This is a genomic window from Clostridium yunnanense, from assembly GCF_016595795.1.
In the GTDB taxonomy this organism is placed as follows: domain Bacteria; phylum Bacillota; class Clostridia; order Clostridiales; family Clostridiaceae; genus Clostridium_AR; species Clostridium_AR yunnanense.
In genome coordinates, this window is record NZ_JAENHN010000010.1 from 57,672 (window position 1) to 173,014 (window position 115,343).

83 protein-coding genes, 1 pseudogene and 2 other annotated features (2 of these 86 cut by a window edge) are annotated in these 115,343 nt (G+C 32.6%); of the genes and pseudogenes, 70 read left to right on the plus strand and 14 right to left on the minus strand.

Going from position 1 to position 115,343, the window contains the following annotated elements; genetic code table 11:
- On the plus strand, positions 1 to 613 hold the final stretch of the coding sequence (locus JHL18_RS03585) for a family 1 glycosylhydrolase (protein WP_200266263.1). The gene continues 881 nt to the left of window position 1, outside the view; only the last 613 of its 1,494 coding nucleotides appear in the window; its start codon lies off the left edge, out of view; it ends in the stop codon at positions 611 to 613.
- A 126-nt stretch (positions 614 to 739) separates the two neighbouring features.
- Here the strand turns inward: JHL18_RS03585 and JHL18_RS03590 are convergent, their stop codons facing one another.
- Positions 740 to 1,678 (minus strand): FAD:protein FMN transferase, encoded by a 939-nt coding sequence (locus JHL18_RS03590; protein WP_200266264.1) that lies wholly within the window; start codon positions 1,676 to 1,678, stop codon positions 740 to 742.
- Positions 1,665 to 2,618 (minus strand): LysR family transcriptional regulator, encoded by a 954-nt coding sequence (locus tag JHL18_RS03595; protein ID WP_200266265.1) that lies wholly within the window; start codon positions 2,616 to 2,618, stop codon positions 1,665 to 1,667. Before JHL18_RS03595 ends, JHL18_RS03590 begins: the two co-directional genes overlap by 14 nt.
- A 173-nt stretch (positions 2,619 to 2,791) precedes the next feature.
- Between JHL18_RS03595 and JHL18_RS03600 the strand changes: the two genes are divergently transcribed.
- From JHL18_RS03600 to JHL18_RS03680, 17 genes are all read left to right on the plus strand, one after another.
- Positions 2,792 to 3,391 (plus strand): NADPH-dependent FMN reductase, encoded by a 600-nt coding sequence (locus tag JHL18_RS03600; RefSeq protein WP_200266266.1) that lies wholly within the window; start codon positions 2,792 to 2,794, stop codon positions 3,389 to 3,391.
- 14 nt (positions 3,392 to 3,405) lie between these two features.
- A complete protein-coding gene (locus JHL18_RS03605; protein ID WP_200266267.1) occupies positions 3,406 to 5,829 on the plus strand; it encodes a flavocytochrome c in 2,424 nt (807 codons plus the stop codon).
- A 695-nt stretch (positions 5,830 to 6,524) separates the two neighbouring features.
- A complete protein-coding gene (locus JHL18_RS03610; protein ID WP_200266268.1) occupies positions 6,525 to 8,606 on the plus strand; it encodes a BglG family transcription antiterminator in 2,082 nt (693 codons plus the stop codon).
- 15 nt (positions 8,607 to 8,621) lie between these two features.
- On the plus strand, positions 8,622 to 8,909 hold the full coding sequence (locus JHL18_RS03615) for a PTS sugar transporter subunit IIB (protein WP_200266269.1): 288 nt from the start codon (positions 8,622 to 8,624) through the stop codon (positions 8,907 to 8,909).
- Positions 8,910 to 8,937: 28 nt separating this feature from the next.
- A complete protein-coding gene (locus JHL18_RS03620; protein ID WP_200266270.1) occupies positions 8,938 to 10,209 on the plus strand; it encodes a PTS ascorbate transporter subunit IIC in 1,272 nt (423 codons plus the stop codon).
- Positions 10,210 to 10,341: 132 nt separating this feature from the next.
- The gene (locus JHL18_RS03625; protein ID WP_200266271.1) at positions 10,342 to 10,944 is read left to right on the plus strand and encodes an SIS domain-containing protein; all 603 of its coding nucleotides are present in this window, start codon (positions 10,342 to 10,344) and stop codon (positions 10,942 to 10,944) included.
- A gap of 4 nt (positions 10,945 to 10,948) precedes the next feature.
- Positions 10,949 to 11,848, plus strand: a complete 900-nt coding sequence (gene dapA, locus JHL18_RS03630) for a 4-hydroxy-tetrahydrodipicolinate synthase (RefSeq protein WP_200266272.1) — start codon at positions 10,949 to 10,951, stop codon at positions 11,846 to 11,848.
- Between the two features lie 47 nt (positions 11,849 to 11,895).
- On the plus strand, positions 11,896 to 12,537 hold the full coding sequence (locus tag JHL18_RS03635) for a beta/alpha barrel domain-containing protein (protein ID WP_200266273.1): 642 nt from the start codon (positions 11,896 to 11,898) through the stop codon (positions 12,535 to 12,537).
- 118 nt (positions 12,538 to 12,655) lie between these two features.
- Complete coding sequence (locus JHL18_RS03640; RefSeq protein ID WP_200266274.1) at positions 12,656 to 13,477, plus strand: transketolase; 822 nt, start codon at positions 12,656 to 12,658, stop codon at positions 13,475 to 13,477.
- Entirely contained in the window at positions 13,477 to 14,397 is a 921-nt protein-coding gene (locus JHL18_RS03645; RefSeq protein ID WP_200266275.1) for a transketolase family protein, read from the plus strand. Before JHL18_RS03640 ends, JHL18_RS03645 begins: the two co-directional genes overlap by 1 nt.
- Positions 14,398 to 14,418: 21 nt before the next feature.
- Positions 14,419 to 15,939 carry a phosphohexomutase domain-containing protein gene (locus tag JHL18_RS03650; protein ID WP_200266276.1) on the plus strand — a complete coding sequence of 507 codons (1,521 nt, stop codon included), beginning with the start codon at positions 14,419 to 14,421 and terminating at the stop codon, positions 15,937 to 15,939.
- Positions 15,940 to 16,218: 279 nt separating this feature from the next.
- Positions 16,219 to 16,422: a DUF4177 domain-containing protein gene (locus JHL18_RS03655; RefSeq protein WP_200266277.1), complete on the plus strand. Its 204-nt coding sequence runs from the start codon at positions 16,219 to 16,221 to the stop codon at positions 16,420 to 16,422.
- Between the two features lie 211 nt (positions 16,423 to 16,633).
- Positions 16,634 to 17,311, plus strand: a complete 678-nt coding sequence (locus JHL18_RS03660; protein ID WP_200266278.1) for a response regulator transcription factor — start codon at positions 16,634 to 16,636, stop codon at positions 17,309 to 17,311.
- Positions 17,308 to 18,363 (plus strand): sensor histidine kinase, encoded by a 1,056-nt coding sequence (locus JHL18_RS03665; RefSeq protein WP_200266279.1) that lies wholly within the window; start codon positions 17,308 to 17,310, stop codon positions 18,361 to 18,363. The genes JHL18_RS03660 and JHL18_RS03665 overlap by 4 nt, the downstream gene beginning before the upstream one ends.
- 799 nt (positions 18,364 to 19,162) lie before the next feature.
- The gene (locus JHL18_RS03670; protein WP_200266280.1) at positions 19,163 to 19,300 is read left to right on the plus strand and encodes a hypothetical protein; all 138 of its coding nucleotides are present in this window, start codon (positions 19,163 to 19,165) and stop codon (positions 19,298 to 19,300) included.
- 1 nt (position 19,301) lies between these two features.
- Positions 19,302 to 19,496, plus strand: coding sequence for a hypothetical protein (locus JHL18_RS03675; RefSeq protein ID WP_200266281.1), 195 nt, complete (start codon positions 19,302 to 19,304; stop codon positions 19,494 to 19,496).
- A 482-nt stretch (positions 19,497 to 19,978) separates the two neighbouring features.
- Complete coding sequence (locus JHL18_RS03680; RefSeq protein WP_200266282.1) at positions 19,979 to 21,358, plus strand: MATE family efflux transporter; 1,380 nt, start codon at positions 19,979 to 19,981, stop codon at positions 21,356 to 21,358.
- 130 nt (positions 21,359 to 21,488) lie between these two features.
- Here JHL18_RS03680 and JHL18_RS03685 read toward each other — a convergent pair whose 3' ends face one another.
- Entirely contained in the window at positions 21,489 to 21,998 is a 510-nt protein-coding gene (locus tag JHL18_RS03685; RefSeq protein WP_200266283.1) for a methyl-accepting chemotaxis protein, read from the minus strand.
- 622 nt (positions 21,999 to 22,620) lie between these two features.
- On the opposite strand from JHL18_RS03685, the gene JHL18_RS03690 reads away from it, so the two are divergent.
- Positions 22,621 to 24,696: a 3-keto-alpha-glucoside-1,2-lyase-like domain-containing protein gene (locus JHL18_RS03690; RefSeq protein ID WP_200266284.1), complete on the plus strand. Its 2,076-nt coding sequence runs from the start codon at positions 22,621 to 22,623 to the stop codon at positions 24,694 to 24,696.
- Positions 24,697 to 24,894: 198 nt separating this feature from the next.
- Here JHL18_RS03690 and JHL18_RS03695 read toward each other — a convergent pair whose 3' ends face one another.
- Positions 24,895 to 25,107: a hypothetical protein gene (locus tag JHL18_RS03695; protein ID WP_200266285.1), complete on the minus strand. Its 213-nt coding sequence runs from the start codon at positions 25,105 to 25,107 to the stop codon at positions 24,895 to 24,897.
- 249 nt (positions 25,108 to 25,356) lie between these two features.
- Between JHL18_RS03695 and JHL18_RS03700 the strand changes: the two genes are divergently transcribed.
- Positions 25,357 to 26,133, plus strand: a complete 777-nt coding sequence (locus tag JHL18_RS03700; protein WP_200266951.1) for a class I SAM-dependent methyltransferase — start codon at positions 25,357 to 25,359, stop codon at positions 26,131 to 26,133.
- Between the two features lie 27 nt (positions 26,134 to 26,160).
- Positions 26,161 to 26,940 (plus strand): Tim44 domain-containing protein, encoded by a 780-nt coding sequence (locus JHL18_RS03705; RefSeq protein ID WP_200266286.1) that lies wholly within the window; start codon positions 26,161 to 26,163, stop codon positions 26,938 to 26,940.
- Between the two features lie 179 nt (positions 26,941 to 27,119).
- On the opposite strand, the gene JHL18_RS03710 is transcribed toward JHL18_RS03705, so the two are convergent.
- Positions 27,120 to 27,365 (minus strand): DUF3243 domain-containing protein, encoded by a 246-nt coding sequence (locus tag JHL18_RS03710; protein ID WP_200266287.1) that lies wholly within the window; start codon positions 27,363 to 27,365, stop codon positions 27,120 to 27,122.
- Between the two features lie 243 nt (positions 27,366 to 27,608).
- Entirely contained in the window at positions 27,609 to 29,198 is a 1,590-nt protein-coding gene (gene asnB / locus JHL18_RS03715) for an asparagine synthase B (protein WP_200266288.1), read from the minus strand.
- 98 nt (positions 29,199 to 29,296) lie between these two features.
- Positions 29,297 to 29,559 (minus strand) — a binding site (T-box leader).
- Between the two features lie 481 nt (positions 29,560 to 30,040).
- Here asnB and JHL18_RS03720 point away from each other — a divergent pair.
- On the plus strand, positions 30,041 to 31,381 hold the full coding sequence (locus JHL18_RS03720; RefSeq protein WP_200266289.1) for an amino acid permease: 1,341 nt from the start codon (positions 30,041 to 30,043) through the stop codon (positions 31,379 to 31,381).
- A gap of 56 nt (positions 31,382 to 31,437) precedes the next feature.
- Here the strand turns inward: JHL18_RS03720 and JHL18_RS03725 are convergent, their stop codons facing one another.
- Together JHL18_RS03725 and JHL18_RS03730 are read right to left on the minus strand one after the other, a co-directional pair.
- The gene (locus JHL18_RS03725) at positions 31,438 to 31,911 is read right to left on the minus strand and encodes a hypothetical protein (RefSeq protein WP_200266290.1); all 474 of its coding nucleotides are present in this window, start codon (positions 31,909 to 31,911) and stop codon (positions 31,438 to 31,440) included.
- Positions 31,911 to 33,767, minus strand: coding sequence for a sensor histidine kinase (locus JHL18_RS03730; RefSeq protein ID WP_200266291.1), 1,857 nt, complete (start codon positions 33,765 to 33,767; stop codon positions 31,911 to 31,913). The genes JHL18_RS03725 and JHL18_RS03730 overlap by 1 nt, the downstream gene beginning before the upstream one ends.
- A 393-nt stretch (positions 33,768 to 34,160) precedes the next feature.
- Here JHL18_RS03730 and JHL18_RS03735 point away from each other — a divergent pair, with 393 nt between their 5' ends.
- The 19 genes from JHL18_RS03735 to JHL18_RS03825 all read left to right on the plus strand — a co-directional run bounded on the left by JHL18_RS03735 (position 34,161) and on the right by JHL18_RS03825 (position 53,131).
- Positions 34,161 to 34,703, plus strand: coding sequence for a DUF5317 family protein (locus JHL18_RS03735; protein WP_200266292.1), 543 nt, complete (start codon positions 34,161 to 34,163; stop codon positions 34,701 to 34,703).
- A gap of 48 nt (positions 34,704 to 34,751) precedes the next feature.
- The gene (locus JHL18_RS03740; RefSeq protein WP_200266293.1) at positions 34,752 to 35,237 is read left to right on the plus strand and encodes a hypothetical protein; all 486 of its coding nucleotides are present in this window, start codon (positions 34,752 to 34,754) and stop codon (positions 35,235 to 35,237) included.
- Positions 35,221 to 35,850: an accessory gene regulator ArgB-like protein gene (locus JHL18_RS03745; protein WP_200266294.1), complete on the plus strand. Its 630-nt coding sequence runs from the start codon at positions 35,221 to 35,223 to the stop codon at positions 35,848 to 35,850. The genes JHL18_RS03740 and JHL18_RS03745 overlap by 17 nt, the downstream gene beginning before the upstream one ends.
- Positions 35,851 to 35,881: 31 nt before the next feature.
- Positions 35,882 to 36,007 (plus strand): cyclic lactone autoinducer peptide, encoded by a 126-nt coding sequence (locus JHL18_RS03750; protein ID WP_200266295.1) that lies wholly within the window; start codon positions 35,882 to 35,884, stop codon positions 36,005 to 36,007.
- A 57-nt stretch (positions 36,008 to 36,064) separates the two neighbouring features.
- The gene (locus JHL18_RS03755) at positions 36,065 to 37,759 is read left to right on the plus strand and encodes an HD-GYP domain-containing protein (RefSeq protein ID WP_200266296.1); all 1,695 of its coding nucleotides are present in this window, start codon (positions 36,065 to 36,067) and stop codon (positions 37,757 to 37,759) included.
- A gap of 207 nt (positions 37,760 to 37,966) precedes the next feature.
- Positions 37,967 to 40,015, plus strand: a complete 2,049-nt coding sequence (locus JHL18_RS03760; protein WP_200266297.1) for a methyl-accepting chemotaxis protein — start codon at positions 37,967 to 37,969, stop codon at positions 40,013 to 40,015.
- A gap of 242 nt (positions 40,016 to 40,257) precedes the next feature.
- Positions 40,258 to 41,223 carry a tRNA dihydrouridine synthase gene (locus JHL18_RS03765; RefSeq protein ID WP_200266298.1) on the plus strand — a complete coding sequence of 322 codons (966 nt, stop codon included), beginning with the start codon at positions 40,258 to 40,260 and terminating at the stop codon, positions 41,221 to 41,223.
- Between the two features lie 32 nt (positions 41,224 to 41,255).
- Positions 41,256 to 42,176 (plus strand): exonuclease domain-containing protein, encoded by a 921-nt coding sequence (locus JHL18_RS03770; RefSeq protein ID WP_200266299.1) that lies wholly within the window; start codon positions 41,256 to 41,258, stop codon positions 42,174 to 42,176.
- A gap of 343 nt (positions 42,177 to 42,519) precedes the next feature.
- Positions 42,520 to 43,566, plus strand: a complete 1,047-nt coding sequence (locus JHL18_RS03775; RefSeq protein ID WP_200266300.1) for an FAD:protein FMN transferase — start codon at positions 42,520 to 42,522, stop codon at positions 43,564 to 43,566.
- 63 nt (positions 43,567 to 43,629) lie between these two features.
- A complete protein-coding gene (locus JHL18_RS03780; RefSeq protein ID WP_338025440.1) occupies positions 43,630 to 44,571 on the plus strand; it encodes a 1,4-dihydroxy-2-naphthoate polyprenyltransferase in 942 nt (313 codons plus the stop codon).
- Positions 44,572 to 44,819: 248 nt separating this feature from the next.
- Positions 44,820 to 46,712 carry an FAD-dependent oxidoreductase gene (locus JHL18_RS26430; protein WP_200266301.1) on the plus strand — a complete coding sequence of 631 codons (1,893 nt, stop codon included), beginning with the start codon at positions 44,820 to 44,822 and terminating at the stop codon, positions 46,710 to 46,712.
- 23 nt (positions 46,713 to 46,735) lie between these two features.
- Positions 46,736 to 47,116 (plus strand): NusG domain II-containing protein, encoded by a 381-nt coding sequence (locus JHL18_RS03790; protein ID WP_207752954.1) that lies wholly within the window; start codon positions 46,736 to 46,738, stop codon positions 47,114 to 47,116.
- Between the two features lie 9 nt (positions 47,117 to 47,125).
- Positions 47,126 to 47,656 carry a Gx transporter family protein gene (locus tag JHL18_RS03795; RefSeq protein ID WP_200266302.1) on the plus strand — a complete coding sequence of 177 codons (531 nt, stop codon included), beginning with the start codon at positions 47,126 to 47,128 and terminating at the stop codon, positions 47,654 to 47,656.
- Between the two features lie 4 nt (positions 47,657 to 47,660).
- Positions 47,661 to 48,626, plus strand: a complete 966-nt coding sequence (locus JHL18_RS03800) for a polyprenyl synthetase family protein (protein ID WP_200266303.1) — start codon at positions 47,661 to 47,663, stop codon at positions 48,624 to 48,626.
- Positions 48,627 to 48,779: 153 nt separating this feature from the next.
- Positions 48,780 to 49,337: a hypothetical protein gene (locus tag JHL18_RS03805; protein WP_200266304.1), complete on the plus strand. Its 558-nt coding sequence runs from the start codon at positions 48,780 to 48,782 to the stop codon at positions 49,335 to 49,337.
- Positions 49,338 to 49,627: 290 nt separating this feature from the next.
- Positions 49,628 to 50,239 (plus strand): cysteine hydrolase family protein, encoded by a 612-nt coding sequence (locus JHL18_RS03810; RefSeq protein ID WP_200266305.1) that lies wholly within the window; start codon positions 49,628 to 49,630, stop codon positions 50,237 to 50,239.
- 180 nt (positions 50,240 to 50,419) lie between these two features.
- Positions 50,420 to 51,133: an FAD-dependent oxidoreductase gene (locus JHL18_RS03815; protein WP_200266306.1), complete on the plus strand. Its 714-nt coding sequence runs from the start codon at positions 50,420 to 50,422 to the stop codon at positions 51,131 to 51,133.
- 208 nt (positions 51,134 to 51,341) lie between these two features.
- On the plus strand, positions 51,342 to 52,487 hold the full coding sequence (locus tag JHL18_RS03820) for a pyridoxal-phosphate-dependent aminotransferase family protein (RefSeq protein ID WP_200266307.1): 1,146 nt from the start codon (positions 51,342 to 51,344) through the stop codon (positions 52,485 to 52,487).
- A 110-nt stretch (positions 52,488 to 52,597) separates the two neighbouring features.
- Positions 52,598 to 53,131, plus strand: coding sequence for an ECF transporter S component (locus JHL18_RS03825; protein WP_200266308.1), 534 nt, complete (start codon positions 52,598 to 52,600; stop codon positions 53,129 to 53,131).
- A 143-nt stretch (positions 53,132 to 53,274) separates the two neighbouring features.
- Here the strand turns inward: JHL18_RS03825 and JHL18_RS03830 are convergent, their stop codons facing one another.
- A complete protein-coding gene (locus JHL18_RS03830) occupies positions 53,275 to 53,979 on the minus strand; it encodes a DUF421 domain-containing protein (RefSeq protein ID WP_200266309.1) in 705 nt (234 codons plus the stop codon).
- Between the two features lie 297 nt (positions 53,980 to 54,276).
- Positions 54,277 to 55,083 (minus strand): DUF975 family protein, encoded by an 807-nt coding sequence (locus JHL18_RS03835; protein ID WP_200266311.1) that lies wholly within the window; start codon positions 55,081 to 55,083, stop codon positions 54,277 to 54,279.
- Between the two features lie 451 nt (positions 55,084 to 55,534).
- Here JHL18_RS03835 and JHL18_RS03840 point away from each other — a divergent pair, with 451 nt between their 5' ends.
- From JHL18_RS03840 to glf, 11 genes and pseudogenes are all read left to right on the plus strand, one after another.
- Positions 55,535 to 56,707, plus strand: coding sequence for an NAD(P)-dependent malic enzyme (locus JHL18_RS03840; protein ID WP_200266313.1), 1,173 nt, complete (start codon positions 55,535 to 55,537; stop codon positions 56,705 to 56,707).
- A gap of 69 nt (positions 56,708 to 56,776) precedes the next feature.
- Entirely contained in the window at positions 56,777 to 57,751 is a 975-nt protein-coding gene (locus JHL18_RS03845) for a 2-keto-3-deoxygluconate permease (RefSeq protein WP_207752955.1), read from the plus strand.
- Positions 57,752 to 58,717: 966 nt separating this feature from the next.
- Positions 58,718 to 60,190 (plus strand): annotated as a pseudogene (locus JHL18_RS25810) (ATP-binding protein); the annotation flags it as partial.
- Between the two features lie 9 nt (positions 60,191 to 60,199).
- Positions 60,200 to 60,841 (plus strand): response regulator, encoded by a 642-nt coding sequence (locus tag JHL18_RS25815; RefSeq protein ID WP_243277796.1) that lies wholly within the window; start codon positions 60,200 to 60,202, stop codon positions 60,839 to 60,841.
- Between the two features lie 175 nt (positions 60,842 to 61,016).
- Positions 61,017 to 61,913, plus strand: coding sequence for a LysR family transcriptional regulator (locus JHL18_RS03855; protein WP_200266317.1), 897 nt, complete (start codon positions 61,017 to 61,019; stop codon positions 61,911 to 61,913).
- Positions 61,914 to 62,241: 328 nt separating this feature from the next.
- A complete protein-coding gene (locus JHL18_RS03860; protein ID WP_200266319.1) occupies positions 62,242 to 65,133 on the plus strand; it encodes a glycoside hydrolase family 3 protein in 2,892 nt (963 codons plus the stop codon).
- A gap of 188 nt (positions 65,134 to 65,321) precedes the next feature.
- Entirely contained in the window at positions 65,322 to 67,769 is a 2,448-nt protein-coding gene (locus JHL18_RS03865) for a glycoside hydrolase family 3 C-terminal domain-containing protein (protein WP_200266321.1), read from the plus strand.
- Position 67,770: 1 nt separating this feature from the next.
- Complete coding sequence (locus JHL18_RS03870; protein ID WP_338025441.1) at positions 67,771 to 68,415, plus strand: hypothetical protein; 645 nt, start codon at positions 67,771 to 67,773, stop codon at positions 68,413 to 68,415.
- Positions 68,416 to 68,977: 562 nt separating this feature from the next.
- Complete coding sequence (locus JHL18_RS03875) at positions 68,978 to 71,395, plus strand: beta-glucosidase family protein (protein WP_200266323.1); 2,418 nt, start codon at positions 68,978 to 68,980, stop codon at positions 71,393 to 71,395.
- Between the two features lie 111 nt (positions 71,396 to 71,506).
- Positions 71,507 to 72,523 (plus strand): glycosyltransferase family 2 protein, encoded by a 1,017-nt coding sequence (locus tag JHL18_RS03880; protein ID WP_200266325.1) that lies wholly within the window; start codon positions 71,507 to 71,509, stop codon positions 72,521 to 72,523.
- A gap of 421 nt (positions 72,524 to 72,944) precedes the next feature.
- Positions 72,945 to 74,054: a UDP-galactopyranose mutase gene (glf, locus tag JHL18_RS03885; protein WP_200266327.1), complete on the plus strand. Its 1,110-nt coding sequence runs from the start codon at positions 72,945 to 72,947 to the stop codon at positions 74,052 to 74,054.
- A 71-nt stretch (positions 74,055 to 74,125) separates the two neighbouring features.
- On the opposite strand, the gene JHL18_RS03890 is transcribed toward glf, so the two are convergent.
- Positions 74,126 to 75,001, minus strand: a complete 876-nt coding sequence (locus tag JHL18_RS03890; protein ID WP_200266329.1) for a MurR/RpiR family transcriptional regulator — start codon at positions 74,999 to 75,001, stop codon at positions 74,126 to 74,128.
- 379 nt (positions 75,002 to 75,380) lie between these two features.
- On the opposite strand from JHL18_RS03890, the gene JHL18_RS03895 reads away from it, so the two are divergent.
- The 4 genes from JHL18_RS03895 to JHL18_RS03910 all read left to right on the plus strand — a co-directional run bounded on the left by JHL18_RS03895 (position 75,381) and on the right by JHL18_RS03910 (position 84,004).
- Positions 75,381 to 76,856 carry a family 1 glycosylhydrolase gene (locus tag JHL18_RS03895; protein ID WP_200266330.1) on the plus strand — a complete coding sequence of 492 codons (1,476 nt, stop codon included), beginning with the start codon at positions 75,381 to 75,383 and terminating at the stop codon, positions 76,854 to 76,856.
- Between the two features lie 121 nt (positions 76,857 to 76,977).
- Positions 76,978 to 77,814 carry a Cof-type HAD-IIB family hydrolase gene (locus JHL18_RS03900; protein WP_200266331.1) on the plus strand — a complete coding sequence of 279 codons (837 nt, stop codon included), beginning with the start codon at positions 76,978 to 76,980 and terminating at the stop codon, positions 77,812 to 77,814.
- Positions 77,815 to 78,237: 423 nt separating this feature from the next.
- Complete coding sequence (locus tag JHL18_RS03905) at positions 78,238 to 82,839, plus strand: PA14 domain-containing protein (protein WP_200266332.1); 4,602 nt, start codon at positions 78,238 to 78,240, stop codon at positions 82,837 to 82,839.
- A gap of 301 nt (positions 82,840 to 83,140) precedes the next feature.
- A complete protein-coding gene (locus JHL18_RS03910; RefSeq protein ID WP_200266333.1) occupies positions 83,141 to 84,004 on the plus strand; it encodes a YitT family protein in 864 nt (287 codons plus the stop codon).
- Positions 84,005 to 84,141: 137 nt separating this feature from the next.
- On the opposite strand, the gene greA is transcribed toward JHL18_RS03910, so the two are convergent.
- Together greA and JHL18_RS03920 are read right to left on the minus strand one after the other, a co-directional pair.
- Positions 84,142 to 84,615, minus strand: coding sequence for a transcription elongation factor GreA (gene greA / locus JHL18_RS03915; RefSeq protein WP_200266334.1), 474 nt, complete (start codon positions 84,613 to 84,615; stop codon positions 84,142 to 84,144).
- 86 nt (positions 84,616 to 84,701) lie between these two features.
- Entirely contained in the window at positions 84,702 to 85,919 is a 1,218-nt protein-coding gene (locus JHL18_RS03920; protein ID WP_200266336.1) for a hypothetical protein, read from the minus strand.
- Between the two features lie 237 nt (positions 85,920 to 86,156).
- On the opposite strand from JHL18_RS03920, the gene JHL18_RS03925 reads away from it, so the two are divergent.
- The 10 genes from JHL18_RS03925 to JHL18_RS03970 all read left to right on the plus strand — a co-directional run bounded on the left by JHL18_RS03925 (position 86,157) and on the right by JHL18_RS03970 (position 104,961).
- Positions 86,157 to 87,101, plus strand: a complete 945-nt coding sequence (locus JHL18_RS03925) for an ABC transporter ATP-binding protein (protein ID WP_200266338.1) — start codon at positions 86,157 to 86,159, stop codon at positions 87,099 to 87,101.
- Positions 87,102 to 87,116: 15 nt separating this feature from the next.
- The gene (locus tag JHL18_RS03930; protein ID WP_200266340.1) at positions 87,117 to 87,860 is read left to right on the plus strand and encodes an ABC transporter permease; all 744 of its coding nucleotides are present in this window, start codon (positions 87,117 to 87,119) and stop codon (positions 87,858 to 87,860) included.
- A 12-nt stretch (positions 87,861 to 87,872) separates the two neighbouring features.
- Positions 87,873 to 88,826, plus strand: a complete 954-nt coding sequence (locus JHL18_RS03935) for an ABC transporter permease (protein WP_200266342.1) — start codon at positions 87,873 to 87,875, stop codon at positions 88,824 to 88,826.
- 221 nt (positions 88,827 to 89,047) lie between these two features.
- A complete protein-coding gene (locus JHL18_RS26435; RefSeq protein WP_200266344.1) occupies positions 89,048 to 91,609 on the plus strand; it encodes a LuxR C-terminal-related transcriptional regulator in 2,562 nt (853 codons plus the stop codon).
- 197 nt (positions 91,610 to 91,806) lie between these two features.
- Entirely contained in the window at positions 91,807 to 92,859 is a 1,053-nt protein-coding gene (locus tag JHL18_RS03945; RefSeq protein ID WP_200266346.1) for an inorganic phosphate transporter, read from the plus strand.
- A 481-nt stretch (positions 92,860 to 93,340) separates the two neighbouring features.
- On the plus strand, positions 93,341 to 95,812 hold the full coding sequence (locus JHL18_RS03950; RefSeq protein ID WP_200266348.1) for a GH39 family glycosyl hydrolase: 2,472 nt from the start codon (positions 93,341 to 93,343) through the stop codon (positions 95,810 to 95,812).
- Between the two features lie 311 nt (positions 95,813 to 96,123).
- A complete protein-coding gene (srtB, locus tag JHL18_RS03955; protein WP_200266350.1) occupies positions 96,124 to 96,930 on the plus strand; it encodes a class B sortase in 807 nt (268 codons plus the stop codon).
- Between the two features lie 89 nt (positions 96,931 to 97,019).
- Positions 97,020 to 99,794: a prolyl oligopeptidase family serine peptidase gene (locus JHL18_RS03960; protein ID WP_200266352.1), complete on the plus strand. Its 2,775-nt coding sequence runs from the start codon at positions 97,020 to 97,022 to the stop codon at positions 99,792 to 99,794.
- Between the two features lie 253 nt (positions 99,795 to 100,047).
- On the plus strand, positions 100,048 to 103,401 hold the full coding sequence (locus tag JHL18_RS03965; RefSeq protein WP_200266354.1) for a hypothetical protein: 3,354 nt from the start codon (positions 100,048 to 100,050) through the stop codon (positions 103,399 to 103,401).
- A 399-nt stretch (positions 103,402 to 103,800) separates the two neighbouring features.
- Positions 103,801 to 104,961 (plus strand): iron-containing alcohol dehydrogenase, encoded by a 1,161-nt coding sequence (locus JHL18_RS03970; RefSeq protein ID WP_200266356.1) that lies wholly within the window; start codon positions 103,801 to 103,803, stop codon positions 104,959 to 104,961.
- 218 nt (positions 104,962 to 105,179) lie between these two features.
- Here JHL18_RS03970 and JHL18_RS03975 read toward each other — a convergent pair whose 3' ends face one another.
- Positions 105,180 to 109,331: an Ig-like domain-containing protein gene (locus JHL18_RS03975; protein ID WP_200266358.1), complete on the minus strand. Its 4,152-nt coding sequence runs from the start codon at positions 109,329 to 109,331 to the stop codon at positions 105,180 to 105,182.
- Positions 109,332 to 109,723: 392 nt separating this feature from the next.
- Between JHL18_RS03975 and JHL18_RS03980 the strand changes: the two genes are divergently transcribed.
- The 4 genes from JHL18_RS03980 to gltX all read left to right on the plus strand — a co-directional run.
- Positions 109,724 to 111,589, plus strand: coding sequence for an APC family permease (locus JHL18_RS03980; RefSeq protein WP_200266360.1), 1,866 nt, complete (start codon positions 109,724 to 109,726; stop codon positions 111,587 to 111,589).
- Between the two features lie 275 nt (positions 111,590 to 111,864).
- A complete protein-coding gene (locus JHL18_RS03985; RefSeq protein ID WP_128215213.1) occupies positions 111,865 to 112,062 on the plus strand; it encodes a cold-shock protein in 198 nt (65 codons plus the stop codon).
- A gap of 249 nt (positions 112,063 to 112,311) precedes the next feature.
- Entirely contained in the window at positions 112,312 to 113,622 is a 1,311-nt protein-coding gene (locus tag JHL18_RS03990; RefSeq protein WP_200266362.1) for a DEAD/DEAH box helicase, read from the plus strand.
- A 213-nt stretch (positions 113,623 to 113,835) separates the two neighbouring features.
- Positions 113,836 to 114,057, plus strand: a binding site (T-box leader).
- A gap of 151 nt (positions 114,058 to 114,208) precedes the next feature.
- Positions 114,209 to 115,343: the 5' portion of a glutamate--tRNA ligase gene (gltX, locus tag JHL18_RS03995; RefSeq protein WP_200266364.1), read on the plus strand. It continues 527 nt past the right edge of the window; the window shows 1,135 of its 1,662 coding nt (coding positions 1-1,135); it begins with the start codon at positions 114,209 to 114,211; its stop codon lies off the right edge, out of view.

A 115,343-nucleotide genomic window follows, 5' to 3' on the forward strand; every position in this document is an offset into this window, starting at 1 on the left:
ATATTATCCATCTTACGCAGACCGCTTTTTTGAAGAGATGGGAGTAACCATAAAAAAAGAACCTGGGGATGACGTAATAATAAAGAATTACCCCTCAGACTTTTTATCATTTAGTTATTACCGTAGCAGTGTATATCATACTGAAATCGTTCAGAATACAGACACTGGCGGGCAAATGGGGGATGCAAATCCTTTCCTTAAAAAAACGGAGTGGGGATGGGCTATTGACCCTGTTGGGTTAAGATACACTTTATCTGAACTTTATGATAGGTATCAGAAACCTCTATTTATTGTTGAAAACGGGATGGGGACTATTGATAAGCCTGATGAAGATGGATATGTGGTGGATGATTATCGTATACAATACTTCAAAGATCATATTGCAGAAATGAAAAAGGCAGTTACTTTAGACGGTGTTGACTTAATGGGTTATACACCATGGGGGTGCATTGATTTAGTTTCTGCAGGAACTGGCGAGATGAAAAAAAGATATGGTTTTGTATATGTAGAAATGGACGATGAAGGAAATGGAACCTTAAAAAGAAATAAGAAAAAATCATTTTATTGGTACAAGAAAGTAATAGCAACTAATGGAGAAGATCTTAGTTTCTAGAATTGATAGAATTGTGGAAAAACCTCACTTGGAGTAGTTACGGAGAACCGTATCATAAGTAAATGAGGTTTTTTAGCCTTAGGCATTGATATAATTTGCCTAAGGCTATTTTTGTATTAATGAATACTACATTGTTAATGGATATATTTTTCCTTTAAGATTATCTGTATAGGCCATTTTTCCATCCACAGTTATTACAACAGCACCCATCCCCTTAATGCTATTAACTCTACGAATAATTGAAGTAGCATCTAATCCAAATAATTTTGTAGTATATATATCGCAGTCTAGGGATTTATCAGCAATAATAGTTAAAGAAGCTATATTGCTTTCTATTGGATAGCCTGTTTTGCTGTCAAATATATGGTGGTATTTACTACCATCCTTTTCGAACATTCTCTCATATATTCCTGAGGTTACAACGGATTGATCTTTTATTTTCACAAGTGCCACCACATTTCCTCTTGGTAGAAATGGATTTTGTATTCCTACATTCCAGTCACCGCCGATCGATGGAGACTCTCCAAAAACGAGGACATTGCCACCCATATCTACCATAGCTGAAACAGCTCCATTTTCTTTAAATAATTCCATAACCTTATCAGCAAAATAGCCCTTGGCTATAGCTCCAAGGTCTATCTCAATACCTTTTTTCAAGAAATACACGGTGTTTTTTTCATCATCTAGTTGTATATTTTCAGGCTTTAAAAGTTCCAGTACATGTGCTATAGCTTCTTTCTCTGGTACATGTGCCCCCTCAAAACCTATTTTCCATAATTTTATTAATGGACCTATTGCTATATTTAAATATGTATTTTCACATAGACTATGTTCTTTACCTATCTTTATCAGCTCATACAGTTCTTCATCTACTTTTTGTGGAGCAAATGAAGCTTCTTTTTTTAGCATCGCAAGCTGTGAGTTATCACTGTTGGCGCTAAAGACTTCTTCATAATGAATCAGCATATCCTCAGCCTTTTCTGCAAGCTTTTCAGCAGCATCTGCTTTTATATATAGAGAGATTTTTGTTCCCATAAGATATATTATCTTCTTATACTCGTTCATTTTGATCTCCTATATTGAAATTATTTTGGCCATGAGTTAGAAATGCTTCTATAAGGTCTTTATCAACGGCAGTTAGTTTTTTTTCACTGTTATATGCTATAAAATAATCTAAACTCAGCTCATCAGCTGGAATTTGATATATATTGTATTCAGATGGACATTCCTTTACATTGATGCTTTCTGGTATAAAGGTCAGTCCTAAATTACTGGTTGCAAGGTTACGTACAGTATAGATTTCGGTGCTTTCCATTATGATTTTGGGTTCCACCTTATAAAGGCTTAATAACTGGTCTATCTGCTTTCTTATAGCAGAACCCTTGGAAGTTAGTATCAGCTTTTGACACAATATCTTGTTTATGTCGATAGTTCCCTCTGGAATAATGGCCACGTCTTTCTGATATAGATCACAACTGCGAGGAATAACAGCACGGTATCGGTGTCTGCCCCAAGTAATGGAGTTTAGGTTGGGAGAAATATTTGTTGAATTTTGTCCAAGCCAAAAATCTAATTCACCATTCTGAGTTAGTTTTTCATTTTTTTCTGGTAAAGCCTCTGAAAGCTCTATTTTACAGTTTGGATGCATATCTAAAAATTTTGGTAAAAAGAGAGGTAAAAGATAGGTTCCGAGACTAGGAAGTACTCCTATCTTGATAACCTTGCTATCTATATCTGTCACAGCTGATATTTCTCTAAGGAGTTTCGCATAATTATTTTCTATTGAAGTTAAATACTGATAATATATCTTTCCCTGCTCGGTTAATCGATAGGGCAGATTGCTACGATTGATAAGCTCACATTCTAACTGACTTTCTACCCTTTTAATAACCTGTGTCAAGTAAGGTTGAGAAATATAAAGTGATTTGGCAGCCTTGCCATAATTACTGTACTTTAAAATGGCATCAATATAATACAAAATATCTTGAGAATAGTATTTTGACATTTAATTCATCCTTTTGTGAAACAATTAACTTGTTTTTTATTGTGTTTGATTATAACAAATATGTTATCAAACTTCAATAAATAACTATTAGATATAATATATTCAACATGTTAAAATTATATCAAATAATTATTGAAATTATGAAGTCTTCAAAATAGAGAGAGGAGATTACTATGAAATATTTAGCAATTGTAGGTACTAACTCAGACGTGTCAACTAATCGTATACTGCTTCAATTTATGCAAAAGCATTTTTCCAGTGAGGCAGAGATAGAACTATATGAAATTAAGGCTTTACCTGCCTTTAATGAACCAGAGGATTCTGATATTCCTGAAAAGGTAGCAGAATTATCTGATAAAATTCTTAAAGCAGATGGAGTAATAATAGCAACTCCAGAGTACGATCATGCAATACCTGCAGTTTTAAAGAGTGCTCTTGAATGGATTAGTTACACTAGTCAAGCACTTACTGACAAACCAGTTTTAATTGTGGGAGCTTCCCATGGTACGCTTGGTTCTTCTCGTGCACAGGCACATCTTAGACAGATACTTGATTCGCCTGAGCTTGCAGCCAGAATCATGCCAAGCAGTGAATTCCTTTTAGGAAAATCACAAGGTGCATTTGATAGCGAAGGAAATCTTATTTATTTAGACAAGCTATCAGAGCTAGATGAAATTTTCAGAGAGTTTCTTCTATTTACAGATATTACATCAAAACTTTTAGCAGAAAAAGCTTTAAATAAAAAAGTTAAAAAATTCACTTGGCAAGAGTAGGAGGATTAATATCAATGAAATTTATAGCGATTGTTGGAACTAGTGCAAAAAGATCATATAATCGTAAACTACTTCAGTTTATGAAAAAATACTTTGAGTCAAAGGCAGAAATAGAGATACTTGAGATTACAGATGTTCCTATGTTTAATCAATCTGATAATCAGTCCTCAAGTGAAGTGATACAGATGTTCAATGATAAGATTATAGCAAGTGATGGTGTTATTATAGCTACCCCTGAGTATAATCACTCAATAGCATCTAGTCTTAAAAGCTTAATTGAATGGCTAAGCTTTGATCTTCATCCACTTGCTGGCAAACCAGTAATGATCCTTGGTGCTTCTCTTGATACTCAAGGTTCTTCTCGTGCGCAGCTACATCTTCGTCAAATCCTAGATGCACCAGGTGTTGATGCAAATGTAATGCCAGGATATGAGTTTTTACTTGGAAGTGCAAATAAAGCATTTGATGAACAAGGTAATCTAAACAATGAAAGAACCATAGATTTCCTAGAAATATGCTTCCTACGCTTTATGCGCTTTGCAAAGATTTCAAATAAGCTAAACGAAGAAGAAGAGTTTACCTTCAAACCAGGAGTATATGAGGTAAGTGCAATAGGGCACAGCGGAAGTCTTCCAATGAAGGTATCTTTTAGTGAGGATAGAATAGAAAGTATAGATATAAATACAGAGGGCGAGACAGAAGGGCTTGCAGATGTAGTTTTTGTAAGAATACCAGATAAAATAATCGAAGGACAGACATTAAATGTTGATGCTCTTTCAGGTGCTTCAGAAACTAGTAATGCTGTAATAGATGGTGTAGCAAAAGCAGTTAAGCTTGCAGGAGTTAATCCTGACATACTTAAGAGACGCCCAAAGCCTGCTAGTAGCTTAATCAAAGAAGATGAAGAGTATACTTGTGATGTAGTAGTTGTAGGTGGAGGTGGCGCTGGACTAAGTGCAGCTGCAACAGCGCTGCAAAGTGGTGCAAGTGCTATTGTTCTTGAAAAATATCCAGCAGTAGGTGGAAATACCATACGTTCTGGTGGTCCTGTCAATGCTGCAGATCCAGAGTGGCAGATACAGTTTGAAGAAAATCCAGGAGAAAGGCATACTATTGAAGCACTATTAGATACAGATGAGAGCTTAATTCATCCAGAATATATAGAGGATTTCCGTGCACTTAGAAAAGAGTTTTCAGCTTACCAAGAAAAGTTTGGTACACAAAAGGGACATCTATTTGACTCTCCACTACTTCACAGAATGCAAACATATTTTGGTGGTAAAAGAACTGATCTTAATGGCAACACCATATACGGACAATATGACCTAGTAAAGATACTTACAGACAGAGCTTTAGAAAGTGTTAAATGGCTAGAGGAAATAGGGGTTGAGTATGATAAGAACATAGTATTTGCTCCTGTTGGTGCACTTTGGCGCCGTGGTCATAAGCCTACCAAAAGCCATGGCTCATCCTTTATACTTTCACTAACAAAATATGTACAAGATAACTCAGGAAAAATCATTACTGATAGCCCTGTAAAAGAATTTATTATAGAAGATGGTGAAATAAAGGGAGTTATAGCAACTGGTGTTAATGGCCAAAAGATAACTATTCATGCAAAAGCAGTAGTGCTTGCAAGCGGTGGTTTTGGTGCAAACACAAAGATGCTAAAAGAATACAACACTTACTGGAGTGAAATTGCTGATGATATAAAAACTACTAACTCCTACGCTATGACTGGTGATGGGATATTACTTGGTAAATCCGTAGGCGCAGCACTTACAGGAATGGGCTTTACCCAAATGATGCCTGTAGCTGATCCTGAAACTGGTGAATTATTTAGTGGACTTCAAGTACCTCCTGAAAACTTTGTAATAGTTAATAAAGAAGGAAAAAGATTTATTAATGAATTCTCTGGAAGAGATGTTTTAACAAAAGCTGCTATTGAACAGGGTGGTTTATTCTACCTTATAGCTGATGATGAAATAAAGAAAACTGCAGCTAATACAAGTCAAGAAAAGATAGATCGTCAGGTAGAAGCTGGCACTTTATTTAGAGCAGATACCCTAGAAGAGCTAGCAGTAAAAGTTGGTATGGATCCTGCAACTCTTGTAGACACTATTAATAAATATAATTCATATGTTGATGCAGGCTTTGATCCAGAATTCCATAAGGATACCTTTAGCTTAAAAGTTTTAAAAGCACCGTTTTATGCTACTCCTAGAAAGCCAGCAATTCATCATACAATGGGTGGACTTAAGATAGACACTAAAGCCCATGTATTAGACGAAAATGATAAACCAATTAAAAATCTTTATGCTGCTGGAGAAGTTGCTGGAGGTATCCATGCAGGTAATCGTCTTGGCGGTAATGCATTAACTGATATATTTACCTTCGGAAGAATTGCTGGTAATACTGCAGTTGAAGAAATGAAATAACTGTTTATGTAAAATATAAAGCTTGTAGAGGTTTTGTTTGATGTTATGGTGATATTTAGAAAACTTACACCAAGAAATCTTTTAAAGATACCTATTTTATCATACTAAACTTTTATATACAGTTTTATTAAATCTTTGAGATGTATATGTAGATAGTTACTATCAGAAGCATGGTAGTAGCACTAACACTTACTTTCACTAGAAGACCCACGGAAATCTAAAAATGGATTTTCGTGGGTTTTAATTTGTTCAAACTCTGATTGTGTTGTAATATATCTATACTTACCTTTCCGATTTTTATAAGCATCTCAGGATATCCGTTCTTACTTTAAATACTATAAAATTATAAATCAAAACAATTTTGGAGATATTAGCTTGAAGAGATAAGTTTAAATAACTAAGAGGCAAACAGGCAAAGTATTGTCTCTTAGAGATAAATAAAGAGATGAATAAAGATATGAAAAAGGAACTTATACTGTCCGATAGCGATTGGATAGATGCCATAGACCCTAGCAATTTAAACTGTTTTGCCACTTCTATTTAATTTTTGTTCAATCAGCGGACAAAAGTTGAACCTAAATTGAATTGAAAACGATATACAATTAAAATAGAATGATGTTGAGGAGGCGATGAAAAATAATAATCCAAAGACGAGATTATAGTTAATCTTAATAAGAAAGCGAGGATTAATATAAATGGATAAAGAAATCGTATCAATTCTTCAGATTTTACTAAATAGTACACTGATAACTACAAAAGTTTTGCAAGAAGAAACAAATTCTACAAAAAGACAAGTTACATACAGACTAAATAAAATTAATGACATGTTTAAAGTTAAAAAGGTTCCACTAATAACTTTAATGGCCAATAAGGATATAATTGTTCAAAAGGAAACAAAGGATGTAATTAAAGAAATCCTAATAAAGAACAATTCTAAAAATACTTACTACTTTAGTAAAACAGAGCGACTTTTATATATGTATTTGATGCTTTTTATAAACCTGGAAGATATATCGATTAATCATTTTATAGATTCTCTAAAGATAAGTAGATCTACTGTAAATCTTGATTTTAAAGACTTTATACCGGATCTAGAGAAAAAGGGGATTGAAGTTAAAAACAATCGTACAAACGGCTATTATTTAGTCGGATCTGAAATGGAGATTAGAAGGATACTTATTAAAAGTATCATAGAGACACTATCTAATGAGGATGGATCAAGAGTATTTGACATTTTTATTAAAGAGTACAAATTAGATAGTTATGAAGAAGCTAAAGATATCATATCAAAGCTTGTAAAAAAACATAAAATTACTTTTGTTGAGAATAGATTGGTTGAATTTATCTATATATTCATTTTTCTAAAAGCCAGAATGCTATCAAATAAAATGATTACTTCAGAAAATATAGATATTCCTAATATTTCAGCTTTAACATCTATGAAAGAATATGGATTTGCTGAAGAATTATTAGAAGTATATGATAGCAAAGATAAGATAAAACCTCACGATATAATGTACATCAGTGCTTGGATTTTAGGTATATCCGTAGGAAACTTTGAAGAAGGCACAAGAGACAGAGAAGTAATCACAGAAATTGTGAACAAAATGATGATAAAGTTTGAGTATTTAAGTGGAGTACATTATGTAAGTCATGAAAAAATATTCAAGCAACTATATTCTCATTTTAGGCCAGCTTATTACAGACTTTTATTTAAACTACCTATATACAATCCACTTTGTAAAAGGGTAAAAGAAGAATATGGACTATTATATAGAATCGTAAGCAATGTAATGAAAGAATTCTGCGGCCTATTTGGAGAGGAAATCCAGGAAGAGGAATTAGCATATCTAACAATGCATTTTGCAGCTATTTTTTCCAGCGGAAAGAAATTCAATATTCTTAGAAAAAGAACAGCATTAATAGTTTGTTCAAATGGGGTCGGTAGCTCGGCTATATTATATGCAGAGCTCACAAATTTATTTCCGGAACTAAACTTTTTACCACCATTAGAATCCTCTAAGCTAAAAGATTTTGTTGAACCTGTAGATATTGTGTTTACTACTAATTATAAGGCAGAGGGGTTAGAAATAGATGTACCAGTAATTAAAGTTAGTCCTGTTATGACCCAAAAAGAAAAATACAAGCTTACACGTGAAGTGTATATTCAATTGGGTGATATTTTTTTAAGACAACCGAAAATAGATGAAGTTATGGATATAGTAAAAAAATATGCGAAAGTAACTTCTGAAAGTTTGCTTTCAAATGAATTATTATCCTATTTTGCACAAATAGAGAATTTTACGTCTAAGGGAGATGAAGGACTTATGTTAAGTGACATTACTAATGAAAGACTAATAAAACTAAAGATTTCAGCTAAAGATTGTGAGGATGCCATAAGGCAGTCAGCATCTGTTCTAGTTGAGAATGGTAAAGCTACAGGAGAATATGTAGATGCCATGGTTAAAACTGCAAAAGAATCTGGGGCCTATATTGTAATTACAAAACATGTGGCTTTGCCACACGCAAGACCAGAAGCAGGAACAAAAGAAATCGCAATAGGAATTGCTACTTTAGAAAATCCTGTTGAGTTTGGAAATGAAGACAATGATCCTGTAAAATATGTATTTTGCTTAAGTGCTGTAGATAATAATAGTCACTTGCGTGCAATGTCTGAGCTTGTTGAATTATTTGAAATGGATGAGTTTTTTAAGATTTTAGACAATGCTAAAGATCCTAAGGAAATTATAGATTTTATAAAATCACATGAATTATAAAAGGAGGAATTATTTATGTATAAATTATTAATCGCATGTAGAGCAGGTGTTGGCTCAAGTTTAATGTTAAAAATCAAGACCCAACAAGTAATCAAGGAAAATAATTTTCCGATAGAAGTTGAGCACGGTTCATTAGACTCGCTAAATGGATTTACTGGAGATGCTGTAGAAACATTAGTTGATGTTGCTGAAGAATTAAGAAAGAAAAACTTAAAATTTGATATTATTGGTATCCATAATATTATTGATCGTAATGAAATCAAAAAAGCATTAGAACAATTTCTTGCATCAAAAGAAAAATAAAATTTAATAAAATAAGGGAGAGATATATATGGATTTTATCATAAGTTTATTGAGTACCCCGGCTGTATTACTTGGTGTGGTTGCTTGTATAGGGTTGATTCTTCAAAAGAAATCACCTACTGATGTATTTACTGGAGCTTCAAAGACACTTATAGGCTTTTTAGTATTTGGTATTGGTGCTTCTGCTATGACTGGATCACTACAAAACTTTAATAAACTATTTCAATATGGTTTTGGAATCACAGGAGTTATAGCATCACCTGAAGCTGCTACAGCACTTGCTCAAAAGACCTTCGGTTTCGCAGTTTCATGTACATTGATTTTAGGATTTATATTAAACTTAGTTTTTGCACGTATCACTAGATTTAAGAACATATTTTTTACAACAGGGCATAGTTTATTCTTTTCTTGTGTATTAGTACTAATTATGAAAGCTCACGGATTCAGTGACATGATCACAATAGTTACTGCTGGAACAATTTTAGGCTTTATGTCTGCAGCATTACCTCAATTCTGTCAACCATTTATGCGTCAGTTGACTGGTGGAGATGAACAGGCTATTGGTCACTTCAATATGATTGGATATGGTTTATCTGGTTATGTTGGTCGTATATTCTCAAAATATAAAGAGGAAACTACAGAATCAATCGAGTTCCCAAAATGGTTATCAGTTTTTAAAGACTTCTTAATGGGTCTATCAATAATTATGTTGATTTTATTCTATGTTGCAACCTTAAAAGCTGGTCAGACATTTACTCAAACACTTTCTGGGACACAGCACTGGTTGGTTTATCCTATAGTACAAGCGTTTACCTTCGTTGCTGGTATGTCAGTATTAATGTCAGGTGTTCGTATGTTCTTAGCTGAAATAACAGCTGCATTCGTTATTATAGCAGAAAAGTATATTCCAGGATCACGTCCAGCGTTAGACGTACCAACTGTATTCCCTTATGCACCAAATGCAGTTATTTTAGGATTTATCTGTTCATATACTGCAGGTCTATTAGCAATCGTGGTTATGGTAGCTTTTCCTAACATATTTCCTGTAGTAATTATACCAGCTGCCCATATCTGTTTCTTCTCAGGTGGTACAGCAGCGGTATTTGGTAATTCATCAGGTGGATGGAGAGGAGCAGTTCTTGGATCATTTATTGCAGGACTACTACTTGCATTCCTTCCAACCTTACTATATCCGGTTTATGGAACACTTGGTATACAAGGTGCTACATTCCCTAACATAGATTATAACGTAGTTGGTAATGTGTTGCATAGAATTTTACAATTTATAAAACCTATCTAAGTTAATTAATACGGGGCTGTTGCATTGAGAAATCTAAACACAATATGTTTTTTTAGAATTTAACAATCTAATATAAACATTGTAGTTTTTACTCTTTATGTTACAGCTCCATAATTTTAAGGAGGACAAATCATGGTTGGAAATACAATACCTGAATTTTTAGATATATTGACTAATGAAATATCAACATTTATAGCTTCAATTGATGAAGCTGCTATTAATAAGGCTCGTGATCTTATACTTGAAGCAGAAAAAAATTATGGACGTGTACATGTTACTGGTATAGGTAAACCAGGTCATGTGTCAGGATATATTTCTTCATTACTTTCATCAACTGGAACACCAGCATATATATTGCATGGAACAGAAGCTGTACATGGGTCAAGTGGCCAAGTAGTTCCTGGTGATGTAGTTATAGCCATATCAAATAGTGGTGAAACCCAAGAACTAAAAGCAACTGTTGAGACCTTGAAAGCTAATAAAGCTAAAATTATTGGAGTTAGCGGCAATCCTAATTCATGGCTAAAAGATGCTTCCGATACTTTCATTTTCGCAGGAATTAAAGAAGAAGGCGACTCTCTTAATAAGGCACCTCGTGCTTCAATTATTGCAGAAACAATAGCCTTACAGTCATTAAGCATTGCATTGCAGTATGCTAAAGGTCTTGATGCTCAGCAATATGTAAAATGGCATCCGGGTGGAAGTCTAGGAAAATCTATTAGGGAAGGGAAATAATCTTATGGAATATAAAGGTATTATATGTGCGATGATCACACCTCTTGATGAAAATCAAGATATTAATCCTCAAGCAACCCGTGAATTGATTGACTACCTAATCGGTAAAGGGGTTTACGGATTATTTATTTTAGGAACAAATGGCGAATGTCATGTTCTAACAGATGATGAAAAAGTGGAATTTGCAAAGATTGTTATCGAACATACAAATAATAGAGTTCCTGTTTTTGTAGGAACAGGTGGTAATTCTACTCGTGAAGTTATAAATTTATCAAAAAGAATGGAAGAGGTTGGTGCAAGTGCACTATCGGTTATAACACCATATTTTGTGGCTCCAACACAACCGGAATTAATTGCACACTATAAAGCAGTTGCTTCTTCAGTTAACTTACCAATTTTGATGTATAACATGCCAGGTAAAACAGGTATTAACATAGAACCTGAATCAGTACGTGAATTAGCTAAAGTTAAGAACATTGTTGGTATTAAGGATAGTGGCGGAAAGCTGGAAAACATGAAGGCTTATCTTGAAGTAACTAAAGGAGAAGATTTCGGAGTATTCTCAGGTTCCGATTCACTTATTCTTGATATTCTTAAGGCTGGTGGACAAGGTGCAGTTGCAGCAACTGCAAATTTTCTAGCGGAAATAGATGTAGCTATATATAACAATTTCATTAAAGGGGATTTGGAAGCAGCTCAAAAAGCACAAGGCAGCATTGAAGAACTTCGCCGTATTCTTAAGTTCGGAACCATTCCATCTGTTATCAAACAGACTGTTACGTTAAATGGAATAAATGTTGGACCAGCACGTCTTCCAGCAACACAACCTACTGGTGAAAAACTTGAAGAAATCAAGCGTGTAGTTGAAGCTTATAAAGCTACGTTTAATAGTGGTTTGTACTAAAGATAAACTTTAATTGAAATTTAATAAGGAATATCGAGGTGAATGATATGAAAAAAATGAATATAACAAAGAGAATGGTGGATGTTGGAGCTCTCGCAATAGTAAGAGTAAAAACACTTAAGCGTGCATGCGAAATAGCTGAAGGGTGCATTAAAGGTGGTATACCGGTTATGGAGATGAGTTACACCTTGAATAATGCAGGAAGAATCATCGAAGGACTTAGCGAAAAGTACGGAGAAGAACTTTGTGTTGGAGCAGGTACAGTTTTAGATAGTGAAACTGCTCGTCACGCTATTTTACATGGAGCACAGTTTATTATTGCACCAAATTATGATGAAGATGTAGCAAAAGTATGTAATAGATATCAGATACCTTATGCGCCAGGATGTACCTCATTAACTGAAGCTGTAAATGCATTGAGTTTAGGGGCTGCCTTTGTTAAAGCTTTCCCAGTCTCAGACTTCTACGGACCAAAGCTAGTGAAGGTATTCAAGACACCAATTCCTGATATGCCAATTCTAGCTAGTGGTGGAATTACTCTTGATAATCTACATGTATGGTTGGAAAACAAAGTAGATGTTTGTGGCTTCGGAGGTTTATTAACCAACGGAAGCTCGGAGGATATAGCGAAAAACGCAAGAAAGATTCGTGAAATCATAGATGAGTTTAAAGATTCTACTGAAAAATAATTAAAGTTAAGGGGTTGTCACATTAAGAAATTATACCGCAATAGTTTTTTAGAGTTTTAACATATTGTGATTTTAATTCTTTCAGTGACAGCTCCTTAAAATATAGGAGGAATAGAAGTTGAATACAGAAAAACTAAAAGATATAGCAAAAGCTATAAGAATAGATATTGTTGAAATGCTAACAGAAGCAAAATCAGGACATCCAGGCGGATCACTATCAATAGCAGATATACTAACAGTATTATATTTTGAAGAGATGAACATAAAGGTGGAAGAACCTAAGTGGGAGGATAGAGATAGATTTGTATTATCAAAAGGACATGCAGCACCAGGGCTTTATGCAGCCTTAGCTGAAAGAGGATACTTTAAAAAAGAAGAACTTAAATCTCTTAGAAAACTTGGATCAATATTACAGGGGCATCCAGACATGAAGAAGACTCCAGGAGTAGACATGTCTACAGGGTCTCTTGGTCAAGGTTTATCAGCAGCAAATGGAATGGCTCTCGCAGGAAAGTTAGATAAAAAAGACTATAGGGTATATACAATAATAGGCGATGGAGAACTACAAGAAGGTCAAGTATGGGAAGCTGCTATGAGTACAGCTCATTATAATCTAGATAATCTAGTAGCAGTTGTAGATTTTAATGGACTACAAATAGATGGATCAAATGAAGAAGTTATGAATGTAAGTCCAGTAGATAAGAAGTTTGAAGCCTTTGGATGGAATGTGTTAGTTATAGATGGGCACAACTTAGAAGAAATAAAAACAGCTCTAGTTAAAGCTAAAGAAGTTAAAGAAAAACCAACAGCAATAATAGCTAAGACAGTAAAGGGAAAAGGAGTTTCCTTCATGGAGAATCAAGCCTCCTGGCATGGAACAGCACCAAATGAAGAGCAAAAGGTGCAAGCTTTAAGTGAGTTAAAAGGAGGAGAAAAATAATGAATATAGCAACAAGAGAAGCTTATGGAGAAGCATTAAAGGAATTAGCACCAAATGAAAAAATAGTTGTATTGGATGCAGACCTTGCTAAAGCAACTAAAAGTATAGAATTTAAGAAAGTAGCACCAGAGAGATTCTTAGATATGGGAATAGCAGAAGCTGACATGATAGGAACGGCAGCGGGACTCGCTACTTGCGGAAAAATCCCCTTTGCAACAACTTTTGCTATGTTTGCAGCAGGAAGAGCCTTTGAGCAGATAAGAAACTCAGTGGCATATCCAAAATTGAATGTGAAGATAGCGGTAACTCACGCTGGTATAACAGTGGGGGAAGATGGAGGAAGCCATCAAGCTATAGAGGATATATCTTTAATGAGAAGTATACCAAATATGGTGGTACTAAATCCTTCAGATGCAGTAGAAGCAAAAAAAGCAGTATATGCAGCGGTAGAATACTACGGACCAGTATATATAAGATTTGGAAGAGCAGCAACACCAGTAATTCATAATGAAAACTATGAATTTAAAATAGGAAAAGGTGAGATATTAAGAGAAGGAAAAGACGTACTAATAATAGCTACAGGAATAATGGTAGCAAAAGCACTAGAAGCAGCAGAGACTTTAAGCAAGGAAAACATAGAAGCAACTGTTGTAAATATAGCTAGTATAAAGCCGCTTGATACAGAGCTTATAGTAAGTTTAGCTAAAAAGATAGGTAAGGTAGTTACAGCAGAAGAACATAGCATAATTGGTGGATTAGGTTCAGCAGTAGCAGAAGTATTATCAGAAGAATATCCAGCTAAACTTAAGAGAATAGGAATTAAAGATGTATTTGGACAGTCAGGAACACCAGATTTACTACTAGAACACTATGGACTTACACCAGAAGCTATTGTTAAGGCAGCTAAAGAACTAAAATAATCTTAAAAAGGAGGCATAGCAATGGCTACAAGTTTTTCCTGCATTAAGGAAGATTTAAGTATATCATTAAAAAAGCTAGTAAACGGCACTGATATTAGAGGGATAGCTATAGAAACTAAAGAGCATAAAGCAAACTTAACTCCTGAGATTGTAGCTTTAATAGGTAGCGGCTTCTTTAAGTGGTTAAGAAGTATTGGTGATAACAAAAACAACTTAAAAGTAGCTATAGGAATGGACTCAAGATTATCTGGCAGTATCTTAAAGGCTGCTCTAATTGATGCTTTAATTAAAGAAGGCGTAATAGTATTTGATTGTGGGATGACCACAACACCATCAATGTTTATGACAACGATATTAGAAGATTATAAGTGTGATGGAGCAATCATGATCACAGCAAGTCACCTTCCATATTATTACAATGGTCTTAAGTTTTTTACTTCAATCGGTGGATGTGAGAAAGAGGACATTAATAGGATAATAGATTTTTCTATGAATGATGAAAGCTCATCAAAAAATTTAAGTGGTGAGGTCAAAAGGTTTAGTTTAGTTGATGACTACTCAAAAGTACTTGTTGATAAAGTAAGAGAAGCTGTAGGGTCAGAAAAACCATTAGAAGGAGCTAAAATTATAGTTGATGCAGGAAATGGAGCAGGAGGCTTTTTTGCAACCAAGGTATTAAAGAATCTTGGAGCTGATATAGAAGGAAGTCAGTTCTTAAATCCTGACGGTAACTTTCCAAATCATATACCTAATCCAGAAAATAAAGAAGCTATGGAGTCTATAAGAAATGCGGTGTTAAAGTGTAAAGCAGATCTTGGGATAATTTTTGATACAGATGTGGATAGAGCTGCTATAGTATCAAAATCTGGGGAAGAAATAAATAAAAATGCTCTTATAGCCTTAATATCCTCAATAATAATTAATGAAAAAAATGGGGCAACCATAGTTACTGATTCCATAACCTCAACAGGGTTAAGTGAGTTTATAACTAATCTAGGTGGAATTCATCGTAGATTTAAACGTGGATATAAAAATGTTATAAATGAAGCTAAAAGGTTAAATGCTGAAGGAATTGAATGTCCTTTAGCGATCGAAACATCAGGTCATGCAGCTTTAAAGGAAAATTACTTTTTGGATGATGGTGCTTACCTTATAGTAAAAATCCTTATAGAAATGTCTAAACTTAAAAAAGAAGGAAAAGACATTGATTATTTAATAAAGGACTTAAAGCATCCTAAAGAAAGCAGAGAAATTAGAATAAAAATAGCTGACGAAGACTTTAAAGCTTATGGTCAATCAGTGATTGATAATTTAAAAGAATTTTCACATAAAGTTGAAGGCTGGAATATTGAGCCTCAAAATTATGAGGGAATAAAAATAAATTGTACTAAAGAAGAAGGTTGGTTTTTATTAAGATTATCCTTGCATGAACCTCTTCTTGCCTTAAATATTGAAAGTGATATTGAGGGTGGAGTGGAAGATATTTTAAAAACTCTTAACTCTTTCCTTAGTAATTATAATGGTTTAAATACGAAATTATAAGAGATTAGATTTAAGCACACTTCTAACTGTAATTTGCAGACTTTTATTGAATCGAATAAAAATAATAGTTGTCATGCTTTCAGTTATTATGGTGTTGAACTATCGTTAAAGAACTTCAATTTTGATATATTTTATCTAAGTTGAAGTTTTTTACTTTTTAAGGTATTATTTCAATGGATGCTATTTATATCTAGGAAGCGTAAAAACGATATAGATGTGATACGACACGCATAAAAATTAGGTATATGAATATAAGCAATAAAGAAAGGATGAAATATTATGCAATATGTTGTTTTGCAAGTTGTACTAAAAGAAAAGTTTATTGGGACAGGCTCAGGGAATTTGACAGAATTAGAAAAAGTGATAAACACACAAGCCGAAAAAGGTTATAGATTACATACAATCACCACTACTTCTGCAGGTTGCAAAGGTTTAATGGGTGGAGATAGGATTCAAGCTACACTAGTTTTTGAAAAATTGTAATCAATCAGAGAATTTAATTAATAATTATGTTTAAATATAAATAATAGGTTTGGCTAAATGTGTTTTGCCGCCGACATAAAACCCACGAAGATCTTAAATTTAGATTTTAGTGGGTCTTTTGTTTTATTATGAAGAAAGAGTGTAAAAACTAAATTAAGTTTATATTCTATTTAAATTCATGAGGTATACTTAAAGTAGGACGGTGATAGATTTGAATAAAATTTTAGTTATAGATGATGATGGTTATATCAGAGAGCTTATTTGTACAGTATTAAAAAATGAAGGTTTTTCTGTATCTGAGGCAGTAAATGGAAGAGATGCATTACAAAAACTTGGCGAGGACAAGGTTGATCTTTGTGTACTTGATATTATGATGCCACAAATGGATGGCTATGAATTTTGCAAACAAGTACGTAAATATTATGAAGATATGCCAATTTTAATGCTTACTGCAAAAAGCGAACTTTCCCAAAAAGTAAAGGGGTTTGAGCTTGGGGCGGATGATTATTTAACTAAACCCTTCGAGATAGATGAATTGCTTGTTCGAATTAAAGCACTATTGAGGCGGTATAAAGTGTCTACTTCACAGACTATTAATATTGGTAATTTAGTTATGGATAAAAGTAGCTATACTGTGATTAACAATGATGAAAAATGTGATATACCAATGAAGGAATTTGAACTTTTATTCATGCTTGGAAGTTATCTTGGAAAAACACTTTCACGGAATAGGCTCATTGAAGAGATTTGGGGGCTTGATTTTGAAGGAAACGAGAGAACACTTGATGTTCATATAAATCGTCTGAGAGAGAGATTTCCATGTGAGGTTTACAAGTTCAAAATAACTACTATTAGGGGACTTGGGTACAGATTGGAGGAAGAGAGTTGAGAGGAAACTGGTCTTTTATTTCACTAATACTGATTTTTCTTACAACATTATTCGGTCTTATCAGTGGGCATTATATTTATATGTTTATTTTCGGTCAATCACAAAATATCCCTTCATACATAATCATTATTGTTCAAAGTTTAACTTCTGCTTTGATATACTTTCTGATCTGGAGAGGATGGTACTATTTACATAAACATTTCGCTAATAAACATAAAAAATTTGATCTTTCACATTTTCCAATATTAAGTGGAGCCATTGAAGCTATGAACAAGATGTCTTCTGGTGATTTCAATGTACTTGTGAAAACAAATGAATTGGATCCTTTTAATGAGGTAGCTGACAAGGTAAACAGAATGGCAAAGGAGCTTGGATCTTTGGAAAAACTACGTCAGGATTTCATATCAGATGTATCCCATGAAATACAGTCACCATTAACCTCTATCTCAGGGTTTGCGTCTCTTTTAAAAAAGGGAAACTTAAGTGAAGAAAAGGTATCACACTATGCCAATATAATAGAAACAGAAAGCAAACGATTATCAAAACTAAGCGAAAATCTATTGAGATTATCTAGATTGGAATCGGATGATAATAATTTAAATTTAAAAAAGTATCAAATTAATAATCAAATTGAAAGTATCCTACTCATGCTAGAACCACAGTGGTCGGCGAAAAATATAACACTTGATGTTTTACTTGAGGAAGTCACTATATGGGGAGATGAGGATTTATTAAGTCAGGTATTTATAAACTTGCTTAATAATGCTATTAAATTCACACCAGAAAACGGAAATATAGGTGTTAAATTATCAAGTGATGAAAACGGAATTGAATGTAGGATCTCTGATACAGGTATAGGGATTTCACCGCAAGATCAGCTACGAGTTTTTGAGAGGTTTTACAAAGTAGACAAATCCCGTGATCGTTCTTTGGGTGGCAATGGGCTTGGGCTTTCAATAGTAAAGAAAATTATTGATCTACATGGTGGGAAGATATCTCTTGTAAGTGAGATTGGAAAAGGCACGGAATTAACTATTTTCTTACCCAAATAGAAGCTATAGAATTCTTTTATGAAGATTTAATTTATATTCGTTCGAAAATTAGTATGTATAAATTAATAGGTGAGTTACTAAAGTATCTAAATTAAGATAATACAAACTGAATTTAATATGTTATTTTACTTTGATATGACTTACTAAAGATCCAAAATGTCATTTTATATATGTTTTATTGTTCGGATTTATCCTTCAAAGTATTTTATTGAGTTTTTGAAGACTTTATTTAATTTACAATAAAATGTTCATGAAGAACAGCTCTTGAGAAAGAGTGATTTTTACAGCAACTAGATGAGATATGGAATTTAATATATAAAAAATCGTTTTTGTAAGAGAGCGACTGGAACTGGTTACTTTTCTATAAAAAAAATTCTAGTATATATGGAACGAGTATATGAATTAGAACAATCATTGAATGAAGGTGATTAAATACTTATATTACCAATTAAAAATGATAAAAAATAGGCATGTTAAGCTTTAAAAGTGTAAACATAAAAAGAAATAGTTAATAAATTATTAACGAAATAGAGTTATTGATGAATTTTAGGCAAATTACAAATTGAATTAAATAAAAAGAACGAAAGTTCTTGTATTTAACATATTATGTAGTATATTTTGAAAAATAGAAGAGTGTCTTGTCGATACTTTCTTTGTGTACTATGATAGATTTAGACATATATTATTAGATAATAATGATATTATAGTTTGTAACAAGCTTGTGTAAAATTGAAAAATAAAATTTTATTTGTAAATACTTGATTAACAGTTAATTGTAATATTTGTGTCAGAATGCTATATGACGAAAGATTTAGATGGAACTGAACATTGGTATAGCAATTTAAAGTACTATAATAATAAGGGGGATAGTACTCCTTGGTCAGTTGATATAGTTGAGTATGTTAACAATAGGTTAGTAAATTCTTGGGGGTACTAATTTGACAGATAGGGAAAAAATCAAAAAGTTGTCTAAGACTGTAGCTAGAATATCTTCACTTATTGCTAGTGCAACAGTATTGGGACTATATGGATTAGATAAATATACTTTTTTTATAATTGTTCTAATAGCAATTTCCAACAATTATGAGGATGTAGAAAAGTTTTTCTTGCTATTTAACAAGAAAAGAGAGTAAATGATAAAAATGCTACTAAGGGAACTTATAGTTTTCCTATGTAGCATTTTTTACTTTAAAGATTAATTATAAAATGAAATTAAAACAAGTAAAATTTTATAATAAGTTCAATTGTTAAACAAAAACATATATAGGAGGAATGGTGTAGATACTTGTAATTATTTAATTAGTTAGAAATCGAATAACTAGGACTACATGTTAGTATGAATAATAAAAAAATATAAATCATGTGAAGAGACTTTCAAGTTGCTTCATCTATATCCCACACTTTAATATCTGCTTTGTTAGCCCTAGGTTATAACCACAGTCTGAATTTAACAGATTGTGGTTTTTCTTTTTGTTTACATTGCGTTTAAATTCCATTTAAGTTCAGTTTAAATTGAAGCCATATACTATGTTTATAGAAGGCAAACAGTATTTAAAAACAATATTAATGTTAAGGGCGGATTTTATTACTCGCAAAATGAAAGGAGTTTTTTTATATGGAAAACATAGAAAATATAGATCAAAAATCACTGTACTATCTTGAAAAGGCACCTGTTACAAAAGCAATAATACACATGGTTCTTCCTATGATGCTAAGTAGTATAGCTTCAGTTGTCTATAATATCATCGATGCTTTTTTTGTAGGTAAGCTTAATAATACTGCGATGATGGCGTCAGTAATGCTTGCATTGCCATTTACCTTAGTATTAATGGCACTTGGACAAATGTTTGGAGTAGGTTCGGGAACATATATATCAAGACTTTTAGGTGAGGGCAACATAGAGAGTAGCAAAAAGGTTAGTTCTATTAACTTTTGGTCTTCAATGATTATGGGAATTATTTTTACGTTGATATGCTTGCCTATACTATCTTATATTTTGCCGCTTTTAGGAGCAAGTGGTGAAACGCTACAATATACAAGAAATTTTGTAATGATACTTGTTATTGGTGCTCCAATCACTATTACTAATATGGCGCTTGAATCATCTGTACGTGCTGAGGGAGCATCAACTGTTTCTATGACGGGTACTATAGCAGGTATTGTAGTTAATATAATACTTAACCCAGTTTTCATTTTTGTTCTTAATATGAATGTTATGGGATCAGCACTAGCCTCAGTTTGCGGTAATATAGTTTCCGCTCTATATTTTATATATTATCTACAAAAGAAGAGTACTGTTCAGAATTTATCGTTTAAGTATTTTAAGCCAAGTAAAGAGATTTATAGTAACATCTTTAAGGTTGGAGTTTCAGCTTTACTACTTAGTGGATTTTTTGTGGTTATAAGTGTGCTTTTCAATAATTACTCTATGATTTATGGAGACACTGTTGTGGCTGGATTTGGAATTGCACAAAGAATTGTTCAAATTGTAGACTGCATTGGGATGGGCTTTGCAATGGGAGTTGTACCACTAATTGCCTTTGCTTATTCTGCGAATAATCAAAAGCGACTCATGGAAGTTATTAAAAAGACCATATTGTATATGCTGGTTTTAACATTAACTCTAGGAGCAGTTCTATTTGCACTCAGATTACAGATAATTGCTTTCTTTAGTGTTGATCCTAAGGTTATCGCTATTGGTCAAATAACTTTAATAGCTCAACTATCCTCAACTGTTTTTGCTGCCTTATGTGAATTTTTCACTGGAATATTCCAAGCCCAAGGAAATGGTGTGCAATCAAATGTTATGGCTGCTGTGAGAGGTGTTTTATTTGTTCCTATTTTGATTGTTGGAAACATGCTATTTGCAGTTAATGGTGTTATTTGGACTATGACAGCTACAGAAGGAATATCATGTGTGATTGGAATTATCCTATGGCTAGGGGTTAGACAGAAAGGCTTAATGAAAATGTCTATGAATGAACAAACAAGTTAAAAACTTTAGAACGTGATATTAGAATAGATACATTTAATGATTAATAAATTTAGTGATGTATTTCAAAGGATACGCTTAGTCTTTACCATAAAAAAACCTAGACAGTGATATGTCTAGGGTTTTTTACTAATTAAATTAATTCCTTAAACTCGTGAAATTTAACGAGCACAGTATCCAAGTCACTACTTACCTTAGAAAAGTTGCTTCTAGCTTGGTGTATATTATTTGACCTATTCTTCAATTTCTCTAGTTCATTATTTGCTTCCGCCGTCAAAGAATATATCTTATTTAATGTATCGTTCATGCTTAAAACCAAATCTTTTGTACTTACAGAAAGTTTTTTTACTTCATCTGCAACTATTGAAAAGCCTTTACCAGCCTCACCAGCTCTTGCTGCCTCTATAGATGCATTAAGTGCTAGTAAATTAGTTCTAGATGCCACATCATTTATTTGAGATGAGATATTTTGTATAAATTTTGTATGGGTTAAAAGCTCTTCAAAAGATGAAACGAAACTATTTACTTCATCTCCTCTATTAGCTACACTTTCTGAATAATCTATATTTTCTTTCATTGACTTTAGTAAATCAGATATATCTTGAATATGTTCTTTCACCTTTATATTTCTATTATCAGCCATAGTGCTATTCTCCTCCTTAAAGTTTGTTTATTAAATCATCTGAAAATTTATTAATAATGACTAGACTGTATTTATCGTAGTGATTTAATATTTTTACAAATTTATCATGCTCATTTCCATGAAGTATTTCATGTATTTTAAAAACTTCTTTTCCTAGTGTTGTCAGAGAATAATAAATATCTTTTTTATTATTCTCCAGGCGATTTCCTTTTATCAAATCTTTTTTAAAGTTTGCTTGTAATATTATAGATATGGAATGAGCTAAAAATCTTAAAGATAACAATATCGCAAACAATAAGTCAATTTTGTTCAATAAAAATATCAGAATAATACAAGAACCTATAAAGATAAAGTAGTAATATTAAGTTGAAATTCATAGAATTCTGCTTTGAAGGATTATATATGATGTACCACTTCGTAATAAAATATAAATTCTAATATGAAGTGGTACATCTATACATACAGTACTAATAAATATTAAAAGATATAGCTATAAAGATACTACATATCCTGTTGGAGTTGAGATTTGAAAATCAGATTTAATTCTAGAATATGTACGGTTCTGCAGACACCTTCATATATATTTTAACAACTAGAAAGTATAAATTTTTAGGAGGTATTTATGTTTAATAGAAAAGTGATTAATATCTTTTTATTTCTTGTAGTACTTATCTCAACTTCGTTAATCATACCAAAAACAGTTTTTGCAGCTTCAACTATCCAAAGCTATGCTATGCCTTCAATTTATAAAGCATCCAGTGCTTTTTCAGTAAAAGCTGATAATACAAATATTCCTGTAATATCTTACGTGAGCCAATATGATTATTCAGAATTTTCTTTTTCGGGAACAGTAAATATTGAAGTTACTGCAAGCGAGAATATCAACTCTTATTCCATCAGTCCAATGGCTAAAAACATAACAGGAACTGTAAGTGGAAATAAACTTACCTTTACTCTTTCAACTTCAACTTATGTAATCGTTAAAATAAATGATATGAAAAAGCTTGTAATAGCAGCAGATCCACTAGAAACTAATATTCCTGCATCTTCGGGAGCTGGAATCTACAATGTTACTAGTTCAAAATACAATGCAGATAAAACAGGTACGTCTATGGCAACAAAAGCTATACAAGGTGCAATTGATGATGCACATAATGCTGGAGGAGGTACTGTATATGTTCCAGCAGGAGTCTACAAATGTGGAAATTTAACTTTAAAAAGTAATGTTACTTTTTATCTAGCAGGGGGATCGGTAATAGTAGGTACAGGAAACGGTGCAGATTATATTACTGACTTTAATAAAAGCTCACTTAGTAAGGATGGAACTTATTTTATCCGTACTACAGAAGGCTCTCACGATATAACCATAAGGGGCAGAGGAACTATCGATGGAAAAGGTATCGATATGAGAGTAAATTCGAATTTTTTAAATAACCTTTTAGTTCCATTGGCAACTACTAATTTTACTTTTGATGGTATAATAATGAGAGATGGGGGCTTCTGGGCATTTATGCCTGTTCGTTCTAAAAATGTTATGATTAAAAACTACAAGGCATTCCAAAGCTTTGACTATCTTGAAGCTGACTGCTTTGATGCAAATGAATGTCAGAATGTTACTGTTTCTCATGCAATAGGATTATCTGATGATGACACCTTTTCAACTAAGACTTGGATGCAGACTGGTATGTCAAGTGGATGGCCTGGAACTGTACAAAATTTAGATACAGTGACCTTTGATGATTGCTTAGCATGGTCTAAATGCGTAGCCTTCAAGATAGGCATGGGTACTTATCAGTTGCAGAAAAATGTAAACTTTAAAAATTCCTATGTTTATCAATGTTCTAGAGCCTTAGTTGTGGACCATAGCTATGGTACTCCAGCAGTTCAGGATGTTACTTTTGACAATATAGATGTAGAAAGATGTGATATGACACAATTTGGTAATCACTGGTTTAGTGTTGGAACTAGTACTTCAGGTCCTGTAAATAACGTAACCTTTAAGAATTGTAATATTCGTAGTACTGGAGGAAAAAACTCTTATATATCAGGCCATGACAGCACAGGAACTATTGATGGTGTGACTTTCTCAAATGTTAGAGTTTTAGGTAAAGTTGCAACAAGCCTAAGTGATCTGAATGCTACCCAAGGCAGTAATGTAAGTAATATTAGATTTTCAAATTCAAGTACCACCATATTAAGCGATAATTTTGAAGATGGAGATACTTCAGGCTGGACTTCTAATTCAGGAAGTTGGAGTGTAGCAACTGATGGTAGCAATGTTTTGAATCAAAATGCTACAGCAACTTCTTTTATTACTAGAGGAACTGCATGGACAAATTATGCATATCAAGCAGAGGCGAAGCTTCCTATTACAAATGCAAATGCAGGGATACTATTTAGAGTTCAGGATTCAAATAACTATTATATGTATAGAATCAACGGATCTACCAATAGTTTGGAGTTGTATAAATGTGTAGCTGGGACTTTGACTCAAGTGTCTAGTACCCCCTTTACAGTTTCTTCAAATCAGTGGTATATAATTAAAGCTGTAGTAAACGGAAATAATATAAAAGGATATGTTAATGGAAGGCTATTAACAGATTGGACTAATCCAAATACTGAATTAACCTCTGGAAAGATAGGATTTAGAACAACTTCTGCTAATGTAGCTTTTGATGATGTTTTGGTAACTCAATAAAAAAGAAAGAATAAATAAATCCTTCTTCTACAGCTATAGATTACTATAAGTCCAGAGATTCAATAGAATTATGAGGGGTTAAAGGATATGCTGTTGGAGAACATAAGGATCGCAATAGAGATTGTATGGTAATAAGATAGAATAAACAAGCGGCGATATTGATAAATATCACCACTTGTTTATTTAGCTTAAAAAAGACTATTCTCCGTCTTCTCCACCAGGGCCATCGCGTCTAGGGCGAGCAGATTCTGGAAGTGGTTCAACATTTTTATATTTGCTAGAAAATTCACTTTGTTCATTAACGCTAAAAGAACCATTCTGGTGCTTTGAACCAGAGAAAGTGTTCTCTAGGTTTACATTGGAATTATCTGTTTTATTGGTCTTATTGTTCTTGTTGGATTTATTAGCCATAATATAATCACCACCTTCTAAATTATTTTGTACAGATAATAAGTTTTTATGATAGAAGTTTCCTTGCAATTATTGACATTAGTTCAAAAGGTACTAAAGTATGAGATAAGATTAGGTTGAAAGTTTACTATCTTATAGTAAAAATACACCTAAATGTAATAAATAAGATTAATATTTTAACTATAATATATAGTATAATATTTGATGGAATAATAATTAAAAATGATAGTAAACGGAGAACATAAAAAGATGACTAAGGAATTGGAGAAACACTACAATAAATTTTGTGAAGATAAAAGATTAACAAGGAGACATGGACAGGTTGAATATATAACGTCTATGAAGTATATTCATGATTATTTAGAAGATAAAAAAGATGCAAAAATTTTAGATGTGGGAGCTGGAACTGGTAGATATTCTGTACAGCTTGCAAATGAAGGCTATGACGTAACTGCAGTTGAGCTTGTAAAACATAATTTAGGTGTTTTAAAGTCAAAGGGAAGCACAGTAAAAGCATATCAAGGGACAGCGTTGAACTTGTCAAGATTTTCAGAGAATACTTTCGATATGACATTGGTTTTTGGACCTATGTATCATTTATATAAATTTGAAGATAAAGTAAAGGCATTGCAAGAAGCAAAAAGAGTAACAAAAGTTGGGGGAATCATCTTAGTAGCTTACTGTATGAATGAATATAGTGTAATAACATATGGGTTTAAGGAAAATAATGTACGTGAATCTATAGAAAATGGAAAGCTTAGTGAAGACTTTCATGTTATCTCAGAACCAGAGGATTTATATGATTATGTAAGAATTGAAGACATTGATAAAATAAATGAGGCAGTAGGAGTTCAAAGGGTAAAGTTAATTGCAGCTGATGGTCCAGCTAACTATATGAGACCAACTCTTAATGCTATGGATGAAGAAACTTTTAAGATTTTTATTAAATATCATCTTACAACCTGTGAAAGACCAGATTTATTGGGAGCAAGTGCACATACTCTAGATATTTTGATGAAAGAATAAGTCTAATTATATAAGAGGGGGATATCTATGGGAGGAAAGAATTTTATTAGTTTTATAAAAAAGCTTTGCGGTGTACTAGTAGTAATCTTAATAATTAGTGGATCTTCAACAGCTTATGCAAGAGCCGGAGGCGGTGGAGGTTCATCTGGAGGAGGCGGAGGAGGTACTGGAGGTTCGCATTCATCCAGTAGAAATTCAACAGGCAGCAGGAACCCAATATCCGCTATATTAAGCTTTGGAGCTTTTGCTATAATGGCTTCAGCAGGAACTATAATTTTAAGAGCCCAAATTGGCAAAAAGAAGGTTAAAAGTATTTCGGTTATAAAGGATCTATCTAAAAGTGATGATAACTGGAATTATAAAAATATAAAAAGAGAGATAGAAGAAACTTTTTATAAAGTACAAACTGCTTGGATGGAAAGAGATCAGGATTTAGCGAAAGAGTATATGAGCGAAGAGTTATATACTAAGCATAGAACTCAGACTGAATGGATGAAGATAAAGAAACAAAAAAATATTCTTAAAGGAATTACTTTATTAGGTGCAAGTCCTATAGGAGTTGAAGACCATGAAGGAATAGATAAAGACATCATATGGGTTCATATTAAAGCTAAGTCGCAAGATTATATAATAGATGAAGAAACTAATGAAGTAATAGAAGGTAAAGCCCGTAGATATGTTCAGTTTGAAGAATATTGGAAGTTCATAAGAAAAGAACAAAGATGGGTTTTGGATGAAATCAGACAAATCGATGAAATAAGTGATTTGAATTTCTTTACAATCGATGTTAATAATAAAGATCAATAAGATTTATAGAATGAAAGGTATATAAAGATGAACCACTTCAATCCGAAATCTATTTTCAAAACTCCTCTGGGTTCTGAGAGGAGAATTTGAAAATATAAATTCAATTATGAAGTGGTTCATCTATAAAAACCGTAATGGATTTCCCCATTACGGTTTTGTTAATAAGCTCTATTAAAAGGCTATTTAGCAGTTATTCTTACGACTAGTTTAGCAAGAACATTTTTATCATTGCTATCTGCGACATCCCACATTTCTTTAAGTAATCTTTCTTCTGGATTTCTAGGGTCAACATTATTAGCTAAAAAAGTACCTACTTTTTCAGCAACATTAGTTATTGCGTTATCAGACATGCCAACATTCTCACCTAATTCAACGGCATTGGCTAAAGTGTTTTTCCATTCAGTCCAGTCCTTTAAGATTGCCATGTTATCACTCCTAACTTTTTATATGTATCTTTCCATAATATTTTAATTATATGTAGGAAATAAGTGTGGATTATAATGGGTTCATTGCAATACACAGACAGCTGGAGCTTATCAGACAATATATTTTAAAGTTAGCAGAATGGATTCAAGAGCTATATTAAAGCATTGGAGGTTAAGAGAAGAAAAAAATTAAAAAAATAACCGTCTGAAGATATCTTACAGACGGTTATTAGAGTTTGCAAATTATTTACCGCTATCTCCGTAGTTTGATAATACTCTAGCGCTAGGATCGTTAACGGCACAACCTTCCCATTCTTTGTTTGGCATCCAGAAATCTTCAATCATTTCTGCTTGACCAGGATAGTATTTTTCAAACATTTCTCTGTATAATAATGATTCTTTTGTGAATGGTTTAGCATGATACTTATATTTTTCGCATAGTTTTTCGAATTCTTTATCAGTATAATATGCTTCTGCATATTCCTTTAAATAATCTACCATTGAATGTCCTACAGCATCACTAAAAGCTGCTTTTTCACGATATAAGATGTTGTTTGGAAGATAATCGCCTTCAAAGGCATGTCTCAAAAGGTATTTACCCATGTTGTAGGTATTTAATTTCTTTTCAGGATCAATAGCCATAACATACTTTACAAAATCTAAATCTCCAAATGGAACTCTTGCTTCTAAAGAGTTTGAGGCAATACAACGGTCTGCACGGAGCACGTCATACATAAATAGTTCTCTAATTCTTTTTTGAGACTCTTTTTGGAATTCGGCTGCATTTGGAGCAAAATCAGTGTATTTATATCCAAATAATTCGTCGGAAATTTCACCAGTTAAAAGAACTCTAACATCAGAAATCTCATGAATCTTCTTGCAGATTAGATACATTCCAATACTTGCTCTTATTGTAGTAATATCATATGTTCCAAGAAGTTTAATAACGTACTCGAAGGATTCAAGAACTTCTTCCTTTGTCATATAAACTACAGTATGATCACTATGAATATAATCTGCAACTTCTTGAGCATACTTTAAATCTATTGCATCTTCATTCATACCAATTGCAAAAGTTCTAATTGGTTTGTTTGGATACATCTTTTGAGCAATTGAACATACTAATGAACTATCTAAACCACCACTTAATAAGAAACCTACAGGAGCATCAGCATCCATACGTTTTTCTATAGCAGATACCAATTTATCGTGAATGTTACTGCAAATAGTTTCTAAGTCATCCTTGCAGTAGCCGCCTTCTACTTCCGCGATATCACAGTAGCATGTAAATTTACCGTCAGCATAATAATGTCCTGGTGGAAATGGCATGATTTTGTGTGTTAGACCAACTAGGTTTTTTGCTTCACTTGCAAACATTATCTTACCTGACTCAGAATATCCGTAGAATAAAGGTCTAATTCCAATTGGATCTCTTGCGGCAATGAAAGTATCTTTTTCTCCATCGTAGATAACAGCTGCATATTCTGCATCTAACATTGAAAACATATCTAGTCCATACTCTAAGTACATTGGAAGCAGTATCTCACAGTCACTATCAGAAATAAACTTATGACCTTTAGCCATTAAATCCTCTTTGAGTTTACGGAAACCGTAAATTTCACCATTGCAGATAGATGCATCTGTTTTTCTTGTGAATGGCTGCATTCCACTGAAACTTAAATCCATGATAGCAAGTCTCTGAAAACCTAGGATACCAGATGGTAGAGTAAGGATTTCAGTCATATCCGGTCCTCTAAGCTCAGTTCTTTGTAATGCCTCTGCAAATTTTTCATGTTTCATATCATTTCCTGTATAACACATAATTGTACACATATTAGTATTCCTCCCCAACTAAATATAAAATATAATTATCCAAAGATTCATTTGGATTATGATTTTTGAGTAAATAAAAAAAGCCCTTCATCCTATACAAATAGGACGAAAGACTTATACTTCCGCGGTACCACCTAAATTAGCTTAAAAAGCTCTCCTTAATCAGTACGGAATTTGAAAATAAATAAATTCGATACTGTCCACGCTGTAACGGTTTGGCTCCGTCCAAGACTACTCTTTAAAAAAATTTCGTTTGGAAGCTCCGGGATGTTCTTCATTATCAGCTTCGTATCAGTCTCTCACCACCACTGACTCGCTTTGACTACGTCTCAATAATTACTCTTCCCATCAAGGCTTTTATATAAATGTTTGAAATTTAACTTTGAATTTATTTCATTTTACTTCGTATTTTATAATGAGTCAATAGGTTTATGAAATATTTTTTAAAATAAAATTCATTTAGTAGTATAGAGAATTATATAAGAACCTTATAATATTTTGAAAATTAAGCAATTCAAGATTTATTATTTAATTCTATTATATTTCTATTGCACAGACGTGTGACTGACTTTTAGTGAAAATTCATAATCAAAGACAAATAATCTCTGAGTCAATTAATAGACCTTAAAACCATTATGCAAGCACAGTGCGCGCATAAATAAATTTATAAAAGTTTAAAGTTTATGAATATATTGACAATTAATTACTAATTATATAAATTTTATATAGTGGATATCATAAATCTATTCTGTAAAATCTACAAATCAAAGAAGAGAATACAAAGAAGTTTTTATTAAGATAATAGGTTTATAAGCAGTATTAATTAGAAAGGTGGAGTACATATGTCTGAAAATCAGAATCTATCAAGGGGTTTAAAAAATCGTCATGTTCAGTTACTTGCAATTGGAGGGGCTATAGGCACGGGACTATTCCTTGGTTCAGGGAGATCTATTCATCTTGCGGGGCCATCTATATTATTTGCATATATGATAACAGGCATAATTTGCTTTTTCATAATGCGTGCGCTTGGAGAACTATTACTTTCGAATCTAAACTATCACTCCTTTGTAGATTTTGTACATGACTATTTAGGTAAAGAAGCAGCATTTATCACAGGCTGGACATACTGGTTTTGCTGGATTTCACTTGCTATGGCTGACCTAACTGCTTCTGGGCTTTATATACAATATTGGTTTCCAAACGTACCACAATGGATTCCAAGCCTTATAGCCCTTGTAATTTTAGTAATTATGAATCTTACTGCAGTGGAGCTATTTGGAGAGATGGAGTTTTGGTTTGCATTAATCAAAGTTGTTGCAATCTTGGCGCTAATCATAATAGGGGCAGTCATGATCATAAAAGGATTTTCTACTGATGTGGGAGTATCTAGCTTTAAGAATCTTTGGAGTCATGGCGGTTGGTTCCCTAATGGTGTAAGTGGTTTTATACTGTCATTTCAAATGGTTGTATTTGCTTTTACTGGTATAGAACTAGTGGGATTAACGGCAGGAGAGACAGAAAGTCCAGAAAGAGTCATTCCTAAAGCGATTAATAATATCCCAATTAGAATTATCATTTTCTATATTGGAGCGCTTTTTATTATTATGAGTATATATCCATGGAATTCAATTAATCCAGATAAAAGTCCTTTTGTTCAAGTGTTTGCTGCAGTAGGAGTTACAGCAGCTGCAAGCATTGTAAATTTTGTTGTACTAACCTCAGCTGCGTCTGCCTGTAATAGTGGTATATTCAGTACGAGCCGAATGGTTTACTCCCTAGCTAAAGAAAAGAATGCACCTAAGTCAATGAAGAGGCTGGCTTCAAGTCAAGTACCTTCCAATGCTATACTTTTCTCAGCAACTGTTATTTTGATTTCGGTAATCTTAAACTTAATAATGCCTGAAGGAGTGTTTGTATTAATTACAAGTATATCAACCTTTTGTTTTATATTTATATGGGCAATTATAATTATATGTCATTTAAAATATCGTAAGAGTAGGTCTGAACTTGCTGTTAAGAGTAAATTTAAGATGCCTCTTTACCCAATGACTAACTATATAGTTCTTCTGTTTCTAATTTTTGTTCTAGTTGTATTAGCATTTAATAACGAAACTCGTATAGCCTTATTTGTAACACCTATATGGTTTTTGATGCTTTGGGTGATTTATAAGGTCGTTAAATAAAAGAAGTAATCAAGATAAAAAAAGTCAAAGCAATAGCTCTGACTTTAAAACTTAATTTACATATTTTCCTTGGGTGAAGGCGGAAAATATGTTCTCTTTATTTTGACTATTGTAAGTATTGCTATAGCAAAGAAGACAAGTGAAGGTGTTGCATATAATATTTTGTTTAAAGGATTTTGAAAAAGCTTATTGAGATCAAATTTTAACAACTGCAATCCAATAACATTTATTAGTTCACATATATACTCTATAATAAATATTAAAATAGTTGTGGATATGGATTGCTTTATAGGAATTTTATTTATTTTATTATATAAATAAATAGAAACAACTATAACTAAAAATGTATTTATACCTATATTAATCGGCAATAACCTTATAACAAAAGTTAATAAAGAAATTATTATAGAAGTAAGTATTACTCGAGAGTATTTTATTGGTGTTTGTGTAAGTACATATATTGCCCATATAAACAAAAGGGTTTCAGGTACACCCCTTAGAATAACTTCAAGTAAAGTTAATTTTAGCATTATTGTCCTCCTAATCCTTGGTTAATTGTTGAATAAATATCTGAAAGTTCTAGATTAACTCTTTCCTCTATATTACTTATGATTTGACTTTCTTGGCAAACAGAATCTTCTATCTGAATCGAAGGAAGAGATATAATAAATTCACTGCCCTTTCCTAGTTCGCTATTTATATTTACACTTCCATGATGAAGATTTACAAAGGATTTAACTATAGATAAACCGATACCTGTGCCTTCATTATTTCTTCTCAATGACTTGTCTACTTGTGCAAATCTCTCAAATATTTGACTTTTTTCTTCTGATGCTATTCCTATACCTGTATCTTTTACAGAGATATAAGTATTATTATCATCAGTAGTTACTGTTACAAAGATGCGTCCACCACGATCAGTGAATTTTAGAGCATTTGATAATAGATTCAAGATTATTCTCTCTATCTTTTCAATATCAAAAGCGATAATCTTCTCTTCTATTTCTGTGTCGAAGGTTATTTCAACCCCTTTACTTTCGGCATAGACTAAAATGGACATGGTTATGTCTTCTATAGCACTGACTATATTATCATTTTTCATATGAAGTGATATGTACCCAGCATCATACTTAGTTATGTCTAAAAGATTATTTATTAATCGTAATAATCTATAGCTGTTTTGCTTCATAGCTAATATATAGTTCTTTTTCTTCAAAACAATATCTTTAGTAAAATTATCATTATATAAATCAAGCATTTGCAGTGAAGAGAATATAATATTCAAAGGAGTTTTTAGTTCATGAGAGATATTTGAGAAAAACTCTGTTACTAGTTTATTATACTCTATTGTCTCATTCAATTTTTCTATATTCTTTATTACATCTTTTCTAAGTTTGTTTGCGATAACCACAGGGCGTATATCTCTCATTACTGTTAATATAGCAGGTTGCCCTTTATATACATAATATGTAGAGGTGTTTTGAACAATAACGTGATTGCCATCTTTATTTATAATAACATCTTCAAATGAGACTTTACCTTCTTTATTATTAGAAAGTGATATGTACCTTTTTTCTAAGGCCCTCTTATCTTGAGAAACTCCGAAGTCAAGAATATTTTTTCCTTGTAATTCTTCAAACTCAGAATATCCAAGGAGCTCTAAAGCATTTTCATTGGCGTATATAAAAGAATCATTAGCTTGAATAAAGATTGCATCAGGAGAATTCTCTATTAATAAGTTACTAAGAGTATCACCTTTTGATAGCATTTCCTTAATATTTTCATGCTCTTTTAATTGCTCATTTAATTGCTGTTCTAAAATTTCTCTTCTTTCCTTTTCAATTTGAACATATTGACCTAGAACCCACGCTACAACAAAAAAGCTGGAAGCAAATGTTAAATCGTTTTCGAAATAAATATTTACAAATGAATGGGGCGAAAAAATTAAATCAATTGAAAGTAATGTAAGTGAAGATATAAAGGCCATTATTAAACCGTGTTTTTTTCCTAGTTCTAAGGTTACAGTAATAACTCCAAATATTAATAAATATTTATAATCGCTATCATAAGAATTTGAAAGCATAATAAGAATTAATGAAGTTAATAAAAAAGCATATCCCTCCATAACCTGAATTTTCTTGTTCTTTTTCAGCTTCCATAACTTAAAATAAAACTGAGACCATAGTACATAGATAGCAATAAGTAATGTTATGATAAGAAAAAGTAATAAGTAGAGTTGTCTATTAAAGACCATTGAAGGTTCGTTTACACCATATTGTAAAAGCTGATTTATAATTATCATTAATATGAATCCTAAAGAACCTAATTTTATTACAGTAATAAGCTCAACCATATCCTGAGTTGTACTATTTTTATTATTAACCATATTTTCTCCTGTTTACGTAAGCTAGAGTTAATATAAACATATATATCAAAATAATTATATGAATATTATGGAAAAAAATCAATATGAGAAGTGGCTAGTTAGATTATAATAGAGATGAATTAATTGAAAAGTTATTTTAATAAATAATAGAATAAGAACCATATGTTAATGAAGTAGATTTTGTTGTAAAATTCCAAATGTGATTTTTTATGGTATATCATTTACATAATTATATCTAAGGGTGCTAGCAAAATATTAAAATTAATGGAAAGGGATAAAAAATATTGATATAATGTTTATTATTTATACTAGTTAGTAATTAGCGATTTTATATCTTTAAAATAAATTACAAAGAAAGAAATGTAGTTGTTTGTAAAAACAGGAGTAAATGCTATGATAGAAACTATATTACTGGCAGTGTTGGTAGCGAAAATAAGAGGATATAAGATAAAACCTTTGTTTACTTCATGGGATTTATACCCTACCTTTTCTTTTGTTATCCTATATTTATTATTAAATATACAAGTGTTTCTTGGAAATTATAGCTTTATAAAGTATAGTGGTATATTAGAATCTGTTTATATCTGTACTTTTTTAATCCCAATAATTAGGCACAAGTTATATACAAGTGCTTTAATAGGTTCGATAGCTATTATGATAGGTACTTTACTAAATAAGAAAGCGATTTCAGCAAATAATGGTAAAATGCCGGTTTTTCCTACACTCTCATATATAACAGGGTATGTAAATGGGGATGTATTCATAAAGGCTCAAGATATTCATATTTTAGGATCTAAATCTAGTAGATTAAAAGTATTGACAGATGTGATAGATCTAGGATACAGCATTTTAAGTATTGGAGATATATTTATAAGAATTTTTATTTTCATTATTGTTTTTAATATTATAAAAAATATTAATGAGAATAAAATTTAAGCTATAGAAGTGTAATTTATTGAATGTTTTACAAAGGAGAAGATGAATATGTTAAAAGTATCATTAATTGAGTTTTTTTTGAGGGGGATTCCAGAGGAATTTATATTTCTATTAGCTGCCTATGCTTTTACGAAGAATAAGATAAAATTAGACAAATATTTGATTTCTGTTTTAGTACAATCCTTGATTGTATACCTACTACGATTTCTTCCAATTCAAAGTGGAGTTGATTCTATATTGAATTTAATAACACTTATTGGTGTTATGGTAATTATAAATAAGTTTGAAGTTGTACAATCTATAAAAGTATCTATTATTATGATGCTTTGTGTATTTATATGTGAAGGATTAAATGTTCTTTTCCTACAACTTGTATTGAAAAAAGATTTAAATTCCTTGTTTAAAAGTCCAATTTCAAAAATAATATACTCAAGTCCTTCATTAATATTGTTTGCTACTATTGTTATAATTTATTATATTAGATTAGCAAAAAGAAAAGAGTTGAATTATATTTCTTATGGAGAAGTTAACTAAAAATATCGCTGCTAAAATTGCAGTAGAGTTAAATATAGGCAATGATAGTAAAGAAGTGATTGCATATGGGATCTTTGCTATAATGCAAATTGGTTTATCTATAATGCTTGTTATGGTCTTTGGTCTTGTATTTCACGTTGTAATAGAGGCTCTTGTAGTTTGTTTAGTTGGAAGTATACTCAGAAGATATTCAGGTGGTGCACATGCAAGTACGCCAAGTGGTTGTATAATTATAACTACTATAGTTTGTGTTGGACTAGCTGCTGTTTTCTCTTTTGTTATAGAAAAGTTTATAAATTTAAAATATATGCTTTTTTTAGGAATGGCAGTTTTCTTATGGGCGTATTATCTAGTTTATAAGTTAGCGCCAGTGGATAGTCCATCAAAACCTATAAAAATGGAAGAAAAGAAAACAAGAATGAGGAATAGTGCTATAATTGTTTTAAGCATGTACCTATTAATTGTAATTATAAATATTTTAGCGTACGTTTATTTTAAAGATAAATGTTATCTGGTATATTCTCTTTGTGTATATGGAGGTATGAGCTGGCAGGTGTTTACACTCACAAAAATCGGTCATATCACAATTAATAAGATAGATTTTTTAAAATAGAATATTAAGAGTTTTTAACAGGAGGATTATGATGAAAAGAAAACTATTTAGCATAGTTGCAGTAATTGCAACCATGGTTGCTGCTATGGTGGCTTCATCTGCATGCATGTTTTTTACTTATCAGCCAAAAGAACCAGAATGCTTAAGAGAAGAATAAAATGGAGGCTGGATTTATGGCTTTCCTATTTTTAGATTAACATAAGGTAGTGAAATTATGAACAAAAGTAAAGAGAAAAATAAGCAAATACATGATATTGTAGCTATAGTAAGATTATGTTCATTGTTATTATCAGGTATCGGAATTTTTCAATTTAGGCTTAATCATCTTAATATTGAATTTAGTGACTTTAACTATACAAACGCAATATATTTTATCATTGCTATAGTGTTTTTTTTAACACTGGTTTATTATGTTTGGACATTTGCAACATCAAGAAAGTTTTGTGGAAAGCAGTTAATTCTTATTAAATTTGTTGAAAATTATTTATTTGTATTATTGTTTGTTGCCATTGTTATCCTTACGGGAGCTCAGAAGAGTGAATTTAAGTTTTTATTTCTATTCCTTATAATAACAACTACCATAGAAGCTGGAATGAAAAAAGGTATTACAATTTCATGTGTTTCTTCAGTATTGGTATTAGCAATAGATTTAGTATTTGGACCTAAATCTGGTATAAATACATATTTTCAAAATGATTTAGTATTGGCAGGGGTTTTTATACTTACGGCTTGGCCTCTTGGGTTTTATGTGAAAACTGAAAGTGAACACATAAAAAAGCTAGAGAGCTTGGCTAATGAAGATGGGCTTACAGAAGTGTATAATCATAGGTTTTTTCATGATTCTTTAAGAGAAAAGCTACTAGTTCACGAAAGTGAGGGAGCCTCTCTTTCACTAATATTTTTAGATATAGATCATTTCAAGCATTATAATGACTTATATGGACACCAAAAAGGTGATGAGGTTCTTAAGGCTATAGGTGCGATCTTAAAGAGAAGTGTAAGGAAAGAAGATATTGTAGCAAGGTATGGTGGTGAGGAATTTGCTGTTATATTGCCATACACAGTGGAGCAGGATGCAATTAATATAGCGGAAAACATAAGAAGAAATATTGAGGAAACATATTTTGATGGAGAAGAAAATCAGCCGAAAGGTAAGCTGACTTCATCCATTGGAGTGTCAGTTTTTCCAGATAAGGCTAAAAGTGATCTTGAGCTTATAAAATCTGCTGATGACGCTCTTTATAGAGCTAAATTTTTTAATAAGAATAGAGTGGAGGTTTATTATTCTATATTAGATGAACTAAAGGAAGATATAGAGGATAAACATATTGATCTTGTTACTTCTATTAAGACTTTAATCAGTGTTATCAATGCAAAAGATAAGTATACTTATGGGCATGTTGAAAGAGTGGTCGCTTACAGTAGATTGCTTGCAGATAAGTTAGGACTTAGTGAAGAAGATAAAAAAACTCTTATATATGGAGCTTATATGCATGATATTGGAAAGATGAATATTTTGGAAGAAATATTAAACAAAAGAATGCCATTAACTAAAGAAGAGTGGGAGATATTGAAGCAGCATCCCGAAAATGGACTGGAGATAATAAAACCAGTAGAATCCTTGACAGATATTTCACCTTTAATATTACATCATCATGAAAGATATGATGGTAATGGCTATCCTGGAAGATTAAAAGGAGAAGAGATTCCTTACTTAGTTAGAATCTTAACTGTGGTAGATAGCTTTGATGCTATGACATCCAATAGACCGTATTCTAAGAGAAAAACACATAGAGAAGCTATTGAAGAGTTAAAGAACTGTAGTGGAACTCAGTTTGATCCCCATATTGCACAGGTATTTATAGACATTATTATGGCAAACGACAACAATTACAAAGCAGTATACTAATATATAATAGAGAATATAATGAATTAAATAAAAATAGTTGATTTGATATAACCTAATAGGATAGTGGTGGATATGTTAACTTTTCTGTTAAACAGCACCACGAAAGCATTGCCATGTAAAACCTAGATAAATATGTCTAGGTTTTTTCTTTAGTTTTTTATGGTATGTACGATAATCTTAGTGATATAAAATTATGGAGGAGAACAAATGAGATTTAAAACAATTAAGAAAAAACTTATTTTAACATTTATTTTAATAATATTAGTGCCTATGTGTACTACAGGTATTATTTCAAACGTAATACTTTATAATAATCTTAAAGCTTCGTATGTTAGCTCTATAGAGAAGTCAGTGACAGGTGTTAATAATGTCATAGATGAAAGTTATAATGGCTATGAAGCGGCACTATCTCAGATTACAGAGGATTCTGTAGTAAAATCAGCTCTATCAAATCCTGGTGGAGCTTTAGTGAAAAAAGAGCTTCTAGGAGTAATTAATAGCAATCCTAAAATACTAAATGTTTATGTTGCAACTGAAGATAAGGGTATGTATATATTTCCTGAAACTAAGCTTCCAGAAGGGTATGATCCAACAGGAAAGTCTTGGTATAAGGATACAATGTCAAATGATATGATACTTTGGCAAGATGCTTACAAGGACGTAGCAACAGGTAAAATTGTAGTAACAGCTACAAAAAAGGTGTTAGATGAATCAGGAAAAGCAGTAGGGGTTGCTGGAATAGATATTGATATAACTAATATAGCAGAATTGTTCAATAATACTAACATTGAAAAAACAGGTGAAATACTGTTGTTAGATAGAACAGGAATAGTGTTAGCTACTAAGAATAAAGATTTGTTAGGAAAAAACCTAAATCCTGATAGAGTAAATACAAATGCAGATACAAAGGATCAGAAAATAGAAAATGCTTTTAGCGATAAAGCTGAAATGTCTTGGATGAAACCATTATTAGCAGGTAAATCTGATTTTGTCCAAGTTAAGTTTGAAGGGGCAAATAAGTTTATTTATTACATAAGTAATGCAAAATCTGGTTGGAAGCTTGTGGGTATGATGGATACAAGTGAAGTGTACACAAAAATACTCTCTAATGTACTTATATTGGTTGGCTTCTTTGTCTTATTTATTGTAGGTGCTTTGATGGTTGGACTATGGATTTCTAGGAGCTTAACAAGTCCAATTAACCATCTAAAAGAGGCTATGAAAAAAGGTGAAGCTGGTGATTTGACTGTAGTAACAAACATAAACAGCTCTGATGAACTCGGTGAACTCGGAAGTAGATTTTCTAATATGATTAGTAGTGTTAAAAATTTAGTTACATCAGTGAAGAGCTCCGCTGATAATGTACTAAGTTTTTCAGAAGATCTTACTAAAAGAGCAGAAGAGGTTACATCTTCTTCAGAAGAAATAGCGAGAGTTATTGACGAGATTTCGAAAGGTGTTCAAGAACAAGCCTATGAAGTAGATAAAGCTTCTGAAATTACAACGGAGTTTAACAACAACTTATCTAAAATTAAAGATTATAATAATATGATAAATATAGAAAGTAAAGAGATGGAAGTTAGCAGCGAAAACACAATGGTTGCGTTTAAGGAGCTTAAAACAAAAAATGAAAGCACTATAAACGGAGTTTCTCAGATTTCTGAAAGTATCGGAGTTTTAGTTAAGGAGACTGAAGATATTGGTCAAATATTGAGTACAATACTAAATATCTCATCACAAACTAACTTACTGGCTTTAAATGCGGCTATAGAAGCTGCAAGAGCAGGGGAATCTGGAAAAGGCTTTGCTGTAGTTGCGGAAGAAGTTAGAATGCTTGCAGAGCAGTCTGGTGAATCTGCTGTAAATATAAGAAATATAATAACTAGAGTTATAGAAACTACTAAAACTGCTGCGGTGAGTATGGACAATATTAAAGCTGATGTAGAAAATCAAAATTCAGCAATGTCTATTACAGAGCAAAGCTTTGTTAGTTTAAGTGAATCAATTGAAAGTATAATAGGAAAAATTCTTTCAATGAATGAAAGTATAGAATTGATGTTAACTAACAGTAATATACTTACTTCGAATATACATAATATTTCTTTCGTATCTGAGCAGTCAGCAGCAGCTGCTGAAGAAGTTAACGCTAGCGTATCTAACCAATTAAATGATATGCAAAACGTAAAAGCGCAAGCAGATGAACTTTATAATTTGGCTCAAGCATTGGAGAAAATTATAGAAAAGTTCCAGGTCTAATTATTATATAAAGATGTACCACTTCAATCCGAAATATTTATTTGGAGTTTAAGGATTGAAGTAGTTTAGATATTTAGGCGGAATAGTTATCCTACGTTCTATAAATTTAAAATGCAATACTTGGTTCTTACCAAAAATCCGCGATAGAAATATCGTGGATTTTTACTTATAATAAAAGAAGACTTATTAAAGTTAATATTAGTTTAGAAGATAAATAGAATATTTATATAAGGAGTTATTGAATGAAATATTATTTAGCACCAATGGAAGGAATTACGGGATATATCTACAGAAATACTTATGAAAAGTTTTTTCATAATATCGATAAATACTTTACCCCTTTTATTGTTTCAAATAAAGGTGTAAGTCTTAAAACTAGAGAGTTAAGGGATGCCTTACCTGAAAATAATAAAGGAATGAACATAGTTCCTCAAATACTTACTAACGATTCAGAAGGTTTTATTAATACTACCAATAGACTACAACAGTTAGGGTATAGTGAGGTTAATCTTAATTTAGGCTGTCCATCTGGAACAGTTGTTGCTAAAAATAAAGGTGCAGGATTTCTAGCGAAAAGAGAAGAGCTGGATATGTTTTTAGATCAAATATATAAAATCGATGACATAAAGATTTCTATAAAAACTAGAATTGGAAAAAATAGTCCAGAAGAATTTTATGAGTTAATAAAAATTTACAATAAATATCCTATAGAAGAGCTAATTATTCATCCAAGAACGCAAAAAGATTTTTATGGAAATAAACCTAATCTAGAAGTATTTAAAGATGCATTATCTTTAAGCACTAATCCGGTATGCTATAATGGTGATATTTTTACTGTTAACGACTATAATAGGATAACAGAAGCTTTTCCAGAAGTGGAAACTGTAATGCTTGGAAGAGGCATACTTGCAAATCCAGGATTAATGGATTTGATAAGAAATAATAAAAATACAGATAAAAAAGTTTTGAAAGATTTTCATGATGAAATTTTTAAGCAGTACATAGAATTATTTAATGAAGATAGAAATGCAATATTTAGAATGAAAGAATTGTGGGGGTATATGAGTCACATATTCTCTGATAATAAAAAATATATAAAGAAAATCAGAAAATCAGAAAAATTAAGTGATTATAATGAAGCCGTGTTAAGTTTATTTGAAGAACAAGATATTATTGAAGGAGCTGGATTGTTTTATAATCAAGATTAAACAATATTATAAAAAGATCAAATGGAGAAAAAATGAATTTTATAGCTATAGATTTTGAAACTGCAAATGAAAAAAGAAATAGTCCATGCTCAATTGGTATTGTAGTTGTTAAAAGTGGAAAAATAGTGGAAAAGATACATCACTTAATAAAACCTAAAGAGATGAGGTTTATGCCAATTAATATAGGAATTCATGGAATAAGACCAAGTATGGTTGAAAACGAACCAGAGTTTGATGAGGTCTGGCAAAAAATAAAATATCATTTTAGTGGGGAGTTAGTGATAGCACACAATGCTTCCTTTGATATATCTGTTTTAAGAAATAGTGCAGAGCTTTATAACATAAAACTTCCAAGTTTCAACTATATATGCACAATGAAGCTTTCTAAAAACTTTTATAAAGGAATTGAAAATGCAAAATTAAATACAGTTAATGACTTTTTAGGATATGAGTTTAAGCACCATGATGCACTATATGATGCTCTTGCCTGCAGTAATATATTGCTAAACATATCGGAAGAATTAAAGTGTACGGATATTAATGAAATATCCAAATTAATAGGAGTAACTATTGGAACTGTAGACAGCGATGGGTATAGTCCTTCATCAAGTAAAACAAAAGTTTTTAAAACTTCTAATCGAACTTATCAAGCTAAGAGAGAGTATAAATTTGAAAGGTTAGATAGTGATTTGTTTAGAAATGAGCTGGTCGTATTTACTGGGAAATTAACTTCGATGTCTAGAGAAGAAGCGATGAATTTGGTTAAAAGACTTGGGGGAGCTACGGGAAGTTCAGTTACTAGAAATACAACTATTTTAGTTACTAATATGAAAAATATAAAAAACTTGCGTAGAGAGGAAATGAGTCTAAAGTTAAAAAAAGCTATAGATTTAAATGCAAAAGGTCAAAATATAAAGCTTATAGATGAAGAAGAATTTTTAATGCTAAAATGATTAATAGATTATTATACAGTATTTTTAAGTATACAGAAAAATTTAAATTAAGGATGTTACATTTTTGGGTGACCAATATATGTCAGAAAATAAATTACTGGTGATAAGTTGCCAGTATTTTTTTATATGTTTTTATGATACAATTAAATAAAGATAAAAAAATAACAATTTACATTAAAGACTTGCATAAATATAGTTATTGTTACATAATTAAAGTAGATAAACTTTTAATACAATGGTATTTAATAAAAGTTTAATTACAATTTGATTTTGGTTATTTTTGATAATGTAACACAAGTTTCAGCAGCAATATTAATGTCAATATGTTTTTGGAGGACAACAGATGAAAAAAAAGGTATTAGCTATTGGGTTATGCATACTTTTAATCATACCAATGGTTTCTTGTTCAAAAAAAGATGAAAAAGTTGATAAATATGCTACTAAAATGGATACTATTATGCATTTAACGGCTTATGGACCTAATGCTAGTAAAGCAATAGATGAAGCTTTTAAAAGAGTAGATGAGATCGAAAAGATAGCTAGTAGCTCAATAGATACTAGTGATGTAAATGAAATTAATAAAGCTGCAGGAAAAGAATATGTTAAGGTACATCCTGAAATTGTGAAGATTATAAAAACTTCAATGGAGTATTCTAAGCTTAGCAATGGAGCTTTTGATATAACAGTAAGCCCACTTATAAAACTGTGGGGGATTGGTACTGATGAAGAGAGAGTCCCTGCAGATTCTGAAATTAAAGACAAATTAGCACTTGTAGGCTATAAAAATATCAGTATCAATGAATCTGACAATAGCGTTAAGCTTATGAAAGCTGGTATGGCTATAGATCTTGGTGGTGTTGCAAAAGGATTTACAGCAGATGAGATTGTAAAGATATTTAAAAAATATGATGTGAATAGTGCCATCATAAATCTTGGTGGTAGTTCCATATATACACTTGGAGTAAAACCAGATAAAACTCAGTGGTCTGTGGCGATTCAGAACCCAAGGAAAGAAAAAAATGAAGGCAATATTGGTATAGCTAAACTAGATCAAGGCGCACTTTCTACCTCTGGAGATTATCAGAGATTTTTTATAAAGGATGGTAAGCGATATCATCATATACTAGATCCATTCACTGGATATCCTGCAGATGCGGGGGTTATGAGTGATACCATACAAATTGACAGCAGCATACCAGATTGTAATATGCTTGCAGATATCCTTACAAAGGTTACTTTTGTATGTGGCGTAGAAAAAGGAATGAAGATCATTGATAGTATAGAAGGAATCTCCTGTATGGCAGTAACTACAGATTTTAAGATATATAAGTCCTCAAAATGGGATACTAAGGTTGAAGATTTAAGTTCTGATTTTAAGTTGGCAAATTAATTAGCTTTTATATTCAAACAAAACGAAATTTTTGACTTTTTAAATACAATTAGGATGAAATGAGTGATAAATTTGTCAATCGGTAAATTTTTTGAGTTAGTGGAAATAAAAACTAAATTAGCAAGCATGATCCCATTTTCTTTAGGTTCAGCTTTTGCTATTTATAGATATAAAAGTTTTAACTTAAAGAATTTTATAATAATGTTTATTTCATTGATTTGCTTTGATATGGCAACTACGGCAATTAATAATTATATTGATCATACAAAAGCAAAGAATAGCTCTGAAGATAATAGCTTAATCGCTAAATATGGAGCAAATAAATCAAAAGTATTATTTATAATATTTATATTATTAGCAATTGCAACTATAGCAGGAATTATGCTTACTATTAATACAAATATAATAGTTTTATTAATCGGTATTATTTCCTTTATAGTAGGAATATTTTATACTTTTGGTCCTATTCCTATTTCAAGAATGCCATTAGGAGAAGTATTCTCTGGATTTTTTATGGGGTTTGTAATTATATTCTTGTCAGTGTACATTCATATTTTTGACACTAATATAATATCATTTACTTATCAAAACTATATGCTAAGTATTGGTATCAATCTAATGGAAATTGTTTGTATATTTTTGTTTTCTATACCTGCGATAGGTGGGATCGCAAACATAATGCTTGCCAATAACATTTGTGATGTAGAAGAGGATATTCAAAACAATAGATTTACTCTACCATATTACATAGGAAGACCGATGGCTTTAAAGCTTTTTAAACTATTATATTATGTTGGGTATGTAGATATAGTGCTGCTTGCGCTACTAAGAGTTATTCCATTAACTTCATTATTTATGCTTATAACATTAATTAAAGTAAATAAAAATATTAAACTGTTTGAAGATAGACCTATTAAAAATGAAAATTTTGTCGTATCAGTTAAAAATTTTTTATTGATAAATGGTTCACAAGCTATTATAATGATAATCATAGTAATGACATAAAGATAATGTGAAAAGATGTCGAAAAATGCTTGTGGAACTGCTTCCACAATGAGATATACCTAATTATAAGTACACATAAAATTCTTTTATTAATAAAGGATTTTAATATAAATTATTTAAATTAATCATCGAAACAATATAAGTTCTGAAGGACTCTAGTCTGAAAACCTTTTCCATAGGGTGAGTTAATATATATATAATTCTGGAGTTTTGATGGCTGAAAAATAAATAATACGGGGTGGTAAGTGGTGTCAAAAAAGAACATTGTAATTTTAGGAGCAGGTTATGGTGGTGTACAAGCTGCGAAACTTTTAAGTAAGAAATACAAAAAAAATAATGACGTAGAAATTACACTAATTGACAGAAATCCGATTCATACGCTAATGACTGAGCTGCACGAAGTAGCTGGGGGAAGAGTAGAGGCTGATTCTGTACAAGTTGATTTAAGAAAGATATTTTATAAGACTAAAGTTAATATTATCACTGAAGAAGTAAAAACTGTAGATGTTAACAAACAAGTTTTGACTACAGACTATAGTGAATATAAATATGATTATTTAATATTAGGTACAGGAAGTGAGCCAGCTTATTTTGGAATACCAGGAGTTCAGGAAAATGGATTCTCCCTTTGGTCATTAAATGACGCTCTTAAGATAAGACATCACATTGAAGAGATGTTTAAGCTTGCTAGTAGAGAGAGAAATGAACAAAAGAGACAGGCTATGCTTACTTTTGCTGTTGCAGGTGCTGGTTTTACCGGAATAGAGATGATTGGTGAACTTATGGAGTGGAAAAAGAAGCTTTGTAAGGAATACAATGTTGATCTAAATGATGTAAAGTTAATGGTTGTAGAAGCTTTAGGCAACATTCTTAACATATTAGATGAAAAGATGGCCTTAAAAGCTGAGCAATACATGGTTAGAAATAATGTTGAAATATTAAAGAATTCGGCTATTACAGAAGTTACACCTAATGAAGTAAATCTTAAAGACGGAAGAAAGATTTCAACAAGAACATTAATTTGGACTTGTGGTGTACAAGGAAATTCTTTTGCTAAAGAATTTGGACTAACTCTAAACAATAGAGGAAGAGTAAGTACGAATGAATTTATGCAATCACTTGATAAAGAAAATGTTTATGTTGTAGGTGATGCTGCGTTCTTAGAAGAAAATTCAAAGCCACTACCTCAAATAGTTGAAGCAGCTCTTCAAACAGCTGAAACAGTATCTCATAATATTATTGCAGATATTGAAAAATCAGAGAAAAAAGCATTCAAATCAAACTATCACGGGTTCATGGTTTCAATAGGTAGTCATTATGCAGTTGCAGATGTAGGTGGAATGAAGCTTACTGGTTTCTTAGCTACAGCAATGAAACATATGGTTAATTTACATTACTTATTCGGTGTTGGCGGATTCTATTTAATTTTTAGATACTTATTCCATGAATTCTTTGATATTAAGGAAAGACGTTCTATGATAGGAGGACATGCATCAGCTAAATCTCCATCATTCTGGCTAATTCCTTTAAGATTATATATAGGTTCAATGTGGGTACTAGAAGCATTGAAGAAGTTAATTGGTGAACAAACTTGGGCAAATGCTTCAGGCTTTGGTAAAATAACTTCTGGACTTGGATCAGACAGCTGGTTTAAAGCTGGAAACATTAAATTACCTTTTGACTGGTTATTAGATGGTACTGCTAGTGCTTCTGCTACAACAGAAGGGGCAACTACTCAAGTTACACCTATATTAAGCAGTATGCCAGGATTCTTTAAAGCAATTATGAAAATCATGATACCAAATGCAGATGTAGCTATCTGGTTCCAAAGAATTGTTGTTTGTACAGAGCTTGCAATAGGTTTATGCCTTCTTGCTGGATTATTTACTTGGCTTGCAAGTGCAGCTTCAGCATTCTTAACTGTTAACTTTGTATTATCAGCGATGGCTGGATACGATATACTTTGGTTCTTCTTTGGTGCTATAGCTCTTATGGCTGGTGCAGGAAAATCAGTAGGTCTTGATTACTTTGTAATGCCATGGCTTGGTAAACATTTAGGAAACTTCTGGCTTGGAAAACAAAAGCCAATATATAAAAATGAAACTTCAGTATATAACAATGGAACCTCAGCTAAACTTTAAAAAGGTTATGAAAAGAGGTAATAATGAAAAAATGGGATGTAATCATAATAGTTGCACTAATTATAATCTCATTCATTCCTGAAGGTGTAATGCTTATTACAAATATAAATAAGCATGACAGTTTATATGTAGAGGTATATTCTCAGGGGAAGTTATTTAAAAAACTTCCTCTGAAGAAAGATACTGAAAAGGTAACCTTTACTGTAAAGAATGAAATAGGGGAGAATATTGTTGAAATAAATAACGGACAAGTAAAGGTCATTGATGCAGATTGTTATGATAAAATATGTGTAAAGGCTCATGCTATCAGCAAACCTGGCGAATCATTGATATGTTTACCCCATAAGGTAGTTGTGAGAGTAATAGGTGAAGGAAAACAGGAGACGGATGAACAATCCTTTTGAGGTGATTAAATGAGAAAAACTCGAAAGATGGTATTTTTATCATTGCTTGTATCTCAGGCTCTGGTACTTCATATAGTTGAATCTATGATACCAATACCCTTTATAACTCCAGGAGCAAAACTTGGCTTAGCTAATATTGTGACTGTTGTATCACTGTATTCATTTGGTGAAATAGAAACTCTCCTAGTTATTATAGTTAGATTACTGCTTGCATCAATGTTTGGAGGGAGTATATCTAGTCTATTATATAGCATCGCTGGAGCATTATTTAGCTTTATTATAATGGTATTAATAAAAAGAATAGGTAAAGATAATGTAACTTTAATAGGTGTTAGTGCTGCAGGGTCGGTTTTCCATAACATTGGTCAAATTACTATGGCTGCATTGATAGTTCAAAATGTTAATGTAAGTTTATATCTTCCCGTTTTAACAATAGCAGGAATAGGTACAGGCTTTTTTGTTGGGTTAACTTCTAGATATACTTTAAACCATCTAAATAGGCTAAACGCAACTAATAAACTATTTGACGATAAAGGGTGATTGCATGGATAAATTTTGGAGTGAATATCCAGTTGTGAATAATGATTTAGAAGAAGTCATTAAAATAATAAAAAAGAATATTAAGTGTAAAGAAAAGCTTGTTGAAAATGCGATTTTAGAACTAGTAAATTCAGGTGGTAAGTTACTTAGACCAGCATTTTTGATTATTGCTGCAAGATTTGGTGAGTTTAAGGAAGATGAGATTTATCCTCTGGCAGCTGTACTTGAGATGTTACATATGGCGACTTTAGTTCATGATGACATAGTAGATGACTCCAAGCTTAGAAGGGGGACTGAAACGGTTCAATCTAAGTATGGTAAAGATTATGCAGTATATATAGGAGACTTTTTATTCTGTAGATGTTTTAAGATTTTATCTGAGCATTCAACTTTAAGAAATATTAAAGCAGACTCAAATGTAATGGCTAGAATCTGTATGGGAGAAATAGAACAATTCTCTTCAAAATATAACAAACAGGTATCGGTAAAGAGATACTTAAAAAGAATATCTTCAAAAACTGCAGAACTATTTTCATTAAGTTTTTATAGTGGTGCTACTGCAAGTGGATGTGATGAAAGATTAGCTAGAAAACTATCTAATATAGGACATAATATAGGTATGGCATTTCAAATAATTGATGATATTTTAGATTATACTGGTACTGAAGAAGTAGTTGGAAAGTCAATAGGTACTGATATAAAACAAGGCCTTTATACTTTACCGCTAATATATGTACTAGAGAAAAAAAATCCTGATTTATCTTTAATTCTTGATAAGGAAATTCTTGAAGATAAAGATATTAAGGAGATTGCCGATATAGTGAAGAACTTTGGAGGAATTGAAAAATCTAGGGCGTTAGCTGAGAGATATACTAGTAAAGCTTTTAAGTTAATTAATACTCTACCAGAAGGCGAAAATAAAAATATCTTATTAAAAACAACAGAAAAGTTATTAGTAAGATTTTATTAAATAAAGATTATAAATGATTGATTAATTAGATATCAATTTAATTTTTAACAAATAATTATTGCTTATAAATATAAGGATAAAATTTGATGTGTTAACGTCTCTTTATCTATTATATTATAATAAATTTAAAAACAATTTAAGGGGGATTTTTTTATGAAAATCAAAGCAATACTACTATCAACTGTTATGGCAGCAGCACTATTAGCTGGATGTGGTTCTAAGGAAGCTACAACAACTAAGACAACTGAACCTGCAAAAACTACTACTGACGCAGTAGCATCAGCATCAGTAACTGACAAAGCAGACGTTTTCGCTAAAACATTAGGAAAAGATGGAAAGTGGATCATCGCTGCTACTAAGGACATAACAACTGACAAGGAATTAGTATTAGAAGGCGAATTCAAGAATGGTAAGAAGGATGCTGCAGGTAAAGAAACTTTACAAAGAAAGATAGCTCTTTACACTCAAGATGAGAACCGTAAGGTAACAGCTAGATTTACTTTAACAGCACCAAAATTAACTATAAAGAGCCCAGTTGCTAGTATCCAACACGGAACATTCAAGGGTGATGTATATGTTGAAACTGCTGATTTCCAATTAGTTGATGCTACAGTTGATGGAAACATCTACTTCAAAGACGATGCTGCTAAAGCTGGATTCAAGATGGATGCTACTTCAAAAGTAACTGGTAAGCAAGAAGTAAAGAAGTAATTTTATAATCCTAAATTATTAAAAATTGCTAACTTATAATGGAAAAACGGTTAATCGATTGATTAGCTGTTTTTTCATATTTATAGACAAATCTTATGAAGAATTTTTTTCAAGAGGTTGTTCTATAGATGCACCACTTCATATTGAAGCCTATTATTTTTAAATTCTCTCACCAAAACCCGTGAGAGTTTTTAAAGTAGATTTCGGATTGAACTGGTACATCTAACCTTAAATTGTTGAGTAATGAGAAATTCGTCATTGATAGAATTAAATAAAAGGAGTGTTACAACATGAGTGACTTATCATATAAAAAAGAAAATAGTGCTTTATTAATAATAGATATGCAAAATGCTTTTATTGAAAAAGAAGGATCATTATCAAAAATGGGACTTGATACGTCAAGGACATCAATTGCAATCGAACCTATTAAGAAACTAAAGTCAGAATTTAAAGCGCAAGGCCTACCGGTTATATACATACAGCATTCACATCGTAAAGATGGAGCAGATGCAGGATTGATAGCTAAGGTATTCCCGCCAATTATGGATCTAGGTCATTGTATTGAAGGAACTTGGGATGGTGAAATCATTAATGAATTAAAACCAGAGGAAGATGACTATATTGTTAAAAAGCATCGTTTCAGTGGATTTTACAACACTCAACTTGATGATGTATTGCGCAGCTTAGGCATAAATACACTAGTGGTTACAGGAATAGCAACAAATGTATGTGTTGAGTCAACAGTTAGAGATGCCTTTTACCGTGATTACAATGTAGTTGTTCCAAGAGAGGCAACTGCCTCATATACAGTGGAACAAGAACAAGGATCCTTTGGAAACTTTGAATTTGCTTTTGCAAGAGTTATGCCTGTAGAATCAGTTATAAATGAATTGAAAAAATAGTAAATAAAGCCCACAAAGATTTAAGAGTTAGATTTTTGTGGGTTTTTGTTTCTTAGCTTAAAATAATGTTTTTGGCATCCAGTTATATATACTTGTATATCATTGACTTAAAAAATATATCATGCTACTATTAAGTGATAATCATTATGAAATGATATCTGTTGTTGATAAGGAGCTAATATGATAAAACATAATATAAGAATTATAGATATAGTTGATGAAGCAAAATATACAAAGACATATTATTTTGAGAAACCAGAAGATTTCACATGGGAAGAAGGTGCTCATACACACATTGCACACGTCGGATTTGATGCTGGTGATAAACCAAATAAAGATTTAGTACGGCATATGTCTATAATGACATTACCGAAAGAGAATAAAGTTGGTATTACTACAAGGTTTTCTAGCATACCTTCAGAATTTAAAGATAAGCTATCTAATCTAGCTATAGGTGATGAGGTTGTATTATTTAAAGTAGGTTCATTAATGACTTTAAAGCGTAATGGTAGGCCGTTGATTTTATTATCTATGGGCGTTGGCATTGCTGCGATGAGACCAATTATTCTTGCTTTTAAAGAGGATGGTTCTAATATTCCTTACGTGATTAATATTAATGTAGATTCGTCAGGGGACTTTATATATAAAGATGAGCTTGATAATCTTGTTGACGAAAGTTATAAAAATTATTGGATAAGCGATAGACAAGGGTTTTATAAAAAGCTCGATCAATTACTTCAGATAGAAAAGCCTGTTTTTTATATAGTTGGAAGCTATGAATTTGTAAAATCCAATATAAGAATGCTTATATCTAATAACGTTAATGGAGAAGATATAAGTATAGATAAAAAAGAATGGTCCTTAAGTGAATTCTTAGATAATAGTAAAGTATAGAAAATATATTATATAAGATAGTGAATTGTATCGATACAATTCACTTTTTTGATTTTATGTGGTATTTTATTATAAATGCATCATTTCAATACGGAAACTATTTTCAAATTCTCCTCTGTATTATGAGAGGAGAATTTGAAAATATAGATTTTACGATGAAGTGATACATTCATAAATATTAGATATCGGAAAAGAGGAGGTATTAAAAATGAGCGACAAATTTGTTTATGCACCAGGTCCTACCAGTGTGAGAGAAAATGTAAGGCTAGAGAGGGCTAGGCTTACCACTAATCCAGATGTTGATGAGGAGTTTGTAGAGTTTTATAAGGAAAACTGTAATAAGATTGGTAAAATAATAAAAACTGAAAATCCAGTTTACATACTTAGTGGAGAAGGGATTTTAGGATTGGAAGCAGCTTGTGCTTCTTTGACTGAACCTGGAGATAGAGTGCTTGTATTAGATAACGGAATCTATGGAGGAGGCTTTAAAGACTTTGTTGAAATGTACGGAGGAGAAGGCGTACTTTTCTCAGATGATTACAGTAGGGCTATAGATGTAAGAAAGCTAGAGGAATTCCTAGAGAAAGATCATAACTTTAAGTACGCAACAATAGTTCATTGTGATACTCCTACAGGTGTTTTAAATGATTTGTCAAATATATGCCCGTTACTAAGTGAGTATGGAATATTAACTGTGGTTGATTCTGTTTCAGCAATGGCTGGAGAAGCGCTAAGAGTAGATGAATGGAAAGTTGATATAGCTTTAGGTGGATCCCAAAAGGCATTTTCAGCCCCTGCAGGTTTGACAATGGTAAGTGTCAGTGAAAAAGCTAAAGCAGTAATGAAGAATAGAAAAACTCCTATTATAGGCTTTTATTGTAATTTAACTATTTGGGAAAATTATTATGAAAATAAGTGGTTTCCATATACGATGCCTATAAGTGATATCATGGGTTTAAGTAAAGCTGCAGACAATATCTTAGATGAAGGTGTTCAAGAGGTACTTGATAGACATGAAAAGATTGCTGATGCAACAAGAGAAGCTATAAAAGAATATGGGCTTGAGTTATTTTTAGCGGATGGATATTCTAACACAGTTACAGCTGTAAAAGTGCCAGAAAATATAGGTGCACTACAGCTTAAAGAGCATATGCTAAAAAAATATAATACTTTAATAATAACATCACTTAAACCATATGATAATGAAATTTTAAGAATAGGACATATGGGAGAAAATGCTCGTGAAGACAAGATTATTTACGCGTTGAATGTAATAGATAAAGGACTAAAAGATTTAGGATTTAATAGCGAAAAGAGTTTAGTTGGGTTGTTCAATAAATACTTAGATAGATAGTATTAAATAATTAGGTGCTGTTAAAGTACAGTGTTAAGGTTAATTGGTTAGCTATCGTAAATTATTACAAAAAGGCAATTTTATAAAAATAAGCAAAGGCGGGGCGAGGAATGGAAGTAAATAGAGGAAAAATTAGATTTAAAACAAAGGATATGGTGATAACATCGCTACTAACTGCACTAGTATTTGTAGCTACAGCATTCATTAATGTTAGATTACCATTTCTGTCTAATGGTGGATTAGTTCACTTAGGAACTGTAATGCTATTTATTACAGCAATTGTATTTGGAAAGCAAAAAGGAGCTATTGCAGGGGCTGTTGGCATGGCGATTTTTGATTTATCGTCAGGATGGGCATTATGGGCACCATTTACTTTTGTAGTAAGAGGAGTAATGGGGTATATGGTTGGAACTATTGCTTGGAGCAAAAATAAATCCGGTGATAGCTTTATGTTAAATATAGTTGCAATGATATTATCTGGTATTTGGATGTTATTCGGATATTATGTTACTGAAGGATTCCTTTATGGTAATTGGATTACGCCAGTAGGATCTATACCTGGAAATGTAGCACAAATTGTTATCGGAGTAGCATTAGGATTACCTATGGCGAAAGTTCTTAAGAGATATGCTAAGTATATATAAAGATGCACCAATTTCACCTAAAAGACATTTTTACAATTTTCTCAGCCTCTGTTGAGAGCATTTAAGAATAGTCTTAGCTTTAGAGTTATTCAACCCTAGGAATAAACCCTTTATGATAAGTATGACTATTTATTATAAAGGGTTTATTTATATAAAAAGACCTTTAGATTGTATTTATCATCAACTGTGGCAAGAAGAACGTTTTTTACTTTAGTTTGATAAGAATTTTCTAAACTAGAAACTAGCCATTGTTCATCTTTATGTATTTGTGCAAGTTCCTTATAATCAACTTTTCCATCTTTGATAATAGTTCTAGGCATACTAAAAGGAGCTGTTTCCATTTGATAATGAAGAGGTGTAATAGGCTCATATTTTGGATCTAGAAAAACGGAAAACTTGCCGTTAGCTTCCCAAATAGCTAATGCTACTTTCTTCACATCGTCAACTTTTGATTCTCTTAACTCTTCTAGTAAAACGTCAATAGAAATCCTAGCCTTTTTTAAGCTTTCATAAAAAATCTCACCATCTTTAACAACTATGATTGGGTGACTATTAATAAGTTTTCGTATATAGGGAGATTTAAGCATGCCAAATATACCAGAAAGGTAAAGTAAAACTAATACAATTGTTGTAATCATAGAACCTTCAAGCCCAAGATGTTCATCAGATAATGGATGGGCAATGATGTTTCCGATTACTAGTGCAATAACAAAATCGAGAAGCCTTAGCTGTGAGATAGTACGCTGACCTAAGGATCTCGCAACAACCAATAAAAATAAAAAAGCAATAATTGCACGTAACATCCATTCAATAGCAGTAAGCGATTCTTGGCTGTGTAAAAAATCCATCTATAAACCCTCCTTTACGATAAGTGTTTAAAGCTCAAATATACTTCAATTATTTTAACCAATAACAGGTGAAAAAATTACGAAACTTAATTTATTATTATAAAGTAATAGACATAGCCTATATAAACAAATATTCCAAATAAATTACATAAAAATACTGAACTATATATCCATTAAGCAAAATCATAATATAAAAGTATAAATAAAAAGGAGTGTAATAGGAATAGCTTAACAGCAGTCCTAAATACACTCCTTTAAAACAAATAGGATTTTCAAAGTACGATACTAATTTTTATATTACCACCTATTGTCATATGATTCAGGTTGATCTAACAATAAGTCTTCATAGGTACAAAAGCCGCTATCTAATGCATTTCTTCTTAATACTAAATATAACTCAGCATCTGTAGCATTTTGATAAGGAAGCACAAAGATTATACCTATTCCAAAAGCTATAGCGCCTAAGAGATACCAGCCGATAAAGGATAAGTCTAATACGAACATATCAAATTTATGACCTCTAGTCATTTCGTTACTTAAAGCAATTGCCTTTTTAACTCCGATATTAGGGTTATCGGCAAGTATATATGGAACCATGCTATAAGCATAGGATTTTATTATACCAGGAATTATTAACAACAAAGTCCACAAGAAGATAAAGATTTTTGATACTAACATTGTTTTTACTATACCACCATAGTTATATCCATTAAATCCAAAACCGAAGCATCCCTTGTTATCTTTATATTGAGCTGATTTAACAAAATATCTTCTTCCTCCTACTTCAAGAGAATATCCAAGGAATACACGAAGAGCAATTACTCCTAAGAGTGCTATAAGTCCAAACATTAAAAATGCAAAAAGGAAGTGAAACGGAAAGACATTAGTGATGCTTGAATGAAAATCATTCGGTGCATTATTTGAAAAACCATTATTTATACCTGAGTAGAAATCATTTCTTGAGTTTCTTGAATGTGAGCTGCTTCCACTCCAACTAGGGCTCCCCCCAGCTAATGCTATTACTATACTAACACCAAGCGCACTTAAGTATATTTTTCTCAACACTGCCTTAGCTCTGTCCTTTAATTCTTTTCTAGTCCACATGATACCCTCCAAATAATATTATTAATATAATCATTTATAGAAATTTGTAAAATTTATTTAAAACTTACTATGAGTATATTATATGGTATTGAATAACTTATAACAAGGTTAATAATCACACATATATCGATATTTGTTAGTCATTTTTGTAGTATATGTTGATAGAAGCTTTTTATTTCATCGAATTGCTTGTTTTTTCGTGTAGTTATGAGGTAATAACAATTTCAAATATATTCAAGTCTTATAAATGAGATTTCATTAAAGCAAGATATGGAGTATTAAGGTAATATATTGATGAATGTGATTGTTAAAATAATAACAAATTGTTCTTTATGACCATAATTTGTTTTTAAAGTTTATAATATTTTAATGATTTGAGGATGATGTTATCATTTACACATGGCAAACGATTACAGAAATTTAATATATAAGTGAAGGGCAGGTAAAAGAGATGAATTATTTTGAAGAAAGTTTAAAATTACATGAGAAGAAGATAGGAAAGATAGAGGTAGTATCAAAAGTAGAAATTGAAACAAGAGAAGATTTAAGCTTGGCATATACTCCTGGAGTTGCAGAACCTTGCAGAAAGATTTATGAGAACGAAGAAAACGTGTACAAGTATACAGCGAAAGGGAATTTAGTTGCTGTGGTTACGGATGGTACAGCTGTGTTAGGTCTTGGAGATATAGGACCTAAGGCTGGACTACCGGTTATGGAAGGTAAAGCAATTTTATTTAAAGCTTTTGCAGATGTCGATGCTTTTCCGATATGTTTAGACACAAAGAATGTTGATGAGATTGTAAAAACAGTAAAGCTTATAGCGCCAGGATTTGGAGGAATAAATCTTGAAGATATAGGTGCTCCAAGATGCTTTGAAGTGGAAGAAAGATTAAAGAAAGAATTAGACATACCTGTATTCCATGACGATCAGCATGGAACTGCAATAGTTGTTCTTGCAGGAATAATAAATGCCTTGAAGGTTGTTGATAAAAAGATAGAGGACATAAAGGTTGTTGTAAACGGAGCAGGTGCTGCAGGTACTGCTATAGCAAAACTTTTACTTTCTTCAGGGGTAAAAAATCTAATTGCTTGTGATAAGGTTGGTATTTTATATAAAGGAATAGAAAACGTAGATGATGCTAAAAAGGAACTTGCAAAGGTAACTAATCCTGATAATATTCAAGGAAGCTTAGCTGATGCACTAGTAGGAGCAGATGTATTCGTAGGAGTTTCTGCACCAGGCATAGTAACTCAAGATATGGTAAGAAGTATGAATAAAGATTCCATATTGTTTGCAATGGCAAATCCAACTCCAGAAATAATGCCAGAGGATGCAAAGACTGCAGGGGCTAGGGTTATAGGTACAGGAAGGTCAGATTTCCCTAACCAAGTAAATAATGTGCTTGCTTTTCCAGGAATATTTAGAGGGGCTTTAGATGTTAGGGCAAAGGAAATCAATGAAGAGATGAAGATAGCTGCTGCTTATGCTATAGCTTCTATGATAAAGGATGAAGATTTAAATGAAGACTATGTAATCCCAAATGCTTTGGATAGAACAGTTGCCTCTAATGTGGCTGAAGCCATAAAGAAGGCAGCGAGAGAAAGTGGAGTAGCACGGGTTTAGGATAATAATTCTCCAGCTAAGATTCTTTAAAAATACTAAACAATACAAAAAATAAACGGAGGTATAAAAATGCAAATTCCAATTAAAAAGACACTTGATAAAATACCGGGCGGTATGATGGTAGTTCCATTATTTCTAGGTGTATTAGTAAATACATTCTTTCCGCAATTCTTGAAAATTGGTGGATTCACAACTGCACTTTTCGGTCCAGCGGCATCATCAACAATACTAGCTTGCTTTATGTTTTTGATTGGTTCTCAAATCAACTTTAAGTTAGCACCAAAAGCTTTGAAAAAAGGCGCGTTGCTGATAACAGGAAAGTTCATAGTAGGAGCAGGAATAGGAATATTCGTTGGAAAGGTTTTTGGAACTGCCGGTGTATTAGGTTTATCACCACTAGCAATTCTTGCAGCATTAACAAACTGTAATGGAGGATTATATGCGTCACTTGCATCTCAATATGGTGATGAAACTGATGTAGGCGCATATGCTTTATTATCCTTAAAGGATGGTCCTTTCTTTACCTTAGTAGCACTAGGAGCATCAGGACTTGCACAAATTCCTTTCAAAGCACTTTTAGCAGTGTTAATACCAATAGCAATAGGAATGATCTTAGGAAATATAGATACTGAAATGAGAAAATTCCTTGGAAGCAGTAAATTATTATTAATTCCATTCTTCTCCTTCCCTTTAGGTGCAGGAATGAATCTTGAAACTATTGTGAAAGCAGGAGGCCCTGGAATAATATTAGGTTTAGTAGCAGCATTTACTGGAATCGGTGCTTATGTACTTTTAAAACTATTTAAAGAGGAGCCTATAATTGGACTTGCAACAGGATCAACTGCAGGAAATGCAGTTGCAACTCCAGCGGCTGTTGCCGCCGCAGATCCAACTCTAGCTGCAATAGCAACTGTAGCTACAGCTCAAGTTGCAGCAGCATGTGTAGTTTCAGCTATAGTTTGTCCGTTTGTTGTATCGTATGTATTTAAGGTTCTTGGTAATAAAAAGATGAAAAAGGTAGGCAGTGAAGTCGCCACAGGATAACGAAGAATTCTACGGTTAAAAAAACAAAGAATCCAGTTGAAATTAAGGTGTCCCTTTACCCTAGATACTCCCTAAAAACACCTTAATTTCAACAGTAAAAATAAAAATTCACAATAAATAAAAGTATATACCCACAAATATATAATATAGAGAAATAGAAAAATTTTAAGGTTAGATAGAATAAACTTTATGCAAACATGGATTATAGATGAACCACTTCGTAATAAAATTTATTATTCTTAAATTATCTCACTAAAACACGTGAGAGTTTTAAAGATAGATTTCAGATCGAAGTGGTTAATCTGAGTTCCTAACTCAACTATTAATTTATACAGGCCCCAAAATTACCAGGAGCCGCAAATTTCGAACAAGTATAACTTAAGTTTCGATATAGGAATCCTATATAGGGTTCCAACTTCAACTATTAAGTTATGCATGCCGCAAAAATCCTCAGTAGCCACGATTTTCGAACATGCATAACTTAAGTTTTCGTAATGGAACCCTATAATAACACACAGAAAAGTGGAAGACAGTAATTAGAGAAATAGTATATAATGGGATCAAGGTAAATGGTCCTATTATAAAGCTTTTACCTATATAAATGTTCTTTCATACGGATGTACCACTTCATATTAAAACTTATTATTTTTAAATTATCTCACCAGAAGTAGTGAGAGTTTTAAAAATAGGTTTCGGATTGAAGTGGTACATCTATACTTCTGTGTTTTAACTTTGTATAAAGAATGAAATTCTACATAAGTTTAGAAGTAAATATTCATTGTAGAATTATATAAGGATGAATAACTTTAAAATTATAATACGAACTCAACTAAATAGTTGTCTGTTTTGTTATAAAAGGTGATAAATATGAAAAAAACAATAAAGCTACAAACGAAAATTACCCTATTGGTTATTACAGTGGTATCTATTTCTATATCCATAATCATTTTTTTTGTGGCTTCTTGGATGACTGGAAATATTGAAAGCAAGGCCAGAACTAATATTATGAATGTGGCAGAGATGGTAGCTCACTCTACTGAAATAATAGATTCCTTGAAGGTTAAAGATCCAAATAGAAAGATTGGATCATATGTAAATACTCAGCTAAAAAACTTAGATCAAATCGAGTATATTATTGTTGCTGATATGGATGGTATTAGATATTCACATCCTAGTGCTGATATGATAGGAAAGAAGTTTGTAGGTGGTGATGAATATAGAGTGGCACATATGGGGGAGACCTATATCTCTGAAGCTACTGGAACTCTTGGAAAAGCCTTAAGAGCTTTTGCTCCTATATATGATCCGGTAACTAATGAGGAAATAGGCTTTGTTTCAGTAGGAACGCTAACACATAGCATTGAAGCAGCTAAACATACGGCGATTTTGTATATAATGCTTATTACACTTGGAGGGCTTACAGCAGGTGTGATAGGAGCATTTTTACTTGCTAATAGTATAAAGAAAACCTTACTTGGGCTTGAACCTGAAGAAATATCAAGATTATATAATGAAAAGATGGGGATTCTTGATGCAATTCATGAAGGATTAGTAGCTGTGGATCAGATAGGAAGGATCACCCTTATAAATGATTCAGCTTTAAATATATTGCATTTTGAGAATAAGCTTAGTAGAGATGAGCTCATAGGAAGAAATATTGAGGAAGTTATTCCTAATACTAGATTAATTAATGTATTGGAAAAAGGTGAAGCTGAATTTGAAGATGAGCAGAGGATAAACAATACTGTAATAATGACAAATAGAATTCCTATAATTGATAAAGGAAAAACAGTAGGAGTTATAGCAAGTTTTAGAGATAAAACCGAGGTGACTAAAATGGCCGAAGAGCTCACTGGCGTAAAAAGGATGGCGTGGTCCTTGAGAGCTCAAAACCATGAGTTCATGAACAGGCTTCATACTATTTCTGGACTAATACAGCTGGAGGAGTATGAGGAAGCATTGCAATTTATATCAGATATAGCGAAATTAAGAAGTAATATAAGTAATATTTTAACTGAAAATATAAAGAATACTTCGCTATCAGCGTTATTGCTTTCAAAATATAATAAAGCTGAGGAGTGTAGAGTTAAGCTTAAAATAGATGAGGCTTCTAAGCTTACAAGACTTCCACAACACATGACTTCAGAAGAAATGGTATCTATAATAGGAAACCTTATTGAGAATTCCTTAGATGAAGTGAAGAATGATGGTACTGGTTTAATATATGTAAAAATAGTAGAACAGGAAGAGCTATTAAGTATAGGAATCAAAGATAACGGTGGAGGAATTCCAGAAGAGTATAAGGACAGAATCTATGAACAAGGCTTTTCAACCAAAGATGGTCAGCGAGGACATGGTATGTACATTGTAAAGAAGATAATTGAACAGTATAACGGTATAATAAGTTTTTATATAGATGATGGTACTGCTTGGAATATAACTATACCGATGGTAAGGGAGATAAATTCGAAGTTCTTAAAAAGGGTAGAAGGATTCAATTTATATAAAGCTGTTTCTAATCTTGGGGATGCGAAAAAGTTTATATCCCTAAAGAAGCCAGATTTAATACTGCTTGATGTATATCTGCCTAAGGAAAACGGAATGGATTTTTTAAAGTGGATAAGAAGTGAAGAAATAGATATTGATGTTATTTTAATAACCGCAGATAAGTCTATTGAGAGAATACAAGATGCCTTTAGATATGGAGTTGTTGATTATCTTATAAAACCCTTTGGATTTGACAGATTTAAGGAAGCTTTATTTCAATTTAAGAATAGATATTACAAATTCAAAAAAAGTTCTGAGATCGAGCAAACGGACTTAGATAAGTTAATATCCAGTCAAAATTTATCTCAAAGTGAAGAGGAGTTCGCAAAAGGTCTCAATAAATATACCTATAGAGCCATATGGGAGGAAATAGAGAAACGTAGTTATGAAGATGTTACAGCAGAAGATTTGGCGGAAAAACTTGGGATCGCAAGGGTAACAGTTAGAAGATATGTAGAGTATATGGAGAAAGAGGGCAAGGTTGAGAAGCTTATAGAATATGGAAAGGTTGGAAGACCACAGTATAAATATCGAAAAATTTAAACAGTAATCTTAGGTGTATTATATAAATTACTTTGCTAAATTAGGATCTGGAAACTTAGTTTATCAGTGGTATATACTGGGGCCAATTTAAATTGGTTATATTGTAAATTGAAAAATGGTATGTTATACTAACATCAACTATCTCAACCCCTAACACGCGTATAAAGGAAAAAATATGAATACAGAGGCGTTACAATATTTCATCAAAGTTTACGAGAAGAAAAGTGTTTCTTTGGCGGCCAAAGATCTATTTATTACTCCTCAAGGGCTAAGTAAAACTATAAAACAGCTTGAAATGGATTTAGAAGCAGAGCTGTTTTGTAGAGGATCACGTGGTATGGAAGCTACAGAGTGCGGTGAGTTATTATATGCCAGGGCAAAACATATCTGTTATTTGATGGAAGATATAAAGAAAGAAATAAGTATTATAAATGGAAGAAAAAATATTTTATTGACTGTTGTTGTTACATATGCAACAACATCTGCAGTTCCTCCTGATATGTTATTTGGGTTTTCAAATGTTTATCCTAGTATAAAGATGAAATTAAGAGAATATCCAGATGAGTATCCTATTGATAAGCTATTTCAAGAGCAAGTGGATGTTGGATTGGTTCTTGGACATGAAGATATTGAAAACTGTGAGTATGAGCTAGTTGTTCCAGGTGAAGTTGTTGTTGTGGTTTCTAAAAATCATCCTCTAGCTGCTAAAGATGAAATATCAATAATAGAATTGGAGAATGAGCCTTTAGTGATAAAATCTATGGAATTTGGTAAACAACATAGTTTAGTTGATAAATGTTTAGAATACGGATTTGCCCCTTATGTTAAGCACGAAATGGGCAATATTCTTGCTGCCCATATATTGTGTGAAACTAACGGATATGTAACAGTTTCGGTGGACTTTATTGAAGATGCAGTAAAAAATGATAAGTTAAAGGTTATAAGATTAAGAGAGAAGATACCTCAGAATATATATATGGTTACTAGAAAAAGGGACATACAGTCTAAGACAGTAACATTGTTTCGTAGCTATGTAAGGCAATACAGTAAGGATAGAAACAAGTCGTTTTGATGTGCAAGCATGCCATCAAGGCGGCTTTTTTACTGTATAGTAAAGTGTAAAATGTTCAATTAAGAAGGTCACTTCAGCGGCTTTTCTACTATAGATAGAAGGATGATAAACTAAAAGTTAACATACCGAACTTTTCGTTGATTGAGGTTGTTACCACAATATGCTAAATTAAGTCTTGTAGGGGTGATAAGCTTTACAAAGGCAGTATTTGTAAAGGATCACATGAGATTAGTAAAAAAATATGGGGGGGAAGAAAACGCGTGATTAAGTTAATGGGAGGAAAAATTCTTTTGCATCATTAATCTTATAATTAGGGGGAATAAAAGGTATGGAAAGTAAGAAAAAGAGTAAGAAAAAGTCACGTATAATAATTAGATCGGTGCTGATATTTTTACTTGTGGTTGTGGTTGGTGTGAACATAGCATTAAATCATTTCTCAGAAGTTATTACAGCATATTTTACTAAAATGGATGTTACAAGTAAGCAGGCTGTAACAGCAAGAGAGCAGTCTAAAAAGCTTGTTGAACAGATCACAGATGAAGGTATTGTCCTTCTTCAAAATAAGGACAACACTCTTCCTATAAAGACAGACGCTGCAAAGAAAACTAAGATAAATGTATTTGGATGGAGCTTTACGAATCCTATCTATGGGGGAACTGGATCAGGGTCTACAGATACATCTACAGCTGTTAATCCAAAAGCAGGACTTGAGGCTGCTGGCTTTGAAGTTAATGACAAACTATACAATGACTATGTAGCATTAAATATGCAAAGACCAATAGTAGGTATGGATGGACAAGATTGGACTATTCCAGAACCTGAGACTTCATTCTATACAGCAGATAGAATGAAGCAAGCTAAAGATTACGCTGACACTGCAGTAATATTTATTGCACGTTCAGGTGGTGAAGGTGCAGATCTTCCAGTAAGCATGGATGGTCCAGATACCTTTAATCCAAAGGGAAGCCAACAAGGACCTACAGGTCAAAAGTTTGGTAACAGGGATGATCTTGATGCAAATAAGCATTATTTAGAGCTTAGCAACAGAGAAAAAGGTATGGTAGAAGCTGTTACAAAGAACTTCGATAAGGTAATTCTTGTTGTAAACAGTAGTAATACTTTTGAACTTAGCTGGGTTAAGGATTTTAGTCAAATTAAGAGTGTGCTAACAATCGGTGGACCAGGACAAAATGGATTTAACTCCTTAGGTAAAGTTTTTGCAGGTAAGGTTAATCCATCTGGTAGAACTGTAGATATATATGCTAAGGATCTTTTAGATACACCTTCAATGAAGAACTTTGGAAACTTCGATTATGTAGTTAAAAATGCTGACGGCTCATACTCTCAAGCAGTAGATTCGCAAAAGGTTAGATTAAATTATGTGAACTACGCTGAAGGGGTTTATGTAGGATACCGTTACTATGAAACTGCAGCAGCAGAAGGTACAATAAATTATGGTGAAAAAGTACAATATCCATTTGGTTATGGATTAAGTTATACAAGCTTTAAGCAAGAAATGGTACCAGGAAGTTTAGCTTGGGATGATAAGAATATCTCTGTAAAAGTTAAGGTAACAAATACTGGAGCAGTAGCTGGAAAGGATGTTGTTGAGTTATATTACTCTGCACCTTATACTGGAAAGCTTGAAAAATCTTCAATCGTTCTTGGCGCATTTGCAAAAACTGGTGAAATAAAGGCAGGAGAATCACAGGAAGTTACTCTTTCCTTTAAAGTTGAAGATATGGCATCTTATGATACAAACAAGGCATATACTTCAAAAGGCGGATATGTGCTTGAGCAAGGCGAATACAAGCTTATGCTTATGAACAACTCTCATGAAAAGATAGCTGATATAGGTTCAAAGAATCTTTCTCAAGTAATATATGATTCTACAGCTCGTTCTACTGATAAGCAAACTGCTGTAAATCAATTTGATAGCTATGTTACTGGAGAAGGTAGTGTAAAAACTTATCTATCAAGAGCAAACAAATTTGCAAACTTTAATGACATAGATAAGAATGAGAAGTTCACGATTAAGACTGCTGATGGGAAGGCTACAGTAGATGTAAAGGGAAAATTAGTTGATACTAGTTTTGTACAGCTTGTAAACGACAAGAGATATACTGTACCAGCTGATACTAAGACTTCAGCACCTACTACAGGAGCAAAGAATGGTAAGAAGTTAAAGGATTATACTGGTATTGATTATAACGATAAGAGCTGGGATGCTTTGCTTGATCAATTATCTGTAGATGATATGGTTAACTTAATAGTACACGGTGGATATAAAACAGTGGAACTTACCTCAGTTGGTAAGCCTGCTACAGTTGATTATGATGGACCTTCTGCTATTAGTTCGTTCATATCTAAGGTAAAGGTTTCGGGCATATCCTTCCCTGCAGAAGTAGTAGTTGCATCTACTTGGAATGTTAATCTTGCAGAAGCTATGGGACAATGCATAGGAGCTGAAGCAAATGCTTATGGGGTTACTGGTTGGTATGCACCTGCCATGAACATCCACCGTACAGCTTTTGGTGGAAGAAACTTTGAATATTACTCTGAAGATGGACTTGTTTCTGGTAAGATGGCAGCTTCTGTTACAAAGGGATATCAAAGTAAGGGCGGATATGTTTACATGAAGCATTTTGCTCTAAATGATCAAGAAACAAATCGTACTGTTGGAATTTTGACATGGTCAAATGAACAAGCAATTCGTGAAATTTACCTAAAACCTTTTGAACTTGCAGTTAAAGAAGGTGGCGCTAAAGCAGTTATGTCTTCCTTCAACAGCATAGGAAATACTTGGGCTGGAGCAAACACAGGTTTAATAAAACAAGTACTTCGTAATGAATGGGACTTCAAAGGTATGATAGATACTGACTTCTATATGAATGGCGGCGGCATAAGCGCATATCCATACATGGTATTTGAACTTGGTATCCGCGCTGGTAATGATACTTACCTTACAGGGGTAGCACCTGTGGGAGTACCTTCTGTTAATACAAAGAGCAATGATACTTTATGGGCATTAAGAGATGCTTCTCATAACATGTTATACACTGTTGCTAACAGCGGTGCTATAAAGAACGGATTAAGTACTGACAAGCCAATGTGGGTTAAAATAACAATTGGGGTTGATGTAGTAGTTGTATTAGCTATATTAGCAGGATTAGTAGTTAGCTTTCGTAAGAGTAGAAAGAAAGAAGAAGTCGCAGTTTAGAAGTAGTACATCTACAAATCTTTGATATGAAAGGAACTCAGAAAGTCAGGCTGCCTTGAGACAGTCTTGGCTAAGGATTATCACTTCTATCTGAAATCTATATTTAAAACTTCACCCAGTTCTGATATGAAAAGTTGAAAATGTAGATTTCAGTATGAAGTGGTTTATCTATCTGGATAGGTGAAGATATGAAATATGCAGAAATAATAAGTCGTATGACTTTAGAAGAAAAGGCATCATTAACATCCGGTAAGGATTTTTGGCAATCCATGGATATTGGGCGTTTAGGTATAGGTAGCATGTTTCTAGCTGATGGTCCTCATGGTATTAGAAAACAGGCAGCAGCTGCTGATCACTTGGGGCTTAATCCAAGTATCCCAGCTACTTGCTTTCCAACGGCAGCTACGGTTGCAAATAGTTGGAATGAAGCTTTGGGAGAGGAGATTGGAGAATTTCTTGGAAAAGAAGCTGTTGCGCAAAAGGTAAATGTACTGTTGGGGCCAGGGGTTAATATGAAGAGAAACCCTTTGTGTGGAAGAAACTTTGAATACTTCAGTGAGGATCCATATCTTGCCGGTAAGATAGCAGCGGGCTATATAAGAGGTATTCAAGCGCAAGGAATTTCGGCATGTGTTAAACATTTTTGTGTAAATAATCAGGAAGAAAGACGTATGGCAATCGATACAGTAGTTGATGAGAGAACTCTTAGAGAAATCTACTTAACAGCTTTCGAAATTGCGGTGAAGGAAGGTAGGACCAAGTCTATAATGTCCTCCTATAACAGACTAAATGGTAGCTACACAAATGAAAATATTCATATTATGCAGGATATACTTCGAGGAGAATGGGGCTTTAACGGCGTTGTAGTTACAGACTGGGGAGGAAGCAATGATCGTGTAGCAGGGTTGATTGCTGGAAACGAACTTGAAATGCCGACAACAGCAGGGGAGACTAATGAAGAAATAATCGAGGCTGTTAAAAGTGGAAGACTCAAAGAAGAAGTTTTAGATCAATGTGTTGACAGATTACTTGAGCTTACTTTTACAACTGAAGAGGTATATAAAAAATCTCAAAAAGAGTTTAGTAAAGAGAAACATCACAAGATGGCACAAAGAGTGGCAGAAGAATCAATAGTGATGCTTAAGAATGAAGAAAACATATTGCCAATAAAAAAAGGTACAAAGCTTGCAGTAATAGGGGACTTTGCAGAAAAGCCAAGATATCAAGGGGCAGGCTCCTCTATAGTAAATCCAACTATTTTGCATAATGCGTTAGATTGTTTCAAAGAAGCTGAATTTAATAGTATAGGGTATGAACCTGGTTTTGAGCGCTATGGAAAAAAGAATAAGAAAAAAATAGAGAAGGCATGTGAACTTGCTAAAAAAGCAGATGTCATCCTTTTATATATTGGACTAGATGAGGCTACTGAAGCTGAAGGTCTTGATAGACAAAATATGAAGATACCAGAAAATCAAGTAGAGTTGTTAAATGCATTGTATGAGGTTAATCAAAATATCGTGGTAGTATTGTCCTGTGGTTCTGCAGTAGAGATGCCATGGATTAAAAAAGTAAAAGGATTGCTCCATGGGTACTTAGGTGGTCAAGCTGGGTCAAGAGCTATGCTTAGAGTATTGGCAGGTGATGTAAATCCATCAGGTAAGTTAGCAGAGACATATCCAGTTCACTATGAAGATACTTCTTCCTTTAACAATTTCCCAGGAAAGGAAGTAAGCGTTGAATATAGAGAAAGTATTTATATTGGATATCGTTACTATGATACTGCAAACATTGAGGTTCTTTTTCCATTCGGATATGGATTAAGTTATACAACCTTTGAGTATTTAGACATAAAGGTTAGCGAAGATAAGGTTACTTTTAAGATTAAAAACTCTGGTAGTGTAGCGGGAGCGGAAGTTGCACAGCTATATGTAGGTTGTAGCTCTAATGAGATTTTTAGACCTAAGAAAGAGTTGAAAGGCTTTGCAAAGGTGTTTATAAATCCTGGTGAAACTAAAACTGTGACCATAGCTTTTGATGATAAAACCTTCCGATATTTTAATGTGAAAACAAATAAATGGGAGATAGAACAATCAGATTATAAGATTATGATTGGTGCATCAAGCAGTGATATAAGGCTGATAGATAGTGTTTTTATTGAGGGCACCGATGCTCCTAATCCATATAACAAAGAGCTACTTCCATCCTACTATTCAAGTAAGGTAAGCAAGGTTAATGTGGAGGAGTTTGAGAAGCTACTTGGTCATAAGGTTCCTGCTTCAAAATGGGACAAAACGAAACCTCTTGGATATAACGATACTATTGCTCAATGTCAGTATGCAAAGGGATGGTTTGCAAGATTTGCATTTTACATGATTAGCTTTGCATATTGGTTCTTAAGAAAAATAGGAAAAAGAATGACTGCTAATGTAATAATGATGTCCATATACCATATGCCATTTAGAGGAATAGCAAGGATGACAGGCGGAGTTGCAAACATGCCAATGGTCGATGGAATTTTGATGATAGCGAATGGTCACTTCTTTAAAGGCTTAAGTCATTTATTAAGAGAAAGAAATAAGCTAGTAAAGAAAAATAAAAGTAATGAAGCAATAGCAGAAGTTGTGAAGGAGAGTTAAGATGAGCAACGAAAAGTTAAAGAATAAAAGTATGTTTGCGCCTATTATAGATTTATGGACAAAATATAAGACAAAACATCCTGGTACAGCACAGTTTTTAGTGTTTTTTATGTTAAGTAATGGAATAACAGTTTTGCAAATGGTTTTGATGCCTTTATTTAAAGAGATACTTGGATGGACTACATTGGCAGATACAAACTTTCAAATACTACAAGTTGGTCATAATTTTGATGGAAGTGCTTACTATGTATTTAATTATGCAGCTGGTTCAATTTCCTCAGGAGGAGGGGGAGGATTAGCATACTTCCTTGCAGTTCAGATAACAATGGCTATTGCACAGATTATCAACTTCTTTGCTCAAAGGAATATAACCTTTAAATCTAAAAGTAACATATGGAAGTCTGCTTTTTGGTATGTAGTAGCTTATATTGTAATATCTATAGGTGCAGCTGCACTTCAAGGACTTTACAAAGCTCCTATATATAATTTGTTGATGAATACATTTGGAATGGGATCAGTTGGTGAGACTATAGCAGACTTTATAACAATGATTATAAACTGTGCAATTTCCTTCTGGGTATTCTTTCCGATATTCAAGATAATATTTAAAGATAATACTGAAGAGAAAGTTGCGGGTGCAAGGTAGTAATAACATAATAATATTTAAAGCTTATATTAAAGCGATCCCCTTTGCTTGATTAGAGATAGATTTAGTTATGAGATATTCATTGCAACCCAATAAGATTTAAGCAGTATTTATCAAGTAAACAAATATGAAAAACAGTTTCAGGTGTAACTTGGAGCTGTTTTTCGTAAATAATATGATGAAATTCATTAGGAGAATTACAAAGTACACTGACCTTATTTACTTTAAGTGTTAATACTTGATGATGTTGGTGTTTTAAATTATAATGGTTCTAAATGGTATAATTTACTTTAAAAAGCCTCTTTGGTAGGAAACTTTTTAAAGTAAATTCAATCTTCAAGATATAAGATCTGTCATAAAATATTTAGTCTGTCAGGATGCAACATAACTTTTTATATCAAAGCTTATGAGTATCATTTTCTGATATTGAGTACAATTAAGATCTTTAAGGCTATTTATAGATAACAACGCATTAGACAACAAATAGATTTCAAAATTGAGTTAGATGTTTCGGCGGTAGTTGTTTTTTTGTCTGCTGTAAATATCAAAAGAGGAATAGAAGATGAAGTATAGAGAATTAATTAAAAAAATGACTTTAGAAGAGAAAGCGTCTTTAATGTCAGGAAAAGATTTTTGGCAGACTCAAGAGATAGAACGTCTTGGAATCAATAGTATGTTTCTTGCTGACGGACCTCATGGTATAAGAAAACAAGCAGTGGCTGCAGATCATCTCGGACTTAATGTTGGGATTCCGGCTACATGTTTTCCTACAGCTGCAACAGTAGCAAATAGTTGGAATGAAGAGCTTGGTGAGAGAGTAGGGGAATATCTAGGTGAAGAAGCAATCTCCCAAAAGGTTAATGTGCTTCTAGGACCAGGTGTTAATATGAAGAGAAATCCTCTGTGTGGAAGAAACTTTCAATATTATAGTGAAGACCCATACCTAGCTGGAAAGATGGCTGCAGGATATATAAGAGGAATTCAATCTCACGGAATATCAGCATGCGTAAAGCATTTTTGTGCTAACAATCAAGAAGAAAGACGTATGGCTATAGATACTATAGTTGATGAGAGAACCTTAAGAGAAATCTATTTGACTGCATTTGAGATAGCTGTTAAAGAAGGAAGAACTAGGGCCATAATGTCTTCCTACAATATGATCAATGGCACTTATACCAATGAAAATATGCATTTGATGAGAGATATTCTAAGAGGTGAGTGGAATTACAAGGGGTGTGTTATTACTGATTGGGGTGGAAGCAACGATCGTATAGCAGGATTACTTGCTGGAAATGAATTAGAGATGCCAACAACAGCGGGAGAGACCAATGAAGAAATTATTAAGGCTATAAAGAGTGGAAAAATTAAAGAAGAAGTGCTAGATGAATGTGTTGATAGACTACTTGAACTTATATTTACTACTGAAGAAGTTTACAAGAGACCCCATATAGAATTTGATGTGGATAAACATCATAGAGTAGCACAAAAGGTTGCAGAAGAGTCTATAGTTCTGCTTAAAAATGAAGAAAATATACTTCCTCTTAAATACGGTAAAAAGGTTGCTGTGATTGGTGATTTTGCAAAGAATGCTCGTTATCAAGGAGCTGGCTCTTCTATAGTAAACCCAACCATACTAGATCACACAATGGATTGTTTCAATGAATCAGGAATAATCAGTATTGGATATGAACCTGGTTTTGAACGTTATGGTAAGAAAGATAAGAAAAAAATAGAGAAGGCATGCGAGCTTGCAAGAAAAGCAGATGTTATTCTTTTATATATAGGATTAGACGAAGTTACTGAAGCTGATGGTTTGGATAGACAAAGTATGAGCATTCCTGAGAATCAAATAGAACTTTTGAATGCATTATATACAGTTAATTCAAATATTATAGCAATTTTGTCCTGTGGCTCTGCGGTGGAAATGCCTTGGATAAGTAAGTTAAAGGCTGTGCTTCATGGATACCTTGGTGGGCAGGCAGGATCTAGGGCTATACTTAGAATATTATCAGGTGATGTTAATCCATCTGGAAAACTAGCAGAAACTTATCCAATTCGTTATGAGGATACACCATCGTTTCATAACTTTCCAGGTAAAGAGGTTAGCGTAGAGTATAGGGAAGGAATATATATTGGTTATCGTTATTATGATACGGCTAGTGTTGACGTGCTATTTCCTTTTGGATATGGATTAAGCTATACAACCTTCGAGTATTCAGATATTCATGTTAGTAGATATGGAGCGACTTTTAAATTAAAGAATTCGGGCAATGTTGCTGGTATGGAGATTGCCCAATTATACATAGGATGTAAATCTAAAGAGATCTTTAGACCAAAGAAAGAATTGAAGGGATTTACAAAAATATTCATAAATGCTGGAGAAACAAAGACTGTAACTATACCTTTTGATGATAAAACTTTTCGTTATTTTAATGTTAAGACTAATAAGTGGGAAGTTGAAGAGTCAGAGTATGAAATAATGATAGGCGCATCTAGTGATGATATTAGAGTGAAGGATACTATTTTTATTGAAGGTACAGGAGCACCGCTTCCATATGATAAAGCTGCTCTTCAATCGTATTATTCAGGAAAAACCAATAATGTCACTGTAGAAGAGTTTGAAAGATTAATTGGACGAAAGGTGCCTGTTTCAAAATGGGATAGATCAAAACCATTAGGATATAACGATACTATTGCTCAGTGTCAGTATGCAAAGGGTATATTTGCAAGATTTTCATATTATATGATTGTTTTTGCATACTGGTTCTTAAGGAAGATCGGTAAAAGAAGTACAGCTAATATTATTATGATGTCTATATATCATATGCCTTTTAGAGGAATAGCTAGAGTAACAGGCGGTGTAGTTAATATGCCTATGTTAGATGGTATACTTATGATGGTAAATGGGAATTTCTTTAAGGGTTTGGTACATTTATTAAAAGAAAGAAATAAGAAGCTAAAGTCACCAAAAAATAAATAAGCAATGTACTTAAACATTGTGTTAAAATCTATATAGACAAGCGTGAAGTATTTTAATAAGTAGTGAAAATAACAAAAGTTAATTATAAAAATTAGTAGAGGTAGTGTGAGTATGAAATTATTATCAGTAGCAATTCCTTGCTATAATTCACAAGAATATATGAGAAACTGCATAGAGTCACTATTGCCTGGAGGAGAAAAGGTTGAATTGCTTATCGTAAATGATGGTTCGTCAGATAAGACTGCAGAAATTGCAGATGAGTATGCTGCAAAGTATCCGACTATCGTAAAAGCAATACATCAACCAAATGGTGGGCATGGAGAAGCAGTGAATGCAGGCATTAGAAATGCATCTGGATTATATTTTAAAGTTGTAGATAGTGATGATTGGGTAAATGCTGAAGCATATAAAAAAATATTAAAGTCATTGGATGATCTCACTGACAATGAAACTATAATTGATATGCTTATAAGCAATTTTGTTTATGAGAAAGAGGGCGCAAAAAAGAAGAAAGTCATGAAGTATGAAAATGTACTTCCAGAGGAGAAAGTTTTCACTTGGGATGATATAAGGAACTTTAGAAAAGGACAATACATACTGATGCATTCTGTTATCTATAGAACACAACTCTTAAGAGATTGTGGATTAGAACTACCAAAGCATACTTTCTATGTGGATAATTTATTTGTATATGTACCACTAGAGCATGTTAATAAAATATATTATATCGATGTTGATTTTTATAGATATTTTATAGGCAGAGGAGATCAGTCTGTTAACGAAAGTGTAATGATCAAGAGAATTGATCAACAGATAAAAGTAAACAAGCTTATGATAGAGCAGGTGCAGTTAGATAATATAAGAAATCTAAAGCTTAAAAAGTATATGTTTAATTACTTAGAAATAGTTACTGTAGTGTCCACCATACTTTTAATACGCTCAGGTACAAGAGAGAACCTAGAGAAGAAGAGAGAGTTATGGAGATATATCAAGGAAACAGATATTGAGCTTTATAATAATCTCAGATACGGTTTTATGGGAGGTATAATGAACCTTCCAGGTAAATTAGGACGTAGTATTGCTGTTGGCGCATATAAAATATCTCAAAGAATTGTTGGCTTTAATTAAAGAGTTCCTATGTGGAAAATTAATTTATGCTTGCTCGAAAATCACGTATTAAGAGTATTGGACTCGTATAACTTGATAGTTTATCTAGGAACTATATGGTAGTATATACTTATGTTAGAAAAGTTTAATTGAACAATAATGGCATAAAGTAAATAATAATAAAATATCTTTTCATGATCAAATAGAGACAACTCTAAAATTGTTTTCTAAAGCTTAGCCTGATTGTCAGCGGAGACTTTAAAAATATAAGAGTTTTCTTAAGGATAAGATCGTGGAAAGATATTTTTGTGATATAGATAAAGTAAAATAATTTAAATAAAGGAAGTATATAAGTTATAATTAAGCATATAAGGTTTTTAATTTCAATGCAGTGCTTCAACTCACCTAGTAAATAAATGAAGTGTTTAGGAGAATGAATTTTATGAATAAAAAATATGACTTTTTAATTGTAGGAGCAGGATTGTATGGTTCTATTTTTGCTCATGAAGCCAAAAAGGCTGGTAAGACATGCTTGATTATTGATAAGCGTAATCATGTTGGTGGAAATATATACACAGAAAAAATTGAAGATATAAATGTACATAAATATGGAGCTCATATATTCCATACTAACAATAAGGAAGTATGGAATTACGTAAACCAGTTTGCTGAGTTTAATAGATATACTAATAGTCCAGTGGCTAATTATCATGGAGAAATCTATAATCTGCCTTTTAATATGAATACCTTCAATAAGATGTGGGGAGTTATAACTCCAGCTGAGGCGAAAAAGAAAATAGAGGAACAGCAAAGTGCTAATTATATTGAAAATCCACAAAATCTAGAAGAGCAGGCTATCAATTTAGTTGGAGTGGATATATATGAAAAACTTATCAAAGGATATACAGAGAAGCAATGGGGACGTCCTTGCAATGAATTGCCAGCTTTTATTATTCGCAGACTTCCAGTGAGATTTACCTATGATAACAACTACTTCAATGCAGATTTTCAGGGGATACCAGTAGGCGGATATACTTCTATGATTGAAAGAATGCTAGAGGGAACAGAGGTAAAGCTTAATGTTAATTATCTTAAGGACAAAGAACAATGGGATATGGTAGCAGATAGGGTAGTTTACACAGGACCAATAGATTCATATTTTGATTATAAATTCGGTGTTTTAGAGTATAGAAGTGTAAGCTTTGAAACAGAAGTTTTAGATATGGAGAACTTTCAAGGGAATGCAGTAGTAAACTATACTGACAGAGAAACTCCATATACACGTATCATAGAACATAAACATTTTGAGTTTGGAAATCAACCTAAAACTGTTGTGAGCCGCGAGTATAGTGTGGAATGGGAATTAGGTGATGAGCCTTATTATCCTGTAAATGATGAGAAAAATAGCGCGCTGTATGAAAAATATAGAGAGGCAGCAGAAGCTGAAAGCAAGGTTATCTTCGGCGGTCGTTTAGGTGAGTATAAATATTATGATATGGATAAAGTTATAGAGGTGGCATTACAAAAAGTTAAGGAAGTTTTGGGAAAATAAGTAGCATATATTTAAGAAACTGCTGCAATTAGTTTATTCTAATTGCAGCAGTTTCTTTGTGTAAGCTTATTTTATTCTTTTATTAAGTTAATAGTTGAAAATCGTGGGTCTATCTTTTTAGAAATATTAGTTTTGTATTCTAGATTATAATCGTAATTAATTTTGAATAAACAAGAGTATAAAATATCTAAAATCAAATGAATAGAGTCATTACTTGAATACGTTGCAATCTTTGAATAAAGTTTTTCTCTTGTAGATATAGAAAAAGCACAATCACCAAAGGATCTTAAGGTGTTTTCACCAATACTTGTAAGTACAATTATAGGTGTATTTTTATTTTTTAGCGTTTCTGCGATTTTTAAAACCTCTTCGTTTTCTCCTGAATAAGAGATTAATATAGCACAATTTTTAGATGAGGAATTTGAAGCTACAACCATCTGCTCGCCGGGTAAATTCATGATTTCAACATGACGATTTATTCTAAGCATTTTATGTTTAAAATCATAAGCCATAAGTAGTGAATTACTACTGCCATATACATTAATCATTTGAGCTTTATTTAGTAGATCTACCGCCTTCTTTAACTCATCATTCTTTAAAAGAGAAAGCGTATCTTCGATACTATTAGCTGCTAGATGTGCAACCTTTGAAGCAACATTTATAAAAGAATCATGAGCTTCAAATGGAAAGTTTGGATCAACATCAGAAAAATGATTGTTTAAGTATTGAAGTTCTTCAATATACTTTTCTTTAAGTTCATTCCATCCACTGAAACCAAGTTTTTGAGATAGACGAACTACTGTTGATGGGGAAGTATAAGTTGCAGTTGCCAAGTCTTTAGTAGATAGATTTTCAATATTTTCTTTTTCATTAAGAATATAATTAGCAAGAATTTCTTCTGATTTTGATAGAGAATCTATAGATTCAAGTTTATTTGAAATTAGCATAAGTACATTCCTCTTTTCAAAATATGTAAGTATATAAAGATGAACCACTTCAATCCGAAATCTATTTTTAAAACTCTCACGGGTTTTGGTGAGAGAATTTAAAAATGATAAGTTTTATTACGAAGTGGTACATAAATAGGAATAGAATTTCATCATTTTATATAAAATACCTAAGAAAAATGAAATCGCATTCTAATATATAATCAAAATGTTTAAATTATAATGTTTCTTATATATGATTATATCATAAGAGAAAAATTTATCTAAAGCTGTACCAGTTGTAAAGCAAAATGTTGAATATATCAATTGGTATACCTATTATTAAGGATTAACTGAAAATGTACAAACATAGTTGGAATAAAGAGAGGAGACAATCAATATGGGATTTAGAAAAGGTTTTCTATGGGGAGGAGCTACAGCTGCTAACCAATTTGAAGGTGGATACTTAGAGGATGGTAAGGGGTTAAGTACTGCTGATGTAATGACTAATGGAAGTCACACTTCAGCTAGAAGAATAACTTATACTATGCCAGATGGAACAAAGAAATCTCAGCCGGTTTTTCCTTTTGAATCAATTCCTGATGGTGCAGTGCTAGAATGTCATGAAGGAGAGTACTATCCAAGCCATCAGGCTATAGATTTCTATCATCATTATAAAGAGGATATAGCATTATTTGCTGATATGGGCTTTAACTGCTTTAGATTATCTATAAACTGGGCAAGAATTTTTCCAAATGGAGATGAAGTTACACCAAACGAAAAAGGTCTAGAGTTTTATGATAATGTTTTTGATGAATTGTTAAAGTACGGTATTGAACCAGTGGTTACTATATCTCACTATGAGACTCCACTTGGTCTTACAAATAAGTATGGTGGATGGCTTGACCGAAAAGTTATAGATTTCTATGTTAGATATTGTGAAACTATCTTTAATAGATATAAGAATAAAGTTAAGTATTGGATGACTTTTAATGAAATAAATATAATGGATCATATGCCTACTTTTGCAGGCGGAGTTATAAAGAATGATGCACAATCAAGAGCACAAGCTGTTTATCATCAATTCTTAGCGAGTGCAAAGGTAGTACTATTAGGACATGAAATCAATCCAGAATTCCAGATAGGTATGATGACTGCTTATGGTTCTACTTATGCTCTTACTTGTAATCCAGAGGATGAAGTGAAATTAATGAAGAATGATCAACAGAGACATTTCTTCTCAGATGTACAATGTAGAGGATTTTATCCAGAGTATAAGTTGAAAGAATATGAAAGACTAGGGGTTAAACTTCATAAGGAAGTTGGAGATGATGAGTTACTAAGAAAAGGCACAGTAGATTATATAGGCTTCTCTTACTATTCTAGCTCAGTAGTTAGTTCTGACAAAAATAAAAGTGTAACAGATGGAAATATGTCTACTTCAGTTTTAAATCCTTATCTAAAGGCAACAGATTGGGGCTGGCAGATTGACCCTGTAGGTTTAAGACTTGCCTTGAATAGATTACAAGAGAGATATAACTTACCATTATTTATAGTTGAAAATGGTATGGGGGCAATAGATAAGGTAGAAGAAGATGGAGCAATTCATGATAACTACCGTATTGATTATTTAGCTAGGCATATAGAAGCTATGAAACAAGCAGTAGAAGAAGATGGGGTTGACTTAATGGGATATACTCCATGGGGATGCATAGATCTTGTTTCAGCAGGTACTGGTGAGATGAGAAAACGTTATGGATTCATATATATAGATAAGAATGATAATGGTGAAGGTCCACTTACTAGAAGTAGAAAAGATTCATTCTATTGGTATAAAAAAGTAATTGGTTCAAACGGAGAAGATTTAAGCTTCTAGAATTATATGATGAGTGGTATCAAGTGATATCACTCTTTTTTCTTTTTTAGAAAATATCAAGTTTTAGCACAATTTATTGTGTACAATAAAGACAACTGGAAATGAAAGAGGGGAAACTTAAATGGGATATAAATTAATTGCTTGTGATATGGATGAAACCTTATTAAATGATGATCATGTAATCTGTCAAAGAAATATTGATTTTATAAAGAGAGCAAAAGAGGAATATGGAGTGAAGTTTGTTCCAGCTACAGGGAGAGGATATAACTCTATTCAGAGGGACTTAAAGATATTAGATCTTTATGATGAGCCAGGTGAATATGTGCTTTCCTTTAATGGGGGAGCTTTAACTGAAAACAAAGGAAATAAATTGCTTCAATTTAAAGGCCTAAACTTTAACAAGATGAAGGAAATCTTTGAGTACGGTTTGACCAAGGATGTCTGCATACATGTATATACAAAGGATAAGCTGTATATCTATAATTTATCAGAGAGCGAGAAAATAAGAGTTGAACGTCAAAAGTTTGAATGCACTATCATGGAAGAGAATACAGTAGACTTTTTGGAAAACGAATTAATTGCTAAGATCTTATATCAAAATATTGATGTGCCATACTTGATGTCCTTAGAACCAGAGATGCAGGAAATAGTAAAGGGCTCATGTTCAGTTAGCTACTCCTCAAATAGATATATGGAATTCAATTCTTTAGGAGTGGACAAGGGTCAAGGCTTAGTGGATTTAGCAAGAATACTAAACATAGATATAGAGGACACTATTGCAGTAGGAGATAACTATAATGATATGGCCATGCTAAATATGGCTGGTTTATCTGTTGCTGCAGGCAATGCTGTTGAAGATGTGAAAAAGGCTTGTGACTACACTACAAAGGCTGATAATAACGAAGGTGTTGTTGCAGAATTAATAGAAAAGTTTATTTTTAAGACAAGTTCATTATAAAGATTAAGGTCGTGCATTAGGAGAGCAAATCTCTTTATAATGCACGGCTTTTTTATATTGACAAATATAAATTGAAATTTAAGTGTTTATACTTTGAGCATGTACGGGTTTAAGGCTAAAGCTATATGGAAGTAGTAAACACATAATTTACTAAGTTTGTTTACTGAGTTGAACTATAATATAAGAATTGTAGCAAAAGTATACAAAATTAATGAATAGTACAAATACACTATGAAAACGTTATGATACAATTTTTCTGTAGTGAGAAACAAAATAAAGATTATAAGTGACTAATATTTCAATAATTTAAGGATGAAGTTCAGCACAGTAAGGCAGTAATACCAACAATACTTAAAAAGGAGGTGCCTTAAGAAATTTATAAAAGTCAAAAAATCTTAGAATATAGATAGGGGGATATAGGGTTTGAGAAGAAAAGTGTATAGCAAATTTATGAAGGTATTATCAATTATGATGGCTCTTCTTTGTGTATTGACTACAAATCCAAGTTTAGCAAAAGCAGCCTCAATTATTCAGGATGAAGAAGTAGCTTACCATGGACTTAAAGGTGACTACTATAAATGCAGTTCTACAACTGCAGCAGATTTTTCAGCTTTGGTATCTACACATATAGATGAGAATATAAATTTTTATAGTTCTTTCACAGATATACTTAAAGCACGCACAGGCCAAACTGAAGGTTGTGCAGTAAGATGGACAGGCAAAATACTACCTAAATATAGTGAAGATTATACTTTTTATATGATAGGTGATAATGGCTTTAGGTTATGGGTAGATGGAAAATTAATAATTGACCACTGGGTAAATGACTGGGAAGTTCCTCAAACTAGTAGTAAGATAAGTCTTAAGGCAGGAGTTCAGTATGATTTTAAGTTAGAGTATTTCCAGGCAACAGGTGGAGCAGACTTAAAGCTTCAATGGTCAAGTGCAAGCCAGCCAAAGCAAGTTGTACCAGTAGAATGTTTTTATCAGCCTAATGGTAGTAATGTGCCTATAGTAACCTCTTCTGTAGAACCAGTTACAGGAACTTGCCAGCAATATGCGCACCCAAATCTACCTAGTACTGTAAATGTAAATTATAGTGATGGTACAAAGAAGCAACTTCCTGTAGCTTGGGATTTTAGTGATACATCGTTGTTCTCAAAGGTTGGGACTGTAGTAGTTACTGGAACCGTATCAGGAACAACAGCAGAAGCTTCAGCTACTGTAAAGGTTACTGCATATGAGAAGTGGGAAAAGCAACAGGCGCCTTTAATGACAAAGTGGGCAGCAGAGGTAACCCCTGATAACGCTCTTCCAGAGTATCCAAGAATGCAGATGCAGAGAGCTGATTGGCAGAATCTAAATGGCTTATGGCAATTCCAGGAGGGAACTGCAAGCGATTCAGTTCCAGTTGGAAAGGATTTAACAAGGAAAATACTTGTTCCATATCCTATGGAATCAGCCTTATCAGGAATAATGACTCATTATGATTATTCATGGTATAGAAGATTATTCACATTACCTCAAAATTGGAATGGCAAAAAAATAATCATAAACTTTGGTGCCGTGGATTGGCAATCAGAGGTGTTTGTAAATGGTACAAGTGTAGGAATTCATAAGGGTGGTTATGATCCATTTAGTTATGATATTACTCCATATCTAAAGGGAACAGGAGAACAAGAGTTAATTGTAAAGGTATATGATCCAACAGATGCATTAGGAGAACCAAGAGGAAAGCAAACCTTGCATCAAGGTGGAATCATGTACACATCAACTAGTGGAATTTGGCAGACTGCATGGCTTGAACCAGTTGCAGCAGCTTCAAATATAGAGAATTTAAAGATAGAACCAGATGTAGACGGAGGTAAGTTAAAGCTTACGGTAAATACAGCAGGAGCAGCTGAAGGAACTGTGGTTACAGCTACAGCTTATGATGGAACAACTGTGGCAGGAAAGGTTGAGGGAAGCGCAAATACTGCTTTGTATATTCCAATTCCAAATGCTAAGTTATGGTCTCCAGATAATCCTTTCTTATACGATCTTAAAGTTGATCTAAAGAAAGACTCTACAGTTATAGATACAGTAAAGAGCTACTTTGGAATGCGTAAGATAGCTGTTAATCAGGTAAATGGAGTTAATAAAATATTCTTAAATAATAAAGATACGTTTATGATGGGACCTTTGGATCAAGGTTTCTGGCCTGATGGACTTTACACAGCTCCAACAGATGCAGCTTTAAAGTTTGATATAGAACAGGAAAAAGCTTTAGGATTTAATATGGTGAGAAAACACATAAAGGTAGAACCAGCTCGTTGGTACTACTGGGCTGATAAGCTAGGAATCCTAGTTTGGCAGGATATGCCTTCTGCTGATTCTTATATGAGTAATCCTCCTCCAGTAGATAAGCCACAATATGAATTAGAACTACAACGTATGGTACAGACTCACTGGAATAGCCCATCTATTATCATGTGGTGTGTATTTAATGAGGAGCAAGGTCAATATGAACCAGCTCGTATTGTAAGTATAGTAGCAAATCTTGATAAGTCAAGACTTATAAACCAAGGAAGTGGAGGACCATATGCTAATGCAGGAGATATTTATGATGTTCATAGTTATCCACCTCCAGCGTGTCCTAGCAGTACAACCCAAGTTAATGTTTGTGGGGAATATGGAGGTATAGGCTTTAAGATTCCTCAGCATCAATGGAATGAAGCTCTATCAGCAAGTTATATTATGGTAAATAACTCTGATGAATTGACTAATCTATATGACGTATATGCTAATAACTTACTATCCTACAAGACCAATAATGGCTTAAGTGCAGCAGTGTATACTGAGATAACTGATGTAGAAAATGAAGTGAACGGTTTAATGACTTATGACAGACAGATGAAATGCGACGTAAATAAGATTAAGGCTTCCAATGAAAAGGTTGTTAATAAACTTTCTTATTATAATGAAGTATTACCTACTTCAAAATCACAAAAGCAGACTTGGAAGTATACTACAACTAATTCAGCAACAGATTGGTATTCTTCAAACTTTAATGATTCTCAATGGACTTCAGCTCAAGGAGGATTTGGTACAACAATCACTCCTGGAATATCAATTGGAACTAATTGGAGTACATCAGATATATGGATGCGGAAGAGTTTTAATCCTGGAAATCTTACAACTGAAGACATCAATAGCTTATGCTTTAATCTTTTCCATGATGAAGATTGCGAGATTTATATAAATGGAATTTTGGCAGGAAAAGCAACAGGTTACTCTACAGATTACGTATTACTAGATATGAATGATGTTGCTAAGAAAGCAATAAAAATTAATGCAGACAATGTTATTGCAGTACACTGCCATCAGATAACAGCAGGACAAGGAATAGATGTAGGAATAGGAAAGAGAGTGCTTACAGATAAGCCTATAACCAGCACAGCCTTTAAGGACAGTTTTGATAATGGCACTGCAAGTCAGTGGAATATCTTTGGAGGAAATTGGTCTGTAGCAGATGGAAAATATATAGTTCAAGCAAATGGCGGTGGAAAAGCCATAGCACAAAATACAAACTTCTATGACTTCACCTATGAGACAGATATAACACTAGGGACTATTCAACCTAACAACAATGCAGGGGTATTGTTTAGAATAAGTAATCCAGGAGTAGGAGCTGATAGCTATAAAGGCTACTATGCTGGACTTGGAAAGAATGGAGATGTTACTGGAGTAGTACTAGGTAAATCAAACGGTTCTTGGACCTTTTTAGATACTAAACCAATGACTATTGAAGCAGGAAAGAGCTATCATATGAAGGTAGTTGCAATTGGATCAAGTATAAAAGTTTATGTAGATAATATGGATACTCCTATAATAGATAAAATTGATGCAAGCTACATTTCTGGAGCTATAGGCTTAAGAACTTGGTATGTTGATGCTAAGTATGATAATGTTTCTGCAGCCACTTATGTTCCAAAGCACACGGAGGCAGCTTTAAGTGATTTAAAGGTTAATGGAAGCACAATAGCTGGCTTTAATGAAAACACAACTAATTATAGTGTAGAACTGCCTGCTGGAACTAAGGTAGTACCAGAAATAAATCCAGTGGTAAAGGATACAGATAAAGCAGTGGCTGTAGTAACAAAACCAGAAGCATTACCAGGTACAGCTAAGGTGGTAGTAACAGCAGAAGATGGTGTGACAACTAAAGACTATACTATTAACTTTACAGTAGAAATTCCAAAGGATACAGATGCATACTTGAAGAATATAAGCATAGATGGAAAGGTTTTAGAAGGCTTTGATCCGAGTAAAAAAGCATATACCATTACATTACCTTCTGGAACAACAAAAATTCCTGTGGTTTCTGCAGAGGCAGCAAAGGCTATAGAGACAGTGAAGATAACTCAAGCAGGTACTGTAAATGGAACTGCTACTATAAAAGTAACAGCAGAAGATGGGGTTACTACTAACGTTTATAGTGTTAAGTTTGTAGCTGCTTCTAAAAATGATGCTACCTTAACTAAAATAACTGTTGATGGTAAGGCAATTACTGAGTTTAAAGGTGATTTGATTACTGTGGTAAGCATACCATATACAACTAAAGAGCCTGTTATAACGGCTACTTCAACTGATGCTAATGCAAAAATAAATATAAAACAAGCTGGTTGTTTGAATTCTTTTGCAGCAATTCATGTAACTTCTGCTGACGGAAGAAACCATAGAATCTATACCTTGTATTTTAAGATCTTACCAAACACAGATGCAGCTCTAAGCAGAATATGTGTGGGAGATAAAGAAATAGATAATTTCAAGCCAGAGGTTTTGGATTACACTTATAAAGTACCTTTTGGAACAAATAGAGTACCGTTGGTTTCTGCAAAGGTTAATGATCATAGAGGTATAAACGGTGCAGAGCTTATGATAAAGCAAGCTTGCAAAGTAGGAGAGAAGGCTGTAATAACTGTGACAGCAGCAGATGGAAAGACTATAAAGAAATACACTGTTACCTTTGTTGCAGGGCAGTAACCTGAGTTAAGTTAAAGGCTACTAATAATTTTAAACGACATAAAGACTTCTAAATAATTTATAGAGATTAATAAAGATAATTGGGAGTATAGATATTTTTGTTGAATAAACATATCTATACTCTTTTTTGCTATATAGCAAGTTATAAAAATTTTTACTAGTTTCACCACTTTTTTTATAACAATAGTTGTTGTTTAAGTGGTTTAAGAAATTAGAGTATTGAGCTATAATAAATAGGATTATACTATTGATTTGAACATAAGAGGTTTATACAACAAAATATTTAAGGAGAAAACATTTGATGCTTAAGAAATACTCAGCTTTAATAAGAAATATATTATTGATTTTACTGGGAAATACAATATATGCTTTGGCAGTGACTATGTTTATACTTCCTACTGAGTTGATTACAGGTGGGACAACTGGTTTGGCGCTGTTGTTTTATCATCAGCTCAATGTGCCTATTACCATATTTGTTTCTATATTTAATATAAGTATGTTCGTATTAGGGGCGTTGGTTCTCGGAAAGAAATTTGCATTTACTACCCTTATTAGCACTTTCTATTATCCTTTTATCTTAGGGATTTTGCAGACTATTCCTGAACTAAAAAATATGACTTCAGATCATCTGTTAGCAACAATTTATGCAGGAATAATGATTGGGTTTAGCATAGGAATAGTTATAAAAGCAGGTGCATCTACAGGAGGAATGGACATACCTCCGCTTGTGTTAAATAAAAAGCTTGGGTTGCCAGTGTCAGTGGTTATGTATGCATTAGATTTTACTATACTTATGTCTCAAATGCTTTTTGCAAATAAAGAGCAGGTTCTATATGGTATTTTATTAGTATTAATTTATACTGTAGTGCTTGATAAGGTCTTATTACTTGGACAGTCTAGAACTCAGGTGAAGATTATAAGTGATAAGTATGAGGAAATAAATCAGATGATAATTAAATATCTAGATAGAGGATCAACTTTAATTCATGCGGAGACCGGATATTTTCACAATGATAACTTGGTAGTTCTTACTGTTATATCAAATCGAGAACTATCAAAATTGAATGAGATGGTTTTATCCATAGATCCAAAAGCTTTTATGATCATTAATAGGGTTAATGAGGTAAAAGGCCGTGGATTTAGCATGGAGAAGTACTATGTATAAGCATGTTATGCAGAAATGTCATATTTTCGGAATAAAGAGACTTTAACAATAATTAAATTTGGTAAAATAAAAATCATGTGTGAAGTTACTAATTCTTCATACATGATTATATATATATATAATTGCATCTTATTCTTTTATTTTTCCTGCAATACTTCTAATATCTCTACGTTATAATTTTCTCCAGGAGCATTAACTTCAACTACATCTCCAGCTTTCTTACCAGATAAAGCTTTTCCTAAGTCAGATTCGATGCTTATCATCATGTTATCAGGATCTAAATCCATTGTAGTTACTAAGGTTACAACAGTTTCGAAATCATCTTCTACGAATTTAACTTTAGCTTTACTATTAAGACCTAATACTGATTTATCTATGGTTTCATCATCTACAATAATGGCTGTTGAAATCATGGTCATTAGGTATTGAATTCTATTGTCATTTTCTCTATAGTTAGCACAAGCTTCCTTGTACTCTGCATTTTCAGATCTATCACCATGTGCAGCTGCTTCTAGTTTTTCTCTTGCAATCTCAGCTCTTTTTGTAGTCAGTCTATATTCTAATTCTTCTTGTAATTTCCTCATATTTTCCGCTGTTAATGTGTTATTCATAAAATAGGTTACCCTCCCACGAAATTAGTATATTAATATTATATAGCATTTCATAAAAAACAAAAGATGTTTAAAATCACATTAAATTAAATTACTTGTTTTTCATCAATTGAATCTGGAATATTATCTATACTTTCTACAATATGTAGATCTTCTGTTATATCAAATTTATGGTCAAAATTAAAAATATAGGCACAAATTAGCCATATAATCCAACAATTTATTCCGAAAAATAAATAACCACAATAACCTAGTATAGGCATCTCTGAAAAAATATGTACTTTATCTAAATAAGGAACTGTATACTTCCAGAAGTTTGGGTTTGTAGGCATATCTTGATGGAAATATCCACTTCCATAATTCCATAGCTCCCAGAAGAATCCGTTTAATAAAGTTGCTAAACCTATTAAAGCTACCGGTGACCAGTTACCATCATTTATAGGTGTTAAAGGTGTCCATAAACCGAGCAGTTCCATTGCGGCTGATAATAATGGAACTAAAGCAACCCATAACACCCAAAATAATATATAAGGATAATAACCCATACCAAATGCTAGAACTATTCCTAGCAAATAATATGTAATTATAAACTTCCTAGATACGCTTATCTTAGGACCAAAGCTATATCTATTTCGAATAGATGGAAAAGTTTTTAAAAGCAGATACCATTCAAAAATAGCTGGTAATACTGTTGTATAGGATAATGAGAACCAAAATATATTTCCGAAGTTAGAGAAAATGGAATCATTAGGATAATACCAGTTTTCAATAACGAAGAAATTAAGATATTCAAAGGCAAACCAACTAAGGCAAGAGACAACTGCCAACAGCTGCATAGTGCCAGGTTTTTTTGAAATCAAGGATACACCACTATTCCTCTTATAAACTAAACCATCTAATATCAATATAAATGACCACCATAAAGGTACAAAGGCATATGCAGACAAAGGAGCAAAAAATTTTATTCTAGTCCACATAAGGAACCAACTACTGCATAGAACAGGTATACTCCACCAAAACCATAAAGGGTATTTAAATTTCTTATTAACGGAAGCTTTTACAAGGGGTTTCTTAAAACCAAAAAACTTAGGAAATATAAGAAAGCTAAAGATAAATAATGTTAAAAGCACCCCAGCTGTGAAATAAATTACGCTAAATCCAGGTGCTTCTACGACCTTTTGAGCTGGAAACAGACCATATCCAGGTGGTAGTCCGCCCCATCTAAGAAGACTTCCTATTAAAGGCAGTATAAAAATTACTGCTGATGTAATGATTAAAAAAGCTTTTTCATAAGATTTTTTCATATGTCTAACTCCAATCGCTAAAAAATTATTGCATGGTAATATTCGACATATATTTACATAATCCTCTAATTTATGAATATTTTTATTTAATAAATTTATAGAAAATATATATTTATTAGAAATAGGTTTGTTGAGAGGTTGATAAGCCTTTATTTTTTTATAGTGTTATAAATCAACCTTTCGGTTGATTACAGATAGATGGTCTAGAGCGTAATATTTATATCAGAGGTGAGAGTGATGGAAAAAATATTAGAAGTAAAAGATTTGAAAAAATATTATAAAGAAAATAAAGCTGTAGATGGATTAAGTTTTGATTTATACAAAGGAGAAATATTAGGTTTCTTAGGACCCAATGGTGCTGGGAAAAGTACTACAATAAGTATTTTATCAACTATACTAAGACACGATGAAGGAGAAATTAAGTTCTTTGGGACTGATATAAATAAAAATAAAAAAATGATTAAATCTAGCCTAGGCATAGTACCTCAAGAGCTTGCTATATTTGAAGAGATATCAGCATTTAGAAATGTTGAGTTCTTCACTTCCTTATACGGATTAAAGGGAAAGGAATTAAAAGCAGCAGTATTAGAGGCTCTTAGGATGGTTGGATTAGAAGATAAAAAGGATAGTAAACCAGTGACTTTCTCTGGAGGAATGAAGCGAAGACTTAATATAGCTTGTGCTATCGCTCATAAGCCTAATATACTTATATTAGATGAACCTACTGTAGGAATAGACCCTCAATCAAGAAATCATATACTTGAGTCAATCAAAAGGTTGAGAGACAAAGGGACAACTATAATATATACAACTCATTATATGGAAGAGGTAGAAGAGATTGCAGATAGAGTAATCATAATGGATAGCGGTACTAAGATAGCTGAAGGAACCATAGGCGAACTTATGGAAAGCTATAAAAATACAAGATTATATAAGATTTCAATAGAAGCTATTAATAAGGATGGCATTAAAGCAGATTTCTTATATGAGATAGAAGGCATCCAAAAGGTTGAGGTCAGTGATAGATTTTTAAGTATTACAACCATTAAGGAGATAGAAAACTTAGATAAGATAATTTTAAGACTAATTGATAAAGGAATAAAGATAAATCACATAACAAGTGAAGAGGGAAATTTAGAGATGGTATTCTTAAAGCTAACAGGAAAAAAATTAAGGGATTAGTAGAGGTGAAGGAAAATGATTTTAGGGCAGCTTATAAAACAAGACTTTAAAAATCTTATCACAACACCTGTGATTGTAACGGTATGTGTTTTTTATCCATGGGCGCTGGTAGGTTTATTTGGTTTCATACTCTCAAGTTTTTACGGGGGAAGGGGAGTAAGTTCTTATGATTATTATGGTGTAACCATGATGCTTTATTTGGTGATAACCTCCATAACTATAACACCCAATACCTTTATGGAGAAGAAGCTTAGAAGGGGAAATATGAGGATAGCTTATGCACCAGTTTCAAAGGTAGCTATATACATGTCTAAGATAATTTCTTCTTATCTATTTATGGGGATCAGTTTTTCTATAAACATGATCTTAATGCAGTACTTTAATTTTGTTAACTTTGGAAGAAATAACTTTATATATATTCTTATATTATTTGGAGCTTTTTTATTATTTACAGTTACTATAGGAGGAGCAGTTTGCGTAATCTTAAAGACTGAAGAACTTACTAATATGATACTTTCTAATATAGCTAGTATATTTGCATTGCTATCAGGGATATTCTTCCCAGTGGATAGTTTGGGGAAGGTAGTAAGTAATATATCTAATGTATCTCCATTAAAGTGGATTTTAAATGTATCCTTTAGTGTGATATATGATAACAATTTTCAAAATTATAATATGATTGTGCTTGTACTGATATTGTTATCGATTATAAGTTTATTTATCATGCATTTTAACTATAAGCCTGAAGATTATATATAAAGGAGAAAAAAGATGTTAAAGCTAATTAAAGGGATTTTATATAGGATGGTAACTAGCAAGGCTTATTTAATAACGCCTTTAGTAATAACTCCAATAGTCATAGCAGCTGCGATTTATTTTTCTAGCAGCATGATTACAAAAGCCAATATAGGAGTGGTTGGAGCTGATAATATAAATTTAAAGTCTAATGAAATAAATATGATAAGGCTTAAAGAGGATGTACCACTTTCGGATCTAGTAAAGAATAAGTATGATGCAGTCTTAACCTTTAATAATGGCAAGGTTGCAGTAGATACTATAAAGGATAACAATTTTAAAGAGAAACTAGAAAAGCTATTAAATGGAGAACAAGTGGTTATCAAAGAAGGTGAAAAAAGAGGGGTAGCAGCTAATATAGTAGGGTTTTTAACTATGTTTGTGCTTGCACTTGGAGTAATGCTCTATAAGTTTTTCTTTAATGATAAGAAAGGCATATCAAACAGAGTTATTAGCTCTAATATAACCTATGAGCAGTATGTAGCAAGTCATTTTGCCTCGGTTTTTGTGATGATATTTATACCTACGCTAACAGTAACTATATTAGCGAAGTTATTACTAAATCTAGATACAGCAGTAACAGCTATAGAGTTAGCTTTCATAGTATTTATCTTATCACTGCTTGCTGCAGCCTATGGTTTGCTGATATCCTCTATTGTTAAAGATGAGGAAAGTGCTAGCATGTTAGGTATTATGCTTAATATAACAACTACACTTATTGCAGGAAGCTTTTTCACAATATCTAATAATAGTTTAATAAGCGCTATTGGAAAGCTGTTTCCCCAAAGGCATATATTAAATTTCACCATGTCCTTAGAGAATGGAAAAGGATTAAATTATATCAGTTTATCAAATGTGTTAATAGTATCTTTGATGATGATTTGCCTATCTTTTTTGATCACTAGATTCAAGATGAGAAGATATAATTAAAGGATTCGTATATCGAAACTTAAGTTATACATGTTCGATAATCACGGCTTCTAGTGATTATCGTGCACGCATAGCTTAATAGTTGAGTTAGGAATTAAGAGATTCCGGTATTGCATATGGTATAATAAATATAACAAAATTATACGGCCTCTAGTGATTATCGGGCACGTATAAATTAATAGTTGAGTTAGGAACTCTAGAAGTGATTAAAGGTGATTATAGTGAAAAGTATTCTTTATACAAGATTAATAAGGCCCAAAAGTACTAGTTTAGTTAATAGAAGTAAGAGTATACAGAATAAAGTTAATTCTATTTCAGAATGTAAGTTAGCAGTTATAAAAGGTGGAGCAGCTGTTGGTAAAAGTACGCTTATTTCTAATTATGTAAAAGATAAAGAAAATCATATGTGGCTTTCTTTGGATGAAAATAGTAATGATTTATCATACTTATGGACTTATGTACTATATGGGTTAAGTGATAAGCTTGAAGACTTAAAACTATATATAGATATGATAAATCCATTAGTAAATAGGGAGGATATATTCGAATTAATATCGTCTTTGATCAATGAGCTTTTGGGCAGAGAAGAACTATTTATCGTACTAGATGACTTTCATTATGTAGAAGATAAGTTTCTTTTAGAAACTATAGAATACTTTATAGCTAATTCATCAGATAATATACACTTTGTGTTAATCTCCAGATATGATATACCGCTTTACCTAGGAAATATTCTTATGAAGGGTGGAATTGTTGATATTAACTCAGAAGATTTTTATCTTACCTTCGAAGAAAGTAAGGAATTTATCAGAAATAGCAGCAAGGTTCAGATTAGTGATGAGCTTATAAAAGAAATATACTCAAGCTCAGAAGGATGGATAGGTGCAATTAAGCTTTTCCTAACTGTATCAAATAGTAATAAAACTATAAAGAATGTACCTAAAAATAACAAGTTATTTATAGAATACATGAATAATGAAATCATGAAAAGTCTATCTCAAGAAGAAAAAGATTTTCTTATTAAAACATCTCCTATAAGCTATGTTAATCCTAGTATTTATAGCAGTATAGCAGGAAAAGATGGTTTTGATATCATAGAGAAATTAATAGAAAAGAACATGCTTATAGTTTCTATAGATGAAGAAAAAAGGATATACAGATATCACAATGTTTTGAGGCAGCATTTACTAGAGCTGTTTGATAAATATGAAGCTAATATTAAAAGTGAAACCATTGATAGACTTACTAAATCCTTAATACAAGATGAAAACTATGATGAGGCACTGAATATTTTTATTAACTGGGGCAGGTATGATGATGGATTAAGGCTTATAGAGAAGAATGTACAACATCTTGTCTCTACTAAACTACTAAATGAATTTCCTCTAGAGTACTATAGTAAGAGTATGGATCTAACTCTTATAGCTATATTTTTTAATTATCTAAATTTAGATTATGAAAGATGTAATATTATAGCAAGTTCCATAAAAGAGGTTTCTAATAATGAATTTTTAAATTCTATTAGGTTATTTACCGTTATATTGGATAATTCTGCAACAGATAATTTCTATTTTGAATTATCTAGAGAAATTGATGAAAACTTAAATATACTCACAAAGACTATTTATTATATATTAGCTTCATGGATACTAGGCTTTTGGGGAGAATGCTCAAGAGCTTTTGATATGTTGCAACTGATAGAGGAAGCTAATAAGCAGCTACAAAACAGTTATGTTGAATTGATGTGTAAATATAATAGAATTTCTCTTTTGGAAGAAATGGGTAGGCTACATGAAAGTGAAGCTGGATATAAAGAATTAAACAGCTTAATCAATAGTAAAAATAATAAAGCTTGTTTTAAGATTTTCAAAACTGTGGGACTGCCAGGGGTATATATAAAACAGCTTAAGTATAAAGAAGCAGAAAAACTTTTAGTAGAGGCTAAGGATTTGCTTAACGATTTGGATGGAAGAGATGCTTTTAGTTCATTAAAGATTGGTATCGAGTATAATTTAGCTGAGGTAAAATACATTAAAGGAAATATTCACGAATGTGAGGAGCTATTAAGTGACATAAGTAAGTACGAAAAGGGAAGTTATGTATATATTCAAATGATGGCATTAAGGATAAGACTATTATCAAACGAAGGAAAGATAAAAAAACATGAGTATGATGAATTTATTGATACTTATGAATATATGTATAAGAACTCCAGTTATAAAGGGATTATTGGTATAACTTACGGAGTGGCGCTTTTCCATTTAGGAAAATATGAAAAAAGTTTAGAAGTATTTAAGGATGTAGCATTTTTAAGTAGAAAAAATAGAGCTGGATACTCACTAGTCTACTCTTTACTCTGGAAGGCAATAGTTTTAGATAAGCTTCAGACTAGTGGAAATAGGGAGCTTATAAATATTTTAAGGGAAGCAGTATTCTATTGTAGAGAAGAAGAGATTTTATTTCCTTATTATATAAATAAAAAGCTCTTAAATAAAATATTTAAGAAATTTAACGAACAACTGGTAGAGGATAAGGATAATAGGACATTTCTTAAAAAGCTAGAGAGTATAGTAGAGTGGGCAAGCGAAAATACTCTAATATTAAGTTCAAGAGAAATAGAAGTTCTTAGAGCTCTAATAGAGGGGTTAAGCAATAAAGAAATAGGAGAAAAACTATTTATATCTGTATCCACCGTAAAAACTCATATAATAAATATATATTCAAAGCTTGGAGTTAAGAATAGAGTAGAAGCAGTGAATGAAGGAGTTAAGATACTTCAATAAAAAAATAAGAATGTGTGGTCTGTAAGATTCTTAGATACGTTTAGAAAAGACAGATGAGCAAAAAAGGTTGCTGAAGAAAATCGCTTCAGTGACCTTTTTATTTATTAGCAAAATAAGTATTTAATTATAAATATCGATATAAAACAATATATTAGTATTGAGAATATAATTAACCATAAAATGAGAGGGGATAATTAATGACCATTTCATTCGCTGAATTTTTAAAGCAAATAGTGAATAATCCAGCACTATTGATAACGGCGATCTTGACTCTAGGGGTAGTTTTAGTAAATGGATGGACTGATGCACCAAATGCTATCGCTACCTGTATATCTACTCGTGCAATAAGTCCTCATCCTGCAATTATTATGGCAGCCATATTTAATTTTTTCGGTGTTTTTGTAATGACTTTAGTAAATGCTAATGTAGCGCAAACAATATATAACATGGTGGACTTTCATGGAAACACACATGAAGCATTGGTAGCTTTGTGTGCAGCTCTATTTGCAATTGTGGTATGGTCTACAGCAGCTTGGTACTTCGGAATTCCTACTAGTGAAAGTCATGCATTAATAGCTGGAATATCAGGAGCTGCAATTGCACTTCAAGGTAATCTTAGTGGGATTAATGGTTCTGAATGGGTGAAGGTAATATATGGACTTATACTTTCTACTGCACTAGGATTTATCATGGGCTGGCTTTTGGTAAAGTCTGTAGCAATTGTATTTCGTAATTCTAACAGAAAAAATACTAGCGATTTTTTTCAAGGAGCGCAAGTTTTTGGGGGAGCGGCTATGGCTTTTATGCATGGCGCTCAAGATGGTCAAAAGTTTATGGGGGTATTCATGCTAGGAATATTTTTAGCTAATGGACAAGGGTCTGTAGAAAACTTTGTTATACCAATATGGCTTATGATGTTATGTTCCTTAGTTATGGCTTTAGGCACTTCCATTGGAGGATATAAAATAATTAAGGCTGTAGGCATGAAGATGGTTAAATTAGAAAAATATCAAGGCTTTTCAGCAGATTTAGCAGCGGCAGGATGTCTTCTTATTTCTTCACTAACTGGAATACCAGTAAGCACAACTCATACTAAAACTACTTCTATAATGGGAGTTGGAGCAGCAAAGAGGCTTAGTGCTGTAAACTGGCTAATGGTTCAAGAAATGGTTTGGACATGGATTTTAACATTTCCAGGTTGCGGAGTTATAGGGTTTATAATGGCAAAGTTATTCATTTGGATCTTTTAATTAGACAGATACTAATTTTATTCTAACTAGCATTGAAAATTTTCTTGGTTTAAGTAGCGGTTAACTACTATATGTAAAGTACTTATAAAATGACTGGAGAGAATAAATGTAAGGGCATTTCCAAATTAATTGACTATTATTGGTAAAAACAATATAATAATCTTATAATTACATATTAAACTCTTGCATGTAATTGTTGGATAGTAACTGACTTGATCAAGCTAGACCTTCGTTAATAAGAAGTAGGATGAGACCTATCTTTTTATTAATAGAGGTCTTTTTTACTGTAAAGTAAATCAGTTAGAGATATGAATATTGTAAAGATATAGATGAACCACTTCATAATTGAATTTATATTTTCAAATTCTCCTCTCAGAACCCAGAGGAGTTTTGAAAATAGATTTCGGATTGAAATGGTTCATCTTTAATAAGATAAATTTAATTTGATAAGTATCTATAAATACAATGGGGGGAGAAATTAATGAAATATACTAATAAGATAATAGATATGATAGGAGACATTCCGATAAAAATATTTATTGAAAGCATTAAAACCTCATGTTACTACTTAAATCCAAAGCTAAGCTTGATATTTGTTATTAAAGGTGAAGTTCTTATAAAGCAAGAAGATAAAGAATATAAACTAACAGAAGAGGATGTTATCTTAATTAATCCAAACATAATGTACAGCATAGATAGTTCAAGCACTAATCAAATCTACATCTTAGAAATAGATTGTAAATATTTTGGTAATTTATATAATAACTTTACCGACTTGAGATTTGAATTAAACTCCTTAAATATTAATGAAGCCAATATAGAAGAATATAAAAATATTAAAAGTGTAATGATAAAGCTGCTAGAGGTATGCATAAATAAAGAAAATGGATATCTACTGATTGCAAAACAACTGATAATGGAACTTATAGTGTTATTAATCAACAAATTTACTGTGGATGAAATTGAGAGTACGCTTTCTATAAATCATGATAATGAAAGGGTAAACAGTATCATAAAGTTTGTACTTACTCATTACAAGGAAAAAATAAGTTTACAAGATATTTCACAATATATGCATTTAAATTCTCAATACATATCTAGATATTTTTCAAAGCAGATGGGGATTCCTTTAAACGCTTTTATTAGTAATTTACGATTAGAAGAGTCTATAAAGGACTTGATATTATCTGATAAAAAAATTACTTTTATTGCGTTAGAAAATGGATTTCCAAATTTAAAATCTTACTTTAAAGCCTTTAAAGAAATATATGGTATGACTCCTTCAAAATATAGAAATATTTACTTAAATGAAATAAGAGAAAGTTCACTAGAATTAGATTTTTCTAAATTTAAGTTAGAGAAAATACCTAATTATGAGAATGATAAACTCAGGTTATTGCCTGAAAAAAAGCAAAGCTATGTAATTGATTTAAATTCTTCAGTGGAGGTTTTTGATAAGAGTTGGAAAAGGATTTTAGCTTTTGGTAGGGCTGTAGAAGGTATGAGGGAAGAACTAAGAAATCAATTGAGATTGGTTCAAAAAGATATAGGATTTGAATACGTGAGGTTTCATGGAATACTTTCTGATGAGATGCGTGTTTATAGTGAAGACGATCAGGGCAATTCGGAGTATAACTTTACTTATGTTGATGAACTTATAGATTTTTTATTGGAGATAAAGCTTAAACCATTCATAGAACTTGGATATATGCCTGATCAACTTGCTGCTGAAAAAAAATATATATTTGCATGGAAGGCCAATATTAGTTTTCCTAAGAGTATGAGAAGGTGGAATAAGTTTATAAGAAGTTTTGTAAAACATCTTATAGAAAGATATGGTACTAATGAAGTTGAAAAGTGGTATTTTCAAATTTGTGACCAATGGAATTACTTCAATACTGAGGATCAGAATTATTTTGAGTTCTTTAAAGAAACCTATGGTAGTGTGAAACAGGTTGAAGCGAAGCTAAGGGTTGGAGGGACATTTGACTTGCAGCTTTTAGATAAGTATGTTTGCTATTTAAAAGATGAGAAGGTAGCATTAGATTTTATTGCTGTAAGAACTTATTCACTAGTACCAAATGGAAAGTCAGATTCGCTTGAACTTATCAATAGGTTTGGAAAGGTGTCAGATAATGAACTGATACTTCAGAATTCAATAGATTATTGTTCATATGCTGATGAAAGCTTCATTAGTGAACAAATAGATAAGTTTATTGATATAATAGACAAGCATAAATTAGATATAAAAGAGTTTTTTGTTACTGAATGGAATACTACTCCAAGTCAAAAAGATTTATTACATGATACATGCTTCAAGGCTTCATTTTTCGTGAAAAATATTGTTGATAACTTTAATAAAGTTAATGGTATAGCATACTGGTCCTTTAGTGATATATTTGAAGAAACTAAAGCAAGTAACAATATCTTTCATGGAGGACTCGGTTTTATAACCAATAATGGAATAAAAAAGCCAATTTATTATGCCTATCAATTTATGAATAGATTAGGAAATAATATATTAAGAAAAGAAAGTGATTTCATAGCTACTAAAAATACCAATAATTCTATTCAGATTTTAGCATTTAACTATTGTCATTTTATTGATGATAGAAAGCAGTGTCATTCAAAAGATATTACTTTAAAAGACAGGTATCATGTTTTTAATGAAAAAAGTAAAAATATAAGCTTTATTTTAAAAGGATTATCTGGAGAAGTAGTAGTGAAGATGTATAGAATTAACAAAGAAAACGGGTCGGCTTATGATGAATGGCTTAGAATTGGTGCGCCGAAGTTCATGGATTTAGATGAACTTAATTATATTAAAAACAGATCAATATTTGAATATAGAATGAAAAACAGTGATATAAATGGTGATTTTATAATAAATGAAAAGTTGGAACCCCATGAAGTTATGTTAATTGAGATTGTACCTATTAAACATAATCATTAGAAAAAGTTAAAGTTAGAGTGTTGATAAAAGGAGTGTTACCTGTCGGGTTTTAGCCATATAAAGTTGGAATGGTAGATACACAAAAAACTCATTGAAGAAAGTCTCTTCAGTGAGTTTTTTTATTCCATTTTTTGACTTATATATAGTGGAAATAATTAAGTTTTTTTAGTATATGGAAAATAGAACAAAAAGTAATAATAAAACAATATATAAAAATCCACAAATGGAAAGCTTTACAATTGGTTAAAATATATAATTAGTTTGCTGGGTAATTAAGGGGGTATAACTTTAAATTTAAATAGGAGATATATATGTTTGATACTGATGTCAGAGACAAAGAAGATAATTTAAATAAGTCAAGATTACAGGAAAAAGCTTCAGTTAGAAGCTTTCTAAAAATAATTATGATATTAATTTGTGTAAGTACGTTTTTATATTCTGCTTATAGATTATATGTTATTGGACATGAATACAGCACTGCGACAAATGAATATAAAAAGCTACAAAAATATGTTGAAAAAATTCCAAGTGATAAAAGTAAATCAAATTTTTCTTCTGAAATAAATATAAACTTTAAAGAACTTAAAGCAATTAATAACGATGTTATTGGGTGGATTTACTTTGAGAATATAGACATTAACTATCCTATTGTTAAAGGCACTGATAACACATTCTATTTGAACCACACTTTTAAAAAAGAGGTGAATAAATCTGGAAGCATTTTCATGGATTACACAAATGATGAGCAATTCAAAGATTTTTATACAATTTTATATGGACATAATCTCAAGAATTCATCTATGTTCAGTGCGTTGATGAAATATAAAGAAAAAGATTTTTATGTGTCCAACCATTGTTTTTGGATTTATACTCCGAGTGGTAAGTTAAAGTGCGAGATTTTTTCATGCTATATAACGAGCAGTACTAGTAAAAGTTATAACAAAAATTTTGAATCAAAGGAACAGTATGGCAGTTTCTTGAGAGATATAACTAATAATTCTATTTATGATACTGGAGTTACGGTAACAGCAGAGGACTCAATTGTGAGTCTATCAACCTGTACAAATTCAGATAAAGAAAGTCGAATAATTGTACATGCTAAGGTTATAAAACAATAGAATTAAGAAATTAAATAAGTACTTTATGATCATTTATATAGATTCTAAAGTAAAAAAGGGTGAAAAACCTATGAAATTAGGGGGTAGAAATGGGAAAGATATTTAGACGAAGTGGAAAAATTATGTTGGCACTTATTTTAGCTGGTGTCATGGTATTTTCTCCAAGTAGAAGTGCTCTTGCTGCAGATGGTCAAGCACAAACAGCATCATATCGTACTGTAAATGAAGTATTTGACTGGGGGACAGCAACTACAAAGGTTATAGTTGACTTAGGTAAGAAAGTTGATCAAAACTCCGTTGCTTTGGATACTTTTAAAGTACATGTAGTGAGGACTGAAAATAGGGCAAATACTATGATTTTAGGGGATAAGGAAGGAGATCGTAAGATTACTAAGGTCTATGTTGCTAACAAAGATGGTAATGCTGCAACTAGTGGGAATTATGTAGTTATTGAGATGGAAGTTGGACCTGATGTATCATTAGCTTCCCCAATAAACTATGATTTAACTACTAATCTTAATGGATGGGTTAAATGTGACTATACAATCACTCAGCAAAAAGATATCACATCAAACTCAGGAACAATTTCAGGGTTAGTTGTAAATACTTATACTGGGGACATTAAGCCTATTGTAGATGAATTTAAAACCGGACAAGCAACCTATGATAATATCACACTGCATTATGCAAGTTATGCACCTGCAAAAGATGCAAATAAACATCCATTAGTTATATGGTTACACGGAATGGGAGAAGGGGGCACAGATGGACTCCTCCCTATCACAGGAAATAAAGCAGACAATTTTGCTTCAAAAGAAATGCAAGCTTATTTTGGAGGAGCATATGTATTAGCACCTCAAGCTCCAACCTTTTGGATGGATGGATTTAATGGATTTGGTGATGGAACTTCAAAATATGAAAATGCACTTATGTCATTAATTAAAGACTATGTTGCAAGTAATAAAGATATTGATACAAGCAGAATTTATATCGGTGGAGACTCTAATGGTGGATATATGACAATGGTTATGGCTAGAGACTATACTGATTATTTTGCAGCAGCATTTCCAACTTGCGAAGCTTTAAAGGATACTTTAATAAAAGACTCAGATATAGAGAAGATGAAGAACCTCCCAATATGGTTTACTGCAGCTAAAACAGATACAACAGTTCCAGTAAACGATTATGTGGTTCCAACTTATAACCGTTTAGTAAAGGCGGGAGCAAAGAATACACATCTATCACTATTTGATAAGGTAGTTGATACTACAGGCTTATATAAAAAAGCAGACGGATCACCATATGAGTACATGGGACATTGGTCATGGATTTATGTGTATAATAACCAATGTACAGATACAATTAACGGCAAGAATACAACAATAATGGAATGGTTGGCTAGTCAAGCTAAAGTTAAGTCTACTAGTTATTCAACAGTTACTGAAGTACAGGACTGGGGACCAGCAATCACAAAAGTAATCATTAACTTAGGTCAAAAGGTAGATCAAGGATTAATAGCTACAGATACTTTTAAAGTACATGTAGTAAGAACTGAAAATAGACCCAATACTCCAATATTAGGAGCTGCAGAAGGAGATCGTAAGGTTGTAAGAGCTTATGTTTCTGACAAAGATGGCAATGCAGTGCCAAGTGGAAACTATGCTGCTCTCGAAATGGAGATAGGTCCAGATTTGGCATTAGGTTCACCAATGAACTATAGCTTAACATCAGGTTTAAATGGATGGATTACCTCTAATTATACAATTACAGAGCAAAGAGATATAATCACTAGCGATCAAGTAATCAGAGGATTAGTAGGAAATGTATATGCTGGAGGAACTAGCGGACTTCTAGACAAGTTTGCGACTTCCCAAGCAACTTATGATAATGTTACTCTTCACTATGCAAGTTTTGCACCTGCAAAGGATAGCAAAAAGCATCCATTAGTTATATGGTTACATGGTGGTGGAGAAGGTGGAAGTGATGGACTTCTACCTATAGCAGGAAATAAGGCAGTAAACTTTGCTTCAACTGATATTCAAGCTTATTTTAATGGAGCATATGTTTTAGCACCTCAAGCTCCAACATATTGGATGGATGGCTTAAATGGAAAGGCTGATGGAACTTCAAAGTATGAAGCAGCTCTTATGTCGCTAATAAAAGAGTATGTAGGAAACAATAAGGATATTGATACAAGTAGAATATACATCGGAGGAGATTCTAACGGTGGTTATATGACACTACTTATGGCAAGAGATTATACTGATTACTTCGCAGCAGCATTCCCAACTTGTGAAGGTTTAAAGGATACCTTAATATCTGACTCGGATATACAAAAACTAAAAAATCTACCAATATGGTTTACAGCAGCTAAGACTGATACTGTTCTTCCTCCATCTATATATGCAGTTCCAACTTACGATAGATTAGTAAAGGCTGGAGCAAAGGATGTTCACTTCACATACTTTGATAAAGTCCTAGATACTACAGGTTTATATAAGAAGGCTGATGGAACGCCATATGAATATAGTGGACATTGGTCTTGGATATATGTATATAATAACCAATGTGTAGATACAATTAAAGGCAAGAGTACAACAATAATGGAATGGTTAGCTTCTAAAACGATAAGCAAAACTGTACCAGTAACTCCAACTCAACCAACAAATACGATACCAAATCAGACTTCAACTACACCAAATACGACTACTCCTTCAACATCACAAACATCTACTACAGCAATTAGTACAACTTCACCACAAACTGGTGATACTGCACCAATAGTACCATTAGCAATGTTGATGGTAGCTTCTGTAGCAGGTGGAGCTATAGTATTAAGAAGAAAAGATGTAAAGCAACAATAGAATATAGTTAACAGAAAAAGGGTTAAGTTCTAGAGTTCTTAGGATTTAATCCTTTTTTATAGCACCTAAAAAATTAATCTTTGTCACCTAAATAGAATTGGACAATATAATTGTATTATAGTCAAAAATAAATGTTATGCGATGTATAACTTAATTTTAGAATTTTTGCTTTCAAAGTCTTCTCCAAGAATTTTGGTAGACTTTGAAAATGGTTTGCGTGCTGAAGTTGTACATCTTTAATAAGGGGATAAAAATGAAAAATTCTACTTTAAAGAAAACTGCAATAGGCATATGTTTTGCTTTTGCTATTATGCTTCCTAGTATACCTGTAAAAGCACAAACTGTATCTCAAGAATCAAAGTTGATTCCATTAAAAGCTAGCAATATTTACGACGAAGTCATAGCTTTTTATGATGCAGATTATATAACAAAGGCAAGTATATTAGTAGATGAACAGGATAAAGTGCCGCAAACTCAAGAGGAAAAGCTAAACCAAGAGTTGAAGGCAAATACTTGGGTTCCTACTATGAAGAAGGAGTATGCACCTATTTCATGTTATATTGATCTAGGAACTGAGTTTAAAATAACAGCAATATCTTACTATGACACCTATGGGATTTCTTCTCTTGATTTTTCTAGTGGGACTCCTTTTCACTGGCAAAAGATAGCCACAAGACAAACAGATAGTTATTTAAATTGGTCAAAAATAGATTTAAAGGATTCCGATGTAGTGAGTCGGTATCTTCAAATAAAATGTGATGACTGTAATTCAGGTATATCAGAGATTGCAATTTACGGATATCAGGTAGGTGCAGACCCTGTAGTTAAAGAAGATAACTCTAACAATAAGCCTAACTTTAATATTACGGCTGATAAATTTATAGGTATAAATGCGTTTATAGACGATCCGTTAAATGTTATGAAGGTAGCAGGAACTGTACGAGAATACCATAATTTTGGCTGGAGCGGCAACGATGGTAGTAAGCTTCAGATAAGTCCTAGCGCAGCAGGCGGAGGATGGAATTTTGATGAATATTATAGGAAGTTAAATGATGCAGGTGTAGACGTTTTTCCTTGTATACAGGGAAATGCTGATTATATCCTGGGAGATAATACAAAATATGAATCTTCAAATAATAAACCTATAAAAAAAGGAGCAGATGCAACTTTACCGGCTTCTTATTACGATCATGCCTCTGTTATGTATCAGTATGCAGCTAGATATGGGCATACAGCCGTAGACCAAAGTACGTTAAAATTAGCTGAAAATCAGGAAAAGAAGACTGGTTTAGGCTTAATAAATTATTACGAAAATGCAAACGAGCCTAATATGGACTGGGAAGGCAGAGATAGTTATTTCTCTCCATACGAGTTTGCGGCAATGTGTAGTGCAGACTACGATGGACATGAAGGAACACTGGGGAAAGATGCAGGAGTAAAAAATGCTGATAAAAGTGCAAAGCTAGTAATGGGCGGTCTTGCAGGAAGTTCTAACTTTATAAACTATGTTAATCTTATGAAATCGTGGTTTGAGAACAATAGAAGCGATAAAAAGTTTGCTGCTGACGTATTAAACTTTCATGAATATTTTGGTAATGTGAATCCAGAGAAGGCTGATATGAAAGGTAAATTATCTAATATAGTAAAGTGGAGAAATAACAATTTACCAGATAAAGAGCTTTGGCTAACAGAGTTTGGCTGGGATACTAATAGTACTTCTACAATAGCAGCACCTTCAAAGGAAGCACAAGCTAACTGGCTTGTAAGAGGTTACTTGGCAGCTATGGCAGCTGGAATAGATAGAACCACTATGTATATGTTAAGAGATGCAAATCCTTATGGGTATGGAAACTATGGTTCCTCAGGTTTAGTTGGGGAAAAGGGAAGCTGGGAACCAAAGACTTCTTGGTATTATGTTTATACTATGAAGGATACCCTAAAAGGAATGGTGTTTGATAAAGTTATAACTGAAGCACCTAATTTATATATTTATAAATTTGTAGATCCTAATAACTCATCTAAGGAGTGTTACGCTGTATGGTCTCCAACAGCAGATGGAAGCAAAATTGAGGACTATAAGTTGAATATAGGAAATAAATCAAAAGCTAGCCTAGTTACTATGGATGATAATTATAGTGATGGATTAAGATCGCAGTTAAATATAAAAGATTCTACTGTAACACTAGAGGTAACTGAAAGACCATCCTTCGTATTAGTTACAGATGGTGCTGTAGCTCCAGTAGAGCCCACTTCTACAAGGATTGATATGGCTCCTTCAAGCGTATTTAGTGAAAATAACGAGGTCTTAGAACAATATAAGCATTTGGTAGATGAACAGCAAAAGCTTCCTATCGGATATGCAGGATTATTAAAAAATCAGCTAACTACAAAAGCTGAAGCTTTGTGGCCTTTAAGTAGATTTCCTTTAACAGGGTATATAGATTTAGGAAAAACTTATAAGATAACTCATGTGGGATTTTATGATTCCACTGGTCAAGGACTTATGAAGCTTACGGGAGGAACTCCAGATAGCTGGAATAAAGAGTCTTTTTTAGATTATGATTTTTATAATTATAATAGCTGGCAAGTAAGAGATGTAGATATAACTACAAGATATATAAAGCTTGATAAGTTTGATAACTCAGAGTGTTATGAGTTAGCATTTTACGGTTACCCGATAGAGCAACAGCAAGATAATAATAAAAATTTAATTAAGTTGGGTACAAATAATGTGTATGGAAACAAGAATGTAGTAAGTAGCTTTAAAGCTCTATTTGATGAGCAATCCTTGGTTCCAACTAATTCAACTTTATCTTTGGAAAATTCCTTCAAATCAAATTGGATTGAATTATGGAATTTGCCTATAATCTATGATGGATATATAGATTTAGGAGGATTTTACGATGTCTCAAATATAGCCTTTTATGATTCAAATGGTGTAGGAAAGTTAACCTTCTACTCCGGAGAGCCGGGGAAGTGGAATAAGGTATTAGAAGATGGGTTAGATAGATATAATGAGTGGGTAAATAAAGGGTTAAGCGGTGTAAAAACAAGGTATGTAAAAATAGAAAAAGAAAACAATGCAGGAATGGGAGAAATAGCATTTTACGGCACTGCCATTGGGGATGGTGGTGTAAGTGAGAATTTTATAAAAGGGATATATGAAATAAGAGAAGATAAAGATAGTAAAATAAAAATTGAGGATTCTATGATAAATACTGAGCAGCCTCTTTTAACTAGCTTTAAAACCCTATTTGATGAAGCGGATAAAGTCCCAGTTTATAGCGATATGTTATTGGAAGATGAGTTATCATCAGGTTGGAAGCCCGTGGATAATTTTCAGGGAAATATGAAGGCTACAATCAATTTAGGAGGTAAGTATAAGATTACTCATATAGGTTTCTATGATACAAATGGTATTGGCTCACTCAAGGTTTACTCAGGCAGTGAAAACAATTGGAGTCTAGCCTTTGAAGATGGTTTAGATAGTTATAATACCTGGAAGATAAAAGATGTAAATCTAGAAACACAGTATATAAATCTAGAAAAGCTAGATAATGCAGGTATTGGAGAGATAGCGATCTATGGCTACAAGATAGAAAATTAAATTTATATAAAGATGAACCACTTTGATATAGAGTCTATTTTTAGAACTATCACGGATTCTAGTGAGAGAATTTAAAAATACAAACTTTACTACGAAGTGGTTTATCTGTTCATCTGTATAGGAACCAAGTATATGTTTCTATAGGACTTACGACACCAAAAGCATCACATTTGCAATTACATAGAGATTTGCTATAGGAACAATACCATGTCAAAAGACATTTGCTTTTAAAATCGCCATAAATTTTGTATTTGAACTGATAAGGCTACATTTAGTTATTCATTTTACGGAAACAATCATGAAATAGTATTGACTTAGAGTTAACTGTAAGGGGTATACTTTTAGTATAAAAAGTTAAAAACTAGTAAAGATTCATGCACTAATTAGGAGGAAAAGAATATGGATAATTTTAAATTTAATGCTTATACTGAAATGCTATTTGGTAAAGGACAGATTTCTAACCTTCCAGAAGTATTAAAAAGACATGGAAAAAATGTATTGATTGCCTATGGCGGAGGCAGCATAAAGAGAAATGGAATATACGATAATATTCAACAATTACTAAAGGATTTTAATATAGTAGAACTTAGTGGTATCGAACCGAATCCAAGAATTGAAACTGTGAGACGTGGAGTAGAGCTTTGTAAAGAACATAATGTTGATGTTATATTGGCTGTTGGTGGCGGAAGCACTATAGATTGCGCTAAGGTTGTAGGAGCAGCTTATTACTATGATGGAGATGCTTGGGATATAGTTACTGACCCTACTAAAATAGATAAGGTTATACCTATAGTTACTATATTAACACTAGCAGCAACTGGATCAGAAATGAATAAGAATGCAGTTATATCAAAAATGGATACAAACGAAAAGCTTGGTACAGCATCTTGGAATATGATACCTAAAACATCGATTCTAGATCCTGAATACTTATATACTTTACCAGCTATCCAAACAGCAGCAGGTTGTGCAGACATAATGTCTCATATTATTGAGAATTACTTTAAGAAAACTACAGATGCTTTTGTTCAGGATAAATTTGCAGAAGGTTTACTTCAAGCGTGTATAAAATATTGTCCTATAGCATTAAAAGATCCACAAAACTACGAAGCTCGTGCTAACATGATGTGGGCTAGTTCAATGGCCCTTAACGGTCTTACTGGAAGCGGAAAGGCAGGAGCATGGACTTGTCATCCAATAGAGCATGAACTAAGTGCATACTATGATATAACACATGGAGTAGGTCTTGCTATACTAACTCCAAGATGGATGAGATATATATTAAGTGAAGAAACAATTGATAAATTTGTTGATTATGCAATAAATGTATGGGGGTTAGAACCTAAGGGAGATAAATTTGCACTTGCAAATGAAGCAATAGATGCTACAGAAGATTTCTTTAAAGCTTGTGGTATCCCAATGACTTTAAGTGAACTTGGAATAGACAAAACAAACTTTGAGGCAATGGCAAAATCAGCTGTGGAGCATGGTGGTCTAGCATATGCTTATGTTGCTTTAAATGAAGAGGATGTATATAAGATTTTAGAGATGTGTATTTAAAGAAGTGTATGAAAGGTTCTATTGTTAATCGGAAATAGAGCTTTAATTTTTTCATTTAATATAAGATTGGATAATTTAAATTGTTTTGGTGTAATTGTATATGTAAAGGACATGAATAATATTAAATTTTATCTACAGAAGTTTTTATGAAAACAAAACCACTTGTAAAAGTACCCACGATTATTTATCGTGGGTACTTTGAGTTTAATTTTGTAAAACTAATTCATTACTGTCACAGTACACCTTGCAACCTTTGTAGGATCTTGAACAGAGGTTACAGTTATGGTTGCGGTACCTAATCCTACTGCGTGAAGATTACCATTTGAATCTACAGTTACTACTGCAGAATTACTAGTTGTCCATTTTACTGACTTATCAGTAGCATTGGTCGGATTTATAGTAGCTATTAATGTTATATCAGCACTGTTTAATTTAAGAGAAACTGTAGTTTTATCAAGAGTTATACTAGTAACTCCATATATAACAGTTAAGTCTTTTGTAGCAGTAAAGCCTCCATCAGTAGTTTTAGCAGTGATGGTTACAGTACCTGTAGCTACAGGAGTAACTACACCAGTGGAGCTTACCTTAGCGATAGCTTCGTTGCTACTAGACCAGGTAACGGTCTTAATAGTAGCAGTTGAAGGAGCGATGGTAGTTCCTAGAGTTAAGGGGCTTCCCATCTTAACAACTGTTGAACCGGAAGTTACTGTGACTCCAGTTGCTGGGACAGGCACGATCACTGTACATCTTGCTACCTTAGTTGGATCTTGTACAGAAGTAGCAGTTATAGTAACGGAACCGTAGGCTACAGCGTGGACAGTTCCATTTGAATCAACAGTAGCTATGCTAGAATTACTGCTAGTCCAAGTTAGAGACTTATCAGTGGCATTGCTTGGATTAACTGTTGGAACTAAAGTTAGATCACTTTCACCTAATCTAACATAAGCCGATGCTTTATCTAAGGTTATACCAGTAACACCATATATAACTGTCAGATCTTTAGTACCAGTAAAACCGCCATCAGTAGTTTTAGCAGTGATGGTTACAGTACCTGTAGCTACAGGAGTAACTACACCAGTAATACTTACCTTAGCGATAGCTTCGTTGCTACTAGACCAGGTAACGGTCTTAATAGTAGCAGTTGAAGGAGCGATGGTAGTTCCTAGAGTTAAGGTGCTTCCCATCTTAACAACTGTTGAACCGGAAGTTACTGTGACTCCAGTTGCTGGGACAGGCACGATCACTGTACATCTTGCTACCTTAGTTGGATCTTGTACAGAAGTAGCAGTTATAGTAACGGAACCGTAGGCTACAGCGTGGACAGTTCCATTTGAATCAACGGTAGCTATGCTAGAATTACTGCTAGTCCAAGTTAGAGACTTATCAGTGGCATTGCTTGGATTTACAGTAGGAACTAAGGTTAAGTCACTATCGCCTAATCTAAGGTAAGTTGAAGTTTTATCGAGAGTTATACCAGTAACTCCATATATAACTGTTAGATCTTTAGTACCAGTAAATCCACCATCAGTAGTTTTAGCAGTTATGGTTACTGTACCAGGAGCTACAGGAGTAACCAAACCAGTTGTACTAACTTTAGCTATAGCTTCGTTGCTGCTAGACCAAGTTACGGTCTTAATAGTAGCAGTTGTAGGAGCTATTGTAGTTCCTAAAGTTAAGGTGCTTCCCATCTTAACAACTGTAGAACTGGAAGTTACTGTGACTCCAGTAACTGGGACAGGCACGATCACTGTACATCTTGCCACCTTAGTTGGATCTTGTACAGAAGTAGCAGTTATAGTAACGGAACCGTAGGCTACAGCGTGGACAGTTCCATTTGAATCGACAGTAGCTATATTAGGGTTGCTACTTGTCCAAGTTAATGACTTGTCAGTAGCATTGCTTGGGTTTACAGTTGGAACTAAAGTTAGATCACTTTCACCTAATCTAACATAAGCTGAAGTTTTATCTAAGGTTATACCAGTAACACCATATATAACTGTCAGATCTTTAGTACCAGTAAAACCGCCATCAGTAGTTTTAGCAGTGATGGTTACAGTACCTGTAGCTATAGGAGTAACTACGCCAGTGGAGCTTACCTTAGCGATAGCTTCGTTGCTGCTGGACCAAGTAACGGTCTTAATAGTAGCAGTTGAAGGAGCTATAGTAGTACCTAAAGTTAAAGTGCTTCCCATCTTAACAACTGTAGAACTGGAAGTTACTGTGACTCCAGTAACTGGGACAGGCACGATCACTGTACATCTTGCTACCTTAGTTGGATCTTGTACAGAAGTAGCAGTTATAGTAACGGAACCGTAGGCTACAGCGTGGACAGTTCCATTTGAATCAACAGTAGCTATGCTAGAATTACTGCTAGTCCAAGTTAGAGACTTATCAGTGGCATTGCTTGGATTAACTGTTGGAACTAAAGTTAGATCGCTTTCACCTAATCTAACATAAGCCGATGCTTTATCTAAGGTTATACCAGTAACACCATATATAACTGTCAGATCTTTAGTACCAGTAAAACCGCCATCAGTAGTTTTAGCAGTGATGGTTACAGTACCTGTAGCTACAGGAGTAACTACACCAGTGGAGCTTACCTTAGCGATAGCTTCGTTGCTGCTAGACCAGGTAACGGTCTTAATAGTAGCGGTTGAAGGAGCGATGGTAGTTCCTAGAGTTAAGGTGCTTCCTATCTTAACAACTGTTGAAGTAGAGGTTACAGTAACTCCAGTTACTGGTACAGGTACAGTAACTGTGAACCTTCCAACTTTAGTTGGATCTTGAACTGAGGTTGATGATATAACAGCAGAACCATAACTTACTGCATGAACTTTACCAGTAGAATCTACTGTTGCTACTATAGGATTACTACTTGTCCAAGTGAGTGATTTATCAGTAGCTCCAGTTGGGATAATATTAGCCGTTAATGTGATATCGTCACCGCCTAATCTAACATAAGGTGAAGCAGAAGTTAGAGTAATACTTGATACTCCTTGTATAACTTTAATGTTACAAGTAGCTGTATAGTTGCCGTCGGATGTTTTAGCTGTAATTATAGCTGTTCCACCTCCAACAGCCTTTACTATTCCGCCTAAAACTGTTGCAACTGAAGGGTTACTTGTAGACCAAATAACTGTCTTATTGCTAGCGTTTATAGGAAGAATTGTGGCTGTTAATGTGCTTGAAGCACCAGCTGCCAATGTTAAATCAGTATTTGATAGAGCTACAGAAGTAACACTAACTGGCGTGAAGTAGGTGAAGGATAAATCTAATCTTATATCTCCAGTTATACTGCTTCTGTTATAATCAACCTTTGAGTAAGAATAAGAAGTGATGTTTGAGATTCCTTTAATTGCAGTAGCAATATCTGTTGCAATTGTAGAACCACTTATATATCTTACTCTAATCTTGGTTTGATTATTTTTAATTGCTTCTTGAATCTTAGCATTTAACTCAGTAGAATTACTTACGGTATATTCAGGAGCTAATAAATTAAGTTCTAAGGCAGCAATTAAACCTTGATATACAGAGGAATTAGAAGAATCGCTTGTCAATTTTGCATTTAAGGTATTTGCAAAATCAGTATTAGCTGTTGGATAAGCTTTCACCCAAGAGTGATTTAGCTTTATTTGAGCATCTGTTAAGTTGTAATAGTCATAGGTTACTCTACCGGCTACATCAGGTAATGGGTCGTCCCATGTTGAGTCAAAGTGATACCAGGCTCCATCAAGGTAAACTAGATTCCAGGCATGTGCTTGTCCGCCGGCCGTTCCTTCTACTATTTTTGTTTGAATGCCAGCCTGGTTTAACATCTTATAAGATAATAATGCATATCCTTGACATACTGTTTTGTATGGGTATGCAACAGCATCATAATCTGAATGCTTTACAAGAGTAGTATCATAAGCGACATTCTTTTCAATCCAATCATGAATAGCTCGTTCTTTTTCGAAATCATTCATACCAGCCGTTATTATTTGTGCTAGTACTTCATTAACCTTGGTACTGACAAAGCTATCCTGAGCTGCAGTATTCCAATAGTTAAAAGTAAAATTTATAGTTGCTACTCCGCCGCTAACAGTATATGAGTAGGAATATCCTTTACTGGTATAATGCAAATAGTCATCAGCATTATATATACTGTTTATAGTATTGGAGATATCACTACTTAGGGTTGAAGTGCTTCCGGTATAACTTATACTGTATGTAGGCTGTCTTGAGTGCATGGCAGAAGAAATTTTTGTATTTAATTCTGTGAGTGTACTAACAGAATCAATAGCACCGTACACTTTTAAAGTTAAAAAAACAATTAACAAAATAGAAAACAAAGAAAGCTTGGGTAAATTTGATTTTAGAAAAATTTTCACTTAAAAAACACCTCCTTCTATTCGACAAAATATTCATTAAAAAGATTCAACCCTACTTTATATATCGTTATTATCAGTAATTTCTGCATTGATTTAAAGCCTTATTAAAAAATATTGCAAAAAACGTTAAAAATCTATTAGTTTAGTGTAAAATCAACATTTCATTGAATAGATGCATATATGTTTGAAAGTATTTTTTAGATCAGTATATCTTTAATTAAAAAATGTATAAAAACACCGTAAAAACACAAACACTAATTTAAGATTATGAAACATTTTAATTTGAATTAGAGAAAGTATAATTTCATATGAAAAGTTTTATTAAAGAGTAAAAAAGGTTTATAAGCTGATTAAACATAAACTTTTTACAACATAGTATAGGGGGCAAAACAATGAATAGAAAATTTTCAGATGTACTACTTGGAGAACCTCTGGCTAATGAAGCTGGAAAACATGAGAAATATAATATTCCTTTTGGATTAGCAATAATGGCAAGTGATGCCATTTCATCAGTGGCATATGCGGCTCAAGAAATTCTGTTTGTTTTAATCGTACTCGGATCAGCTGCATATCAATGGCTCACATGGACCTCTTTTATGATTATAGGATTACTCATAGTACTTACAATTTCATATATTCAAATAATAAGAGCTTATCCACAAGGTGGAGGTGCTTATAAGGTTGCAAAAGAGAATATAGGAGATAAAGCAGGACTGACTGCTGGAGCTGGATTAATAATTAGTTACATACTTACAGTTGCTGTTAGTGCAAGTGCTGGAGCAGATGCTATCACCTCTGCATTTACCGCTTTGATGCCATATAAAGTAGTATTTGTTATAACTATTATAATAATATTAACTATCTTAAATTTAAGAGGAATAAGTGAATCTTCAAAAATCTTTGCTATACCGACATATATCTTTATTTTAAGTATGCTTTTTATGATAGTTTATGGATTATTTAAATACTTTATATTAAATATCCATCCAGAACCAATGTACGATATACCTACTAAGGCTACAGAGAACTTAACGTTATTTCTTATACTAAGAGCTTTTTCATCAGGATGTTCAGCATTGACTGGAGTAGAGGCAGTAAGTAATTCTGTTCCTAATTTTAAGGAACCAAGTCAAAGAAATGCTAAGACTGTTATGATACTATTGGCGGCACTAATATTTTTTATTTTTGGAGGATCGTCGATACTTGCTATATTTTATAATGCTGTGCCGATTACTAATGGACCTACTGTAATATCACAGATAGCTTCAGCTATTTTTGGCAATAGTATAATGTATTATGTAATACAATTTAGTACTGCTGTTATATTACTTATGGCGTGTAATACAGCTTATACTGGTTTTCCAATGCTCATGTATATAGTTGCAAAAGACGGATATGCACCTAGACAGTTCACTAGCAGAGGTAAGAGATTAGGATTCACCGTTGGGATTGTAGCACTATCTTTTATAGCGTGTTTGCTGGTTATTGCGTTTGGAGCTGATACTCATAGATTAATTCCTTTGTATGCAATTGGTGTGTTTATATCCTTTGTACTAGGTCAATACGGAATGGTAAATCACTGGAGAACAGAAAGAGATAAGGGATGGTTAAAACGAGCTATTATTAATGGTATAGGTACCTTAGTTGCTTTATTAACAACTATAATAATTTTAATTGAGAAGTTTAGTGAAGGAGCTTTTGTAGTTGTAATTCTAATTCCAATTATAATTTTAGGTCAATTGAGAATTAAGGCTCATTATGATAAAGTATCAGCGGGGTTAAGCATAAGCACTATAAATTTAAAAGCCATAGATATGAAAAAGAAATATACCCATATTATTGTAGTACCTATAGCTAGTTTAAATAAAGCCTCCATAAGTACACTTCAGTATGCTCAGAGCATAAGCGAGAATGTTATTGCTCTAAATGTGTCTCCAGATCAGGAGGCAATAGATAAATTGAAACACAGATGGAATGAGCTCAACACAGATATTATACTTGTTGCTAAGTACTCTCCGTATAGAGCTATACTAAATCCTTTAATTGATAATATACAATTGATAGCTGATGCTGCTGGCGAAGATGAAAAGATAACAGTAATATTACCGGAATTCATCAGTCATGAAAAGAGAGGAGAAGTTTTACATAATCATACGAGTTTAATTCTTAGAGAAACATTACTTAGAAATCATAATATAGTGGTTTCAACCTATCCATATCACTTAGAAGAATGTGGGAGGAGAGGATCAAATAGTTGAAAGTAGATGATTTGCTAAGTTAATATAGGTTCTTTATTGGCTATTACAGAATAACATTGCTAATAAGAAAGTAGCAGATTTAAATTATATAAATAAAAATAACTTGCTTTATAAATTAAACTGTGATATTCTTAATGAGTACTTAAATTAATAGTAAATAATGCAACAAAATATATTTCAATTAGTACCTAGTAATAGAGTATGATGATATCGAGATTTTATTAGTTAGTTATTACAACAAATTTAAGAATAATAAAATTTCGGAGGTATATGATATGAACGGTAAAGTTAAATGGTTTAACGGAGAAAAAGGATTTGGATTTATTACAGGAGAAGATGGAAAGGATGTATTCGTACATTTTTCTCAAATAAAGACAGATGGATATAAGACATTAGAAGAAAACCAAGAAGTTTCTTTTGATGTAGCTAAGGGACCTAAAGGACCTCAAGCAGAAAATGTTACTATTCTTTAATTAGTAGATTTTTTACCCCTTAAATAGGTATTCTATTTAAGGGGTTTTTAGTTATTTATAAAGAGTTACTATGTCGAAACTTAATTTATACTTGTTCGAAAATCTCTGTTTCTTGGGATTTTCGGGCATGTATAAATTAATAGTTGAGCTAGTAACTCTATAAAGAGTTACTACTTCGATTCCGAAACTATTTTTAATACTATACAATATTTTAAGGTGCTAAATTGACAAGTACCCATAAGGAGAAAAATGTTTTTTGAAGATTTAAGGATTATTGATCCTATTTTAAAGGCTATAGAGAATGAAGGATACACTACTGCTACGCCTATACAGGAGAAAGCAATTCCAGTTATTTTAGAAGGAAAGGATTTACAGGGGTTTGCACAGACAGGTACAGGTAAAACGGCTGCATTTGCTGTACCAATGTTGCAGCTTCTATATAAAAAGAAAGAAACTGAAAGAAAAAACATAAATATTAAAGCTTTAGTGTTGGCGCCAACAAGAGAATTAGCTATTCAGATTGAAGAAAGTTTTTCAGCCTATGGAAAGTATACAGGAATAAAAAATACTGCAATTTTTGGTGGAGTTTCACAAAAAGCTCAGGTAGAGAGATTAAAGGCAGGCATAGATATTTTGGTTGCAACGCCTGGAAGATTGTTGGATTTAGTACAACAGAAGTATATAAATCTACAGCATATCGAGTTTTTAGTTCTTGATGAGGCTGATAGAATGCTTGATATGGGACTTGGATATGATGTGAAAAGAATTATATCAAAACTTCCTAAGAAAAGACAGACAATGTTGTTTTCTGCAACTATGCCAAAGGAAATTTCAAAGCTGATAGCATCTATTCTTTTAAATCCCGTGAAGGTAGAAGTGACACCTGTTTCATCTACTATTGATACTATTAGGCAGTCAGTATATTTAGTAGAAAAGAGAAATAAGAAACATCTGCTTACTCATCTATTAAAGGATAAATCAATTGAATCTGTCCTTGTTTTTTCTAGAACTAAGCATAATGCAAATAAGATAACTAGTGATCTTATTAAATCCGGAATACAGGCTCAGGCTATTCATGGTAATAAGTCACAAAACTCAAGACAGCTTGCATTAAGCAATTTTAAAGAAAAGAAAATAAGAGTTTTAGTTGCAACTGATATAGCTGCAAGAGGTATTGATGTTGAAAAATTATCTCATGTAATAAATTTTGATTTACCTGAAGTACCAGAAACTTACGTGCATAGAATTGGACGTACTGGAAGAGCAGGAGAAGAAGGTATGGCAATTTCTTTCTGTGATGAGGAAGAAAAAGATTTGCTTAAACATATTGAAAAAACTATATCAAAATCAATAACAGTTATTAAAGAGCATCCATATACAGGTAGCAGCTTAGAGTTAAGTATTACAAGTTCCGACATATCAAAGAATAAAGATGCGGGCAAAAGTAGAAATGCAAGAAAAAGTAATACTAATAGAAAAGATAATACAAATAGAAAAGATAATACCAATGCGAAAGATAGCAGAAGTAATTATTTTAGAAAGAGTAAGAGCAAGGCTTAATGCTTTATATTTAATTTATAGTTAGGGTATGTTTAAGAGTATTGTTGAAATTAAGTGGTTACCCATCCGATCATTTAACTGCGTCTATAATTATAAATATCAATTTGGAAATTACTTTATTCTATAAATAAGAAAATCTCTTTACATTATTATTTCCAAAATGTATAATTGATTTGTGTTTTTTAAATAATAAATATAAGATATCAAAACTTAATAAACGCGTAGATAAAGAAGAGTAAATAGATTATTAATTCAAAGAGATCTAGGGACGGTGTAATCCTAGAAATTAAAGCTATTGAAGGAAGCTTTGGAGCGATAGATAGAAAGTTTATAAACGTAGTATATTTATGGGGTTATTCCCTTAAAGATAAATAAGTGGATTAAGCAATTAATCAATTTAGGTGGTAACGCGGAAGATAGCCTTTCGTCCTAAGTATTTTAGGACGAAGGGCTTTTATTATATAAAAATAAAGTTATGGTTAATTAATATATTGAATTTAAATTGCTCATAAAGTAGATGTTTGAAATAAGCATTATTTTCAATAATAATATTAAATACGCCATAGTTAAAAAGGAGATATGTTAAATGAGTTTTGAAAAATTAGCAGAGAAAATATTCCCGAAGGTTGAACATTCAATAGAATATTATATGGAAAAGTACCCAAAGAGGAATCTTGAAGAAGGTGCAAAGGTTGTAAGATATGCGCCAAGTCCAACTGGTTTCCAACATATAGGTGGAGTATTTGCTGCGTTAATCAATGAAAGATTAGCAAGTCAAAGTAAAGGTGTATTTTATTTAAGAATTGAAGATACTGATCAAAAGAGAGAAGTTCCAGGTGCAATAGATGATACTATAGCAACTATGCATCACTTTGGTTTAGATTTCAATGAAGGTATGACAGGACAAGAAACTTCTAAAGGTGAATACGGTCCATATAGACAAAGTCAAAGAGCTGAAATATATAATACTTTTGCAAAAGATTTACTAATAAAAGGACTCGCTTATCCAGATTTCTGTACTCCAGAAGAGTTAGCAGAACTTAGAGAACAACAAATAGCTAATAAAATAACTCCAGGTTACTATGGTGAGTATGCAAAGTTTAGAAATATTACTGAAGAAGAAGCTTTAGAGAGAATTGAAAGAGGAGAGCAATATATAATAAGACTTAAATCTCCAGGAAACCCGGAAAATAGAGTTGATTTTCATGATTTAATAAAGGGAGATATATCATTCCCTGAAAACAATCAAGATGTTGTACTTATAAAGGGAGATGGACTTCCAACTTATCACTTTGCTCATGCTATTGATGATTTCTTAATGAGAACTACAGATGTTATAAGAGGAGAAGAATGGTTATCTTCACTTCCTATACATGTTCAATTATTTGAAGTGTTAGGTTTTGAAGCACCTAGATATGCTCATATTCCTACAATAATGAAGCAAGATGGTGGATCTAAGAGAAAGCTTTCAAAGAGAAAAGATGCAGAAGCAGCTGTCTCTTATTATAAAGAAGTGGGATATCCAACAGTTACAGTTATAGAATACTTACTTAATATCGTTAACTCGACTTTTGAAGAATGGAGAGCTGAAAATCCAACAGCTGATTATCATGAGTTTGAGGTTCAATTAGAAAAGATGAGTAAGAGTGGCGCATTATTTGATTTAGTTAAATTAAATGACGTATCAAAAGATCGTATAGCTGCAATGAAGGCTGATGATG

Coding starts and splice junctions, on each gene's coding strand:
- JHL18_RS03590 (WP_200266264.1), bottom strand. CDS start 1,678: ATGAACGAGTATAAGAAGATAATATATCTTATGGGAACAAAAATCTCT.
- JHL18_RS03595 (WP_200266265.1), bottom strand. CDS start 2,618: ATGTCAAAATACTATTCTCAAGATATTTTGTATTATATTGATGCCATT.
- JHL18_RS03600 (WP_200266266.1), top strand. CDS start 2,792: ATGAAATATTTAGCAATTGTAGGTACTAACTCAGACGTGTCAACTAAT.
- JHL18_RS03605 (WP_200266267.1), top strand. CDS start 3,406: ATGAAATTTATAGCGATTGTTGGAACTAGTGCAAAAAGATCATATAAT.
- JHL18_RS03610 (WP_200266268.1), top strand. CDS start 6,525: ATGGATAAAGAAATCGTATCAATTCTTCAGATTTTACTAAATAGTACA.
- JHL18_RS03615 (WP_200266269.1), top strand. CDS start 8,622: ATGTATAAATTATTAATCGCATGTAGAGCAGGTGTTGGCTCAAGTTTA.
- JHL18_RS03620 (WP_200266270.1), top strand. CDS start 8,938: ATGGATTTTATCATAAGTTTATTGAGTACCCCGGCTGTATTACTTGGT.
- JHL18_RS03625 (WP_200266271.1), top strand. CDS start 10,342: ATGGTTGGAAATACAATACCTGAATTTTTAGATATATTGACTAATGAA.
- dapA (WP_200266272.1), top strand. CDS start 10,949: ATGGAATATAAAGGTATTATATGTGCGATGATCACACCTCTTGATGAA.
- JHL18_RS03635 (WP_200266273.1), top strand. CDS start 11,896: ATGAAAAAAATGAATATAACAAAGAGAATGGTGGATGTTGGAGCTCTC.
- JHL18_RS03645 (WP_200266275.1), top strand. CDS start 13,477: ATGAATATAGCAACAAGAGAAGCTTATGGAGAAGCATTAAAGGAATTA.
- JHL18_RS03650 (WP_200266276.1), top strand. CDS start 14,419: ATGGCTACAAGTTTTTCCTGCATTAAGGAAGATTTAAGTATATCATTA.
- JHL18_RS03655 (WP_200266277.1), top strand. CDS start 16,219: ATGCAATATGTTGTTTTGCAAGTTGTACTAAAAGAAAAGTTTATTGGG.
- JHL18_RS03670 (WP_200266280.1), top strand. CDS start 19,163: ATGACGAAAGATTTAGATGGAACTGAACATTGGTATAGCAATTTAAAG.
- JHL18_RS03680 (WP_200266282.1), top strand. CDS start 19,979: ATGGAAAACATAGAAAATATAGATCAAAAATCACTGTACTATCTTGAA.
- JHL18_RS03685 (WP_200266283.1), bottom strand. CDS start 21,998: ATGGCTGATAATAGAAATATAAAGGTGAAAGAACATATTCAAGATATA.
- JHL18_RS03690 (WP_200266284.1), top strand. CDS start 22,621: ATGTTTAATAGAAAAGTGATTAATATCTTTTTATTTCTTGTAGTACTT.
- JHL18_RS03695 (WP_200266285.1), bottom strand. CDS start 25,107: ATGGCTAATAAATCCAACAAGAACAATAAGACCAATAAAACAGATAAT.
- JHL18_RS03700 (WP_200266951.1), top strand. CDS start 25,357: ATGACTAAGGAATTGGAGAAACACTACAATAAATTTTGTGAAGATAAA.
- JHL18_RS03705 (WP_200266286.1), top strand. CDS start 26,161: ATGGGAGGAAAGAATTTTATTAGTTTTATAAAAAAGCTTTGCGGTGTA.
- JHL18_RS03710 (WP_200266287.1), bottom strand. CDS start 27,365: ATGGCAATCTTAAAGGACTGGACTGAATGGAAAAACACTTTAGCCAAT.
- asnB (WP_200266288.1), bottom strand. CDS start 29,198: ATGTGTACAATTATGTGTTATACAGGAAATGATATGAAACATGAAAAA.
- JHL18_RS03720 (WP_200266289.1), top strand. CDS start 30,041: ATGTCTGAAAATCAGAATCTATCAAGGGGTTTAAAAAATCGTCATGTT.
- JHL18_RS03725 (WP_200266290.1), bottom strand. CDS start 31,911: ATGCTAAAATTAACTTTACTTGAAGTTATTCTAAGGGGTGTACCTGAA.
- JHL18_RS03730 (WP_200266291.1), bottom strand. CDS start 33,767: ATGGTTAATAATAAAAATAGTACAACTCAGGATATGGTTGAGCTTATT.
- JHL18_RS03735 (WP_200266292.1), top strand. CDS start 34,161: ATGATAGAAACTATATTACTGGCAGTGTTGGTAGCGAAAATAAGAGGA.
- JHL18_RS03740 (WP_200266293.1), top strand. CDS start 34,752: ATGTTAAAAGTATCATTAATTGAGTTTTTTTTGAGGGGGATTCCAGAG.
- JHL18_RS03745 (WP_200266294.1), top strand. CDS start 35,221: ATGGAGAAGTTAACTAAAAATATCGCTGCTAAAATTGCAGTAGAGTTA.
- JHL18_RS03750 (WP_200266295.1), top strand. CDS start 35,882: ATGAAAAGAAAACTATTTAGCATAGTTGCAGTAATTGCAACCATGGTT.
- JHL18_RS03755 (WP_200266296.1), top strand. CDS start 36,065: ATGAACAAAAGTAAAGAGAAAAATAAGCAAATACATGATATTGTAGCT.
- JHL18_RS03760 (WP_200266297.1), top strand. CDS start 37,967: ATGAGATTTAAAACAATTAAGAAAAAACTTATTTTAACATTTATTTTA.
- JHL18_RS03765 (WP_200266298.1), top strand. CDS start 40,258: ATGAAATATTATTTAGCACCAATGGAAGGAATTACGGGATATATCTAC.
- JHL18_RS03770 (WP_200266299.1), top strand. CDS start 41,256: ATGAATTTTATAGCTATAGATTTTGAAACTGCAAATGAAAAAAGAAAT.
- JHL18_RS03775 (WP_200266300.1), top strand. CDS start 42,520: ATGAAAAAAAAGGTATTAGCTATTGGGTTATGCATACTTTTAATCATA.
- JHL18_RS03790 (WP_207752954.1), top strand. CDS start 46,736: ATGAAAAAATGGGATGTAATCATAATAGTTGCACTAATTATAATCTCA.
- JHL18_RS03795 (WP_200266302.1), top strand. CDS start 47,126: ATGAGAAAAACTCGAAAGATGGTATTTTTATCATTGCTTGTATCTCAG.
- JHL18_RS03800 (WP_200266303.1), top strand. CDS start 47,661: ATGGATAAATTTTGGAGTGAATATCCAGTTGTGAATAATGATTTAGAA.
- JHL18_RS03805 (WP_200266304.1), top strand. CDS start 48,780: ATGAAAATCAAAGCAATACTACTATCAACTGTTATGGCAGCAGCACTA.
- JHL18_RS03810 (WP_200266305.1), top strand. CDS start 49,628: ATGAGTGACTTATCATATAAAAAAGAAAATAGTGCTTTATTAATAATA.
- JHL18_RS03815 (WP_200266306.1), top strand. CDS start 50,420: ATGATAAAACATAATATAAGAATTATAGATATAGTTGATGAAGCAAAA.
- JHL18_RS03820 (WP_200266307.1), top strand. CDS start 51,342: ATGAGCGACAAATTTGTTTATGCACCAGGTCCTACCAGTGTGAGAGAA.
- JHL18_RS03825 (WP_200266308.1), top strand. CDS start 52,598: ATGGAAGTAAATAGAGGAAAAATTAGATTTAAAACAAAGGATATGGTG.
- JHL18_RS03830 (WP_200266309.1), bottom strand. CDS start 53,979: ATGGATTTTTTACACAGCCAAGAATCGCTTACTGCTATTGAATGGATG.
- JHL18_RS03835 (WP_200266311.1), bottom strand. CDS start 55,083: ATGTGGACTAGAAAAGAATTAAAGGACAGAGCTAAGGCAGTGTTGAGA.
- JHL18_RS03840 (WP_200266313.1), top strand. CDS start 55,535: ATGAATTATTTTGAAGAAAGTTTAAAATTACATGAGAAGAAGATAGGA.
- JHL18_RS03845 (WP_207752955.1), top strand. CDS start 56,777: ATGCAAATTCCAATTAAAAAGACACTTGATAAAATACCGGGCGGTATG.
- JHL18_RS25815 (WP_243277796.1), top strand. CDS start 60,200: ATGGTAAGGGAGATAAATTCGAAGTTCTTAAAAAGGGTAGAAGGATTC.
- JHL18_RS03855 (WP_200266317.1), top strand. CDS start 61,017: ATGAATACAGAGGCGTTACAATATTTCATCAAAGTTTACGAGAAGAAA.
- JHL18_RS03860 (WP_200266319.1), top strand. CDS start 62,242: ATGGAAAGTAAGAAAAAGAGTAAGAAAAAGTCACGTATAATAATTAGA.
- JHL18_RS03865 (WP_200266321.1), top strand. CDS start 65,322: ATGAAATATGCAGAAATAATAAGTCGTATGACTTTAGAAGAAAAGGCA.
- JHL18_RS03870 (WP_338025441.1), top strand. CDS start 67,771: ATGAGCAACGAAAAGTTAAAGAATAAAAGTATGTTTGCGCCTATTATA.
- JHL18_RS03875 (WP_200266323.1), top strand. CDS start 68,978: ATGAAGTATAGAGAATTAATTAAAAAAATGACTTTAGAAGAGAAAGCG.
- JHL18_RS03880 (WP_200266325.1), top strand. CDS start 71,507: ATGAAATTATTATCAGTAGCAATTCCTTGCTATAATTCACAAGAATAT.
- glf (WP_200266327.1), top strand. CDS start 72,945: ATGAATAAAAAATATGACTTTTTAATTGTAGGAGCAGGATTGTATGGT.
- JHL18_RS03890 (WP_200266329.1), bottom strand. CDS start 75,001: ATGCTAATTTCAAATAAACTTGAATCTATAGATTCTCTATCAAAATCA.
- JHL18_RS03895 (WP_200266330.1), top strand. CDS start 75,381: ATGGGATTTAGAAAAGGTTTTCTATGGGGAGGAGCTACAGCTGCTAAC.
- JHL18_RS03900 (WP_200266331.1), top strand. CDS start 76,978: ATGGGATATAAATTAATTGCTTGTGATATGGATGAAACCTTATTAAAT.
- JHL18_RS03910 (WP_200266333.1), top strand. CDS start 83,141: ATGCTTAAGAAATACTCAGCTTTAATAAGAAATATATTATTGATTTTA.
- greA (WP_200266334.1), bottom strand. CDS start 84,615: ATGAATAACACATTAACAGCGGAAAATATGAGGAAATTACAAGAAGAA.
- JHL18_RS03920 (WP_200266336.1), bottom strand. CDS start 85,919: ATGAAAAAATCTTATGAAAAAGCTTTTTTAATCATTACATCAGCAGTA.
- JHL18_RS03925 (WP_200266338.1), top strand. CDS start 86,157: ATGGAAAAAATATTAGAAGTAAAAGATTTGAAAAAATATTATAAAGAA.
- JHL18_RS03930 (WP_200266340.1), top strand. CDS start 87,117: ATGATTTTAGGGCAGCTTATAAAACAAGACTTTAAAAATCTTATCACA.
- JHL18_RS03935 (WP_200266342.1), top strand. CDS start 87,873: ATGTTAAAGCTAATTAAAGGGATTTTATATAGGATGGTAACTAGCAAG.
- JHL18_RS03945 (WP_200266346.1), top strand. CDS start 91,807: ATGACCATTTCATTCGCTGAATTTTTAAAGCAAATAGTGAATAATCCA.
- JHL18_RS03950 (WP_200266348.1), top strand. CDS start 93,341: ATGAAATATACTAATAAGATAATAGATATGATAGGAGACATTCCGATA.
- srtB (WP_200266350.1), top strand. CDS start 96,124: ATGTTTGATACTGATGTCAGAGACAAAGAAGATAATTTAAATAAGTCA.
- JHL18_RS03960 (WP_200266352.1), top strand. CDS start 97,020: ATGGGAAAGATATTTAGACGAAGTGGAAAAATTATGTTGGCACTTATT.
- JHL18_RS03965 (WP_200266354.1), top strand. CDS start 100,048: ATGAAAAATTCTACTTTAAAGAAAACTGCAATAGGCATATGTTTTGCT.
- JHL18_RS03970 (WP_200266356.1), top strand. CDS start 103,801: ATGGATAATTTTAAATTTAATGCTTATACTGAAATGCTATTTGGTAAA.
- JHL18_RS03980 (WP_200266360.1), top strand. CDS start 109,724: ATGAATAGAAAATTTTCAGATGTACTACTTGGAGAACCTCTGGCTAAT.
- JHL18_RS03985 (WP_128215213.1), top strand. CDS start 111,865: ATGAACGGTAAAGTTAAATGGTTTAACGGAGAAAAAGGATTTGGATTT.
- JHL18_RS03990 (WP_200266362.1), top strand. CDS start 112,312: ATGTTTTTTGAAGATTTAAGGATTATTGATCCTATTTTAAAGGCTATA.